This is a genomic window from Thermus sp. FJN-A (genome assembly GCF_054655095.1).
This window is the reverse complement of the sequence record NZ_BAAHSC010000174.1, coordinates 107663-217425: the sequence shown is the minus strand read 5'-3', so window position 1 is coordinate 217425 and position 109763 is coordinate 107663. Positions and strand designations below refer to the sequence as shown.

The 109763-nt window shown below is 69.4% G+C and carries 102 protein-coding genes, 3 tRNA genes and 1 riboswitch (2 of these 106 running past the window's edge); of the genes, 52 read left to right on the top strand and 53 right to left on the bottom strand.

What is annotated here, in order from left to right; genetic code table 11:
• The 6 genes from dxr to rpsB form a co-directional block, all read right to left on the bottom strand.
• Positions 1 to 775: the 5' portion of a 1-deoxy-D-xylulose-5-phosphate reductoisomerase gene (gene dxr / locus ACYQ0J_RS06650; protein ID WP_460171384.1), read on the bottom strand. Its footprint begins 329 nt before the window's first position; only the first 775 of its 1104 coding nucleotides appear in the window; the start codon lies at positions 773 to 775; its stop codon lies beyond the left edge, outside the window.
• Entirely contained in the window at positions 772 to 1611 is an 840-nt protein-coding gene (locus tag ACYQ0J_RS06645) for a phosphatidate cytidylyltransferase (RefSeq protein WP_460171383.1), read from the bottom strand. Before ACYQ0J_RS06645 ends, dxr begins: the two co-directional genes overlap by 4 nt.
• 75 nt (positions 1612 to 1686) lie before the next feature.
• On the bottom strand, positions 1687 to 2244 hold the full coding sequence (frr, locus tag ACYQ0J_RS06640; protein ID WP_460171382.1) for a ribosome recycling factor: 558 nt from the start codon (positions 2242 to 2244) through the stop codon (positions 1687 to 1689).
• Positions 2245 to 2255: 11 nt separating this feature from the next.
• Positions 2256 to 2960, bottom strand: a complete 705-nt coding sequence (gene pyrH / locus ACYQ0J_RS06635; protein WP_460171381.1) for a UMP kinase — start codon at positions 2958 to 2960, stop codon at positions 2256 to 2258.
• A gap of 55 nt (positions 2961 to 3015) precedes the next feature.
• Complete coding sequence (tsf, locus tag ACYQ0J_RS06630) at positions 3016 to 3606, bottom strand: translation elongation factor Ts (RefSeq protein ID WP_460171380.1); 591 nt, start codon at positions 3604 to 3606, stop codon at positions 3016 to 3018.
• The gene (gene rpsB, locus ACYQ0J_RS06625; protein ID WP_460171379.1) at positions 3603 to 4385 is read right to left on the bottom strand and encodes a 30S ribosomal protein S2; all 783 of its coding nucleotides are present in this window, start codon (positions 4383 to 4385) and stop codon (positions 3603 to 3605) included. Before rpsB ends, tsf begins: the two co-directional genes overlap by 4 nt.
• Positions 4386 to 4551: 166 nt before the next feature.
• Between rpsB and ACYQ0J_RS06620 the strand changes: the two genes are divergently transcribed.
• Together ACYQ0J_RS06620 and ACYQ0J_RS06615 are read left to right on the top strand one after the other, a co-directional pair.
• A tRNA-Ala gene (locus ACYQ0J_RS06620) sits at positions 4552 to 4626 on the top strand.
• A gap of 330 nt (positions 4627 to 4956) precedes the next feature.
• On the top strand, positions 4957 to 6198 hold the full coding sequence (locus ACYQ0J_RS06615; protein WP_460171378.1) for a Gfo/Idh/MocA family protein: 1242 nt from the start codon (positions 4957 to 4959) through the stop codon (positions 6196 to 6198).
• Between the two features lie 13 nt (positions 6199 to 6211).
• On the opposite strand, the gene ACYQ0J_RS06610 is transcribed toward ACYQ0J_RS06615, so the two are convergent.
• Positions 6212 to 6305, bottom strand: a tRNA-Ser gene (locus tag ACYQ0J_RS06610).
• 56 nt (positions 6306 to 6361) lie between these two features.
• On the opposite strand from ACYQ0J_RS06610, the gene ACYQ0J_RS06605 reads away from it, so the two are divergent.
• The 4 genes from ACYQ0J_RS06605 to ACYQ0J_RS06590 are packed head-to-tail and all read left to right on the top strand — an operon-like array spanning position 6362 to position 10327.
• The gene (locus ACYQ0J_RS06605; protein WP_460171377.1) at positions 6362 to 8860 is read left to right on the top strand and encodes a CBS domain-containing protein; all 2499 of its coding nucleotides are present in this window, start codon (positions 6362 to 6364) and stop codon (positions 8858 to 8860) included.
• Positions 8838 to 9443, top strand: a complete 606-nt coding sequence (locus ACYQ0J_RS06600) for a zinc metalloprotease (RefSeq protein ID WP_460171376.1) — start codon at positions 8838 to 8840, stop codon at positions 9441 to 9443. The genes ACYQ0J_RS06605 and ACYQ0J_RS06600 overlap by 23 nt, the downstream gene beginning before the upstream one ends.
• Positions 9440 to 10099 carry a site-2 protease family protein gene (locus ACYQ0J_RS06595; protein WP_460171375.1) on the top strand — a complete coding sequence of 220 codons (660 nt, stop codon included), beginning with the start codon at positions 9440 to 9442 and terminating at the stop codon, positions 10097 to 10099. Before ACYQ0J_RS06600 ends, ACYQ0J_RS06595 begins: the two co-directional genes overlap by 4 nt.
• Positions 10100 to 10108: 9 nt before the next feature.
• Positions 10109 to 10327 carry a hypothetical protein gene (locus ACYQ0J_RS06590; protein ID WP_460171374.1) on the top strand — a complete coding sequence of 73 codons (219 nt, stop codon included), beginning with the start codon at positions 10109 to 10111 and terminating at the stop codon, positions 10325 to 10327.
• Here the strand turns inward: ACYQ0J_RS06590 and nfo are convergent.
• The 4 genes from nfo to ileS all read right to left on the bottom strand — a co-directional run bounded on the left by nfo (position 10301) and on the right by ileS (position 15856).
• Positions 10301 to 11125: an endonuclease IV gene (nfo, locus tag ACYQ0J_RS06585; RefSeq protein ID WP_460171373.1), complete on the bottom strand. Its 825-nt coding sequence runs from the start codon at positions 11123 to 11125 to the stop codon at positions 10301 to 10303. The genes ACYQ0J_RS06590 and nfo overlap by 27 nt on opposite strands.
• Positions 11122 to 11613, bottom strand: a complete 492-nt coding sequence (locus ACYQ0J_RS06580) for a septal ring lytic transglycosylase RlpA family protein (RefSeq protein WP_460171372.1) — start codon at positions 11611 to 11613, stop codon at positions 11122 to 11124. Before ACYQ0J_RS06580 ends, nfo begins: the two co-directional genes overlap by 4 nt.
• Positions 11614 to 12648, bottom strand: coding sequence for a M24 family metallopeptidase (locus ACYQ0J_RS06575; protein ID WP_460171502.1), 1035 nt, complete (start codon positions 12646 to 12648; stop codon positions 11614 to 11616). It lies immediately after the preceding gene.
• 79 nt (positions 12649 to 12727) lie between these two features.
• Complete coding sequence (gene ileS, locus ACYQ0J_RS06570) at positions 12728 to 15856, bottom strand: isoleucine--tRNA ligase (RefSeq protein WP_460171371.1); 3129 nt, start codon at positions 15854 to 15856, stop codon at positions 12728 to 12730.
• Between the two features lie 412 nt (positions 15857 to 16268).
• Here ileS and fsa point away from each other — a divergent pair, with 412 nt between their 5' ends.
• The 8 genes from fsa to pdxT all read left to right on the top strand — a co-directional run bounded on the left by fsa (position 16269) and on the right by pdxT (position 24897).
• On the top strand, positions 16269 to 16940 hold the full coding sequence (fsa, locus tag ACYQ0J_RS06565; RefSeq protein ID WP_460171370.1) for a fructose-6-phosphate aldolase: 672 nt from the start codon (positions 16269 to 16271) through the stop codon (positions 16938 to 16940).
• Complete coding sequence (gene rho, locus ACYQ0J_RS06560; RefSeq protein ID WP_460171369.1) at positions 16937 to 18217, top strand: transcription termination factor Rho; 1281 nt, start codon at positions 16937 to 16939, stop codon at positions 18215 to 18217. Before fsa ends, rho begins: the two co-directional genes overlap by 4 nt.
• Positions 18218 to 18397: 180 nt before the next feature.
• Positions 18398 to 19579, top strand: a complete 1182-nt coding sequence (locus ACYQ0J_RS06555) for a peptidoglycan DD-metalloendopeptidase family protein (protein WP_460171368.1) — start codon at positions 18398 to 18400, stop codon at positions 19577 to 19579.
• A gap of 149 nt (positions 19580 to 19728) precedes the next feature.
• On the top strand, positions 19729 to 20610 hold the full coding sequence (gene pdxS / locus ACYQ0J_RS06550) for a pyridoxal 5'-phosphate synthase lyase subunit PdxS (protein WP_460171367.1): 882 nt from the start codon (positions 19729 to 19731) through the stop codon (positions 20608 to 20610).
• A 9-nt stretch (positions 20611 to 20619) separates the two neighbouring features.
• A complete protein-coding gene (locus ACYQ0J_RS06545; RefSeq protein WP_460171366.1) occupies positions 20620 to 20979 on the top strand; it encodes an ArsR/SmtB family transcription factor in 360 nt (119 codons plus the stop codon).
• A gap of 31 nt (positions 20980 to 21010) precedes the next feature.
• Positions 21011 to 23065, top strand: coding sequence for a heavy metal translocating P-type ATPase (locus ACYQ0J_RS06540; protein WP_460171365.1), 2055 nt, complete (start codon positions 21011 to 21013; stop codon positions 23063 to 23065).
• A gap of 7 nt (positions 23066 to 23072) precedes the next feature.
• Positions 23073 to 24311 (top strand): Na+/H+ antiporter NhaA, encoded by a 1239-nt coding sequence (nhaA, locus tag ACYQ0J_RS06535; RefSeq protein WP_460171364.1) that lies wholly within the window; start codon positions 23073 to 23075, stop codon positions 24309 to 24311.
• Positions 24312 to 24318: 7 nt separating this feature from the next.
• A complete protein-coding gene (gene pdxT / locus ACYQ0J_RS06530; protein WP_460171363.1) occupies positions 24319 to 24897 on the top strand; it encodes a pyridoxal 5'-phosphate synthase glutaminase subunit PdxT in 579 nt (192 codons plus the stop codon).
• Positions 24898 to 25245: 348 nt separating this feature from the next.
• Here the strand turns inward: pdxT and ACYQ0J_RS06525 are convergent, their stop codons facing one another.
• The 4 genes from ACYQ0J_RS06525 to asnS all read right to left on the bottom strand — a co-directional run bounded on the left by ACYQ0J_RS06525 (position 25246) and on the right by asnS (position 29639).
• Complete coding sequence (locus ACYQ0J_RS06525) at positions 25246 to 26559, bottom strand: TRAP transporter large permease (RefSeq protein ID WP_460171362.1); 1314 nt, start codon at positions 26557 to 26559, stop codon at positions 25246 to 25248.
• Complete coding sequence (locus tag ACYQ0J_RS06520) at positions 26549 to 27070, bottom strand: TRAP transporter small permease subunit (protein WP_460171361.1); 522 nt, start codon at positions 27068 to 27070, stop codon at positions 26549 to 26551. Before ACYQ0J_RS06520 ends, ACYQ0J_RS06525 begins: the two co-directional genes overlap by 11 nt.
• 10 nt (positions 27071 to 27080) lie before the next feature.
• Complete coding sequence (dctP, locus tag ACYQ0J_RS06515) at positions 27081 to 28163, bottom strand: TRAP transporter substrate-binding protein DctP (protein ID WP_460171360.1); 1083 nt, start codon at positions 28161 to 28163, stop codon at positions 27081 to 27083.
• 159 nt (positions 28164 to 28322) lie between these two features.
• On the bottom strand, positions 28323 to 29639 hold the full coding sequence (gene asnS, locus ACYQ0J_RS06510) for an asparagine--tRNA ligase (protein WP_460171359.1): 1317 nt from the start codon (positions 29637 to 29639) through the stop codon (positions 28323 to 28325).
• Between the two features lie 108 nt (positions 29640 to 29747).
• Between asnS and ACYQ0J_RS06505 the strand changes: the two genes are divergently transcribed.
• The 4 genes from ACYQ0J_RS06505 to ACYQ0J_RS06490 are packed head-to-tail and all read left to right on the top strand — an operon-like array spanning position 29748 to position 32890.
• Complete coding sequence (locus ACYQ0J_RS06505) at positions 29748 to 30359, top strand: hypothetical protein (protein ID WP_460171358.1); 612 nt, start codon at positions 29748 to 29750, stop codon at positions 30357 to 30359.
• A 56-nt stretch (positions 30360 to 30415) separates the two neighbouring features.
• Positions 30416 to 31078 carry a response regulator transcription factor gene (locus ACYQ0J_RS06500; protein WP_460171357.1) on the top strand — a complete coding sequence of 221 codons (663 nt, stop codon included), beginning with the start codon at positions 30416 to 30418 and terminating at the stop codon, positions 31076 to 31078.
• 13 nt (positions 31079 to 31091) lie between these two features.
• Positions 31092 to 32273, top strand: a complete 1182-nt coding sequence (locus ACYQ0J_RS06495) for a HAMP domain-containing sensor histidine kinase (protein WP_460171356.1) — start codon at positions 31092 to 31094, stop codon at positions 32271 to 32273.
• Positions 32270 to 32890 carry a hypothetical protein gene (locus ACYQ0J_RS06490; protein ID WP_460171355.1) on the top strand — a complete coding sequence of 207 codons (621 nt, stop codon included), beginning with the start codon at positions 32270 to 32272 and terminating at the stop codon, positions 32888 to 32890. The genes ACYQ0J_RS06495 and ACYQ0J_RS06490 overlap by 4 nt, the downstream gene beginning before the upstream one ends.
• Here ACYQ0J_RS06490 and ACYQ0J_RS06485 read toward each other — a convergent pair.
• From ACYQ0J_RS06485 to hisS, 4 genes are read right to left on the bottom strand one after another with little or no spacing between them, the layout of a single operon-like run.
• A complete protein-coding gene (locus ACYQ0J_RS06485) occupies positions 32887 to 33708 on the bottom strand; it encodes an HAD family hydrolase (RefSeq protein ID WP_460171354.1) in 822 nt (273 codons plus the stop codon). The genes ACYQ0J_RS06490 and ACYQ0J_RS06485 overlap by 4 nt on opposite strands.
• Positions 33709 to 34602, bottom strand: coding sequence for a PhzF family phenazine biosynthesis protein (locus tag ACYQ0J_RS06480; protein ID WP_460171353.1), 894 nt, complete (start codon positions 34600 to 34602; stop codon positions 33709 to 33711).
• Complete coding sequence (gene aspS / locus ACYQ0J_RS06475) at positions 34595 to 36340, bottom strand: aspartate--tRNA ligase (protein ID WP_460171352.1); 1746 nt, start codon at positions 36338 to 36340, stop codon at positions 34595 to 34597. Before aspS ends, ACYQ0J_RS06480 begins: the two co-directional genes overlap by 8 nt.
• Before the next feature lie 24 nt (positions 36341 to 36364).
• Positions 36365 to 37621, bottom strand: a complete 1257-nt coding sequence (gene hisS, locus ACYQ0J_RS06470; protein ID WP_460171351.1) for a histidine--tRNA ligase — start codon at positions 37619 to 37621, stop codon at positions 36365 to 36367.
• 31 nt (positions 37622 to 37652) lie between these two features.
• Between hisS and ACYQ0J_RS06465 the strand changes: the two genes are divergently transcribed.
• On the top strand, positions 37653 to 37988 hold the full coding sequence (locus ACYQ0J_RS06465; RefSeq protein ID WP_460171350.1) for a hypothetical protein: 336 nt from the start codon (positions 37653 to 37655) through the stop codon (positions 37986 to 37988).
• Positions 37989 to 38459: 471 nt separating this feature from the next.
• On the opposite strand, the gene ACYQ0J_RS06460 is transcribed toward ACYQ0J_RS06465, so the two are convergent.
• The 5 genes from ACYQ0J_RS06460 to ACYQ0J_RS06440 form a co-directional block, all read right to left on the bottom strand.
• Complete coding sequence (locus ACYQ0J_RS06460; protein ID WP_460171349.1) at positions 38460 to 39452, bottom strand: ABC transporter ATP-binding protein; 993 nt, start codon at positions 39450 to 39452, stop codon at positions 38460 to 38462.
• Entirely contained in the window at positions 39431 to 40108 is a 678-nt protein-coding gene (modB, locus tag ACYQ0J_RS06455) for a molybdate ABC transporter permease subunit (protein WP_460171348.1), read from the bottom strand. Before modB ends, ACYQ0J_RS06460 begins: the two co-directional genes overlap by 22 nt.
• A 100-nt stretch (positions 40109 to 40208) precedes the next feature.
• A complete protein-coding gene (gene modA / locus ACYQ0J_RS06450) occupies positions 40209 to 41072 on the bottom strand; it encodes a molybdate ABC transporter substrate-binding protein (protein ID WP_460171347.1) in 864 nt (287 codons plus the stop codon).
• Positions 41063 to 41187: riboswitch (molybdenum cofactor riboswitch) on the bottom strand. Its footprint overlaps the gene before it by 10 nt.
• A 223-nt stretch (positions 41188 to 41410) precedes the next feature.
• Positions 41411 to 42028: a uracil-DNA glycosylase gene (locus ACYQ0J_RS06445; RefSeq protein WP_460171346.1), complete on the bottom strand. Its 618-nt coding sequence runs from the start codon at positions 42026 to 42028 to the stop codon at positions 41411 to 41413.
• Positions 42025 to 42393 (bottom strand): hypothetical protein, encoded by a 369-nt coding sequence (locus tag ACYQ0J_RS06440; protein WP_460171345.1) that lies wholly within the window; start codon positions 42391 to 42393, stop codon positions 42025 to 42027. Before ACYQ0J_RS06440 ends, ACYQ0J_RS06445 begins: the two co-directional genes overlap by 4 nt.
• 80 nt (positions 42394 to 42473) lie before the next feature.
• Here ACYQ0J_RS06440 and ACYQ0J_RS06435 point away from each other — a divergent pair, with 80 nt between their 5' ends.
• From ACYQ0J_RS06435 to murJ, 9 genes are all read left to right on the top strand, one after another.
• Positions 42474 to 43553, top strand: coding sequence for a hypothetical protein (locus ACYQ0J_RS06435; RefSeq protein WP_460171344.1), 1080 nt, complete (start codon positions 42474 to 42476; stop codon positions 43551 to 43553).
• A gap of 4 nt (positions 43554 to 43557) precedes the next feature.
• Positions 43558 to 44154 carry a hypothetical protein gene (locus ACYQ0J_RS06430; RefSeq protein ID WP_460171343.1) on the top strand — a complete coding sequence of 199 codons (597 nt, stop codon included), beginning with the start codon at positions 43558 to 43560 and terminating at the stop codon, positions 44152 to 44154.
• Between the two features lie 7 nt (positions 44155 to 44161).
• Positions 44162 to 45400, top strand: a complete 1239-nt coding sequence (gene hisD / locus ACYQ0J_RS06425) for a histidinol dehydrogenase (protein WP_460171342.1) — start codon at positions 44162 to 44164, stop codon at positions 45398 to 45400.
• Complete coding sequence (locus tag ACYQ0J_RS06420; RefSeq protein WP_460171341.1) at positions 45397 to 46194, top strand: ABC transporter substrate-binding protein; 798 nt, start codon at positions 45397 to 45399, stop codon at positions 46192 to 46194. Before hisD ends, ACYQ0J_RS06420 begins: the two co-directional genes overlap by 4 nt.
• Before the next feature lie 35 nt (positions 46195 to 46229).
• Positions 46230 to 47624, top strand: coding sequence for a S8 family peptidase (locus ACYQ0J_RS06415; protein WP_460171340.1), 1395 nt, complete (start codon positions 46230 to 46232; stop codon positions 47622 to 47624).
• A 34-nt stretch (positions 47625 to 47658) separates the two neighbouring features.
• Positions 47659 to 48810, top strand: coding sequence for an LCP family protein (locus ACYQ0J_RS06410; RefSeq protein ID WP_460171339.1), 1152 nt, complete (start codon positions 47659 to 47661; stop codon positions 48808 to 48810).
• A gap of 17 nt (positions 48811 to 48827) precedes the next feature.
• Positions 48828 to 48915: transfer RNA gene (locus ACYQ0J_RS06405), tRNA-Leu, on the top strand.
• A gap of 41 nt (positions 48916 to 48956) precedes the next feature.
• Positions 48957 to 50033: a hypothetical protein gene (locus ACYQ0J_RS06400; protein WP_460171338.1), complete on the top strand. Its 1077-nt coding sequence runs from the start codon at positions 48957 to 48959 to the stop codon at positions 50031 to 50033.
• Positions 50023 to 51510 carry a murein biosynthesis integral membrane protein MurJ gene (murJ, locus tag ACYQ0J_RS06395; protein ID WP_460171337.1) on the top strand — a complete coding sequence of 496 codons (1488 nt, stop codon included), beginning with the start codon at positions 50023 to 50025 and terminating at the stop codon, positions 51508 to 51510. The genes ACYQ0J_RS06400 and murJ overlap by 11 nt, the downstream gene beginning before the upstream one ends.
• Here murJ and ACYQ0J_RS06390 read toward each other — a convergent pair.
• The 6 genes from ACYQ0J_RS06390 to ACYQ0J_RS06365 are packed head-to-tail and all read right to left on the bottom strand — an operon-like array spanning position 51461 to position 57811.
• Entirely contained in the window at positions 51461 to 53827 is a 2367-nt protein-coding gene (locus tag ACYQ0J_RS06390) for a tetratricopeptide repeat protein (protein ID WP_460171336.1), read from the bottom strand. The two genes, murJ and ACYQ0J_RS06390, sit on opposite strands and share 50 nt — an antisense overlap.
• A 4-nt stretch (positions 53828 to 53831) precedes the next feature.
• Complete coding sequence (locus ACYQ0J_RS06385) at positions 53832 to 55730, bottom strand: AMP-binding protein (protein ID WP_460171335.1); 1899 nt, start codon at positions 55728 to 55730, stop codon at positions 53832 to 53834.
• Positions 55731 to 56558: a serine/threonine-protein kinase gene (locus ACYQ0J_RS06380; protein WP_460171334.1), complete on the bottom strand. Its 828-nt coding sequence runs from the start codon at positions 56556 to 56558 to the stop codon at positions 55731 to 55733. It lies immediately after the preceding gene.
• Positions 56551 to 57225: a metal-dependent hydrolase gene (locus tag ACYQ0J_RS06375; protein ID WP_460171333.1), complete on the bottom strand. Its 675-nt coding sequence runs from the start codon at positions 57223 to 57225 to the stop codon at positions 56551 to 56553. The genes ACYQ0J_RS06380 and ACYQ0J_RS06375 overlap by 8 nt, the downstream gene beginning before the upstream one ends.
• A gap of 20 nt (positions 57226 to 57245) precedes the next feature.
• Positions 57246 to 57605 (bottom strand): DUF3809 family protein, encoded by a 360-nt coding sequence (locus tag ACYQ0J_RS06370; protein ID WP_460171332.1) that lies wholly within the window; start codon positions 57603 to 57605, stop codon positions 57246 to 57248.
• Positions 57602 to 57811 carry a DUF3248 domain-containing protein gene (locus ACYQ0J_RS06365; protein WP_460171331.1) on the bottom strand — a complete coding sequence of 70 codons (210 nt, stop codon included), beginning with the start codon at positions 57809 to 57811 and terminating at the stop codon, positions 57602 to 57604. The genes ACYQ0J_RS06370 and ACYQ0J_RS06365 overlap by 4 nt, the downstream gene beginning before the upstream one ends.
• Before the next feature lie 44 nt (positions 57812 to 57855).
• On the opposite strand from ACYQ0J_RS06365, the gene ACYQ0J_RS06360 reads away from it, so the two are divergent.
• The gene (locus ACYQ0J_RS06360; protein WP_460171330.1) at positions 57856 to 58266 is read left to right on the top strand and encodes a hypothetical protein; all 411 of its coding nucleotides are present in this window, start codon (positions 57856 to 57858) and stop codon (positions 58264 to 58266) included.
• Here ACYQ0J_RS06360 and ACYQ0J_RS06355 read toward each other — a convergent pair.
• Complete coding sequence (locus ACYQ0J_RS06355; RefSeq protein ID WP_460171329.1) at positions 58214 to 59359, bottom strand: class I SAM-dependent rRNA methyltransferase; 1146 nt, start codon at positions 59357 to 59359, stop codon at positions 58214 to 58216. The two genes, ACYQ0J_RS06360 and ACYQ0J_RS06355, sit on opposite strands and share 53 nt — an antisense overlap.
• Positions 59360 to 59460: 101 nt before the next feature.
• Between ACYQ0J_RS06355 and ACYQ0J_RS06350 the strand changes: the two genes are divergently transcribed.
• The 9 genes from ACYQ0J_RS06350 to atpD are packed head-to-tail and all read left to right on the top strand — an operon-like array spanning position 59461 to position 67833.
• The gene (locus ACYQ0J_RS06350; protein WP_460171328.1) at positions 59461 to 59775 is read left to right on the top strand and encodes a V-type ATPase subunit subunit G family protein; all 315 of its coding nucleotides are present in this window, start codon (positions 59461 to 59463) and stop codon (positions 59773 to 59775) included.
• Positions 59772 to 61730, top strand: a complete 1959-nt coding sequence (locus ACYQ0J_RS06345; protein ID WP_460171327.1) for a V-type ATP synthase subunit I — start codon at positions 59772 to 59774, stop codon at positions 61728 to 61730. The genes ACYQ0J_RS06350 and ACYQ0J_RS06345 overlap by 4 nt, the downstream gene beginning before the upstream one ends.
• Positions 61731 to 61742: 12 nt before the next feature.
• Positions 61743 to 62042 (top strand): ATP synthase subunit K, encoded by a 300-nt coding sequence (locus ACYQ0J_RS06340; protein ID WP_041434004.1) that lies wholly within the window; start codon positions 61743 to 61745, stop codon positions 62040 to 62042.
• 55 nt (positions 62043 to 62097) lie between these two features.
• A complete protein-coding gene (locus ACYQ0J_RS06335; RefSeq protein WP_460171326.1) occupies positions 62098 to 62664 on the top strand; it encodes a V-type ATP synthase subunit E in 567 nt (188 codons plus the stop codon).
• 3 nt (positions 62665 to 62667) lie between these two features.
• Positions 62668 to 63639, top strand: a complete 972-nt coding sequence (locus tag ACYQ0J_RS06330; RefSeq protein ID WP_460171325.1) for a V-type ATPase subunit — start codon at positions 62668 to 62670, stop codon at positions 63637 to 63639.
• Positions 63640 to 63641: 2 nt separating this feature from the next.
• Positions 63642 to 63956: a V-type ATP synthase subunit F gene (gene atpF, locus ACYQ0J_RS06325; RefSeq protein ID WP_460171501.1), complete on the top strand. Its 315-nt coding sequence runs from the start codon at positions 63642 to 63644 to the stop codon at positions 63954 to 63956.
• 12 nt (positions 63957 to 63968) lie between these two features.
• Complete coding sequence (locus ACYQ0J_RS06320) at positions 63969 to 65705, top strand: V-type ATP synthase subunit A (protein WP_460171324.1); 1737 nt, start codon at positions 63969 to 63971, stop codon at positions 65703 to 65705.
• 9 nt (positions 65706 to 65714) lie between these two features.
• Positions 65715 to 67151, top strand: coding sequence for a V-type ATP synthase subunit B (locus tag ACYQ0J_RS06315; RefSeq protein WP_460171323.1), 1437 nt, complete (start codon positions 65715 to 65717; stop codon positions 67149 to 67151).
• A 10-nt stretch (positions 67152 to 67161) separates the two neighbouring features.
• Positions 67162 to 67833: a V-type ATP synthase subunit D gene (atpD, locus tag ACYQ0J_RS06310; protein ID WP_460171322.1), complete on the top strand. Its 672-nt coding sequence runs from the start codon at positions 67162 to 67164 to the stop codon at positions 67831 to 67833.
• An 86-nt stretch (positions 67834 to 67919) separates the two neighbouring features.
• Here atpD and acnA read toward each other — a convergent pair whose 3' ends face one another.
• From acnA to ACYQ0J_RS06275, 7 genes are all read right to left on the bottom strand, one after another.
• A complete protein-coding gene (gene acnA, locus ACYQ0J_RS06305) occupies positions 67920 to 70625 on the bottom strand; it encodes an aconitate hydratase AcnA (protein ID WP_460171321.1) in 2706 nt (901 codons plus the stop codon).
• A 176-nt stretch (positions 70626 to 70801) separates the two neighbouring features.
• Positions 70802 to 71557, bottom strand: a complete 756-nt coding sequence (locus tag ACYQ0J_RS06300) for an alpha/beta hydrolase (protein ID WP_460171320.1) — start codon at positions 71555 to 71557, stop codon at positions 70802 to 70804.
• A gap of 3 nt (positions 71558 to 71560) precedes the next feature.
• Positions 71561 to 74860, bottom strand: coding sequence for an efflux RND transporter permease subunit (locus ACYQ0J_RS06295; protein WP_460171319.1), 3300 nt, complete (start codon positions 74858 to 74860; stop codon positions 71561 to 71563).
• Positions 74857 to 76038 (bottom strand): efflux RND transporter periplasmic adaptor subunit, encoded by a 1182-nt coding sequence (locus tag ACYQ0J_RS06290; protein WP_460171318.1) that lies wholly within the window; start codon positions 76036 to 76038, stop codon positions 74857 to 74859. The genes ACYQ0J_RS06295 and ACYQ0J_RS06290 overlap by 4 nt, the downstream gene beginning before the upstream one ends.
• Before the next feature lie 2 nt (positions 76039 to 76040).
• Positions 76041 to 77006, bottom strand: coding sequence for a TolC family protein (locus ACYQ0J_RS06285; RefSeq protein ID WP_460171317.1), 966 nt, complete (start codon positions 77004 to 77006; stop codon positions 76041 to 76043).
• Positions 77003 to 78271 (bottom strand): TolC family protein, encoded by a 1269-nt coding sequence (locus ACYQ0J_RS06280; RefSeq protein ID WP_460171316.1) that lies wholly within the window; start codon positions 78269 to 78271, stop codon positions 77003 to 77005. The genes ACYQ0J_RS06285 and ACYQ0J_RS06280 overlap by 4 nt, the downstream gene beginning before the upstream one ends.
• Entirely contained in the window at positions 78264 to 78698 is a 435-nt protein-coding gene (locus ACYQ0J_RS06275; RefSeq protein WP_460171315.1) for a MarR family winged helix-turn-helix transcriptional regulator, read from the bottom strand. The genes ACYQ0J_RS06280 and ACYQ0J_RS06275 overlap by 8 nt, the downstream gene beginning before the upstream one ends.
• Positions 78699 to 78779: 81 nt before the next feature.
• Between ACYQ0J_RS06275 and ACYQ0J_RS06270 the strand changes: the two genes are divergently transcribed.
• Both ACYQ0J_RS06270 and cdd read left to right on the top strand, forming a co-directional pair.
• Positions 78780 to 80105, top strand: coding sequence for a hemolysin family protein (locus tag ACYQ0J_RS06270; protein WP_460171314.1), 1326 nt, complete (start codon positions 78780 to 78782; stop codon positions 80103 to 80105).
• On the top strand, positions 80092 to 80472 hold the full coding sequence (cdd, locus tag ACYQ0J_RS06265; RefSeq protein ID WP_460171313.1) for a cytidine deaminase: 381 nt from the start codon (positions 80092 to 80094) through the stop codon (positions 80470 to 80472). Before ACYQ0J_RS06270 ends, cdd begins: the two co-directional genes overlap by 14 nt.
• On the opposite strand, the gene ACYQ0J_RS06260 is transcribed toward cdd, so the two are convergent.
• The 3 genes from ACYQ0J_RS06260 to ACYQ0J_RS06250 are packed head-to-tail and all read right to left on the bottom strand — an operon-like array spanning position 80469 to position 83922.
• Positions 80469 to 81146: a hypothetical protein gene (locus ACYQ0J_RS06260; RefSeq protein ID WP_460171312.1), complete on the bottom strand. Its 678-nt coding sequence runs from the start codon at positions 81144 to 81146 to the stop codon at positions 80469 to 80471. The genes cdd and ACYQ0J_RS06260 overlap by 4 nt on opposite strands.
• Entirely contained in the window at positions 81134 to 81985 is an 852-nt protein-coding gene (locus ACYQ0J_RS06255; protein ID WP_460171500.1) for a dihydrodipicolinate synthase family protein, read from the bottom strand. Before ACYQ0J_RS06255 ends, ACYQ0J_RS06260 begins: the two co-directional genes overlap by 13 nt.
• Positions 81985 to 83922: a hypothetical protein gene (locus ACYQ0J_RS06250; RefSeq protein WP_460171311.1), complete on the bottom strand. Its 1938-nt coding sequence runs from the start codon at positions 83920 to 83922 to the stop codon at positions 81985 to 81987. The genes ACYQ0J_RS06255 and ACYQ0J_RS06250 overlap by 1 nt, the downstream gene beginning before the upstream one ends.
• 17 nt (positions 83923 to 83939) lie before the next feature.
• Between ACYQ0J_RS06250 and sdaAB the strand changes: the two genes are divergently transcribed.
• From sdaAB to ACYQ0J_RS06195, 11 genes are all read left to right on the top strand, one after another.
• Positions 83940 to 84602, top strand: coding sequence for an L-serine ammonia-lyase, iron-sulfur-dependent subunit beta (gene sdaAB / locus ACYQ0J_RS06245; protein ID WP_460171310.1), 663 nt, complete (start codon positions 83940 to 83942; stop codon positions 84600 to 84602).
• A gap of 39 nt (positions 84603 to 84641) precedes the next feature.
• Entirely contained in the window at positions 84642 to 86465 is a 1824-nt protein-coding gene (gene lepA, locus ACYQ0J_RS06240; protein ID WP_460171309.1) for a translation elongation factor 4, read from the top strand.
• Positions 86455 to 87438 (top strand): sensor histidine kinase, encoded by a 984-nt coding sequence (locus tag ACYQ0J_RS06235; RefSeq protein ID WP_460171308.1) that lies wholly within the window; start codon positions 86455 to 86457, stop codon positions 87436 to 87438. The genes lepA and ACYQ0J_RS06235 overlap by 11 nt, the downstream gene beginning before the upstream one ends.
• Positions 87439 to 87499: 61 nt before the next feature.
• Positions 87500 to 88429 (top strand): GGDEF domain-containing protein, encoded by a 930-nt coding sequence (locus ACYQ0J_RS06230; protein ID WP_460171307.1) that lies wholly within the window; start codon positions 87500 to 87502, stop codon positions 88427 to 88429.
• 63 nt (positions 88430 to 88492) lie between these two features.
• The gene (locus ACYQ0J_RS06225; protein ID WP_460171306.1) at positions 88493 to 89647 is read left to right on the top strand and encodes a thiolase family protein; all 1155 of its coding nucleotides are present in this window, start codon (positions 88493 to 88495) and stop codon (positions 89645 to 89647) included.
• 8 nt (positions 89648 to 89655) lie between these two features.
• Positions 89656 to 90384, top strand: a complete 729-nt coding sequence (locus tag ACYQ0J_RS06220) for a 3-hydroxyacyl-CoA dehydrogenase (protein ID WP_460171305.1) — start codon at positions 89656 to 89658, stop codon at positions 90382 to 90384.
• Positions 90356 to 91186, top strand: coding sequence for a CoA transferase (locus ACYQ0J_RS06215; RefSeq protein WP_460171304.1), 831 nt, complete (start codon positions 90356 to 90358; stop codon positions 91184 to 91186). The genes ACYQ0J_RS06220 and ACYQ0J_RS06215 overlap by 29 nt, the downstream gene beginning before the upstream one ends.
• A gap of 99 nt (positions 91187 to 91285) precedes the next feature.
• The gene (locus tag ACYQ0J_RS06210; RefSeq protein ID WP_460171303.1) at positions 91286 to 92143 is read left to right on the top strand and encodes a DMT family transporter; all 858 of its coding nucleotides are present in this window, start codon (positions 91286 to 91288) and stop codon (positions 92141 to 92143) included.
• Positions 92144 to 92232: 89 nt separating this feature from the next.
• Entirely contained in the window at positions 92233 to 93552 is a 1320-nt protein-coding gene (locus ACYQ0J_RS06205; RefSeq protein ID WP_460171302.1) for an aminotransferase class III-fold pyridoxal phosphate-dependent enzyme, read from the top strand.
• A gap of 4 nt (positions 93553 to 93556) precedes the next feature.
• Positions 93557 to 95257, top strand: a complete 1701-nt coding sequence (locus ACYQ0J_RS06200) for a P-loop domain-containing protein (protein WP_460171301.1) — start codon at positions 93557 to 93559, stop codon at positions 95255 to 95257.
• A 52-nt stretch (positions 95258 to 95309) separates the two neighbouring features.
• Positions 95310 to 97022: an aldehyde ferredoxin oxidoreductase C-terminal domain-containing protein gene (locus ACYQ0J_RS06195; RefSeq protein WP_460171300.1), complete on the top strand. Its 1713-nt coding sequence runs from the start codon at positions 95310 to 95312 to the stop codon at positions 97020 to 97022.
• On the opposite strand, the gene ACYQ0J_RS06190 is transcribed toward ACYQ0J_RS06195, so the two are convergent.
• The 12 genes from ACYQ0J_RS06190 to ACYQ0J_RS06135 form a co-directional block, all read right to left on the bottom strand.
• Positions 96995 to 98542, bottom strand: a complete 1548-nt coding sequence (locus ACYQ0J_RS06190) for an acyl-CoA dehydrogenase family protein (protein ID WP_460171299.1) — start codon at positions 98540 to 98542, stop codon at positions 96995 to 96997. The genes ACYQ0J_RS06195 and ACYQ0J_RS06190 overlap by 28 nt on opposite strands.
• A 78-nt stretch (positions 98543 to 98620) precedes the next feature.
• The gene (locus tag ACYQ0J_RS06185) at positions 98621 to 99370 is read right to left on the bottom strand and encodes a 3-hydroxybutyrate dehydrogenase (protein WP_460171499.1); all 750 of its coding nucleotides are present in this window, start codon (positions 99368 to 99370) and stop codon (positions 98621 to 98623) included.
• Between the two features lie 74 nt (positions 99371 to 99444).
• Entirely contained in the window at positions 99445 to 100149 is a 705-nt protein-coding gene (locus ACYQ0J_RS06180; RefSeq protein WP_460171298.1) for an ABC transporter ATP-binding protein, read from the bottom strand.
• Positions 100146 to 100871: an ABC transporter ATP-binding protein gene (locus ACYQ0J_RS06175; protein WP_460171297.1), complete on the bottom strand. Its 726-nt coding sequence runs from the start codon at positions 100869 to 100871 to the stop codon at positions 100146 to 100148. Before ACYQ0J_RS06175 ends, ACYQ0J_RS06180 begins: the two co-directional genes overlap by 4 nt.
• A complete protein-coding gene (locus tag ACYQ0J_RS06170; RefSeq protein WP_460171296.1) occupies positions 100864 to 101763 on the bottom strand; it encodes a branched-chain amino acid ABC transporter permease in 900 nt (299 codons plus the stop codon). Before ACYQ0J_RS06170 ends, ACYQ0J_RS06175 begins: the two co-directional genes overlap by 8 nt.
• A complete protein-coding gene (locus ACYQ0J_RS06165) occupies positions 101760 to 102617 on the bottom strand; it encodes a branched-chain amino acid ABC transporter permease (RefSeq protein ID WP_460171295.1) in 858 nt (285 codons plus the stop codon). The genes ACYQ0J_RS06170 and ACYQ0J_RS06165 overlap by 4 nt, the downstream gene beginning before the upstream one ends.
• An 18-nt stretch (positions 102618 to 102635) precedes the next feature.
• On the bottom strand, positions 102636 to 103811 hold the full coding sequence (locus ACYQ0J_RS06160) for an ABC transporter substrate-binding protein (protein ID WP_460171294.1): 1176 nt from the start codon (positions 103809 to 103811) through the stop codon (positions 102636 to 102638).
• 20 nt (positions 103812 to 103831) lie between these two features.
• Positions 103832 to 104257 (bottom strand): MaoC family dehydratase, encoded by a 426-nt coding sequence (locus ACYQ0J_RS06155; protein ID WP_460171293.1) that lies wholly within the window; start codon positions 104255 to 104257, stop codon positions 103832 to 103834.
• Positions 104254 to 104985, bottom strand: coding sequence for an alpha/beta fold hydrolase (locus ACYQ0J_RS06150; protein WP_460171292.1), 732 nt, complete (start codon positions 104983 to 104985; stop codon positions 104254 to 104256). The genes ACYQ0J_RS06155 and ACYQ0J_RS06150 overlap by 4 nt, the downstream gene beginning before the upstream one ends.
• A complete protein-coding gene (locus ACYQ0J_RS06145) occupies positions 104978 to 105751 on the bottom strand; it encodes an alpha/beta fold hydrolase (protein WP_460171291.1) in 774 nt (257 codons plus the stop codon). Before ACYQ0J_RS06145 ends, ACYQ0J_RS06150 begins: the two co-directional genes overlap by 8 nt.
• Positions 105738 to 107216, bottom strand: a complete 1479-nt coding sequence (locus ACYQ0J_RS06140; protein ID WP_460171290.1) for a class I adenylate-forming enzyme family protein — start codon at positions 107214 to 107216, stop codon at positions 105738 to 105740. The genes ACYQ0J_RS06145 and ACYQ0J_RS06140 overlap by 14 nt, the downstream gene beginning before the upstream one ends.
• Entirely contained in the window at positions 107209 to 108216 is a 1008-nt protein-coding gene (locus ACYQ0J_RS06135; protein ID WP_460171289.1) for a 3-oxoacyl-ACP synthase, read from the bottom strand. The genes ACYQ0J_RS06140 and ACYQ0J_RS06135 overlap by 8 nt, the downstream gene beginning before the upstream one ends.
• 147 nt (positions 108217 to 108363) lie before the next feature.
• On the opposite strand from ACYQ0J_RS06135, the gene ACYQ0J_RS06130 reads away from it, so the two are divergent.
• Positions 108364 to 109763, top strand: partial view of an ATP-binding protein gene (locus ACYQ0J_RS06130; protein ID WP_460171288.1) — the 5' end (the start) only. Its footprint extends 1468 nt past the window's final position; 1400 of the gene's 2868 nt are visible here — the first part of the coding sequence; the start codon lies at positions 108364 to 108366; the stop codon falls past the right edge of the window.

Sequence of the window (109763 nt, the reverse complement as noted above, 5' to 3'; positions counted from 1 at the left end):
ACTGGATGAAAAGGCGCATGTCCGGGGGGCCGAGCTGGGCCTTGAGGCTTCCGTCCCGGAAGCGCACCAGGCCGTGCACGTAGGCCTGGGGGTGGATGAGGACCCGCACCCTTTCCAGGGGAAAGCGGAAGAGCTCCTTGGCCTCCAGGACCTCGAGGCCCTTGTTGAAGAGGGTGGCCGAGTCCACGGTGACCTTGGGGCCCATGCGCCACCGGGGGTGGCGGAGGGCCATCTCCGGGGTCACCCGGGAGAGGTCCTCTGGCTCCTTCAGGAAGGGCCCGCCGCTTGCGGTGAGGATGAGCTCGGCCACGTCCTCCCGCCTTTCCCCGAGAAGGGCCTGGAAGAGGGCGGAGTGCTCCGAGTCCACGGGGAGGATCTCGGCCTGGGAGGCCTCGGCCTCCTGCCAGAGGAGGGGCCCCGCGGCCACCATGGCCTCCTTGTTGGCGAGGGCCACGCGCTTTCCCGTCCGCACCGCCGCCCGGGTGGGGGCAAGCCCGGCAAGGCCCGGTATGGCGGCCACGGCCACCTCCGCCTCCAGGGCCGCCACCTCCTCGGGGGTGCCGAGGGAAAGCCAGGGGAAGCGGGCCTTGAGCTCGGGGTGGAGGTGCTCCTCCGCCGCCACCAGGAGGGGCCGCCACTCGGCCACCTGCTGGGCCAGGACCTCCAGGTTCTTGCCCGCCGCCAGGCCCACCACCCGGTAGCCCCGCCAGCGGCAGATCTCGAGGGCCTGCCTTCCGATGGAGCCCGTGGAGCCCAGGACCACCACCCGCTTCATGTGAAGAGCACCACCAGGAAGTAGGTGAGGGGGAAGGTGAAGAGAAGGCTATCTATGCGATCCAAAAGACCTCCATGCCCGGGCAGGAAGCGCCCGGAGTCCTTCACCCCACAGTACCGCTTCAGCATGGATTCCGCCAGGTCCCCGAGCTGGGCGGCCAGGGAGAGGAGGAAGCTGAAGAGCCAAAGCTCCAAGAGGCCGAAGGGGAAGACCTCCCGCACGAGCCCCGTGTAGACCACGAGGGCCAGGAAGCTCACCGCGATGCCGCCCACCGAGCCCTCCACCGTTTTCCCCGGGGAGATCTCCGGGGCCAGCTTCCGCCGGCCCCAGGCCCGGCCCACGAAGTAGGCCCCGATGTCCGTGGCGAAGCTGGCCACGATGGGCAGGGAGAGGGTCCAAAGGCCCAGGGTGCTGTCCGGGGTCTCCCGCAGGAGGAGCACGTACCCCAGGCTCCAGGGCAGGTACAAGAAGGCCAAGAGGGTGAAGGCGAAGCGGGTGAGGTCGGCTCCCTTCAGGAGCTCATAGCTGAAGCTCCCCATCAGGAAAAGCCCCAGGGCCACCTCCCGCCAGGGCACCTGGGGAAAGTGCCAGTAGAGCTGGGGCAGGGAGAAGAGGAAGAGGAGAAGCCCCCCGGCGAGGAGAAAGGGTAGGTTGAGCCCGATGCCCCGGCGGGCGAGCATGTCCTTGAGCTCCAGGCTCCCGAGCCACAGGACGAAGGCCAGGGTGGGCAGGACCAAGGGCTGGCCGGCCCAGAGGACCAGGAGGAGCAGGGCAGCCCCCACCAGGGCGGAGACCACCCGGGCGGGGAGGTCCTGGGGGGCGCTTTCCCCCCTCACCCCGCACCTCCGGCCCCAGGGGGTTTGGGAAGCGCTCTTGGCGAATGGCTCACGGGGGCGAGGGTACGGGCGGGGCTAGCCCAGGATCTCCTGCTCCTTCTTCTCCGCCATCTGGTCCGCCTTGGCGATGAACTCGTCGGTGATCTTCTGGATCTCCGCCTCGGCCCGCTTGGTCTCGTCCTCCGAGAGGTGGAGTTCCTTGGAGAGCTTCCGCAGCTTTTCCAGGGCCTCGCGGCGGACGTTGCGGATGGCGATGCGCCCCTCCTCCGCCATGTGGCGGGCCGCCTTCACCAGCTCCTTGCGCCTTTCCTCGGTGAGCGGGGGGATGTTGATGTAGAGGGCGTCCCCCTTGTTGGCGGGGTTCAGGCCCAGGTCGGAGTCGCGGATGGCCTTCTCTATGGCCTTAAGGGCGTTCTGGTCCCAGGACTGCACCACCAGGGTCCTGGCGTCGGGGGCGGTGACCGTGGCGATCTGGGAGAGGGGCACGTGGGTGCCGTAGTACTCCACCTTGAGGTGGAGGAGGAGGGCCGGGTTGGCCCGGCCGGTGCGCAGGCCTGAGAGGTTGTGCTCCAGGGCCTCGAGGCTCTTTTGCATGTGGCTTCGGGTTTCCGCGTAGAGGTCTTTCAGGGTCATGCTTCCCTCCTTCAGGTGTGGATTAAGGTGCCCACCTTTTCCCCCTGGATAATACCCACCAACGCCCCGGGCTTGAAGATGTCAAAGACCACGATGGGGAGCCCGGCCTCCATGCACAAGGTGATGGCGGTGGTGTCCATCACCTGCAGGCCCCGGTTCAGGACCTCCAGGTAGGTGAGCTCGTCAAAGCGCACCGCCTTGGGGTTCTTCCGGGGGTCGTCGGAGTAGACCCCGTCCACCTTGTTCTTGGCCATGAGGACCACCTCGGCCCCCACCTCCAGGGCGCGGAGGGCCGCGGCGGTGTCGGTGGAGAAGAAGGGGTTGCCGGTGCCCCCCCCGAAGATGACGATGCGCTCCTTCTCCAGGTGGCGGAGGGCCCGGCGGCGGATGTAGGGCTCGGCCACCTGGGTGATGGTGAGGGCGGTCTGGACCCGGGTGGGGATGCCTAGGGCCTCGAGGGCATCCTGCAGGGCCAGGGCGTTCATGATGGTGGCCAGCATGCCGATGTAGTCGGCGGTGGCCCGGTCCATGCCCACCCCTTGCCGCGCCCCCCGCCAGAGGTTCCCGGCCCCGATGACGATGGCGAGCTGGACCCCGGTGTCGTAGGCGGCCTTGATCTCCTTGGCCAGGGCCTTGGTGGCCTCGGGCTCAATGCCGAATCCGTTTTGGGTCAGAAACTCGCCGGAAAGCTTGAGGAGGACTCGCTTGTACTTCATGGTCTTAGCAAAACCGGGGCCCCTCTTGGAGAAGGGCCCCGGTGGCCAGCATGGCTTACGCCCCCAGCTCAAAGCGGCAGAAGCGCCGCACCACGATGTTCTCCCCGGTCTTGGCGATGGCCTGCTGGAGGAGTTCCTTGACCTTGACCTTGTCGTCCTTGACGAAGGGCTGTTCCAGGAGGACCACCTCCTCCAGGTACTTCTTCAGGCGCCCCTCGGCGATCTTCTCCGCGATCTGTTGCGGCTTGCCCTCGTTCAACGCCGCCTGGATGTAGATCTGCCGCTCCCGCTCAAGCTCCTCGGCGGGGATCTCCTCGGCGGAAACGTAGCGGGGGTTCATCATGGCGATGTGCATGGCCAAGTCCTTGGCCAGGTTCTGGAAGACCTCGTTCCGGGCCACGAAGTCCGTCTCGCAGTTGACCTCCACCAGGACCCCCACCCGCTGGTTGTGGTGGATGTAGTGGCCGATGATGCCCTCCCGGGCCTCCCGCTCCGCCTTCTTGGCCGCCTTCATGGCCCCCCGCTCCCTCAGGAGCTGGACCGCCTTTTCCTCGTTCCATCCCGCGTCCTCCAGGGCCCGCTTCACGTCCATCATGCCGGCCCCGGTGGCCTCACGGAGTTTCTTGATGAGTTCCATCTGGCTCATGCTTCCACCTCGCCCTCGTCAAGGCCCAAAGGGGCTTCCTGGGCTTGCCGTTCCGCCTCTTCCACCAGGGCGTAGGAGGGGGAGGGCTCCACCACCCCGCCCCGGGCCTGGATGATGAGGTCGGCGGCCCGGGAGAGGATGAGCTGGATGGAGCGGATGGCGTCGTCGTTACCGGGGATGATGTAGTCCACCAGGTCGGGGTCGGAGTCCGTGTCCGCCAGGGCGATGACCGGGATGAAGAGCTTCCTCGCCTCCCGTACGGCGATGGCCTCCTTGGTGGGGTCCACCACGAACACCGCGTCTGGGAGGCGCTTCAGGCGGCGGAAGCCGGAGAGGTACTTGTGCAGGCGCTCCAGCTCGTGCTTGAGGCGCACCTGCTCCTTCTTGGGGCGCTCCTGGATGGCCTCGGAGGCGAAGAGGTTCTCCAGCTCCTCCAGGCGGTTTACCCGCTGGGCGATGGTCTTGAAGTTGGTGAGCATCCCCCCCAGCCAGCGCTGGTTCACGTAGGGCATCCCCGCCCGGTCGGCCTCCATGCGCACGATGTCCTGGGCCTGCTTCTTGGTGCCCACGAAGAGCACCGTGCCCCCCCGCATGGCCAGGTCCTCCAGGAAGCGGAAGGTGCGCTCCAGCTCCACCATGGTCTTCTGCAGGTCAATGATGTGGATGCCGTTGCGCTCCGCGTAGATGTAGCGGCTGAACTTGGGGTTCCAACGCTTGCGCTCGTGGCCGAAGTGGACCCCGGCTTCCAGAAGCTCCTTGACGGTGATGTTCACGGACATATTCCTCCCGTTCGGGGAAGGTTGGGCTTGGCGTTCCTCCGGCGCGCCGACCTCTTTCCCGCAGGACCTTCCCCTGCCCGCGGGCTGGCGCGGCACACCTTCCCGATTATAGGGGGCCGGGGCCCTTTGCGTAAGCCCCCCCTTTGGGCTATACTCCCCTAGGCTTGGGGCGGTAGCTCAGAGGGAGAGCACCCGCCTTGCAAGCGGGAGGTCAGGGGTTCAAATCCCCTCCGCTCCACCAAGTCGGGGACGCAAAACTCCCGCCCTCGGTAGTGAGGGCGGGAGTCTCTATTGAGGGGGTCCTCCCACGAGGACGCTAAGCGCCGCAACGCTCTTCCCGGAGGTAGGCGAGGCTCGGCTTGCCGGGCTTGGGCTCCACGGGCTCAGGGAGGGGAGGCTTCCCCTTCTTGCGGGGAGGGGTGATGAGGAAGGGGCCTCTTCCTTGGGCTTGGGGCGCGTGCTCCTGGGCATGCCCTCAGTTTACCCGGGCAAAGCGCCGGGTCAGGGCGAAGGGGGGTGGTTCGGGGGCTCGCCAAATCTGCGCGGCCTCTACCCTTGCTACACTTATAAGGTGCCGATAGGGCTTGTCATTGTGGGCGCGGGTAACCGGGGCTTCGCCTACGCCCGCCACGCCCAGGCCCTCGGCGCCCGCATCCTGGGGGTGGCGGAGCCTCGCCCCGAACGGCTCGAGGCCTTCCGGGAGGCCTTCCGGGCGCCGGAGGCCTTCCGGGACTGGCGGGAGCTGGTGGAGCGTCCCAGGCTGGCCGAGGCGGCCGTCGTGGCCCTGCCGGACCGGTTGCACGCGGAGGCGGCGGTGGCCCTGATGGAGCGGGGGTACCACCTGCTTTTGGAGAAGCCCATTGCCCCCACCTGGGGGGAGGTGGCCCGGGTGGTGGAGGCCCAGGAGCGGACGGGGCGGATGGTGGCGGTGGCCCACGTGCTGCGGTACACCCCCTATGGGCGGAGGCTTAGGGCCCTGGTGCGGGAGGGGGTTATTGGGGAGGTGGTTTCGGTGCAACACCTGGAGCCGGTGGGGCACTGGCACTACGCCCACTCCTTCGTGCGGGGCAACTGGCGGAGGGAGGGGGATTCCAGCCCGTTTCTTTTGGCGAAGAGCGTGCACGATCTGGACTGGCTTCTTTTTTTGATGCCTGGGGAGGTGGCCCGGGTGGCTTCGTTTGGGGGCCTTTACCACTTTCGGCCGGAGCGGAGGCCTGAGGGGGCTGGGGAGCGTTGCCTCGAGTGCCCGGAGGAGGTGGAAAGGGCTTGTCCCTTTTCCGCGCGGCGCATTTACCTGGAGGCGTACGAGCGTGGGGAGCGCGGCTGGCCCTTGGACGTGGTGGCGTACCCGGTGACGCGGGAGAACCTGATGCGGGCCTTGGCGGAGGGTCCGTACGGGGAGTGCGTGTACTTGGGGCGGAACGATGTGGCGGACCACCAGGTGGTGGCCCTGGCGTACCGGGACGGGCGGACGGCGAGCCTACACGTGGAGGGGCTTAGCCGGATGCGGTTTCGGGAGACGCGGCTTTTTGGGACGGAGGGGGAGCTGGAGGGGGACGGGCGGCGGGTGCGGGTGGTCCACTTTGTGAAGGGGGAGCGGGTGGTGGACTTGGGGACGGAGGAGGAGGCCTCGGTGCGGACGGGGCATGCTGGGGGTGATTTTGGGCTTATGGCGGCCTTTGTGGCGGCGGTGGAGCGGGGGGACCCTTCTTTTTTGGAGCCCTTTGCGGAGGCGGTGGAGGCGCACCGGCTCACCTTTTTGGCGGAGGAGGCCAGGCGGAAGGGGGTGGTGGTGGAAAACCCCCGGCCCTGAGGGCCGGGGCCTTTGGCGGAGAGGGCGGGATTCGAACCCGCGAGGCAGGTTTAAGCCCGCCTACACGATTTCCAGTCGTGTCCCTTCAGCCGCTCGGGCACCTCTCCAAGCGCCGAGCTTGAGTGTAGCAAGGGGCATTCCGAGCGTCAAGTAATCTGGAAGCGTGCGGGTGGTGGTGGCCCACGAGAACCTGGACTACGACGCCCTGGGTTCCATGGTGCTGGCAGGGAAGCTCTACCCGGGAAGCGTCCTGGCCCTGGTGGGGGGCCTCGAGGGGCCCTTGAAGGAGCACGCCCCCCTGCTGGAGGACCGCCTGGACCTGGTCCCCGCCTCGGAGGTGGCCCTGGGCCGGGTCTCGGAGGTGGTCTTGGTGGACAACGCCCGCCCCGAGCGCATTGGCCCCTTCAAGGCCCTGGTGGGGCGGGTGCCCTTCGTGGTCTTTGACCACCACCCCCGGGCCCCGGGGGACGTGCCCGCGGTGGGGGGACGGGTGGCGGCCGTGGGGGCCACGGTGAGCCTGCTGGTTCCCCTCCTAAGGGAAAGGGGCCTCTCCCTGACCCCTTTGGAAGCCACCTTGGCCTACGCGGGGATCTGGGAGGACACCGGGGGCTTTAGCTTCCCCTCCACCACCCCCTCGGACCTGGAGGCCGCCCGTTTCCTGGCCGAGGAAGGGGCGGAGATCCCCCGGGTGCGGGAATGGGTGCGCCCCCACCTTTCCGAGGAGGCCCGGGCCGTCCTCAAGGCCCTGCTCCAGACGGCCCGGGTGGTGGAACAGGAGGGCTTCCGCCTCCTTTTGGCCCGGGCCAAGGAGGAAGGGTATGTGCCCGCCCTGGCCCCCCTGGCCCACACCCTTTTGGACCTGCACGAGGCGGAGGGGGTGCTCCTGGTGCTCCGGCTGGGCCGGGAGGTGCTCCTCATCGCCCGGAGCAAGGAGCGCCTGGACGTGGGGCGGTGGCTTGCCCAGGTGGGGGGGGGCGGGCACCCGCGGGCCGCCTTCGCCCGGGTGCGCGGGGTCCGCCACGCGGTCAGGCGCCTGCTGGAAACCCTGCCAGAGCACCTGGAGCCCGAGCCCACCTTGCGGGAGGCCATGACCTCCCCCGTGGCCACCCTGTCCCCGGGGACGGTGCGGGAGGCCCTGCGGGTCTTAGAGGAGCGGGACTACGGGGCCATGCCCGTGGTGGTGCCCCTGGAGGAGGGGGTGCGCGTGCTGGGCCTGGCCCGGAGGCGGGACCTCAGGAAGGCGGAGCGCCTGGGCCTGGCCGACCACCCCGTGGAGGGCTTCCTGGCCCGGGCCGTGGTCCTTCCCCCGGAGACCCTGCTCTCCCAGGTGGGGCCCTACCTGAAGGAGGGTGGGGGGCGGGTCCTGGTGGGGGAACGGGTGGGGGAGGGGTTTAGGCTTCTCGGCATCTTCACCCGCACCGACCTCTACCGCAAGCGGCCCTTGGGGGAAAAGCCCCTGGGGGAGAGGATCCTCGAGGCCTTGCCCGAGGGGGCCAGGCGCGTGGTCCTGGCCCTCAAGGAGGCCTTTCCCCAAGGGGTCTACCTGGTGGGGGGCTCGGTGCGGGATGCCCTCCTGGCCCGCTTTGGGCCGGATTTGGACCTGGTGCTGGAGCCGGGGGTCAGGGTGGGGGAGGTGGCCCGGTTCCTGGTGGAACGGTTTGGGGGGAGCTATGGCCTCCACTACGCCTTCGGCACCGCCAGGGTGCGCCTGGCCTTCGGGCTCGTGGTGGACCTGGCGGAGAGCCGGGAGGAGGTCTACCCGTACCCTGGAGCCTTGCCCCAGGTGCGCCCCGCCCCCATCGCCAAGGACCTGGAGCGGAGGGACTACACGGTGAACGCCATGGCCCTGGCCCTCGCCACCCTGGAGCTTCTGGACCCCTACGGGGGGCTCAAGGATCTGGAGGCCCGCCTCCTCCGGCCCCTCCACCCCCTCTCCTTCGTGGAGGACCCGAGCCGCATCGTCCGCGGGGCGCGCCTGGCGGCCAGGCTGGGCTTCCGCTTCGCCGAGGAGGCCCTTAGGGCCCTGCCCGCCGCCCTCCTGCCCGAGGTGCTGGAAAGCGCCAGCAGGAGCCGCCTGCGGGACGAACTCCTCCTCACCCTGGGGGAGGACACCTTCCTCGAGGCCCTCCTCCTCCTGCAGGACCTGGGGGCCTTGGCCGCCCTCTACGGGCTCAGGCTGCCCCCGGCTGCCCCGGGGGGAAGACCATTAAGGGAGTTCTTCGCCCGGCTCCGGCCGCCTTCCGAGGAGCCCCACCCGGAGCGCTTCTTGGTGGAGGCCCGCCTCCTCGCCCTCCTCTCCCTGCAGGAGGACCCCCTGGAGCGGGCCTTGGCCTTGGGGCTTCCCAAGCGTCTTCAGGAGGCCTTGGCCCTCTTGCTAAGGGCCATCCGGGGCGAGGAGGTGGAGCGGGAGGGGCTTCAGAAAGAGCCCCTGAAGAGCGCATTCCTCGCCCTCTTCCCCGAAAGGGAGGCCTGGCTTTACCAGAAGCGGCGGGTCCTCATGGGCCGCGACCTGTTGCAGCTGGGGCTGAAGCCCGGCCCCAAGGTGGGGGAGATCCTGAGGCGCGTGGCCGAGGCCCGGGCCCGGGGGGAGGTGGGCACCTTTGAGGAGGAGCTGGCCTTAGCCCGTAAACTGGTGGGCGATGGGACTCTTTCCCCTCCTTAACGATCCCCCGGTCTTCCTGGTGGCCCTGGCCCTCGCGGTCCTCGGCCTCGTGCTCCACAACCTCTTTCAGGCCTACCTGGCGGACCGTTACGGGGACACCGCCCCCCGCCGCTACGGCTTCCTCTCCTTGGACCTGAAGACCCACCTGGAGCCCTTGGGCCTGGTCTTCCTGGTCCTCCTCGGCTTCGGCTGGCCGCGGTTCGTGCCCACGGCCCTCCCAGGGCGCAAGGGGGCCATGGTGGCGCTCATGGGGCCCTTGGGCTTTTTCTTTGCCGCCTTCCTCTACGGCCTCCTGGCCCGGTTCCTGCCCTACCCCTTCGGGGAGGGGCTTTTGGTGGCCCAGAGGCTCATGCTCCTCCACGCCGCCATCTACCTCTTCCCCGTGCCCCCCTTGGACGGGGCCAAGGCCCTTTATGCCCTGGGCGGGTATGAGGCCAGGCGCTTTCTGGACCAGCTCTCCGCCTACGGGCCCCTGGGCTTCCTCCTCATCTTTTTGGTCCTCTCCTTCACCGGGGTCACGGGGTCCGTGGTCCAGGGCTTGGCGGGCCTCCTGAACGCCATCTACCGGAGCCTGGGGCTATGATCGCCCTCCTGCAGCAAGACCCCTTGGCCTTCCTCCTGGCCTTGGGTGCCCTGGTCTTCAGCCTGGTGTTGCACGAGCTGGGCCACGCCTACGCCGCCTACCTCTTCGGGGACCACACCGCCAAGCGCCAGGGCCGCCTCACCCTGAACCCCCTCAAGCACCTGGACCCCTTGGGCACGGTGCTCCTCCTCCTGGTGGGCTTTGGCTGGGCCAAGCCGGTGCCCATCTATCCCCCCGCCTTCCGCGCCTATCGCCTGGGGCTTTTCGCGGTTTCCATCGCCGGCATCGCCATCAACCTGGTCCTGGCGGTGCTCTTCGCCCTCTTGGTGCGGGGGCTCTTCGCCCTGGACCCTTTGGGGGTGGTCCTGACCTTCCGGGGGGAGGCGAAGACCCTGGTGGGGCTCTTGGCCCTGGCCTTCTTCTTCGCCAGCTCCATCAACCTGGTCCTGGCGGTCTTCAACCTCCTCCCCATCCCGCCCTTGGACGGCTCCAAGATCCTGCAAAGCCTCCTGCCCCTGTCCTGGCAGCCCTTTCTCTGGCGGCTGGAGCAGTACGCCTGGCTTTCCTTCCTCCTCATCCTCACCGTGCTCCGGGGGCCCATCCAGGAGGTCTTGCGCTTCGCCCGCCGGGCCTTTTTCAGCTTTTTCTTCGGCTAGACTGGACCCATGCGCACCCTAAGCCTGGCCCTCGCGGTGCTGGCCCTGGTCTTGCTCCTGCCCGCCCTTCTTCCCCTTCTCGGCTGGCTGAACTGGCTGGTCCTGCCCCTGGCCCTTTTGGCGGCGGGGCTCGGGGTGCTGAGCGGGGAGGACCGGGCCTTTAAGCTGGGGCTTTTGGTGCTGGGGGTTTCCGCCTTGCGCCTATTCCTGGGCGGGGGGTTCCTCTAGCCACGCCCGGAGCACCTTTAGGTTCCAGGCGTCCTCCTCCGGGCTCCTCGGGGTCTCCAAAATGAAGAGGCGCCCCTCCAGGCGGGGGTCCAGCAACACCCCCTTGAGCCCCTCCCTGATCCTTCCCTGGAGGAGGTGGGCGTGGTGGTCTATGCGGCTCCCCAGGCCCCCCACGGAGTCGTTGAGGTGGACCACCGGGACCTTCTCCAGGCCCACGGTGCGGTCCAGCTCGGAAAGGACCTGGGCTGGGGCTTCCCTCACGTCGTACCCGGCGGCGAAGGCGTGGCAGGTGTCCAGGCAGACCCCCAGGGGGGTGCCCTCCACCAGCCAGGCCAGCTCCTCGAACCGGGCCCCCACCTTCTCCCCGCCCCCGGCGGTGTTCTCCACCAGGAGGGTGGGCCGCTCCCGCACCCCGGCCAGGCGGAGGGCTTGGAGGAGCCCTTCCTTCACCCGCTCCCGGCTGCCGGAGCCCGGGTGGACCACCACGTACTCCAGCCCCAGGAGGCGGGCCTTCTCCAGGTCGTCCGCCAGGCTCGCCACGCTCTTGTCCCATAGCTCCCCCTCGGCTCCCAGGTTCACCAGGTAGGAGGCGTGGACCACCCCGGGAAGCTCCCCCGCCATCTCCCGGAGGGCGCGGAAAGCCTCCACCTCCCCCGGGGTGAGGCTGCGGGTCTTCCAGCCCCGGGGGCTCTTGGCGAAGATCTGGAAGGCGGAAAGGCCCAGGGCCATGGCCTCCTCCACCGCGCCCGCCACGCCCTTCTTCCCCGCGATGGAGAGGTGGAAGCCGTACCGCCTCATTCCAGCACCTCCAGGCGCACCCGGGTGGCGGATAGGGCCCCGATGGCCTTGGCGGCGGCGTAGGAGAGGTCTATGACGTAGCGGCCGCCGAAGGGCCCGCGGTCGTTGATGCGCACCACCACGTGCTTTCCGTTCCTGAGGTTGGTGACCCGCACCCGGGTGCCGAAGGGGAGGGAGGGGTGGGCGGCGGTGAGGGCGTGCATGTCGTAAACCTCCCCGCTGGCCGTGCGCTTGCCGTGGAAGCCCGGGCCGTACCAGACGGCGAGCCCTTCCTGAAGGAAGCGGGCCCCCGTTTCGGTGGCCTTTGGGTCGAGCAGGAGCACCTGGCCCGGGTGGATGAGGTCCGAGGTGAGGCCGTTCAGGCGCTTGAGCGCTTCCACGCTCAGCCCTTGGGCCTTGGCGATGCGGTAGAGGGTGTCCCCTTTCTGCACGGTGTAGGTTTGGGCGGAGGCGAAGGAAAGGAAGAGGAGGAGGAAGAGGGCCCGCACCTAGACCTCCTGCCAGTGGAGGGGAAAGTGGGAAAGGCGCTCTATGCCGGTTTCCGTGACGAGAACCAGCTCCTCCAGGCGCACGCCCCCCACCCCGGGGAGGTAGACCCCGGGCTCCACGGTGACCACCATGCCGGGCGCCAGGGTGTCCTCCGAATAGGGGGAGAGGCTTGGGCCCTCGTGCACGGCGAGCCCCACCCCGTGCCCCAGGGAGTGGACGAAGTACCGGTCCAGGCCCCACCGCGCCAGTTCCCTCCGGGCCAGGGCGTCCACCTCCTTGGCGCTCACCCCGGGGCCCAGGGCCTCCAGGGCCCGTTCCAGGGCAGAGAGCACCGCCGAAAACGCCCGCTTGAGCTCCCCGTCCACCCTGCCCAGGGCCACGGTGCGGGTCATGTCCGAGTGGTACCCCTCCACCCGGGCCCCTAGGTCAAGGGTGACGAGCTCCCCGGCCCCCAGGCGCTTTTCCGAGGCCCCGGCGTGGGGCAGGGCCCCCCGTTCCCCCGAGGCCACGATGGGGGGAAAGGCCACCCCCTCGGCCCCCCGTCTGCGCAGGAAGTATTCCAGCTCCAAGGCGATCTCCCGCTCCTCCACGCCGGGCCTGAGGAGGGGGAGGACGTGCTTTAGCGCTTCCTCGGCCAGGGCCTGGGCTTTGCGGATCCTCGCCACCTCCTCCGGGGTTTTCCGCAGGCGGAGCCCCTCGATCAGGCCCTTGGTGGGCACCCACTCCGCCGGGGCGAGCTCCCGCAGGCGCTCCAGGGCGGCGTAGGGGAGGTGCTCCGCCTCAAACCCTACCCGGCCCCTTAAGGAGCGGAAAAGCTCCTCCCGCTCTTCCCGCTTGAGCACCTGGGCCGGGAGCCTGCTTTCCCTTCCCGCCTCGGGGTAGCGGGGGTCGGTGAGGAGGAAGCCCCCTTCCGGGGTGAGGAGGACCTGGGCGTCCTCGGGGTGAGCGAAGCCGGAGAGGTAGCGGACGTTTTCCGGGCGGGTCACGTAGAGGGCGTCCAGCCCCAGGGGTTCTAGGAGGGACCTAGGTTCCAGCACGGGGGCACTATACCCCCGGGACCCCCCCTTGGTAAAGCGCCCGAGGGGGGCGAAAAGCGGCCAGGGGCCTTTTGGCCTAGGCGCGGGCCAGGTGGAAGATGGCCTTCCCCTCCTCGTCCTCCACCCGCACCTCGTACCCCCCGGGGAGGCCTTCCTGGAAGCTTACGGCCAGCACCTCCCCGGCGATCCAGTCCCCGTGCCGCCTTAGGGCCTCCCGGTAGGGGCCCTCCGCCTCGTAGCCCACCCGGATCCGGTCGGAGACCTTGAGGCCCATTTCCTTGCGGGCCTGCTGCAGGCGGCGGGTGAGGTCCCGGGCCAGGCCCTCCAGCCTCAGCTCCTCCGTGACCCGCACCTCCAAAGCGGCCACGTACCCGTCCTTCTCCAGGGCCTGGTACCCTTCCGGGGCCTGGGCCTCGAGGAGCACCTCCTCGGGCGCCAGGGTGAGCACCGCCTCCCCCACCCTTAGGGCCACCCCTTCGCCCCGGAGCACCCGGGCGGCCACCGCCTCCGCCTCCTTCTCCAAGGCCTCCCGGATCTGGGGCAAAAGCTTCCCGTACTTCTTCCCCAGAAGCTTCAGGTTGGGCAGGACCCGGTAGCTCAAAACCTTTTCCCCCGGCTCCAGCACCCGCACCTCCTTCACGTTGAGCTCCTCGGCCACCTCGGGGGCGAAGTGCCTGAGGCCCTCCCGCTCCAAGGGGGTGGGGGCGGTGACCAGGAGGAGGGGGAGGGGGGTGCGGGTCTTCACCCCGCTTTTCGCCCGGGCGGCCCGGGCCAGGTCCACCACCTTGAGCACCGCCCGCATCCTGGCCACCAGGGCCTCGTCCACCAGGCGGGGGTCCACCTCCGGCCAGTCCGCGAGGTGCACGGAAAGGGGAGCCTCCTCGTGGACGCTCCGCACCAGGTTCTGCCACAGGACCTCGGCCAGGAAGGGGGTGAAGGGGGCGGAGAGGGTGGCCACCAGGACCAGGGCCTCGTACAGGGTGGCGTAGGCGGACTCCCGGTCCAGGGCGTCCTCGTTCTTCCAGTACCGCCTCCGGCCCCGGCGCACGTACCACTGGGAGAGGTCCTCCACCACGAAGTCCCTTAGGGCCCGGGCGCTGGTGGTGGGGTCGTAGGCCTCGAGGGCCTCCGTAACCTCCTGGATGAGGTTTTGCATCCGGGCCAGGAGCCAGCGGTCCAGCTCCGGCCGCTTCTCGGGCGGGGGCGGGTTCTTGAGGTCGGGGCGGTCCAGGTTGGCGTAGGTGACGAAGAAGCTGTACACGTTCCAGAGGGTGAGGAAGTAGTCCCGCACCGTCTCCCGCACCAGGTTGGGCCCGAAGCGGCGGTCGGCCTCGGGGGGGGCGGAGATGTAGATGTACCACCTGAGGGCGTCCGCCCCGAACTCCCGGAGGATGTCCCAGGGGTCCACCACGTTCCCCTTGGACTTGCTCATCTTCTGCCCCTTCTCGTCCAGGATGAGGCCGTGGCAGATCACGTTCCTGAAGGCGATGGAGCCGAAGAGCATCACCCCGAGCTGGTGCAGGGAGTTGAACCAGCCCCGGGTCTGGTCGATCCCCTCGGCGATGAAGTCGGCGGGGAAAGCTTCTTGGAACTCCTCCCCGTTCTCAAAGGGGTAGTGGAGGGAGGCGAAGGGCATGGCCCCGGAGTCGTACCAGACATCAATTACGTAGGGCACCCGGCGCATGGTCCCGCCGCACTCACATCTGAGCTCCACCCCGTCCACGTGGGGGCGGTGGGGGTCAAAGGGCTCAGGCAGGGGCTTCGTGGCCCTTTCCCTCAGCTCCTGGAAGCTCCCGATGGCCTCCTCCTTGCCGCAGGCCCCACAGACCCAGATGGGCAGGGGCGTCCCCCAGTAGCGGTTCCGGCTTAGGGCCCAGTCCACCAGGTTCCTGAGCCACTCCCCGTACCGGCCCTCCTTGATGTGGGGGGGCACCCAGTTGATCTCCTGGTTCTTGGCCAGGAGCGCCTCCTTAAAGAGGGTGTTGCGGATGAACCAGGTCTCGGTGGCGTAGTACATGAGGGGGGTGGAGCAACGCCAGCAGTGGGGGTAGCTGTGGAGGTAGGTTTCCTCCTTGAAGAGGAGGCCCCGCCCTCTAAGGTCCTTGAGGATGGCCCGGTTGGCCTCCCGGAAGAAGAGGCCCTGAAAAGGCTCCACCAGGAGCCTGCCCTCCTCGTCCACGGTCTTCAAGAGGGGGAGGCCGTAGGCCCTGGCCGTCTCCAGGTCCTCGGCGCCGAAGGCGGGGGCCTGGTGGACGATACCCGTGCCGTCCTCCCGGCTCACGTAGTCCGCCAGGACCACGAAGTACCCCTTTTCCACCCCCTGGGGATAAGGGGGCGCGTAGGCGAGGCCCTCCAGCTCCTTCCCAGAGAAGGTCCTGAGGATGGAGGCTCCCTCCCCCAGGAGCTTCTTCCCCAGGCCCTCTTCCAGGATGAGGGCCTCTTCCCCCACCCCGAAGGCGGCGTAGGTGTATTCGGGGTGGACCGCCGCCGCCACGTTGCCGGGCAGGGTCCAGGGGGTGGTGGTCCAGATGAGGAGGCTCGCCTTCTCCAGCCCAAGCTTCTTCGGCTCCCTGAGGGGCAGGCGCACGTAGACCGAGGGGTCGGTGATCTCCTTGTAGCCTAGGGCGAGTTCGTGGGAGGAAAGGGGGGTGCCGCACCGGGGGCAGTAGGGCACCACCTTGTGGTCCCGGTAGAGGAGGCCCCGGTCAAAGAGGTTTTTCAGGCTCCACCAGATGCTCTCAATGTAGGAGGGCTCCAAGGTGGCGTAGGCGTTTTTGAGGTCCACCCAGTAGGCGATCCTTTCGGTGAAGGCCTCCCACTCCTTCTCGTAGGTGAAGACCGACTCCCGGCAGGCCTCGTTGAAGCGCTGGATGCCGTAGGCCTCGATCTCCCGCTTGTTCTTTAGGCCCAGCTTCTTCTCCACCTCCAGCTCCACGGGGAGCCCGTGGGTGTCCCACCCCGCCCTCCGGGGCACGTGGTAGCCCCGCATGGTCTTGTAGCGGGGGAAGAGGTCCTTGTAGCTCCGTGCCTGGGCGTGGCCCACGTGGGGGAGGCCGTTGGCGGTGGGGGGGCCCTCGTAGACCGTGTAGCGGGGGCGGCCCCTGCGGTTTTCCACGCTCTTCTCGAAGATGGCCTCCCGCTTCCAGAAGGCCAGGACCTCCTCCTCCAGCTTGGGAAAGTTGGGTTCGCCGACTTCCTTGAACATCTCCCGCCTCCTTACGAAAACGCCCGCGCCCCAAAGGGCGCGGACGAAAGCGCTAACGGCTTCCGCGGTACCACCGCGCTTCCTGGGGAAGGCCCCCAGGCCCTCATTAGGGCGCTATCACGGGCGCCACCCGGCGGGCATTACTCAGGGGAATCCCTTTTCCTCCCGCGGCTCCGGGGCGATCTTCCCGCCTTTCCTCACCGCCGGGCTCCCACCCTCCCCGGCTCGCTTTGGGCTTTTGGAAAGGGGTACTCTCCCCATCCTCGCCTTTACAGCCTTGGCCCCCTGGGGTAAAATCCCCCGTTGGCGGCTAAGGCTATGCTAGCAGCCCCTCCCCTCGCTTGACAACGCCCTGAGCAGGTCTGCTAGACTCAAGCTAAGCCGGTCCTCTTTCCACGCAAAAGGAGTGCACATGGAGCTTTACCTGGATACCGCCAGCCTGGAGGAAATACGGGAAATTGCCCAGTGGGGGGTGCTCTCCGGGGTGACCACCAACCCTAGCCTGGTGGCCAAGGAGTTCGCCGCCCGGGGGGAGAAGCTAAGCCAAGGGGGCCTCGAGGCCCACCTGCGAGCCATCTGCGAGGCGGCGGGTGGCCCTGTGTCCGCGGAGGTCACCGCCTTGGACGCGGAGGGGATGGTGGAGCAGGGGAGGAGGCTTGCCGCCATCCACCCGAGCATCGTGGTCAAGCTCCCCACCACCGAGGAGGGCCTCAAGGCCTGCAAGCGCCTCTCCTCGGAGGGCATCCGGGTCAACATGACCCTCATCTTCTCCGCCAACCAGGCCCTCCTGGCGGCGAGGGCCGGGGCGGCCTACGTGAGCCCCTTCCTGGGCCGGGTGGACGACATCTCCTGGGACGGGGGCGAGCTCCTAAGGGAGATCGTGGAGCTATTGCAGGTGCAGGATCTGCCCGTGCGGGTCATCGCCGCCTCCATCCGCCACCCCCGCCACGTGACCGAGGCGGCCCTCTTGGGGGCGGATATCGCCACCATGCCCCACGCGGTCTTCAAGCAACTCTTGCGCCACCCCTTGACGGACATCGGCCTGAAGCGCTTCATGGAGGACTGGGAGAAGGTAAAGCCATGAGGAGGAGAAGCGAAGCCCAAGAGGCCCCCCTCTCCTACCAGGAGCTTTCGGCCAAAATCCTGCCGGAGCTGCACCTCCTGGCCCAGGAGGCGGGGATTGAGAACTACAAGCGCATGAAGAAGGACCAGCTCATCATGGCCCTCCTGGAACGCCAGACCCAGGGGGAGGGTCTGCAGCTGGTCAAGGGCTACCTGGAGATCAGCCCGGACGGCTACGGGTTCTTGACGGAGAACCTCTACAACCTGGAGTCCCGGGTGGCCATCGTCTCCGCCGGGCTCATCCGCCAGTACGCCCTGAGGAGCGGGGACTACGTGGTGGGCCGGGTCCGCCCCCCCAGGGAGAACGAGCGCTTTGGCACCCTCATCCGGGTGGAGGCGGTGAACGACCTGGACCCCGAGGCCGCCAAGGACCGCCCCCGCTTCGACGAGCTCATCCCCCAGTTCCCCGACCGGCAGATCAAGCTGGAGACCACCCCGGACGAGCTCTCCACCCGGGTCATAGACCTCCTCGCCCCCATCGGCCGGGGCCAGCGGGGCCTCATCGTGGCCCCCCCCAAGGCGGGGAAGACCACCCTCCTCAAGAAGATCGCCAACGCGGTGCTGAAGAACGAGCCCGACATCAAGGTCATCGTCCTCCTCATAGACGAGCGCCCCGAGGAGGTCACGGACTTCCGGGAAAGCGTCCAGGGGGCTGAGGTCATCGCCAGCACCTTCGACGAGCCGCCCCAGAACCACATTCGGGTGGCGGAGTTCGTGCACGAAAGGGCCAAGCGCATCGTGGAGGAGGGGGGGCATGTGATGATCCTCCTGGACTCCATCACCCGCCTGGCCCGGGCCAACAACCTGGTCACCCCGCCCACGGGGCGCACCCTCTCGGGCGGCCTGGACTCCGCGGCCCTCTACTTCCCCAAGCGCTTCCTGGGGGCGGCCCGGAACATCCGGGGAGGGGGGAGCCTCACCATCCTCGCCACCGCCCTCGTGGAGACGGGAAGCCGCATGGACGACGTGATCTTTGAGGAGTTCAAGGGCACGGGCAACATGGAGCTCCACCTTTCCCGGCGCCTGGAGGAGCGCCGTATCTTCCCCGCCATCGACATCCTCAAGTCGGGCACCAGGCGGGAGGAGCTCCTCTTGGGGGAGGAGGTGGTGCACAAGATGTGGCTTCTCCGCAAGGTTCTGGCGGACATGGACCCCGCGGAGGCCATGGAGATGCTCCTGGCCCGCCTTGCGCGCACCAAGAGCAACAAGGAGTTCCTGGCCTCCCTGGCGGCCCGCTAGGCGCCCCTTCCTTAGCTTCGCCCCATACCGGCTTCCGGTATGGGGGCGCCCTTTTGGGGCGTTTTTCCCTTGGGGGCGCGTCTTTTTCCTCTGGGGGCATTTTGCCCCTTGCCTTTTGCGGGGCGCCCACTGGTATAATCCCCCCCGAGGTTGGCGGTTCGGTTTTGTTGGAGGTGAGCGTTGCGGGGAGTTTTGGGGATCCTGTGCCTTTTATGCGGTTCTGCCCTGGCTTCCGCCAAGCTACCTATCCTCAGCCCCCTGCCCCTTCCCGAGGCCACGGTGGAGGTGGGGCAGGCGCCCAGGAAGGGGTGGGTGGTGTATACGGTGCGCCCGGGGGACACCCTGGCGGGCCTCGCGGCCCGCTACGGGGTGGACCCGCGGCACATCATGTGGTCCAGCGGCTTGAAGAACGACCGCCTGCAGGTGGGGCAGCGGCTCCTCATCCCCTTGGTGGCCCAGGAGGAACGCCCCCCCCGGGTGCCCCCGGGGGTGGAGGCCTACCGGGTGCGGCCGGGGGACACCCTGGCGGGCCTGGCCAGCCGCTTTGGGGTGAGCGTGCTGGACCTCATCTCCGCCAACCCCTCCCTGGAGAGCCTGGACCAGCTGGTGGCGGGGAGCGTGCTTTACATCCCCAAGAAGGCCAAGGGCCTCCTGGTCTCCCTGCCGGAGGGGCAGACCCTTTTGGACCTGGCGGCCCGCTTTGGCCTCTCCCCGGTGCAGGTGGCCCGGGCCAACGGCATCCAGAACCCCGCGGAGCTTAGGCCGGGGGACCTGGTCCTCCTTCCCGGGATCCAGGCCAAGACCACCTACGAGCGCCTCCTGGCCAAGCAGGAGGCGGAGCGAAAGGCCCGCCTCGAGGCCGAACGCCGCCGCCAGGAGGAGCTTAGGCGCCTGGCCGAGGAGAGGAGGCGAAAGCAGGCCCTGGCCCAGAGGCAGCAGGCCCAGAGACCCCAGGCCCAGGCGCGCCGGGTGAGCTACCAGGAGGGGGCCATGCGCTGGCCCCTTTCCGGCTTCCGCATCACCACCTACTTCGGCCAGCGGGGCGCCTTCCAGCGTTACCACACGGGCATTGACCTGGCCGCGCCCCACGGCACCCCCATCATGGCCGCCAAGGCGGGGCAGGTGCAGGTGGCGGGCTGGAGTTCTTGGGGCTACGGCTTCCACGTGGTCCTGGACCACGGGGGCGGGGTGGAGACCCTCTACGCCCACATGTCCCGCATCGCCGTGCGGGCGGGGCAGTGGGTGGAGGCCGGGGAGGTCATCGGCTACGTGGGTTCCACGGGCTGGTCCACGGGGCCCCACCTGCACTTTGAGGTGCGGGTGGGGGGCGTGCCCCGCAACCCCTTGGCCTACCTGCCCTGAGGCGGATCAGTACCCTGCCGAGGCTTCCTCCTTGCGGGGGGCGGACCGAGGACTGAAACCAAGGCGCTGGCCTTCGGTCCTGCCGGGGAGCGTAGCCCCCGGCTTTGTCCTTGACCGGGCGCGGGGTAAGCTGGAGGATGGAGGGCGGGATGGAGAAGGGAACCTTCCAGATCAAGACGGGCTTCGCCGAGATGTTCAAGGGCGGGGTGATCATGGACGTGACCACCCCCGAGCAGGCGGTGATCGCCGAGGAGGCGGGGGCGGTGGCGGTGATGGCCCTGGAAAGGGTGCCCGCGGACATCCGCGCCCAGGGGGGCGTGGCCCGCATGTCCGACCCCAAGATCATCAAGGAGATCATGGCGGCGGTGTCCATTCCCGTCATGGCCAAGGTGCGGATCGGCCACTTCGTGGAGGCCATGATCCTCGAGGCCCTCGGGGTGGACTTCATCGACGAGTCCGAGGTGCTCACCCCCGCGGACGAGGAGCACCACATCGACAAGTGGAAGTTCAAGGTCCCCTTCGTGAACGGGGCCCGGGACCTGGGGGAGGCCCTAAGGCGCATCGCCGAGGGGGCGGCCATGATCCGCACTAAGGGGGAGGCGGGGACGGGCAACGTGGTGGAGGCGGTGCGCCACGCCCGCACCATGTGGAAGCAGATCCGCCACGTCCAGTCCCTCCGGGAGGACGAGCTCATGGCCTACGCCAAGGAGATCGGGGCCCCTTTTGAGCTCGTGAAGTGGGTCCACCACCATGGCCGTCTCCCCGTGGTGAACTTCGCCGCCGGGGGCATCGCCACCCCGGCCGATGCCGCCCTCATGATGCACCTGGGCATGGACGGGGTCTTCGTGGGAAGCGGCATCTTCAAGTCCGGCGACCCCAAGAAAAGGGCCCGGGCCATCGTGCGGGCGGTGACCCATTACAACGACCCCGAGGTGCTGGCCGAGGTGAGCGAGGACCTGGGCGAGCCCATGGTGGGCATCAACCTGGACCAGCTCAAGGAGGAAGAGCGGCTTGCCAAGCGGGGCTGGTAGGGGGGAGCCTTGGGACGGGCGGTCTGCGGGGTCTACGAGATCCACCCGGAAGCGGTGGAGCGGGCCCGGGCCGCCCTGCCTAGGGAGGAGGTGGTGAGGGAGGCCAGCCTCCTCCTCAAGGCCCTTTCCGACCCCACCCGCATCCGCCTCCTCCTGGCCCTGAAGGCGGCGGGGGAGCTTTGCGTGTGCGACCTGGCCCTTCTGGCGGGGGTTTCCGTCTCCGGGGTGAGCCACCAGCTCAGGCTCCTCCGCCAGGCGAGGCTCGTGGCCTTCCGCCGGGAGGGGAAGCAGGTCTATTACCGCCTCGCCGACCGGCACGTGGAGGGCCTTTTGGCGGAGGCCTTGGCCCACGCAGAAGAGAACACTTGACCAAATGTTCAAATGATGTTACCCTGGGGGCATGGAGGCTCCGAGGGTACGCGTGTTCCAGGTGGAGGGCATGGACTGCGCCTCGTGCGCCCGCAAGGTGGAAGAGGCCCTGGGGTCCGTGCCGGGGGTGGCCAAGGCGGAGGTGAGCTTTGCCAGCGGCAAGGCCTACCTGCACCTGGAGGTCCCCGGGGCGGAGAAGGAGGCCCAACGGGTGCTGGCCGCCATGGGCTACCGCCTTAAGCCAAGGGGGGAGGAGGCCCGGGGGCTTCCCGGCCCTTGGCGTTATGCCGCCCTCTCCGGGGGGCTTCTGCTTCTCGCCTTCCTGGCCTCCCCTTGGGCGCTCGCCTGGGGGGCGTGGGGTTACACCACCGCCGCCCTGGTGGGGGTTTTCCCCCTGGCGAAGAGGGCCCTGGCGGGCTGGCGAAAGAACCCCTTCAGCATGCAGGCCCTGGTGACGGTGGCCACCTTGGGCGCCCTGGCCCTCGGGGCCCAGGCGGAGGCGGGGGTGGTGGTCTTCCTCTTCCTGGTGGGGGAGGTGCTGGAGGCGTACAGCGTGGCCCGGGCCCGCAGGGCCCTCTTCGTCCTCTCGGAGCTTCTGCCGCGGCGCGCCTACCGGTGGCGGGAGGACGGGGTGGAGGAGGTGCCCCTCGAGGCCCTCGCCCCCGGGGACCGGGTGCGGGTGCCCCCGGGGGAGCGGGTGCCCGCGGACGGGGTGGTGCTGGCGGGGGAGGCCTGGGTGGAGGAGGCCGCCTTCACCGGGGAGGCCCTGCCCCGGGCCAAGGGGGTGGGGGACAGGGTCTTTGGGGGAAGCCTGGTGGTGGAGGGAAGCCTCCTCCTCCAGGTGGAGCGCTCCCCAAAGGAGGGCTTCCTGGCGGAGGTGGAGCGCCTGGCGGAGGAAGCCCTTCTGCATAAGGGCCAGGCGGAGCGGTTTATGGAGGCCTTCAGCCGCCGCTACACCCCTGCGGTCCTAGGGCTTGCGGGCCTCGTGGCCTTCGTCCTCCCCCTTTTCCAGGGGGACTTCGTGGGGCACGTGTACAAGGCCCTCGCCCTCCTCCTCATCGCCTGCCCCTGCGCCCTGGTGATCTCCGTGCCCGCGGCCATCGCCAGCGGGGTGGCCCGGGGGGCGAGGGAAGGGGTGCTCTTCAAGGGCGGGGCCGCCCTGGAGCGCCTGGGGAGGGTGCGCCACCTGGCCCTGGACAAGACGGGGACCCTCACCCTGGGAAGGCCCCGTCTGGTGCGGGTGGTGCCCTTAGGGGCGGGCGAGGCGGAGGCCCTGGCCCTGGCCAAGGCGGTGGCCGAGGGCTCGGCCCACCCCCTGGCCCGGGCGGTGCGGGAGGCCCCGGGGGCGGGGGGCTTGCGGGCCACGGGCCACCGGACGGAGCCGGGCCTGGGAGCCTTCGCCCGGGTGGGGGAAAGGGAGGTGGGGCTCGTGCGGCCGGAGGCCTTGGCGCTCTCCCCGGAGGTCCGGGCCCAGGTGGAGGCCCTGGAGGGGGAGGGGATGAGCCTCGCCCTCTTGGTGGGTGACGGGGAGCCCCTGGCCCTTCTCGCCTTCCGCGACGCGCCGCGGCCGGAGGCCAAGGGGGCCCTGGCCGCTCTCCGGGCCTTGGGGCTTAGGCTCCACCTCCTCACCGGGGACCGGGAGCAGGCGGCGAGGGACCTGGCGGAGGCCTTGGGCCTCGCCCCTGAGGAGGTCCGGGCGGGGCTTAGCCCGGTGGACAAGCTCCGCGCGGTGGAGGCCCTGGCGGAAGGGGGAGGGGTGGCCATGGTGGGGGACGGGGTGAACGACGCCCCCGCCCTGGCCCGGGCCCAGGTGGGCCTGGCGGTGGCCGAGGGCACGGAGGCCGCGCTTCGGGCCGCGGACGTGGGCCTCCTCTCCCTGGCCGCCTTGCCCAAGGCCTTCCGCTTGAGCCGCCTCACCCTAAGGGTGGTGGCGGAGAACGTGGCCCTGGCCGTGGGCCTGAAGGGGGCCTTCCTCCTCACCACCCTCCTGGGGTATACGGGGCTTTGGCCCGCCGTCCTGGCCGACAACGGGGCCCTGGTCCTCGTCACCCTCAACAGCCTGAGGCTCCTCTGGGTGCGGGTATAATCCCCGCATGGCCAAGCGGCGCTATCCCAAGCTTCTGGAACAGTTCCTTGAGAGCGAGGCTAAGGGCGGCATCCTCCTCTTCCTGGCCGCCCTTTTGGCCTTTCTGCTGGCGAACGCGCCCTTCGCCGGGGGGTACTTCGCCCTGCGGGAGGTGCCCGTGGGGCTCAGGGTGGGGGACTTTGCCCTGGAAAAGCCCCTCCTCCTCTGGGTCAATGACCTCCTCATGGCCTTGTTCTTCCTCCTGGTGGGCCTCGAGCTCAAGCGGGAGCTCCTCGCCGGGGAGCTTAGGGACCCTCGCCAGTCGGGCCTGGTGGTGGCCGCCGCCCTGGGCGGCATGGTGGTGCCCGCGGCCCTCTACCTCCTCCTCAACCCCACGGGGCCGGAGGCCCGGGGCTGGGGGGTGCCCATGGCCACGGACATCGCCTTCGCCCTCGGGGTCTTGGCCCTGGTGCCCAAGGCGCCCTTGGGCCTCAAGCTTTTCCTCACCGCCTTAGCCATCGTGGACGACCTGGGGGCGGTGCTGGTCATCGCCCTCTTCTACACGGGGGGCCTCGAGGGGACCTACCTCCTCCTGGCCGCCCTCACCCTGGCCCTGGCCTTCCTCCTGAACCGAAGGGGGGTTTGGTACCTCTGGCCCTACCTGCTCCTGGGCCTTCCCCTCTGGTACCTCGTGCTCCAGTCGGGCCTCCACGCCACCCTGGCCGGGGTCTTGCTGGCCATGGCCGTCCCCTTGCGCCGGGCCAGGCCCTTCCGCGGGGAGACGGAGGCGGAGGACCCCGAGGCCCTCGAGGGGGAGCTCGAGGCCCTGGAGGAGGAGGTGGAGGAGGCCCAAAGCCCCCTGCACCGCTTGGAGCACGCCCTGCATCCCTGGGTGGCCTACGGGGTCCTGCCGGTCTTCGCCTTCTTCAACGCCGGGGTGGCCCTAGGGGGCTTGCAGGTGGGGCCTGTGGCCTGGGGCGTGGCCCTGGGCCTCCTCCTGGGGAAGCCCCTGGGCGTCCTGGGTTTCTCCTGGCTGGCCCTGCGCCTGGGCCTGGGGACCTTGCCCGAGGGGGTGGGGCTCAAGTCCATCCTGGGGGTGGGCTTCTTAGCGGGCATCGGCTTCACCATGGCCCTCTTCATCGCCGGGCTTGCCTTCACCGGGGGGATGCTGGACCAGGCCAAGGTGGGGGTCCTGGCCGCTTCCCTGGTGGCGGGGGCCATAGGCTACGCCCTGGTGCGGGCTTCCCTTGACAGGCGGGGGGCCTAGGCCCAGGATGAGGGGCGTGGTGGGCGTACTGGCCCTGCAAGGGGATTTCCGCGAGCACAAGGAGGCGCTGAGGCGGCTTGGCGTGGAGGCCAGGGAGGTGCGGAAGCCCGAGCACCTGGAGGGCCTAAAGGCCCTCATCGTCCCCGGTGGCGAGTCCACCACCATCGGGAAGCTCGCCCGGGAGTACGGCCTGGAAGAGGCGGTGCGGAGGCGGGTGGAGGAGGGCACCTTGGCCCTCTTCGGCACCTGCGCCGGGGCCATCTGGATGGCCCGGGAGATCCTGGGCTATCCGGAGCAACCCCGCCTCGGGGTCTTGGACGTGGCGGTGGAGCGCAACGCCTTTGGCCGCCAGGTGGAAAGCTTCAGGGAGGACCTGGAGGTCCGGGGGCTCGGCCCCTTCCCCGGGGTCTTCATCCGCGCCCCCGTCTTCCGGCGCCTGGGAGAGGGGGTAGAGGTCCTGGCGGAGCTAAAGGGCCTCCCCGTCTTGGTGCGGCAGGGGAAGGTGCTGGCGAGCGCCTTCCACCCCGAGCTCACGGGGGATGCCCGCCTCCACCGTTACTTCTTGGACCTGGCAAAGCAGGGATAGGGGCAAGCCCATGGCCAACGCCCTGCACCAGAACTCAGGCTAGCGCTCCTTGCTCTCCCCAGAGCTCCAAGCTGCTTTCCTGGGAGGGGAACGCCTTGCGGTCTTCCGCCAGGGCCTTTTAGAACCTCGTGCCTGGGACGGCATATGGACTATCAGGAGCGCCGCCGAGTAGCTTTCGGAGAGGCTCCCGGCGGGCTTGAAGCTGGGTGAAGCGGCTGAGCTTTGCCCCCCTTGCCTGCCTGCAAACCCAGCCGGACCTGCTTCGGGGCCACACCCTGTTCCGGTGATGGTTTGGGGGATGCTAGGGGAATGGTTCAGGGGGCGCTCTTATGAGGCGTGGGCCTGCTCTCACTTGCCGTAGACCAGGCTAGGTAACCAGGTGGCTAGGCCTGGGAAAAGTATGAGGATAACGAGCCCTGTGAGTTGTAGAAGCAAAAAAGGGATGGCCGCCCGATAGATGGTGCCCATGGGAATCTGGGGGGCCACCCCACGCACATAGAAGAGGGCATAGCCAAAGGGAGGGGAGAGAAAGGAAAGCTGCATGTTAACCAGATACAGGACCCCAAACCATAGGGGGTCAAAACCCAGGTCCCGGATAATGGGCACAAAGACCGGTACGGCTAAGAGGAGAATGCCCACCCAATCTAGGAACATTCCCAGGACAATGAGGATGACCTGCATAAGAATGAGGATGCCCCAAGGGGAAAGACCCGTGCCTAGAAGGAGTTCGCTGATGTACCTGTCCCCTCCCTGCGCTACATAGAAGGCCACAAAGGCGTTAGCTCCGAAGATAATCCAAAGGACCATGGCGGTGGCCTTGGCGGTTTGCTCGAGGGCCAAGCGGAGGTTGTACCAGGTTAGCTTGCGGTGCAAGGCGGCTACCAATAGAGCCCCGAAGGCCCCTACCGCTGCAGCTTCTGTGGGCGCAGCAAGGCCTAGGAAGATGGTTCCGAGGACTAGGAAGATGAGGAAGAGAGGAGCCCAGATGGTTCGTAACGCCCGCCATCTTTCTTCCCAAGAGGGGGCTTCTTCCTTGGGGATCCGGGGAGCGCTTTGGGGATAAAGGAGGGCGTAGACTATGGAGAAGACCATGTAAAGACCAGAGAGGACTAACCCGGGAAGGACGGAGCCAAGGTAAAGCTCTCCCACGGACTGGTTGGCCACGAGGCCGTAGATGATGGCCAGGACACTGGGTGGGATAAGGATACCCAGGGTTCCCCCGGCCATTACCGTACCTGCGGCTAGCACAGGGCTGTAGCCCCGGCGTAGCATGGAGGGTAGCGCCACCAGGGCCATGGTCACTACCGCAGCTCCAATCACTCCCACCATGGCGGCAAGAACGGTGGAGGCCGCCACCGTAGCCACAGCCAGACCACCTGGCACCCGCCCTAGCCACTTGTAGGCCACGTCAAAGATCTCTTCAATGAGCCCAGACTTTTCCAGCATGGAGGCCATAAAGATGAAGAGGGGGATGGCTGCCAGCAAGTACTGGGTCATGTTGTTCCACATGCGTTGGGGGACCAGGGCTAGAGCATCGGGGGTCCAAAGCCAGGCGATGAAGCCAACGGCCAGACCTCCAATCAGGAAAGCGAGGGGATAGCCCGTGAGGAGAAGGAGGAAAAGGCTGCCGAACATCAACCAGGTTAAGATCTCAACGGGCACGATCTTCCTCCTTTCCCAAGAGCACCATCAGGTCCCGGATAGCGTTAGCCAGGCCTTGGAGCAGAAGCAGCGCTGCCCCAAGGGGAATGGCTAGCTTAAAGGGGAAGAGGGGTATGGCTTGGTTGGCCAGGGAGAACTCCCGGTTTTGCCAGGAGGTCCAAAAGAACTGCCAACCGTAGACAAGAAGGGTGCCGGAGAAAAGGGCAAGAAACGCAAAGCCAAACAGGTTTACCCATGCCCTCCCCTTGACAGAGAAGCGGGCGTAGAAGACGTCTACCCCCACGTGGGCCTTTTCCTTAAGGGCATAAGCCCCGGAAAGCGCATAGAGTAAACCAAAAAGCAAGGTGGAGATCTCGTGCGCCCACTGTGTGGGAGCATTGAAGAAGTACCGCCGTACCACCTCTACGGTGAGAATGAGCACCGCCGCCAGGGTAAGCCAAGCGGCCGCGCGGCCTGACCACAAGCTGAGAGCCTCTACCAAGGCTAGGAAGCGTTGGAGTACCTGCCCCACGTTGGCGCTCCTAGAGGCTAAGACCCCGGATATCCGCGTCGCTGACGTAGCCCAGGGCTTTCATGTACTCCAGCTGCGTGGAGAAAGCCTGGCGAGAATACTTGTCCTGCTTGGCCCACTTGAACCAGATGGGGATGGCCACGCGCCGGAATTTGCGCACGTCCACAGTGGTGAGGCGGATGATCTGCACCCCAGCTGCTTTGTATTTGGGCCAGGCTTCAAGGTTAGCCTTCTGGATGCCGGCGTAGTGGAGCCAGCTCCAATCGTGCACCGCCGCCTCAAACCGCTCCTGCAGGTTTCGGGGCAGGGCCCGCCAGCGGGAAAGGTTGAGGGTGATGTCTGCCAGGTCCACAGGTTGGTGGATGCAGGGGGTCTCGGGTGGCCCCATGATGATGTATTTGGTCACCTGGTGGAAGCCCAGGTTGTAGTTCACTGCTGGGCCCACGAAGTCGGCAGCGTCAATCACCCCGCGTTCCAGAGCAGGGTAGACCTCGCCCCCGGGTAGGAGGACAGTAGCAGCCCCGGCGGCAGCGAAAATCTCAGCGATCATCCCCCCCGGTACCCGGAGCTTCACCCCCTTGAAGTCCTCGAAGCTCTTGATGGGCTTCTTGGCGTGAATGAGGTTGTAGTCGTGCTGCACGGGGCCCACGTAGAAAAGCCCTTGCTCCTCAAAGGCCTTACGGGCCAGGTCCAGGCCCCCTAGGGCGTAGTACCAGGTTTCCCACTGGTCGGGCCGGTCCAAACCCAGGGGGTAGGAAGAAAGGAAGGCGGTGACCGGCATCCGCCCCGCCCAGTAAAGGGTGAAGGGGTGCATCCCGTCCAGGACCCCAGCTTTCACCGCGTCAAACATGTCAAAGGTGCCCACCACCGCTCCGGCGGGGAAGGTCTGAATCTCTATTTGCCCATCGGTGAGTTCCTTGACCCGCTCGGCAAACTTTTGGAACAGGGTGTAACCCACGGTGCCTGCGTCCCAAGCGGACTGGATGCGCCAACGGAACTTGGGGGCCTGGGCGATGGCCAGAGGACTAAACGCTGCGCTAGCCGCTACACCAGCAACCATCCTGCGGATAAAGTTTCTCCGGTTCTCCTTCATGGCCTTCCTCCCGTGAGGTATGGAAAGATGCCGTCAACTCCAGACGCCAGAGTGAGGTTATTCTGACGGGCCTATGAGAACATAGGAGGTGCCACCTTGTCAAGACTAGGTGGCACCGTCCCTAATAGGCGAACCGGAGAAGATACACGGAGGGGTGTATTACGGGCGCATCCGGGTGTACATCCGGGGGAAGGGGATGGCCTCCCGCACGTGGGGAAGCCCGCAGATCCAGGCCACGGTGCGCTCCAGGCCGAGGCCGAAGCCCGAGTGGGGCACGCTCCCGAAGCGGCGGAGGTCCAGGTACCACTCGTAGACCTCCTCGGGGAGGCCGAAGTCCCGGATCCTCTGCCGGAGGAGGTTCAGGTCGTGGATCCTTTGGCTGCCCCCGATGATCTCCCCGTAGCCCTCGGGGGCGAGGAGATCATCGTTCAGGACGAGCTCGGGGTCTGAGGGGTCCGGCTCCATGTAGAAGGCCTTGATCCGGGCCGGGTAGCGCTCCACGAAGACGGGGCGGTCAAACTGGCGGCTCAGGGCCGCCTCGTGGGGGGCGCCGAAGTCCTCCCCGTAGGGGAGGGGAGGTACCTCGGGGTCTTCCTGGGCGATGCGGTTCACCAAGGCCACCGCCTCCCGGTAGGTGAGCCTTGGGTAGTTCCCTTCCGCCGCGGGCTCCAAGGCCTTTGGGTCCCGCTCCAGCATCTCCAGCTCCCGGGGGCGCCTCTCCAGCACCCGGCCCACCAGGTAGCGCAAGAGTTCCTCCTGCAGGGCCATGTTCTCCTCGTGGGTCATGAAGGCCACCTCGGGCTCCACCATCCAGAACTCCAGGAGGTGGCGCCTGGTCTTGCTCCTTTCCGCGCGGAAGGTGGGGCCAAAGGTGTAGACCTTCCCGAAGGCCAGGGCCCCCGCCTCCGCGTAGAGCTGGCCGGACTGGGAGAGGTAGGCCTTTTCCCCGTCAAAGAGGTCCACTTCGAAGAGGTCGGTGGTCCCCTCCACCGCGCTCGGGGTGAGGATGGGGGCATCGAAGCGGAGGAAGCCCCGCTCCCCGAAAAAGTCGTGGATGGCCCTTTCCACCTCGTCCCGGATGCGCATCACCGCGAAGGGGCGGCGGTGGCGGAGCCAGAGGTGGCGGTGGTCCATGAGAAAGTCTATGCCGTGCTCCTTGGGGCCGATGGGGTACTCCCCGTGGGGGCGGCTCACCACCTCCAGGTTCCGCAAGGCGAGCTCAAACCCCCCGGGAGCCCGCTCGTCCCGGCGCACCACCCCCCAGGCCCTGAGGGCGGTTTCCTGGGGCAGGCGGTCCGCCTCCTGGAAGACCTCCTCCGGCACCTCCCCCTTGACCACCGTGGCCTGGAGGAAGCCGGTGCCGTCCCGGAGGATGAGGAAGTGGATCTTGCCCTTGGAGCGCCTTTGGTAGAGCCAGCCCCGGATCTCCACCTCCTGGCCCACGTGGTTGGCGATCTCGCCAATGAAGGCTCGCATACCGCCTTCATCCTAAGGGAGGGGCGGGGCGTTTACCCCACGTTTACCCCAGGCCGCTACCTTGGGCTACGGGAGGTGATGGAGATGGCTAAACGGCTTTGGGTCGGGATGTTGGTGGTGGCCGCGTTGGCGCTGGCCCAAGGAAGTGCGCCTGGGGTGTTGGCCCAGGTGTACTTCAGGGGCCAGCTGGTGGCCCAGGGCTCCTTGGACCAGGTTTGGGCTGGCCAGGTGCAGGGGGCGGGGGAGGTGCGGCTTGCCTTGGAGGGGCAGGTCTACGCCTTTGCCTTGGCCGAGGCGGGGCGGACCCTGGGGGAGACCCGGGTGTGGCTCAACGGGGAGAAGGAGCGCCTCGCCCGGGTGGCGGCGGAGCTCCAGGCTGCCCTGAAAGGGGAAAAGGACGTGGCGCTCTTTCTGCGGGGCGACCGGGTGGTGGGCTTGGTGGAGGTGAACCCCAGGGCAAGGGTTTCCGCCGAGGGGGCCACCCGTGTGGTCCTCCTCGTGAACGGGGAGGAGCGCACCCTGGAAGTGCGGCATGCCGGCTCGGTTTTGGCCGAGGTCACGGTCCAGGTGGGAGGTGAGGCTCGGGGTCTCCTGGAGGTGGCCTGGGGAAGGGGGACTGAGGGCACGGCCCCGGGTAATGCCTCGGGCCGTAGCGGCGGGGAAGGCGGCGTTGGTGTCGGCCTGGGCATCGGGATCGGCATCGGCGCGGGCGGTAGGTGAGCCCGGCGTGAACGCGCCCCCCTTGAGAGGGGGGCGGGTCTTGCTATGGTGTATCCGTGCGGATCCTGCTGGTGGAGGACGAGCCCGACATCGGGGAGCCCCTGACCCTCTTCCTCGCCAAGGAGGGCTACGAGGTGGGCTGGGCCCGGAGCGTGGGGGAGGCGTGGGGGGCCTTTTTGGAGACCGAGCCCGATCTCCTCGTCCTGGACGTGATGCTCCCCGAGGGGGTGGACGCGGGGTTTCGGTTCGCCGACGCGGTCCGGGAAGGGGGGTACGCGGGCGGGATCCTCTTCCTCACCGCCCGGGACGGCTTGGAGGACCGGGTCTACGGCCTGGACCTGGGTGGGGACGACTACCTGGTGAAGCCCTTCGCCTTTGGGGAGCTGTTGGCCCGGGTCAGGGCCCTCCTGCGGCGGGGGGCCCAGCACAAGGCGAGGTGGTTCCGCCGTGGCCCTCTGGAGGTGGACCTGGTGGGGAAAAGGGCTTTTTGGCAGGGGAAAGAGGCGATCCTTTCGCCCACCGAGTTCCACCTCCTGGAGGTCTTCTGCCTGTATCCCCACCGGCTCTTCGGCACCGAGGAACTCGCCGACCGCCTGTTTCCGGGGCGGGAGTCCTCGCTCCGGCTGGTGCGGGTCTATGTGCATCGCCTGCGGAACAAGCTGGGTCCGGAGGTGGTCCGGACCGGGGCAGGGGGGTACGGCCTTGGGCTTTCGGACTAGGCTGCTTCTCGGCGTGGGCGTGGCCGTGGGCCTGGCGGCCTTGGCCCAGCTCGCCTTCGGGTACCTGGCCCTTCTCCGGGTACGGGAGGAGACGGTGCGGCGGGAACTCCTCCTTTTCGCCCAGACCCTCTACCAGGCCCTGGACCTGGAGGGGGCCCTGCCCAGCCTCCGGGCTGAAGGGCACGCCCTCCTCCTGCCCTTCGGCGAGGGGAGGGCCCGGCTTGTGAAGGAGGGGCGGGTGTACCTCCAGTACGGGGGGCTTTTCCCCGAGGAGGAGCCGGGGTGGGTTCGAAGCGGGTGGTCCCTTCCCGAGGGCTACACCCTGGAGGTGGCCTTGCCGGCGCCGGAGCTTGGATACGTTCTAGGGGCTAGCCTTTTCGCCTTTCCCTTGGCCCTCGCTCTCGCCTTGGGGACCACCTTTTTCCTGCTGCGGCGCCTCCTTGGGCCCCTTGCGGACCTGGCCCGGGCGGCGGAGGCCCTCTCCCAGGAACGGTTCCCCGCTCCTGTGCCCGTCCCTCCGGGGCGGGACGAGGTTTCCAGCCTGGCCGAAAGCTTCAACCGGATGGTTCGGGCGGTGCGGGGTTTCCTGGAGCGGGAGCGGACCTTCGCCCGCCACGCCGCCCACGAGCTAAGGACCCCGGTGGCGGCCCTTAAAGGGCAGCTGGAAGCCCTGGAGCGGGGGCTTCTTCCCTTGGAGCGGGTCCTTCCCCGGCTAAAGGCGCAGGTAGAGCGCCTCGAGGCCCTCCTGGAGGGCCTTTTGGCCCTGGCCAGGGGGGAGGTGGAGCGGGAGCAGGTGGCCCTGAGGGCCCTGGTCCAGGAGGTGGCCTCGGCGTGGCCGGGAGTGGTCCTCCGCCTGGAGGGGAAGGGGGTGGTGTTGGGGCCAAGGGAGCTCTTGCGCCGTGCCCTGGCCAACCTTCTGGAAAACGCCTTCACCCACGGGCGCCCGCCCGTGGAGGTCCGGCTTTGGGAGGAGGGGGCTTGGGTGGGGGTGGAGGTGCGGGACCATGGGCCCGGCGTGCCTCCCGGCTTGCTACCTCACCTCGGTACCCCCTTCCTGCGGTCCGCCCCCCGGGGCACCGGGCTAGGCCTGGCCTTGGTCCACCGTACCGTGGACGCGCTCGGGGGGCGGTTTTTCGCCGAGGATGCCCGCCCGGGGCTCCGCGTGGTTCTCCTCCTGCCCAAGGAGGGCCCATGAGGCACTGGCTGGTGGTCTGGGTGCTGGGAGGGTGGGCTTGGGCTCTGGACCTCCCGCCGCTTCCCCTGCCGCCGCTTCCCCCCATAGCCCCGCCTATAGAGACCCCGAAGCCCCCGCCTAGCCCGAAGCCGGGCTCCCAGGAAGCCCCCCAACGCTTCTACGGCCAGGTCACCTTGGCCGCAGGCCAGGTGCCCCTGGTTGCGGGCGTCCCCCTCCGGGGCAACTCACCCTGGCTCCCCCTCCTGGCGCCCGGGATGCTGGTGGAGGCCGAGGGGACCTGGCAGGGGGGAGGGTTTGTGGCCGAGGCCCTTCGGGTGGTGTTCCCGACCCGCTTTGCCTACTACCGAGGCCCCGGCCTGGCGGTGGGCCAGCGGGCTTACCCTGGGGTGGAGGTGTGGACGGTGGAGGAGGGGGGAGGGGTGCGGGTCTTTGCCCTGAGGGTGGCCCCGGAGGGGGGAGAGGTGCGCCTGGTGGCGTACTGGGACGGCCAGCGCCTCCAAGCCCTTCCGGCGGGCCTTTCCCCGCCAAGCCTTAGCCTGCCCCCGGGCTGGGTGGAGGTCCTCGGCGTCTACCGGGAGGGCCGGGTGCGTTGGGTCCAGTCCCGCCCCTTCCCCTAGACCCTCCCCAGGACTGCCTCCAGGGCCTCCGCCAGCCCGCAGGCTTCCACCGGGGCCACCACCTTTTGGGCGGCCTGGCGCACGGCGGGGGAGGCGTTGCCCATGGCGATGCCCAGGCCCACGGCTTGGATGAGCTCCAGGTCGTTCTCCCCGTCCCCCACCATGGCGCACTCCGCCAGGGTGAGGCCGTGGGCCTCGGCCACGAGGCGGGCGGCGGAGAGCTTGCTCACTCCCCGCTTGGTGAGGGAGACGAAGCGCACCCCGGGCATCTTGGGGCTTTCCGCCAGGTGGGCGGCAAGCCCTGGGGGCAGGCCGTCCAGGAAGCCGCCCAGGGGAGCCCCTGGCCCCGCCAGCACCTGGAGGCGCACCAGGGGGCTTTTGAGCCCGAGGAGGTCGGCCCCTTCCGCCTGAAGGCCCAAGAGCGCCTGGTGCGCCTGGATGAGGGGGCTATCCCCCTCCACGTAAAACCCCCCTTCCGCGGTGTAGCCCTCCAGGGGAAGCCCGAGCCGCCGGGCCAGGCGCACCGCCCCTTCCGCCGCCTCCCGGGGCAGGGCCTCCACCAGGAGGGGCCTGGCCGGGGGCTCGTGGGGGTCTTGGGTGAGGCGCAGGACCACCGCCCCGGACTCAAACACGTGGAGGCCCTCTGGGTCTAGCCTCCGGGCGTAGGCCAGGGTCTCCCCCCGCCCCGGCCTGCCGGTGATGAGGGAAAGGCGCACCCCCCGCGCCTGGAGGCCCGCCACCGCAGGCCAGACGCAGGGGGGCACCCCCTCTTTCCCCACCAGGGTCCCGTCCACGTCCACGAAGACGAGCCGCACCATTCAGAGCTCCCCCGTCTTCAGGATGGCCGCCTCCCCTCCGATCTGCACCGAGTAGGGCTGGCCCGAAGGGCTATACTCCACCACCACCTCCACCACCCCCGGGTTGCCCAGGCGGTGGCCCTGGTAGATGGTGAGGGCCACCCTCCCCTCCCGCCTGGGCACCACCCCGGACCGGGCCAGGAGGGCCCCCAAGGCGGCGTTGGCCGAGCCCGTGACCGGGTCCTCGGGGATGCCGAGGAGGGGGGCGAAGTCCCGGGCGTAAAAGCTCCGGGGGCCCATGGGGGCGTAGGCGTGCACGGTGGCCACCTCCAGCCTGCGGGAGAGTTCCGCCAGGAGGGGCATGTCCGGCTCCAGGGCATCCACCACCCCGGGGGCGATGAGGGGGACGAAGAGGCTCCAAAGCCCGGTGTAGGCGATGCCGTAGGGGAGCCCCCGGTGGAGGTAGCGCTCGTCGCCGCCCAGGGCCTCGAGGGCCTCCTTGAGGGCCTGGTAGGGGGGCAGGTCCCGGAACCGGGGGGCGGGCCCCCGCACCAGGGCCTTCTTGGGCTCCCCCCCCTCGTAGAGGATCTCCACGGGCAGGGCCTCGGTGGGGGTGTGGAGGAAAAGGCGGGCGGTGCCCTGGGGCGCCAGGCCCAGGCGCACCAAGGCCAGGCCCAGGGCCACCGCCGCGTGCCCCGAGAACTCCACCTCCCCGGAAGGGGTGAAGAAGCGCACCGCGAAGACGTTGCCCTGGCGCTCGGTGAGGAAGGCGGTCTCGGGCTCCGCCAGCCTCCGGGCCACCCCTTGCATCTCCGCCGGGCCCATGCCCCGGGCGTCCAAGACGATGGCCACCCGGTTCCCCGCCCCCGGGGTGGGGGCGAAGGCGTCCACGATCACGTAGGGGATCCTAGCCATGCCGGACCACCCTGAGGCCGAGCTCCAGAAGCTGCGCCTCGGAAACCGGGCTCGGGGCCCCGGTCAGGGGGTCCTTGCCCTCCTTGTTCTTGGGGAAGGCGATGACCTCCCGGATGGAGGGGCTTCCCGTCATCAGGGCCAAAAGCCGGTCCAGCCCCCAGGCGATGCCCCCGTGGGGCGGGGCGCCGTACTCCAGGGCCTCCAGGAAAAAGCCGAACTTCTCCCGCTGCTCCTCCTCGCCGATGCCCAGCACCCGGAACATCTTGGCCTGGAGGGCGGGGTCGTGGATGCGGATGGAACCCCCCCCTACCTCCACCCCGTTTAAGACCAGGTCGTAGGCCAGGGCCCGTACCCTTCCCGGGTCCTCCTCCAAAAGGGGCAGGTCCTCGGGGTGGGGGCTGGTGAAGGGGTGGTGCATGTAGGTCCAGGCCCCTTCCTCCTCGTCCCACTCCAGGAGGGGGAAGTCCACCACCCAGAGGAAGCGGAAGCCCTCCCGGGGAAGGGCGAGCATCTCCGCCAGCCTTAGCCGCACCTGGCCCAGGGCCCCGGCCGCCACCCGCTTGGGCCCCGCCACGAAGAGGAGGGTGTCCCCGGGGCCTGCCCCCGTGGCCTGAAGGAGGGCTTCCCGCACCGGCTCTAGAAACTTGGCCACCCCGCCCGAAAAGCCCCCTTCCTCCACCCGGGCCCAGGCCAGGCCCTTCGCCCCGTGGCGCTTGGCGAGCTCCTCCAGCTCGGCGATCTCCTTGCGGGAAAGGCCCTTGGGGGCCGCCAGGGCCTTGACCCTTTCCGCCTCGCGGAAGACCCCGAAGGCGCTTTCCCGGAAGAGGTGCCCTACCTCTTGGAGCTCGAGGCCAAAGCGGGTGTCGGGCTTGTCGGAGCCATAGCGCTCCAGGGCCTCTTGGTAGGTGAGCCTGGGGAAGGGGAGGGGGAGGTCCAGGCCCAGGGCCTCGCGGAACACGTGGGCCATGAGGCGCTCGTTGAGCGCCAAAACGTCCTCCACCTCCACGAAGCTCATCTCCAGGTCCATCTGGGTGAAGTCGGGCTGGCGGTCGGCCCTTAGGTCCTCGTCCCGGAAGCAGCGGGCGATCTGGAAGTAGCGGTCTAGCCCCGCCACCATCAGCATCTGCTTGAAAAGCTGGGGGGACTGGGGCAGGGCGTAAAAGAGGCCCGGCTCGTGGCGGTAGGGCACCAGGAAGTCCCGGGCCCCTTCCGGGGTGCTCTTGGTGAGGAAGGGGGTCTCCACCTGGATGAACCCCTCCCGGTCCAGGAAGTCCCAGATGGCCTTGATGACCCGGTGGCGCAGGCGGAGGTTTTCCTGCATCCTCTTCCGGCGCAGGTCCAGGTAGCGGTACTTGAGGCGGAGCTCCTCGCTCGCCTCCTTCTCCTCCTCCCCCCGCCAGCCCGCGTCCACGGGGAAAGGGGGGGTCTTGGCCTCGGCCAGGACCTCGAGGGCCTTTAGCTCCACCTCCACCTTTCCCGTGGGGAGGCGGGGGTTGGGCTCCGGGCGGAGGCGGACCACGCCCCGGGCGCGCACCACCCATTCCGAGCGGACCCTTTCCGCGATGGGGTAGGCGGGGCTATCCGGGTGGGCCAGAAGCTGCACGATCCCTTCCCGGTCCCTTAGGTCCAAAAAGATGAGCCCCCCCAGGTCCCGGCGGCGGTTGACCCAGCCCTCCAGGACCACCTCCTGCCCCACCTCTTCCTCCCGTAGACTCCCGGCGTAATGGGTGCGGCGCATAATCCCCTAAATCTTAACGGATTCTCACGAGAGGGCCGCGAGGAGGAAGCCCAGGGCCTCGGCCCGGGGCAGGCGCACCTGTTCCCCGGTGGCCAGGCGCTTGAGGGTGACCTCCCCCGTGCGGAGCTCGTCCGCCCCCAGGAAGCCCACGAAGAGGGCGTGGCGCTTCAGGGCCTCCTCCACCCCCTTCCCCGGCTTCTTGGGGGAGAGGGCGTACTCCGCCCGGATCCGGGGCCTCAGGGCCTCGGCCAGGTAGAAGGCCTCCGCCACCGCCTCCTCCTCCAGGGGGACGAGGTAGAGGTCCGGGCCCCTGGCCTCGGGCAGGGCGAACCCCTCGGCCTCGAGGGCCAGGGCCACCCGCTCCACCCCAAAGGCGAAGCCCACCCCGGGGACCCTGGGCCCCCCCAAAAGCTCGGAAAGCCCGTCGTACCGCCCCCCACCCCCCAGGGCCGACTGGGCCCCGATGGCCTCGTGGTGCACCTCGAAGGCGGTGCGCACGTAGTAGTCCAGCCCCCGCACCAAGGCCGGGTCCAGCTCGTAGGGGACGGAGAGCCTCTCCAGGTGGCGCTCCACCTCCCGGAGGTGGGCCCTCGCCCCCTCCCCCAGGAAGTCCAGCATGGGCCTCACCCCGAGCTCCTTGAGGAGGGCCTGGTCCTTCTCGCTCTTGGAGTCCAGGATGCGCATGGGGTTGAGCTCCAGGCGCTCCTTAGAGTCCTCGGAGAGTTCCTCCCGATAAGGAAAGAGGACCTCCCGCAGGTAGGCGTTGTAGCGGGCCCGGTCCTCGGGGTCGCCCACGGAGGAGAGCTTCACGGTGAGGCGCCTTAGGCCTAGTTCCTTCAGGCTCTCGTGGAGGAGGACGAGGGCCTCGGCGTCCAGGATGGGGCTATCCGAGCCCAAGGCCTCGTAGTTCACCTGGTGGAACTGGCGGAAGCGCCCCTTCTGGGGGCGCTCGGCCCGGAACATGGGCCCCGCCATCCAGAGCCTCACGGGCTGGGGCCATACCTTCATCCCGTGCTCCAGGTAGGCCCGCACCATGGCCGCCGTGCCCTCGGGGCGCAGGGTGAGGGAGCGCCCCCCCCGGTCCTGGAAGGTGAACATCTCCTTGCGCACGATGTCCGTGGCCACCCCCACCCCTTTCTCAAACACCTGGGTCTCCTCAAACATGGGGGTGAGGAGTTCCAGGGCCCCGGCCGCCTCGAGGACCCGCCGGGCGGTGGCCACGATGTGCTGGTGAAGCCTGAGCTCTTGGCCAAAGAGGTCCTTCGTCCCCCGAACCGCCATACCTTCCCACTTTACCCCGTATACTCAGGACATGGCCGGGAAGGGCCTTGTGCGGGGGGTTCTCCTCCTCCTCTACCTCACCCTCACCCTCACCGCCTCCACCGGGGTGGCCCTGCAGATGTACCTCATGCGGGTGCAAAACCCCGGGCTAGGGGCCGACCTGTGCCGGGCGCCGGGGGAGACGGAGGAGGTGGACCACTCCCTCTTCTGCGGGATGCAGGTGGCCCCGGGCCTGGCCTTCACCGCCGGCCCCACCCCCCCCACGCTCCTGGAGACCCTCCGGCTCCGGCCCGCTCCCCGGCCCGGCTACGGGCTCTCCCTCGGGCAAAACCCCTCCCCCCGGGCCCCTCCCTTCGCCCCGGCCTAAAGGCGGCTTCGGCTTTAGAGCTTGGACGGAGGGAGGTGGTTTCCTTTGCAGGTGGTGGTGCACACGGGCGACGCGGCCCTGTACGCCCAGGCGTACGGGGCGCTGCGGCAAGCGGGTTTTTCCGTGCTTTGGAACGAGGGAGATGGCCTCGCCCTGGCGGGCCTGGACCGGCTGGAGCGGGGCCGGGTGGCCCTTTGGCCCACCTCGGGGGGGGTGCGGGCCTACGACCTCTTGGCCTACGCCTTCCTGACCCGCCGCGACGACCCCAAGACCCTCCCCGAGGGCCTTAGGGGGCGGTTTGGGGCCCGGCTTCTGCCGGGAGAGGTGGCGGTCCTTTTGGCCCTGGGGCGGGGGGTGCCCCCCGAACCCCGGTTCCTGGCCCGGCACCTCGGGGTGAACCGGGCCCAGGCCCGCTTCTTCCTCCGGGGGGTTTGGAACAAGTTCGGCCTTCCCTTGGGCCTTCTCCTGCGCCTAGCCCGGCATCAGGTGCAGGTAGCGGGGCTTGAGGACCACGCAGAGGGGGTTTCCGGGGCGGAGGTGGAGCCTTTCCTGCACGTGGCGGGGCAGGAGGATCTCCAGGCTCAAGGGCCCCCGGAAGAGGCCGCGGTAGGCCAGGCCCTCCGGGTGCAGGCGTTCTAGGTGGCCCTCGAGGACGTTCACGGAGGGCAGGGGGCGGTCGGGGCGGACCACCAGGACCTCCGCCGCCCGCACCCCGAGCCAGGCCGTCATCCCCGGCTTGGCCCAAGGGGGCAGGGGCAGGTGGAGGAAGACCCCTTCCCCCTCCACCCCGCCCTCCCGCACCCGCACGGGGAAGAGGTTCTCGTAGCCCAAGAGCCGGGCCACCTCCACCCGGGCGGGGGCGGCCAGCACCGCCTCCGGGGGGCCCTCCTGGAGCACCCCCCCTGGCCCCACCACCACCAGCCAGTCGGCCATGCCCGCCAGCACGGGGTCGTGGCTGGCCGCCAGGGCGGGGATCCCTTCCCGGCGCAGGAGGTGCACGAGCTCGGAGAGGACCTGGGCCTTGGTGAGGGGGTCCAGGGCGCTGGTGGGCTCGTCCAGGAGGAGGAGTTCGGGCCTCCGGGCCAGGGCCCGGGCCAGGGCCACCCGCTGCTTCTGCCCTCCGGAAAGCTGCCCCGGCCGCTTGTGGGCGTGGTCCTTAAGCCCGACCCGGGCCAGAAGCTCCAGGGCCCTGGCCTTCCGGTCCTTCCCGCGCAAGGGAAAGGCCACGTTCTCCCAGGCGGTCATGTGGGGGAAGAGGGCCAGGTCCTGGGGCAGGTAGCCCACGGGGCGTTTTTCCGGGGGAAGGCCGCCAAAGGGAGTACCCTCTGCGGGGAGGAGGCCCGCCAGGGCCCTGAGGAGGGTGGTCTTGCCCACCCCGCTCTCCCCCAGGAGGGCGGTGAAGCCCTCCACCCGGAAGCGGGCCTCCAGGGCGAGGGGCCGCCTTATGCGGTAGTGGACCTCCATGCCCGCGCCTTTCGTTCCAAAAGCCTCACCGCCCAGAGGAGGCCCACGCTGAGGAGGAGGAGGACCAGGGCGGCCTTAGAGGCCTCCGCAAAACGCAGGGCCTGCACCAGGTCGTAGATGTAGATGCTCACCATCTGGGTCTTTCCCGGGATGGACCCGCCCACCATGAGCACCACCCCGAACTCCCCCACGGTGTGGGCGAAGGCGAGGAGGGTGCCCGAGAGGAGGCCGGGCCAGACCAGGGGGAGGACCACCCGGGCCCAGATGCGGGCCCACGGGGCCCCCAGGGTGCGGGCCACCGCCAGGAGGTTGGGGTCCAGGCCCAGGAAGGCCTCCCGGTAGGCGGTGAGGGCGAAGGGGAGGCTGAAGAGCACGCTGGCGAAGACCAGGCCCTCCAGGCGGAAGGCCCAGGAGAGGCCGGTGAGCCTCAGCCAGGGTCCCTCGGGGCCCAGGAAGAGGAGGAGGTAGAAGCCCAAGACCGTGGGAGGGAGGACTAGGGGGAGGAGGAAGACGCTTTCCAGGAAGGCCTTCCCCCTGAACTCGCGAAAGGCGAGGAGCCAGGCCAGGGGAACGCCCAGGAGGAGGAGGAGGGCCGAGGAGAGGAGGGCCACCCGCAGGGTGAGTTCTAGGGCTACCCAGAATCCCGGCTCAGGCATCGCATGCCCCTCCTTGCTGACACCCTTGACGATCCGGAAACCCGCCGCACGGTCCTTTTACCGGGGCCCCCATGCTGGCTTGGGCCAGCACGGGGTGGCATCACTCCCCCGGCAGGAGGAAGCCGTAGCGCCTCAAGACCTCCCGGCCCTCCCGGCTCCCCACGAAGCGGTAGAAGGCCATCACCTCGGGCCTGGCCTTGCCCCTAAGCACCACGTAGTTCTGCTCCAGGCGCAGGTGGCTTTCCAAGGGGGCCACCCAGTAGACCCCGGGGCGGGAGAGGCTCTCGTGCACCGCCAGGGGCAGGGCGAGGACCCCCGCCCTCGAGGCCGCCAGGGCCAGCTGGGCCGTCTGGGAGATGTTTTCCCCGTAGACGAGGCTGAAGGAGGCCTTGCCCGCCTTGAGGGGGGAGGCGTCCCAGTAGGCCTCCACGCCCCGGTCCAGCCGTTCCCAGGGGATCTCCTCCCAGCGCAGGCGGGCGAAGTTGGGGATGGGGGCATCGGGGCGCCTTTTGAAGAGGCCGTAGTGCTCCAAGAGGGTGACGGCGGCCCGGCCGTAGGGGGCGTGCACGGGGTTGGCGATGGCGAGCTGGGTGACCTTGGGGTCCTTAAGGGCCTGGGGGCCCGGGTCCAGGCCGAGCCGCCGGTCCAGCCAGATGGCCATGCGCCCCACCGCGTAGAGGGCCCGGGTGCCGGGCTCGGCTAGACCCCGCTCCTCCAGGAGCCTGGGGTAGATGGCCTCCGCGGAGAAGTAGAGGTCGGCCTCGAGGCCCTGGGTGAGCTGGGTGTAGAACTTCCCCGAGGAGCCGAAGGAAAGCTGGACCCGGATCCCCGGGTTTTGCGCCTCAAACCGCTGGGCCAGCTCGGTGAGGGCGTACTGCAGGTCGGCGGCGGCCACCACCCGTACCTGGGCCTGGGCCCAGGCCGCGCCTAGAGCCAAAAAGATCACCCCAAGGAGCTTTTTCATCCTGACCTCCTTTGCGACCGCGGCAGGCAGCGGGGTTGCCCCCGCCACCCCGGGGCCCGTTGGCCCGGCCCGGAAGGCCCAGGGGGTCTATCCGGGCTCGGAGGCGGGACCACCTTACCACGGCCCTCCTTAAGGGCGCAAGCTTCCTCGTAAGCGCTCGCACCTTGGTTGCGCCATCTTCGGCCTGTTCCCGTGGGTCTGCCCTTTTGGGGCCCCCCACGAGGCGGAAGCCTCGGCGGGGCACGCATGCCCCCTCTCCCGCCCTGTGGCCCCGGCAATTCCGTACCAAGCCCTTTTGCCGGGGTCCCCAGGCTGGCGCAAGCCAGCCTGGGGCAGCGTTAGAAGAGGGGCTCCTGGCTCACCGCCTTCACCTGGCGCCCTTCCTTGGGGGGCAGGCTTTCCAGAACCCGTTTCACCTCCTGGATGTCCAGCCAGGTGAGGTGCTTGGGGCTTCCCGGGGCGCGGCTTGGGTTCCTGAGGAGGTAGGCGGGGTGGAACATGGGGAAGACCTTGATCCCGTGCCACTCGTGCCACTGCCCCCGCACCTTGGTGATGGCCACCTTTTCCCCCAGGAAGAACTCCGCGGCCACCGCCCCCAGGGGGACGATGATCTGGGGGGCGATGAGCTCTATCTGCTTCAGGAGCCACTTGTCCGTGCAGATCTTGGCCTCGTCGGGCAGGGGGGCCCGGTTTTGCGGGGGGCGGCACTTGACGATGTTTGTGATGTAGACCTCCTCCCGGGGGATCCCGGCGGCCTCCAGGATGCGGTTTAGAAGCTGCCCCGCCTTGCCCACGAAGGGGCGGCCCGTCTTGTCCTCCTCCTCGCCCGGCCCCTCGCCCACGATCATGAGCCTGGCGTCGGGGTGGCCTTCCCCAAAGACCACCTGGGTGCGCCCCTCCGCCAGGCGGCAGGCGGTGCAGGCCTGGGCCTGCGCTTGCAGAAGCTCCAGGGTCATTGCAGGGGTTTCCTCGCCTTCCGGGCTTCCCGGCGGATTTTGGGGTCCAGGCCGATCATGAGGAAGAAGTTCTCCAGGGCGTTCTCCTGGCCCTTGATCTCCGGGTGCAGGTCCTCCGGGGTGCCGGTGACGAAGGGCAGGGACTTGTAAAGCTCCAGGGCGTACTGCACCACGGCCTCAGGGCCTTCGGCCTCCGCCACCTCGGCCAGCTTGGCGTACACCTCCCGCCTGGCCTCGGCGTGGCGGCGGAAGACCTCCGGGTTCGGCGTTTCCGGGGCCCGGAGAACGTCCTGCTTGGCGATGCGGCGGTAGTGCTTAAGGCCGCGAACGATCTCCTCCGTGGTCAGCGTGATCTTGAACTCCATCCCCGCTCCTTTCCGGCCTTAGGGCCCATCCTTTGGCAGATTATAAGCCTCCTCACGGAGCGGTGCGTATACTTGGGGGGATGGAGGTTCTGGGCCACTATTGGTTGCGGCGCATTCTCGCTCGTATTGCAACCATTACCGTGTACGAAGGCCAGGACACCCGGACGGGGATGCCGGTCATGATCCTGAAGGGGGCGCAAGGCGCCCCCGTGCGGGGCGAGGGGCTTCTTTCCCCTTTGGAGGAAATCCCGGAGGCCTGGGTGCTGGAGTGGCCCATCGGGGCGGTGCCCCTGAGCCAGTACCTGGGGGTGGCCGACCTGGAGCGCCTGGGCCACTGGGTGCGGGAGATGGCCCAGCTTCTCCTAACCTTGGAGGCCCAAGGGGTGCGCCACGCTCCCCTTCCCGAGCTTTGCCTGGTCAAGGGCAAGCGGGTCTGGCTGGCGGGGGTGGGCGCCCAAGGCCTGGCCGGGGAGCCCGCCCGGGCCCTGGCCTCCCTGGCCCGGGCCCTGGCCGGGGAGCGCTTGGGGGACTCGCCCCTGCGGGAGGCGGTGGAGGCGGTGGAGGCCGGGAAGGGGGGCTTGGAGCTATTCCTGCGGGAGCCTAAGCCCGAAACCCCCGAGGAACCCGTTCCCCCGCCAGGCCAAGAGGCTGGGGAAGCGGGGGGGTTTTCCCCCCAGGAGGGGAGGAAGCGCCTGCCGGTGGAGCCCGTTCCCGAGGTGGAGGAGGCCCCGGGCCCGGCCCCGGAGAAGACCCCAAGCCACCCCCGGGTCATCCGCATTGAGGAGCGGGAAGAACCCCCGTTCCCCGTGGTGGAGCCCCCCCGGGACCGGGGGCTTAGGCGGGGCCTGTTGGGGCTTTTGCTGGGGGGGTTCCTCCTCGCCGCCCTGGGTTTCCTGGCCCTCCGTCCCCGGGAAAGCCCGCCGGAGGGCTACCCCATGGAGTTCCGCACCGACCCCCCCACGGAGCGGGCCGAGGTGATCCTGCTGGAGGTTCCCGAGGGCTCCCGGATGGTCCCGGGCCAGGTGCTCCTCACCGCCCCCGGGCGGGCGGAGTTTGACCAAAAAGGGGTGTACCGCCTGCGCATCCGGGTGCCCGGGAGGGATCCGGTGGACTACCTCCTGGAGGTGCCGGGGCCGCCCCTCACCATCAAGGTACGCTAGGGCCATGACCGAGCGTCCCGCCACCTACCTTTACCGCTACTTCTTCGCCGGGGAGCCCGCGGGCGAGGGGAGGCTGGAGGTGCGCCCCCAGGCCAGGGGGGTTAAGGCCACCCTGTCGGCCGAGGTGAGCCTCCCCCTGCCCAAGGTGCGCCAGCGCTGGCAGACGGAGACGGACGCCGAGGGGTTTTCCCTCTACTTCTCCGAGCGGGTGGAGGGGCGGGAGATCCGGCTGTTCACCGTGGAGCGCCTCGAGGCCGAGGGGGTGGTCCTGGTGACCCAGGGGAAGGAGAGCCTGGCCCTGCCCTTCCTCGCTCCCTACCACGACCCCCTTTCCCTCCTCCTGGCCTTGCCCAGGCTGGGGCTCCTGCCGGGGGAGGTGGCCCGGTTTCCCATGCCCGGGGGGCGGGTGTACGTGGAAAGGCTCGCCGATCTCGAGGTGGAAGGCCGCCTGCGCCTGCAGTACCGCCTCCGCCCCGGCCTGACCCTGGTCCAGCTGGAGGAGGGGATTCCCGTGCGCCTGGCGCAGCAGGTGGGAAGCCACGTGTTTGAGGCCCTTCTCCAGGGCGTGGAGGAGGTGAGGAGGCGCCGCCGCTGGGTATAGTGGAGGCATGATCTACCGCGCCGAGGAGGTGAGGGAGCGGTTCGCCCGCCGGGGGCTTGCCTTCGACCCTAAGGTGGAGGAGATCGTGCGGGGCATCCTCCAGGCGGTGCGGGAGGAGGGGGACGAGGCCCTGAACCGCCTGAGCCTGGACCTGGACGGCCACCCCGTGGAGGAGATCCCCAAGCGGGCCTGGCGCGAGGCCTACGAGGACCTGGACCCCCTGCTTCGCGATGCCCTGGAGACGGCCAAGGAGCGCATTGAGGCCTTCTACCGGGAGGAGGCCCGGGGGGGGTTTATCCGGGCGGACGAAAGCGGCCTCTTGGGCCAGCTGGTGCGGCCCCTGGCCCGGGTGGGGGTTTACGTGCCCGGGGGGAGCGCCCCTCTGCTCTCCAGCCTCCTCATGACCGTGGTCCCCGCCAAGGTGGCCGGGGTCGGGGAGGTCATCGTGGCGAGCCCCCCCAGGGTCCACCCCGGGGTCCTGGCCGCCGCCTGGGTGGCGGGGGCGGACCGGCTCTTCGCCATGGGCGGGGCTCAGGCCATCGCCGCCTTGGCCTACGGCACGGGGCGGGTGCCCCGGGTGGACAAGATCGTGGGCCCCGGCAACGCCTACGTGGTGGCGGCCAAGCGCCAGGTCTTCGGCACCGTGGGCATTGACGGCCTGGCGGGCCCCACGGAGACCCTCATCGTGGCCGACGGCTCCGCCTCCCCCAGGATCCTCGCCGCAGACCTTCTCGCCCAGGCGGAGCACGGGCCCGACTCCGAACCCTGGCTCCTCTCCCCGGACCGGGCCCTCTTGGAGCGGGTGGAGGCGGAGCTTTTCCGCCAGCTCCAGGACCTCCCCCGGGCCGAGATCGCCCGGCGGGCCCTGGAGAAGGGGGGGCTGGTCCACACCCAGGACCTGGAGGAGGCCTTTGCCCTCGCCAACCTCTACGCCCCCGAGCACCTCTGCCTGGCCCTGGCGGACCCGCTCCCGTGGCTGGGGAGGGTGGAGAACGCCGGGGGCGTCTTCCTGGGGGAGGGAAGCCCGGAGGCCTTGGGGGACTACATCGCCGGCCCCAGCCACGTGATGCCCACCTCGGGCACGGCCCGCTTCCAGGGGGGGCTTTCCCTGCGGGACTTCCTCAAGGTCATCCCGGTGATGGGCCTTTCGGAAGGGGCGGTTAAGGGGCTTGCGGCCAAGGGGGCGCTTTTGGCCCGGGCGGAGGGCCTCGAGGGCCACGCCCGCTCCCTGGACCTGAGGCGATGAGGCTCTTCCACGAACTCCTCGGCCCCCTGGAGCTTCCCGACCGCTTCCTTCGCCTGGTCTCCCTGGCCCCGAACCTCACGGACGCCCTCTTCGCCCTGGGGGTGGGGGACAGGCTCGTGGGCCGGAGCGCCTTCTGCCACCGCCCGGCGGAGGTGTTGGGCCTCCCCGTGGTGGCCTCTTACACCAAGACCCGGCTGGAGCTCCTGAGGAGCCTGAAGCCGGACCTCGTCCTCCTCTCCACCGGGGTCCAGCGGGAGCAGGCCCTCAGGCTCAGGGAGGAGGGTTTTCCCGTCTACGCCGTGCCCCTCCCCACCAGCCCCTACGGCATCCTGGAGAACCTTTCCACCCTGGGCCACCTCCTGGACCTGGAGGAAAGGGCCACCGCGCTGGCCCACGGGCTTGCGGAGCGCTACACCGCCCTCAGGGGCCGCTTCGCCCTCACCGTCTACTTTGAGATGGACCTGGGCGGCCCCGTCACCGTGGGCCGGGGGAGTTACATCGCCCAAGCCCTCCTGCACCTGGGCCTTAGGCCCATTTTCCTGGACGTGCCCCAGGCCTACTTCACGCCGGACCTGGAGGAGGTGAGGCGGAGGAGGCCCGACCTCTTCCTCTACGAGCCCAAGCCCTGGGGCAAAAACCCCCTGGAAAAGGCGAAGGCCCTGGCCGCCGAGCGGGGCTGGGACATGAAGGTGGCGGCCACGGACGGGGACGAGCTCGCCCACTACGGGCCCATGTTCTTCGGCTTTCTGGAAAAGCTTGCCCGCCGGGTGGAGGAAACCTTAGCCCAGGCTTAAGGCGGGGCCCGGCGAGGGGGCGTATAGTGAAGGCCATGAAGCGCCTGCTCTTTGGGGCCCTCTTCCTCGCCACGGCCCTCCTCCTCACCGCTTGCCCCCAGACCCCGCCGCCTCCATCGCCTTCCGCCTGCGCCCCGATTCCCCAGGACTTGGCCCCCCAAGGCCTTACGCCTGAGCCCCAGGGCATGGGCGACTTCTCGGCCCCCCACGTGCCGGGAGAGCTCCTGGTCCTCCCTGGCGGGATCACCCCTCAGGGCCTGGCCAGCCTTGTAGAGGGGATTGGACTCATAGGGAGGCTTCCCGGAGGCTTCGTTCACGTCCGGGTTTCCCCGGGCGAGGAAAGGAAGAAGGCTGAAGCCCTGCTCCGGGCCGGTGCCCGATGGGTCCAGCCCAACTATCTCTACTATCCCCTTTATGTGCCCAACGATCCCCTTTACCCTGCAAGTCTGCTGGATGCCTCGCGGCTCCAGCCCTACTACCAGGCCATCCGCCTCGAGGCGGCCTGGGATCGCCTGGGCGCCCTTCCCTGTACCCCGGTAGTGGCCGTTTTGGACACCGCTTTCAATCCGGCACACCCGGACCTCCAGACCAACCTGCTCCCGGGGCGGAACCTCACCCCGGACGGTCTGGACCCCGAGGATCTGAGTCCATCCCCGCCCCCCCAGGGGTCCGCCTATCAGTCTGGCGATGCCGACCACGGCCAAGGCGTGGCGGGCCTGGTGGCGGCCGTGGCCGACAACAACCGGGGTATTCCCGGCGTGGGCCTCAACTGGGTTAAGGTGCTACCGCTCAAAGTCTTCTATTGGGTGTCTGGCCAGTACTCGAGTTCCTCGGATGTGTTGGCCACCGCAATTCGTTACGCCGCTGACCATGGGGCAGCCATTGCGAACCTTAGCCTCGGCTCCCCGACACCCTTAGATGGAGTTGTCCAGCAGGCTCTCGGCTACGCCTTGTCCAAGGGAACCCTTTCCGTGGCCGCCTCGGGGAACGGAGGCACCGATGGCCTCTACTACCCGGCAGCCTACCCGGGGGTTTTGGCCGTGGGCTCCGCCAGGTTGGAGGGAACCCGCTCCGACTTTTCTAACTACTCCACCCAGCCGAAGGACCTGGTGCTAGCGGCGGCGGGGAATAGGAACTCGCCTGAAACCCTTTGGTCCTTGGCCCTAGGGAAAAACTACCCCTACTACCAGAGCCTGGGCGCCTACGCTAAGTGGGCTGGCACCTCTTTCGCTGCTCCCCAAGTAAGTGCTTTGGCAGCGCTCTACGTGGCCAAGTACTACGCCCGCTATGGTCAAGGGCCAAGCCCGGACCAGATCCGCTTCTGCCTCACCCACACCGCCACCAATGGGAGCAACTACGACCCCGAAACGGGCTTCGGCCTGGTCCGGGCTGACCGGGTGATGACGGACACCACCTACTGCTTCCCCTAATCCGCCTCACCCCGGAAGGGGTACACTGGCCCCCGTGCGCCGGGTGTGGCTGGCTCTCCTCCTCCTGGTCCTGGTGGCCCTGGGCTTTTGGCTCTACCCCCTTCTCGGCCCCTTGGTGCGGCACGGGGCCCTGCCCGCGCCGGGGGGGCTGAGGCAGCCCCTCACCCTTTTGGTGTACGGCTCGAGCCCCGAGTACGTGGGGTACCACAAAAGGGCCCCGGAGCGCTTCCGTGGCCTGGCGGACACCGTCCTCCTGGTGCGGCTGGACCCCGGGGCGGGCAGGGTGGTGGTCCTTTCCATCCCCCGGGACGTGTGGGTGAACCTCCCGGGCTACGGCTGGCACAAGGTGAACGCGGCAAGCCCCCTGGGGGGGCCGGAACTCATGCGGGAGGCGGTGCGGCGCATCACCGGCGTGGCGGCGGAGCGCTACCTGGTGGTGAGCACGGAGGCCCTGCGGAAGGGGGTGGACGCCCTCGGGGGGGTGCGGGTCTGCGTGGAGAAGCCCATGCGCTACCGGGACGCCGCCGCGGGGCTTTCCATAGACCTGGAGCCTGGGTGCCAGGTGCTAAACGGGGAGCAGGCGGAGGGCTACCTGCGCTTCCGCAAGGACGCCCTGGGGGACATCGGACGGGTGCAGCGGCAACAGGCCTTCTTCCACGCCCTGAAGGAAGAGCTCCTTTCCCCTGGGGGGCTTTTGCGCCTGCCCCGGGTGGTGGCGGCGGTGGAGCCCTACGTGCGGACGGACCTGACCCGGGAGGAGAAGGGGGAGGTCCTGGGCTTCGCCATGAAGCGGCCAGGCCTGGTGAGCCTCCTCTTGCCGGGCCGGTTCGGGGGCGGGGGGTGGAGCGTGGACCAGGAGGCGCTCCGGGAGCTTTTGGCCCTTTACTTCCACGGGGAGGGCGCCTTGGGAGAGGCGGAGCTAAAGGGGAGGCTTGTGGCCCTGGTCTTTGGGCCCGGGCAGGAGGCCCAGGCGGCGAGGGCTAGGGAAAGGCTCCAGGAGCTGGGCCTGAGGGTTATCCTCCACCCCGTGGACCTGGTTCCCGCCCGCACCGAGGTGCTGGAAAACGGGGTGGGGGCCCTGGCCCGGGCCCTGGGGGAGGCCCTGGGGGTGCCCTACCGCATCTCCGGGGAAGCGGTCCTGGGGGCGGACCTCACCTTGAGGCTTGGCGGGGACAAGGCCCTCTAGTAGCATGGGAAGCGCCCGCCGGGGTGGCGGAACGGTAGACGCTGCGGACTTAAAATCCGCTGGGGGGTTACCCCCGTACGGGTTCGAGTCCCGTCCCCGGCACCAGGAGGCCCCGGAAGGACCGGGGCCCTTTCCTTGGCCTTGGTATGCTGGAACCCGTGGGCGTTCTTACCCGCTACCTGGAAAACACCATGGCCCAGGCCCGCTACGATTTGTTGGGCCCGGGGCGCTTCGTGGCTGAGCTTCCCGAGCTGGGCCTGAAGGTGGAGGCGGAGCACCTGGAGGCGGCCCGCCAGGCCCTGCGGGAGGCCCTCGAGGCCTGGCTCCTGGACGCCTTGCGCGCGGGCCTCACCCCGCCCGGGTTGGAAGGGGGGGACCCGGTGCGGGCCCGCTTCTTCGCCCTGGCCGGGGAGATGTGGCGCCTGGTGAAGGGGGTGCCCGCCGAGGAGCCCCGTGCCCAGCCCGAGCCCCAAAGGGCCCAGGAAGCGCCCAGGCCCAGGAAGCCCGCCTCCCTCGAGGAGTGGCTCAAGGGGCTGGGCATCCAGGTGGTGAAGAAGCCCCAGGAGGAGGAGGAGAAGGAAAAGGTGTTCACCCGCCTCGCCCTCTTCCTGGGGGACCGCTACCCCAGCTTGGAGAAGCTCTATGAACGCTTGAAGCAGAGCCTCTCCACCAAGCGCCAGTTTGAGCTTTCCTTGTCCGAGGCCTCGCAGGAGGAGATCGCCAACTCCACCCAGTTCTGCACCATGCTGAAGCAGTACGCCCTCCTCACCTCCTACCACTACAAGAGCGAGGAGCGGCGCCTCCGGGCCAAGGCCAGCACCGAGGGCTGGGTGCAGAACTTCCTCACCGGGGGCTGGCTGGAGCGCTACGTGGCCGAGAAGGTGCGCAAGTTCTTGCGCTCCAAGAACCTGCCCCACGAGGTGGCGGTGGGCTACCAGGTGGTCTTGCCGAACGGGGAGGCCATGGAGCTGGACGTCCTGGTGCGGGTGGGGGAGAAGGTCTATTGGTTTGAGGCCAAGACCGGGGACTTCCAGGCCCACATCGCCAAGTACGCGGGGCTGAAGAAGATCCTGGGCCTCACCGCCAAGGAGAGCTTTCTGGTGCTTTTGGGCATGGACAAGGCCCGGGCCAAGGAGCTTTCCGCCCTGCACGGGCTCACGGTGGTGAACCAGGCGGGGTTCCTCGAGGTCTTCCAGGAGGTCCTGGAGGGGAATGCTCCCTAAGGTTCTCCTGGTCATGGGGGGGACCCTGGCCTCGAGGGTCCTGGGCCTTCTGCGCCAAGCGGTCTTCAACGCCCTCTTCCCCGATGCCCTCAAGGACGCCTTCAACGTGGCCTACCGGGTGCCGAACCTCCTCCGGGAGCTTTTGGCGGAGGGGGCGGTGCAAAACGCCCTTATCCCCCTCCTGAAGCACCTGCCCGAGGGGGAGGCCAAGGCCTTCGCCCGGCGCTTTGCCGCCTTTCTCCTCGGGGTCAACCTCTTGGTCCTGGGCCTGGGCTACCTCCTCGCTCCTTGGGTGGCGGGGCTTCTGGTGGCGGAGGGGAGCCACCTCCGGGAGGAGGCCGCCTTCGCCCAGGTGGTCTACCTCACGCGGCTCCTCCTCCCCTTTCTCCTCGGCATCTCCATGGCGGCCCTCTTCTCCGCCTTTTTGCAGGCGGAGGAGCGCTTTCTCCCTTACGCCCTCGGGCCCGTCGCCTTCAACCTGGTGGCCATCGGCCTCATGGCCCTCTTCCCCGGGGACCCCACGGCCTTGGGGCTTTCCGTGGCCCTGGGGGGGCTTTTCCAGGCCCTGGTGCAGCTCCCCTTCCTCCGGGGCTTCCGGTTGGAGTGGCGCTGGCACCGGGCCTTCCTCCCCGCCCTCCTCCGTATGGGGCCCTTCGCCTTCACCACCTCCCTCAGGCAGTTTTTGAACCTGGTCCTCACCAACATCCTCACCCGGTACCCTCCCGCCGCCGTAACCGGGTTTTACAACGCCGAGGTGGTCTTCCAGATGGTCCTGGGCCTCTTCGCCACCAGCCCCGCCATCGCCCTCTTCCCCCGGATGAGCGCCCTAAGGGGGCAGGAGCTCGCCTGCTTTCTGGAGGGCCCTTTGCGGCGGCTCGCCCTCCTCCTCGCCCTCCTCGGGGGACTTCTCACGGGGCTTGCCCCCTTCGTGGTGGTCCTCCTCTTCGGCCTCTTCGGGCCCCTTAGCCCGGAAAACCGCCAGTTCAGCGCCCAGGTGCTCTCCGCCATGGGCCTGGCCGTCCTGCCCTGGGGGGTGAACACCCTGCTCCTCCGGGGGCTTTACGCCCTGGGAAAGGTACGAGAGGCGGTCATGGCCAGCGCCTTGGTCTTTCTCCTGAACACCTTGGGCTACTGGCTCCTTAGGGAGGCGGGGCTTTTCCTCCTCAACCTGGCTACGGCCCTGGCGGGCTGGCTGGGGCTCATCCTCTACCTCCGGCTTTTGGCGGGGGAGGGGGTGGGGCTCGGCTTTCTGCCCGGGCTCTTGGCCCGGGCCTTCCTGGCGGGGCTTCCCGCCGCGGTCCCCGGCCTGGTCCTGGGGGGTCTCTTCGTGCCCACCACGCCCCTTAAGGCCCTGGGGCCCCTCGCGCTAGGAGGGGCCCTGGGCCTCCTCCTCTTCGCCGCCTCGGGGTGGGCCTTGCGCCTTCCCCTCAGGGCCCTCCTCGCCAGAGGTCCCGCAGACGGAAGTAAAGGGGTTTGAGCCGCAGGGCGAAGGCGGGTTCCTCCCAGGCGGGCCAGGCGAAGCGCAGGGGCGAAGCCCCCTCCAGGAGGAGGCCCACCCCTTCCACGGGGATGGGTTCGGGGGCGTACCAGGCCTGGCGCCGGCTGGGGTCGGTGAAGAGGAGCAGGCCCCAGGGGAGCCGGATCTCCACGATCCCCCCTTCCCCCACCGCGAAGTCCCGGGTGGGGTCCCGGGCCTGGGGGGGGTCCTGGCCCGGGCGAAGCGCCCCCAGCTCGTAGACCACCCGCGGGTAGTCGGTGCCGTCCCGCCCCGTGCGGCGGCGGTTGGGCTCCAGGAGGAAGGGCACGAAGGGGCCTTCGCCCGGCCTGGTGGGGCCGCGGAAGGAGAGGTACTCTGTCCCCGGAAGGCCGTGGTCCAGCTCCCGGAAGGGGTAGTAGCCCGCTTCTACCAAAAGCCGCCCCCCCTCCCGCCCGATCTCCAGGAGAAACTCCGCCCCAAATCCCTCCGCCACCCCCACCCCCCCGGGGACGGTGTCCAGGTAGAGCCGCAAGGGCAAGGGGCCCCGGTAGAGGAGCCAGAGGTACTCGGGGTCGGCGTGGGCCTTGAGGAAGCGCCCTTCCTCCCTGAGGAGGAAGGGCACCTCTTCCCACTCCTCCGCCCGGCCGTCCAGGCGGAAGGCGCCCATGGCGGTGGCGGCCAAAAGCCCGTAGTTCTCCTCGGGGTCCAGGAGGTTGTGCCAAAGGGGGTCGCGCTCCGCGGGCACCTCAAAGGGGGCCACCAGCCAGTTCTTCTTGAACCACTCGTCCAATAGGGCGAAGACCAGCCCCCCCGCCAAATCCAGGGCTGCGATGTCCCGCCAGAGGCCGAGGACGGCCTCGGCCTGGGCCTCCTCCCCGTGCCCCCCGTGGTGGAGCCCCTCGGGGTGGAAGTGGGCGATGCCCCGGCTGGTGGGCAGCCCGAACTCGGCGATGAGGAGGGGCAGGGGGTGGTGGTGCGCCTCGAGGCGGGCCAGGTAGTTGCGGTAGCGGCCGGGGGCCAGCCCGGGCTCGTTCACCAGGAAGTCCGGGTAGTAGGGGTAGACGTGGTAGGCGGCGAAGAGGCTTAGGGGGCTTCCCGGCCTGGGGCGGAGGTGGGTGGGGTCCAGGCTCGTTGCGTCCTCCTCGTGGAGGGGGCCCGCCCGGGGCGGCTCCACCCGTTCCCCCCGGGCCCGGCGCACCCGGTACTCCTCCTGGAAGGTGGCCTCGCTCTCCCACCGCAAGGGGTCCAGGGTGGGCCAGTTCACGAACCCCATGGGCCTGAGGGTCCCGTAGGCCTCCCACTCGTAGGTGGCCAGGCGGTCCAGCACCTCCGCCAGGTAGGCGGCGAAGGGGCTGGCCCCCGGGAGGGCCTCCAAGAACCTACCCCGGTAGGTGCGCCCGGGGTGGCGCTCCTCGTAGGCGGCCACGGAGTAGGGCTCGAACTCCCGCCCCACCAGGAGCCCCAAGGTCCAGGGGGAGACATCGTGGGTGTAGTCCCCGTGGGCGTGGCCGGGCCTGGGGGGGCGGCGGAGGTTGCCGTGGAGGGCGTCGATGACCTCCCGGCCCTCCAGGAGGAAGGCCTCCATGAAGGGGCCTTCCCAGTCCTCGTAGCCCACCTCCTCCGGGAGTTCCGTCCAAACCCCCTGGAAGAGGTAGAGGGGGCGGTCTTGGTGCAGCCCGTTGTGGTGGAAGAGGGCCCGGTAGAAGGCCGGGGGGAGGAGGGTGTAGGTGCGCACCGCGTTGGCCCCCATGGCGGAGAGGAGTTCCAACCAGGCGCGGTACAGGGCTTCTCTCTCGGGGAACTCCGCGGGGAAGCGTCCGGGGAGAGCCACCCCCAGGTTCACCCCCCGCACCGTTAGGGGCTTCCCCTCCACCCAGAAGCGCCCCTCCTCGGCCCGGAAGGGGGGCGGGGCCTTGCGGGCCTTGGGGGCGGGCGGGGGAGGGGGCGGGAGGGTCTTCAGGATGGCCTCCGCCTCCCCGTACCCCTGGCGGGCCGCCTCCTCCAGGGCGCTCCTCGCCCCCTCCAGGTCCCCCAGGGCCCGCAGGGTGAGGCCGAAGCCGTAGAGGGCCTCGCCGCCCCCCTCTAGGAGCCCCACCAGGCGGCTGAAGGTGAAAAGGGCCTCCTCCAGCTGGCCCAGGCGGTACTGGGCGAACCCCGCGAGGAGGAGGGCCTCCTCGGGGGGCGCGTAGCCCTGGAGGAGGGGTTTCAGGGCCTGGAGGGCCTCCGGCATCCGGCCCGCCCGGTAATGGGTCCTGGCCTCCTCCAAGGGCGAGGCCAGGGCCAGGCCCAAGGCCAAGAGGGCAGCCAGGAGGCGCACGGGCTCAAGCCTCTTCGGCGGCCTTCCGGATGGCCTCCACCGCCTCCGGGTTCTCCAAGGCGGAGAGGTCCCCGGGGTCCTGGCCCAGGAAGGCGGCCCGAACCACCCGGCGCATCACCTTGGCGTTGCGGGTCTTGGGGAGGTCGGGGACGAAGAGGACCCGCTCGGGGCGCAAGGGCCTTCCCAGGGCCTCGGCCACCCGCTCCGCCACCTCCTCGGCCAAGGCGGGGGAGGGGGAAACGCCCGGCTTGAGCACGGCGAAGAGGACGATGGCCTCCCCCTTGACCGGGTGGGGCACCCCGATGGCGGCGCACTCCTTGAGGGCGGGGTGGCGGATGGCGGCGGTCTCCACCTCCGCCGGGCCCACCCTTTTCCCCGCCACCTTCAGGGTGTCGTCGCTGCGGCCCAGGATGAAGTAGTGGCCCTCTTCGTCCAGGAGGGCGAAGTCCCCGTGCACCCAGACCCCGGGCACCTTGCCGAAATAGGTGTCCAGGTAGCGGGCCTCGTCCTGCCAGAAGCCCTTGGTCATCCCGGGCCAGGGGGCGAGGACGGCGAGCTCCCCCACCCTCCCCGTCACGGGCCTTCCCTCCTCGTCCAAGACGGCGGCCTTCATGCCGGGCACGGCGGTGTTGAACCCCATGGGCTTGATGGGCCTGAGGAGCACGTTCCCCAGGATGCCCCCCGAGACCTCGGTGCCCCCGGAGTAGTTGACGATGGGGCGGCGTCCCTCCCCCACCACCCGGAAGAACCAGAGGTAGGGTTCCAGGTTCCAAGGCTCCCCGGTGGAGCCCAAGACCCTTAGGGAGGAGAGGTCGTGGGCCTGCACGGGCGCCTCCCCAAAGGGGATCAGGGCCCGCACCAGGGTGGGGGAGAGGCCCAGGTGGGTGAGGCGGTGCCGCTCCACCAGGCGCCAAAGGCGCTCGGGGCCGGGGTGGTCCGGGGCGCCGTCGTAGAGGAAGACCGTACCCCCCAGGATGAGCCCGCCCAGGATGGCCCAGGGGCCCATCATCCAGCCCAGGTCGGTGAACCAGAAGAGGCGGTCCTCCTCCCGGAGGTCAAAGAGGAGGGCCATGTCCAAGGCGGCCTTGAGGGGGAAGCCCGCGTGGTAATGGACCGTGCCCTTGGGCCGGCCCGTGGTGCCCGAGGTGTAGATGAGCATGAAGGGGTCCATGCTCTCCATGGCCAGGGGGGGTGGGGCTTCCCCGGCGAGGGCGGTGTAGTCCGCCTCTTCCCCCGCCAGGGGGAGGCCAAGCCTTGGCACCACCAAGAGCCTCTCCGTTTGGGCGAGGGCTTGGGCCTTCCGGGCCTCGGGAAGGAGCTCCACCCTTCGCCCCCGCCTCAGGAAGCCGTCCTGGACGGCGAGGAGCCTGGCCCCCGCGTCCTTGAGGCGGAGGGCGGCGGCCTCCGCCGCGTAGCCGGAGAAGATGGGGATGGCGATGGCCCCGATCCAGGCGGTGGCGAGGAGGAGGACTGCGGCCTCGAGGCCCATAGGAAGCCAGATTCCCACCCGGTCCCCCCTTTCCACCCCTAGGGCCTTGAGCCCCGCCGCCACCCGGGCCACCTCCTGCCGGAGCTCCCCGTAGCTCAGGCTACGCACCAGGCCGTCCTCCGTTTCGTGGAGGAGGGCCAGGCGGGAGGGCTCGTGGCGCAGGGCGGCCTCCACCAGGTTGAGCCTTCCCCCCACGAAGAAGCGGGGGAAGGGGAAGCCCCCCTCCATCACCCGCTCGTAGGGCTTCTGCCAGGGAAGGCCCAGGTGGGTTACGAACTGGTGGTAGAAGTCCTCCGGCTCCGCCACGCTGTAGCGGTAGAAGGCCGCGTAGTCCTCAAATCCCAGGGCCTCCATGAAGCGGAAGAGCCGGGTGGGCCGGGTTTCCTCGGGGGATGGGTACCAGACAGGCTCCATCTACTTCCTCCAGAAGGGAAAGCGCTTGGGCTTTCCCGGGGTTTCCTGCGTGGGTGGACCATCCGGGTTCCTGAGCACCTCCAGGAAGTCCCGCAGGGCCATGCGTTCCTCCGGGTTCTTGGCCAAAAGCCGCCGCAAGGCCCGGTCCAGGCGTGGGGGCAGGTGGGTGGGCGGGGGGGGAAGGAGGAGGTGGGCGTTCCTGAGCGCCTCCAAGGTCTCCCCGCGGAAAGGCCGCCTGCCCGTGAGGAGCTCGTAGGCCATGACCCCAAAGCTGTAGGCCTCGCTCTTGGGGCTGGGGAGCGCCCCCAGGAAGAGCTCGGGGGCCAGGTAGTGGGGGCTTCCCGCGTACTCGGCGGTGGCCTCGCCCAGGGGGCGCAGGGTGCCCAGGTCCCCGAGCTTGTACCCCCCTTCCCCCACGAAGACGTTGGAGGGCTTCACGTCCTGGTGGAGGAACCCCTTCCCGTGGAGGAAGAGGAGGGCCTCCCCCACCTGCAAAAGGGCCCGCACCGCCTCCTCCCGGGGCAGGGGTCCCTTGGCCAGGGCCTCCTCCAGGGTGCCTTGGGGAAAGTACTCCAGGGCCAAAAAGGCCTCTTCCCCAAAGGGAACCCCGTGGAGGCCCCGCACCAGGTGGGGGTGCTTCAGGGCCAGGCTGAAGGACACCTCCCGGGCGAAGCGCTCCGCCAGGGCGGGGTTCGCCCGCACCTCCTTGCGGGGAAGCTTCAGGGCCACCCGTTCCCCGCCCGGGGCCTCCGCCAGATGGACCTGGGAGGTCTGCCCCAGGCCCAGAAGCATGAGGAGCCGGAAGTCCTTGCGCCTCAGGCTACTCAAGGACTAACACCCCTCCGGGCTTCAGGGCGTGGCCCTCCACGCCCTTCTCCTGGGCCTTCCTGGCGAAGGCCTCCCCGTCTTGCCGGATGGGGGGGAAGGTGTTGTAGTGGATGGGCACCACCTTCTTGGGCCTGAGGAGCTCCAGGGCCTTCAGGGCGTCTTCCGGCCCCATGGTGAAGTGGTCGCCGATGGGCAGGAAGGCCAGGTCCAGGCCCATCTCCCCGATGAGGCGCATGTCGGAGAAGAGGGCGGTGTCCCCGGCGTGGTAGACGCGCTTGCCCCCGAGTTCCAGCACCACCCCCATGGGCATGCCCCCGTAGGTGCCGTCGGGGAAGCTACTGGAGTGCCAGGCGGGGGTCCACTTGAGCCAGCCGCCCTCAAAGCGGTGGGTGCCCCCCAGGTTCATGGGCAGGCTCTTGGCCCCGTGCTTCTCCGCGTAGGTGGCGATCTCGAAGGTGGAGACCACCACGCCCCCCTTCCTGGAGAGGGCCACGGCATCGCCCCAGTGGTCCCCGTGGGCGTGGGTCACCAGGATGAGGTCCGCCTGCACCTCCCCCACCCCCAGGGGGGCCAAGGGGTTGCCCGTGAGGAAGGGGTCGATCACCACCTTGGTCTTCCCGTCGGAAAGCCAGACCGCCGAGTGGCCCAGGTACCGGATTTCCAACATACGCGCCTCCTTTAGAGGCACTATACCGGAGTTTCCCTGCCCGGGGAAAGGGTTTTGAGGAGGAGGGCCGCCAGGATGCGACCGAAGGCCCGCTCCCCCCAGCTTCGCCCCTCCGGGAGGACCAGCCCGAGCTCCAGCTCCAGCTCCAGCCCCCCGGGGCCGGGCCGGACCCGGCCCTCCACCCGCAGGCTGGGCGGGGGCAGGGGCAAGGCGGCCAGGCGTTCCCCCTCCAGGCGCGAGGCGAAGGGCAGGACCACCTCGCCCAGGACCGGGTTCTCCTGCCGCACCGTCCCCCGGAGGGTGTCGCCCTCCAGGTGGGCCTCGAGGGGCAGGGGAAGCCTCGGGGACCCGTTCGCGCCCAGGACCAGCCGGAGCCTCATCCCTCCACCCACTCCACCCGCACCCGGCCCTCCTTGACCAGGCGGACCATCTCCGCGTCGGGTACGTTCACGAGCCGGGGTAGCTCCCGGAAGCGGGGCGTGGCGGAGGCCAGGCCCACCCGCACCACCAGGACCTCCTCTTCCTCCGCCCGGCCGATGCGCCACACCAGGTGCTGGCCCAGGCCTTCCAAAAGGTCCTTCTCCACCCCTTTAGTCTACCGGGGCAAGGCCTTTTGGGATAATGGGGGGGATGCCCCTCGAGGAGGTGCGCTTCGCCCGCCTCTCCCCCCTGGCCTTCTGGCTGGGGGTGGGCTTCCTGGGGGTTGGCCTCCTGGCGGGGGAGCTCCCTTGGGCGGCCTTGGTTCTCCTCTACCCCTGGTGGCGGTTGCGGCAGGGCTTTCGCCTCCTGCTCTTCCCCGACCACCTGCGCCTCTACCCCCCCTTGGGCCCGGGCCGCCGCCTCCTCTGGGAAGAGGTGACGGAGGTGGAGGTGGCCTTCTGGCCCGCAGGGCCCCTGTCCCGGGGGAGGGCCTCCCTCCTCCTCACCCTGCGCCACGGGGAACGGCTCCCCCTCGCCGTGCCCGATCCGGAGGGCCTAAGGGAGAGGATCAGAGCACTTCTAGCAGGGCAAACTTCAGGTAGTGGGTCTCGGGGTGGTTGAGGAGCACCGGGTGGTCCCACCCCTGGCCCCGCCTTTCCACCACCCTGAGGACGCGGTGGGCGTCCTGGGCGGCCTCGGTCAGCATCTGGTAGAAGAGGGGTTCGGTGAGGTGGTGGCTGCAGCTGGCCGTGGCCAGAATCCCCCCCTCCTTCAGGAGCTTGATGGCCCGCAGGTTCACCTCCTTGTAGGCCCGGTAGGCCCGCTCCAGGTCCTTTTTGCCCTTGGCGAAGGCCGGCGGGTCCAGGACCACGAGGTCAAAGCGCTCCCCGGCCCTTTCCAAGGCGCGCAGGTAGTCAAAGGCGTTGGCCTCCACGGTTTTCAAGGAGAGGCCGTTCAAACGGGCGTTCTCCTCCGCCCGCCTGAGGGCTTCCTGGGAGGCGTCCACGCTCACCACCTCCCGGAAGCCTAGGGCCAGGTGGAGGCCGAACCCCCCCGCGTAACTGAAGACGTCCAGGGCCCTTTCCCCCCGGAAGCGTTCCATGAGGATGCGGTTGTCCCGCTGGTCCAGGTAGGCCCCCGTTTTCTGCCCCGCCTCGAGGTCCACCAGGTAGCGCACCCCCCCTTCCCGCACCGCCACCCGCTCCGGCACCGGGCCCAGGAGGGGCTTCACGTAGAGGGGAAGGCCCTCTAGCTCCCGGGCCTTGGCGTCGTTCTTGGCCAGGACGCTCTTGGCCCAGGGCTTGAGCCTTTCCGCCACCAGGGGGAGGAGGGTTTCCCAGGCGTGGGCGGTGGCCTGGACCACCGCGTGCCCCGCGTAGTAGTCCACCACGAGGCCGGGGAGGAAGTCGCCTTCCGCGTGGGCCAGGCGGAAGCCCCCCTCGGGTTCCCCTTCCAGGGCGGGGAGGCGCCGGGTGAGGGCCCGATCCAGGTTGGCCAAGAGGGCCTCCTGGGGGTCCCCTGCGGGCCGGAAGCGGAAGGCCCGCACGCTCAGGTCGCTTTCGGGGTTGTAAAGGGCCAGGGCCAGGAAGCGCCGGCCCCAGTACACCGGGTAGAGGCCGGGGGCCTCGGGCCCGGACACCACGTCCCGGCGGAAGACCCAGAGGTTTCGGGCGAGGAGGCGCCGGGCCCCGTGTTCGTTGACGAGAATCCGCATCGCTTAAGTATACTTAGGCGGGGTTGGTTGACGCATGCCCCGGAGGCCGGTATGATGGCCGGCAGGCGCGGTTTGCGCATCTTTTCACATAGGGAGGGGCGATGGGAGGCCTGGGACTTATCAAGAGCTTAGCGGAGAAGGAGAGGGAACTCCTTGCCCGCCTCGAGGCCGCCAAGAGGGAGGCGGAAAACCTGGTCCAGGGGGCCGAGGAGGAGGCGCGCCGCCTCTTGCGGGAGGCTGAGGCCAAGGCGGCCTCCCTGGAGGCGGAGTACCGGGAGAAGGAGGCCAAGGAGACCGCGGCCATCCTGGCCCGCTACCGGGCCCAGGCGGAGGCCGAGGCCAAGGCCGTGAAGGAGAAGGCTGAGGCCCGGCTGGAGGAGGCCGTGGCCCTGGCCCTGAAGGAGGTCCTGCCGTGATCGCCCCCATGGAGAAGCTGGTCCTGGCCGGGCCCAAGGGGCGGGCCAGGGAGCTTCTCCAGAGCCTGCAGCAGGCGGGGGTGGTGCACCTGGAGACCCTCCGGGTGGAAGAGCTTGGGGAGTACCGGCTCTCCCCGGCCGAGCGGGAGGAGCTCAGGCGGTGGGAGGCGGTGGCCGCGGGGGCGGAGCACACCTTGAGCCTTTTGGGAAGGGAGGCGGAGCCCGCACGGCCTTTCCCGGATGGCCTCGAGGCGGCGGAGAAGGCCCTTGCCCCCATTCAGGGCCATGCGGAGGGGCTTTTCCGGCAGAAGCAGGAGCTGGAGGAGGAGCTGGCCCTGGCCCGGGCCTATTTGGAGCCTTTGGAGAGGCTGGCCTCCCTGGCCCAGGGCCTGGACCGGAGCCCCTTTTTCCGGGCCATCCCCTTCCTCCTCACGGAGAAGGAGCTCCCCCTGGTGGAGGAGGCCCTGAGGAAGGCCCTGGAGGACCGCTTCCTCCTGGCCTCGGAGCCGTACCCTGGGGGGCTTGCCGCCCTCCTGGTGGTGCACCGCCAGGACCAGGAGGCCGCCAAGGCCGCCCTCTCCCGGGCGGGGGTGGCGGAGCTAAGGCTTCCCGGGGCCCTGGGGGACCTTCCCGTTTCCCAGGCGGCGGGGAAGCTGAAGGAGCGGGCCGAAGCCGCCCCCAAGGAGCTTTCCGAGGTGCGGCAGGCCCTTTACAAGCTGGCCGCCGAAGCCAGCCCCACCCTGCAGAGCCTCTGGACCCGGGCCAAGGACGAGGTGGCCCGCCTCAAGGCCCTGGAGGAGCTGGCCTCCGGGCGCTTCGGCTTCGCCCTCTTGGGCTACGTGCCCGTGAAGGCCAAGCCCAGGGTGGAGGAGGCCCTCGCCCGCCACAAGGAGGGGGTGGTCTACGCCTTTGAGCCCGTGGACGAGCACCACGAGGCGGACCGCGTCCCCGTGGCCCTGGACAACCCCCCTTGGGTGAGGCCCTTTGAGCTTTTGGTGAGCTTCCTCAATACCCCGAGGTACGGGGGCATCGACCCTACCCCCGTGGTCCCCATCTTCTTCCCCTTCTGGTTCGGGATGATCGTGGGGGACATCGGCTACGCCCTCCTCTTCTTGCTCTTGGGACGCTGGCTTTCCGGCTACGTGAGGCGGAACGAGCCCCTGGTGATAGACCTCTTCGCCCTGAAGCTCAAGCCCCAGGTCATCGCCAAACTGGTCTACATCCTTAACTGGATGGTCTTCTGGACCGTGCTCTGGGGCTTCGTCTACGGGGAGTTCTTCGGCACCTTCCTGGAGCACCTGGGTGTCTTCGGCACCCCGGAGCACCCGGGGCTCATCCCCATCCTCATTCCCCGCATCGACACCGCCAAGACCGCCAACCTCCTCATCCTCCTCTCCGTGGCCTTCGGCGTGGTCATGGTCTTCTGGGGGCTCATCTTGCGGGCCTACCTGGGGCTCAAGCACCGCCATATGGCCCACTTCTGGGAGGGGGTGGGGTACCTGGGGGGGCTTTGGGGCATCCTGGCCCTGGCCGCCTCCTACCTGGGGAACCTGCAGGCGGGCTGGCTTCAGGGCCTCATGTACCTGGGCTTTGGCGTCTTCCTGCTGGCCATCCTCATGAGCCGGATCTGGCTCATGCTTCCGGAGATCTTCACCCAGGCGGGGCACATCCTCTCCCACATTCGTATCTACGCGGTGGGGGCGGCAGGCGGGATCCTGGCGGGCCTCCTCACCGACGTGGGCTTCGCCCTGGCCGAGCGGATGGGGCTTCTGGGCGTGCTCTTGGGCTTGGTGGTGGCCGGGGTCCTCCACCTGCTCATCCTCCTCCTCACCACCTTGGGCCACATGCTCCAGCCCATCCGTCTCATTTGGGTGGAGTTCTTCACCAAGTTCGGCTTCTACGAGGAGAACGGCAGGCCTTACCGGCCGTTCAAAAGCGTGCGCGAGACGCACTAGGGAGGGAAAGAGATGAAGAAGCTTCTGGTTTTGGTTCTGGTGGCGGTTTTCGGCGCTCTGGCCTTCGCGGCGGAGGAGGCGGCGGCCTCCGGGGGCCTGGACCGGGGCCTCATCGCGGTGGGCATGGGCCTTGCGGTGGGGCTAGCCGCCCTGGGCACCGGTGTGGCCCAGGCGAGGATCGGGGCCGCGGGCGTGGGGGCCATCGCCGAGGACCGGGGCAACTTCGGCACCGCCCTCATCTTCCTGCTCCTGCCCGAGACCCTGGTGATCTTCGGCCTCCTCATCGCCTTCATCCTGAACGGCAAGCTCTAAGCTGGCTTGGAGGCCCTGCCCCTTCTGGGGCAGGGCCTTTGCCCAAGGAGGGACGATGTCCAAACTGGAAACCATCCTGAGCCAGGAGGTGGAGGCGGAGATCCAGGCCATCCTGGGGGAGGCCAAGGCCAAGGCCGAGGCCATCCTGTCCGAGGCCAAGGCCAAGGCCGAGGCCCTCCTGGCCGGTAAAAGGCGGGCCCTCGAGGCCGGGCTCCAGGGGGCCATCCGGAGGGCGGAAAGCGCTGGGGAGCTCCTCCTCTCCACCGCCCGCGCCGAGGCCAAGGGGGAGGTGCTCTCCCAGGTGAAGGAGCGAGTGCGGGAGGCCCTGCGGGCCTTGCCGGGGAAGCCGGAGTGGCCCGGGGTCCTGCAGAGGCTGGCGGAGGAGGCCCTCTCCGCCCTGGCCGAGCCCGTGGCCCTGGCCTCCCACCCCGAGAACCTGCCCCACCTGGAGCCCCTGGCCCGGGAGCGGGGCCTGGAGCTGGTGGCCGACCCCGGCCTGCGCCACGGGGTGCGGGCCTTGGGCAAGGGGGGCAAGACCCAGGTGGAAAACGCCCTGGAGAGCCGCCTGGAGCGGGCCTGGGACGCCCTGTCCACCCGGGTGGCCCAGGTGCTTTGGGGCTAGGCCATGGCGGACGATTTCGGCTACCTAAACGCACGGGTCCGGGCCCGGAGGGCGGGCCTCCTCAAGGAGAGCTTCTTCCAGGAGGCCATGGACCTTTCCTACCCCGATTTCTTGCGGCTTCTCTCCGAGAGCGTCTACGGGCAGGAGCTCTCCGGCCAGGGCCTGCCGGAGGTGGACCGGGCCGTGGCCCGCACCCAGGCCCGGCTGGTGGGGGACCTGCCCAAGCTGGCGGCCGGGGAGGCCCGGGAGGCGGTGCGCCTCCTCTTGCTCCGCAACGACCTCAGCAACCTCCAGGCCCTCCTCAGGGCCAAGGCCACGGGCCGCCCCTTTGAGGAGGTGGTCCTCCTGCCCGGCACCCTGCGGGAGGCCCTGTGGCAGCAGGCCTACGAGGCCCAGGACCCCGCGGGCATGGCCCAGGTCCTGGCCGTCCCCGGCCATCCCCTGGCCCGGGCCCTCCGGGGGATCCTGCGGGAGACCCAGGACCTCTCCCGGGTGGAGGCCCTTCTGGCCAAACGGTTCTTTGAGGACGTGGCCAAGGCCTCCAAGGCCTTGGAGGAGGCGGCCTTAAGGGAGCACATGGCCCTGGAGGTGGATGCGGAGAACCTGCGCACCGCCTTTAAGCTCCAGGGGCAGGACGTCCCCGCGGAAAGCCTCTTCATCCGCGGGGGGAGGTTCTTGGACCGGGTTCGCTTCGCTAGGCTCCTGGAGGGGGACTATGCGGTGCTGGACGAGCTTTCCGGCACCCCCTTCGCCAGCCTGGCCGGGGTCAGGGACCTGAAGGAGCTGGAGCGGCGGCTCAGGTGCGCGCTCCTCCGGGAGGCCAAGAAGGGCGCGGCGGACCCCTTGGGGGCGGGTCTGGTCCTGGCCTACGTGAAGGAGCGGGAGTGGGAGGCCATGCGCCTCAGGCTCCTCGCCCGGCGGGCCTACTACGGCCTCCCCCGGGCCCAGGTGGAGGAGGAGGTGACCTGCGCATGAGGATCGCGGTGATCGCCGACCCCGAGGCCGCCCAGGGGTTCCGCCTGGCGGGCCTCGAGGCCTACCCCGCGGCCACGCCGGAGGAGGCCAAGGCGCGGCTGGAGGAGCTGGTGCAGGCGGGGCGCTACGCCCTGGTGGCCGTGGACCAGGGGCTTTTGCCCGAACCGGAGAAGGCGGTGGAGCGCCTCATGCGGGGCCGGGACCTCCCCGTGCTCCTCCCCATCGCCGGGCTGAAGGAGGCCTTCCAAAACCCCGACGTGGAAGGCTACATGCGCGAGCTGGTGCGCCGGACCATCGGCTTTGACATAAAGCTGTAGAATGGAGGGAAGATGATCCAGGGCGTGATTGAGAAGATCGCGGGCCCGGCGGTGATCGCCAAGGGCATGACCGGGGCCCGCATGTACGACATCTGCAAGGTGGGCCACGAGGGCCTGGTGGGGGAGATCATCCGCCTGGACGGGGACACCGCCTTCGTCCAGGTGTACGAGGACACCTCCGGGCTCAAGGTGGGGGAGCCCGTGGTCTCCACCGGGCTTCCCCTGGCGGTGGAGCTGGGCCCTGGGATGCTGAACGGCATCTACGACGGCATCCAGCGCCCCCTGGAGCGGATTAAGGAAAGGACCGGGATCTACATCACCCGGGGCGTGGTGGTCCACGCCCTGGACCGGGAGAGGAAGTGGGCCTGGACCCCCGTGGTTAGCCCCGGGGACGAGGTGCGGGGGGGCATGGTGCTCGGCACCGTGCCCGAGTTCAACTTCACCCACAAGATCCTGGTGCCCCCGGACGTCCGGGGCCGGGTCAAGGAGGTGAAGCCCGCCGGGGAGTACACCGTGGAGGAGCCGGTGGTGGTCCTGGAGGACGGCACCGAGCTCAAGATGTACCACACCTGGCCCGTGCGCCGCGCCAGGCCCGTGCAGCGCAAGCTTGACCCCAACACCCCCTTCCTCACGGGCATGCGCATCCTGGACGTCCTCTTCCCCGTGGCCATGGGGGGGACGGCGGCCATCCCCGGGCCCTTCGGCAGCGGCAAGACCGTGACCCAGCAGTCCCTGGCCAAGTGGTCCAACGCCGACGTGGTGGTGTACGTGGGCTGCGGGGAGCGGGGGAACGAGATGACGGACGTGCTGGTGGAGTTCCCCGAGCTCACCGACCCCAAGACCGGGGGGCCCCTCATGCACCGCACGGTGCTCATCGCCAACACCTCCAACATGCCCGTGGCCGCCCGCGAGGCCAGCATCTACGTGGGGGTCACCATCGCCGAGTACTTCCGCGACCAGGGGTTCGCCGTGGCCCTCATGGCCGACTCCACGAGCCGCTGGGCGGAGGCGCTTCGCGAGATCTCTAGCCGCCTCGAGGAGATGCCCGCGGAGGAGGGCTACCCGCCCTACCTGGCGGCCCGGCTCGCCGCCTTCTACGAGCGCTCGGGCAAGGTGATCACCCTGGGCGGGGAGGAGGGGGCGGTGACCATCGTGGGGGCGGTCTCCCCGCCGGGCGGGGACATGTCCGAGCCCGTGACCCAGTCCACCCTCAGGATCGTGGGGGCCTTCTGGCGGCTGGACGCCTCCTTGGCCTTCCGCCGCCACTTCCCCGCCATCAACTGGAATGGCTCCTACTCCCTCTTTACCCCCGCCCTGGACCCCTGGTACCGGGAGCACGTGGCGGAGGACTACCCCGAGCTCCGCGACGCCATCTCCGAGCTTCTGCAACGGGAAGCGGGCCTCCAGGAGATCGTGCAGCTGGTGGGCCCGGACGCCCTGCAGGACGCCGAGCGCCTGGTCATCGAGGTGGGCCGCATCATCCGCGAGGACTTCCTGCAGCAAAACGCCTACCACGAGGTGGACGCCTACTGCTCCATGAGGAAGGCCTACGGCATCATGAAGATGATCCTGGCCCTCTACAAGGAGGCGGAGGCGGCCATCCGGCGGGGGGTGTCCATCGACGAGATCCTCCAGCTTCCCGTCATTGAGCGCATCGGCCGGGCCCGCTACGTGAGCGAGGAGGAGTTCCCCCGCTACTTTGAGGCGGCCATGGGGGAGATTGAGGGGGCCTTCAAGGCCCTGGCGTAGGGAGGGAAGATGGACCTTCTGAAGAAGGAGTACACGGGCATCACCTACATCTCGGGACCTCTCCTCTTCGTGGAGAACGCCAAGGACCTGGCCTACGGGGCCATCGTGGACATCCGGGACGGCTCGGGGCGGGTCCGCGGCGGCCAGGTGATCGAGGTCTCCGAGGAGTACGCGGTCATCCAGGTGTTTGAGGAGACCACGGGCCTGGACCTGGCCCAGACCAGCGTGAGCCTGGTGGAGGACGTGGCGAGGCTTGGGGTCTCCAAGGAGATGCTGGGGCGGCGCTTCAACGGCATCGGCAAGCCCATAGACGGCCTGCCCCCCATCACCCCGGAGAAGCGGCTTCCCATCGTGGGCCTGCCCCTGAACCCCGTGGCGCGGAGGAAGCCCGAGGAGTTCATCCAGACCGGGATCTCCACCATTGACGTGATGAACACCCTGGTGCGGGGGCAGAAGCTTCCCATCTTCTCGGGCTCGGGCCTCCCCGCCAACGAGATCGCCGCCCAGATCGCCCGCCAGGCCACGGTGCGCCCCGACCTCTCCGGGGAGGGGGAGAAGGAGGAGCCCTTCGCCGTGGTCTTCGCCGCCATGGGCATCACCCAGCGGGAGCTCTCCTACTTCATCCAGGAGTTTGAGCGCACGGGGGCCCTAAGCCGCTCCGTCCTCTTCCTCAACAAGGCGGACGACCCCACCATCGAGCGCATCCTCACCCCCCGGATGGCCCTCACCGTGGCCGAGTACCTGGCCTTTGAGCACGACTACCACGTGCTGGTCATCCTCACGGACATGACCAACTACTGCGAGGCCCTGCGGGAGATCGGGGCGAGCCGCGAGGAGATCCCCGGGCGCCGGGGCTACCCGGGCTACATGTACACGGACCTGGCCACCATCTACGAGCGGGCCGGGGTGGTGGTGGGCAAGAAGGGGTCGGTGACGCAGATCCCCATCCTCTCCATGCCCGACGACGACCGCACCCACCCCATCCCCGACCTCACGGGCTACATCACCGAGGGGCAGATCCAGCTCTCCCGGGAGCTCCACCGCAAGGGTATCTACCCGCCCATCGACCCCCTGCCCTCCCTCTCCCGGCTCATGAACAACGGCGTGGGCAAGGGCAAGACCCGGGAGGACCACAAGCAGGTCTCCGACCAGCTCTACTCCGCCTACGCCAACGGGGTGGACATCAGGAAGCTGGTGGCCATCATCGGCGAGGATGCCCTCACGGAGAACGACCGCCGCTACCTCCAGTTCGCCGATGCCTTTGAGAAGCACTTCATCAACCAGGGGCAGCAGAACCGCTCCATTGAGGAGAGCCTGCAGATCGCCTGGGCGCTCCTTTCCATGCTGCCCCAGGGAGAGCTCAAGCGGATTTCCAGGGACCACATCGGCAAGTACTACGGGCAGAAGCTGGAGGAGATCTGGGGTGCCCCGCAGGCCCTGGACTAAGGGAGGGTAGATGAGCCAAGTGAGCCCCACCCGGATGAACCTTCTGCAGAGGCGGGGGCAGCTCCGCCTGGCGCAGAAGGGGGTGGACCTCCTCAAGAAGAAGCGGGATGCCCTGGTGGCGGAGTTCTTCGGCCTGGTGCGGGAGGCCCTGGAGGCCAGGAAGGCCCTGAACCGGGCGGCCCAGGAGGCCTACGGGGCGCTCCTTTTGGCCCAGGCCTTTGACGGCCCCGCCAGCGTGGCCGCGGCCACCCTGGGCGTGCCCCCCCTGGAGGGGGTGGAGGCGGAGGTGGAGAACGTCTGGGGCAGCAAGGTGCCGAGGCTTAGGGCCACCTTCCCCAACGGGGTGGTCCTCTCCCCCGTGGGCACGCCCGCCTACACCCTCGAGGCCAGCCGGGCCTTCCGCCGCTACGCGGAGGCCTTGGTGCAGGTGGCCAACACCGAGACCCGCCTCAAGAAGATCGGCGAGGAGATCAAGAAGACCACCAGGCGGGTGAACGCCCTGGAGCAGGTGGTGATCCCCGGGATCCGTTCCCAGATCCGCTTCATCCAGCAGGTTTTGGAGCAAAGGGAGCGGGAGGACACCTTCCGCCTCAAGCGCATCAAGGGCAAGATCGAGGCCCGGGAGGCGGAGGCGGAAGGGGCCCGCCCTAACCCCAAGCTGGAGATCGGGGCCGGCCTTTAATGCCACCCCAGGCTGGCGTAGGCCAGCCTGGGGGCCCCGGTAAAAGGCCCCGCCGCGGGCTAGCCCGCGGCGGGGCCTCCTGGCTTTTACCGGGCCTTGGCCTCCTTTAGCATCTGGAGGAGCACGGTCTGGAGGATGCCCCCGTTTTTGTAGTAGTCCACCTCCACCGGGGTGTCCAGGCGGGCGATGGCCTGGAAGCGGACCTCGCTCCCGTCCTCCCTCCGCGCCACGACCTCCACGAGTTTCCTGGGCTCGAGGTCCTCTAGGCCCAGGATGTCGTAGACCTCGTACCCCGTGAGGCCCAGGGTCTCCCGGTTCTGCCCCGGCAGGAACTCCAGGGGAAGCACCCCCATCCCCACCAGGTTGGAGCGGTGGATGCGCTCGTAACTCTCCGCGAGCACCGCCTTGATGCCCAGGAGGTAGGTTCCCTTGGCGGCCCAGTCGCGGCTAGAGCCGGTCCCGTACTCCTTTCCCGCGATCACCAAAAGGGGCGTGCCCTCCGCCTTGTAGCGCATGGCGACGTTGTAGACGAAGTCCACGTCCCCCTCGGGGAGCTTCTTGGCGTACCCCCCCTCAATGCCCTCCAGCATGAGGTTCTTGATGCGGATGTTGGCGAAGGTGCCCCGCATCATCACCTCGTGGTTGCCCCGCCTCGAGCCGTAGGAGTTGAAGTCCTCGGGCTTCACCCCCTTGCCGATCAGGTACTGCCCGGCGGGGCTCTTCACGGGGATGGCCCCGGCGGGGGAGATGTGGTCCGTGGTCACCGAGTCCCCCAGGACGAGGAGCACCCGCGCCCCGCGGATGTCCCCCACCTTCCGCTCCCCCAGGTCCTCGAAGAAGGGGGGGTTCTGGATGTAGGTGCTCTCCGGGTCCCACCGGTAAAGCTCCCCGGTGGGGGCGGGCAGGGCCTGCCAGCGCTCGTCCCCCTCGAAGACCCGGCTGTACTCCTTCTTGAAGAGCTCGGGGTCCAGGGTCTTTTGGATGGCCTCCTGGATCTCCTTCATGGAGGGCCAGATGTCCTTGAGGTAGACGGGCTTGCCGTTGGGGTCAAAGCCCAGGGGCTCCGTGGTGAAGTCAATGTCCATCCGGCCCGCCAGGGCGTAGGCCACCACCAGCATGGGGCTTGCCAGGTAGTTGGCCTTCACGTGGGGGTTGATGCGCCCCTCGAAGTTGCGGTTGCCGGAGAGGACCGCCGCCACCACCAGGTCCCCCTCCTCCACGGCCTTGGCGATGTCCTCAGGGAGAGGCCCGGAGTTCCCGATGCAGGTGGTGCACCCGTAGCCCACCACGTGGAAGCGCAAGGCCTCGAGGAAGGGCATGAGCCCGCTCATCTCCAGGTAGTCCGTGACCACCTTGGAGCCCGGGGCCAGGGAGGTCTTCACCCAGGGCTTGGTGTCCAGGCCCGCCTCCACCGCCTTCTTGGCGAGGAGCCCCGCCCCCAGCATCACCGAGGGGTTGGAGGTGTTGGTGCAGCTGGTGATGGCGGCGATGACCACGGAGCCGTGGGCGAGCTCGAACTCCTCGTCCTGGCGCTTGACCAGCACCTTCCTCTGGAGCTGGTCCTCAGTAAGCCCGAAGCCCCGCTCCTTCACGGGCTTGGTGAGGTGGGCGAGGAAGCTCCGCTTGACCTCCTTAAGGGGCACCCGGTCCTGGGGGCGCTTGGGGCCCGCCAGGGAGGGCTCCACCGCGCTCAGGTCCAGCTCCAGGTGCTCGGAGTACCGCACCTTGGCCTCCGCCTCGGGGGTGCGGAAGAGGCCCACCGCCTTGGTGTAGGCCTCCACCAGCTGGACCAGGGCCTCGGGGCGGCCCGTCTGGCGGAGGTAGTTCAGGGTCTCCTCGTCCACGGGGAAGAAGCCCATGGTGGCCCCGTACTCGGGGGCCATGTTGGCGATGGTGGCCCGGTCGGCCAGGGAGAGCTTGGCCACCCCGGGGCCGTAGAACTCCACGAACTTGCCCACCACCCCGTGCTTGCGCAGGATCTCGGTGATGGTGAGGACGAGGTCCGTGGCCGTGGCCCCCTCGGGAAGCTCCCCGTAGAGCTTGAACCCCACCACCTTGGGGGCCAGCATGTAGTAGGGCTGGCCCAGCATCACCGCCTCGGCCTCAATGCCCCCCACCCCCCAGCCCAGCACCCCCAGGCCGTTCACCATGGTGGTGTGGCTGTCGGTGCCCACCAGGCTGTCGGGGAAGGCCAGGGTAAGCCCCTCCTCTTCCCTGGTCATCACCACCCGGGCCAGGTACTCCAGGTTCACCTGGTGGACGATGCCCGTACCCGGGGGCACCACCCGGAAGTTCTCCAGGGCCTCCTGGCCCCACTTGAGGAGGAGGTAGCGCTCCCGGTTCCTTTCGTATTCCTTCTCCACGTTGTAGAAGAAGGCGTAGGCGGTGCCGAAGGCGTCCACCTGCACCGAGTGGTCGATGACCAGATCGGCGGGCACCACGGGGTTGATGCGCCTGGGGTCCCCGCCCCGCTTGGCGATGGCCTCCCGCATGGCCGCCAGGTCCACCACCGCGGGCACCCCGGTGAAGTCCTGCAGGATGACCCGGGCGAGCTTCAGGGGCACGTTGATCTCCCCGGGCTCCGGTTGCCAGCGGGCCAGGGCCACGATGTCCTCCTGGGTCACCTGGTAGCCGTCCTCGTTTCGCAGGAGGCTTTCCAGCATCACCCGGATGGAGAAGGGGAGGCGGCTTACTTCCGCCAGGCCCTTCCGCTCAAGCTCCAGGAGGTCGTGGTAGGCGTAGGTGCCGCTTGGGGTTTCCAGGGTCTTTAGGGTCTGGAAGCTGTCCTTCATGTCCACTCCTTTCCCTTCCCCCGAGGGGCCAAGGGCTTAGGTTCGCTTGGGTTTTCTGGGGGAAGTGTTCCGAGGGGGGGCGCCCGCCCCGGCTTTACCCACTATAGCACTTTCCATGTCGGCTTGCCCTGGCATGGGCCCCGAAAGGGCGTGGGGCGAAAACGAGGCATTGGCGCTCAGGGGCGCAGGGCCTGGGGCAGGGGGGGCGTGTCCCAGCCCAGGCTTTCCAGGAAGAGGAGGACCTCCTCCGCGATCGCCCCCCACAGCCCCTCCCGCGGGCGGGTGGCGGGCTTGTCCCCCCGCTGGACCCCGTAGGCGCCGAAGCCCGCGTGGTTCAGGCCCTCCAGGAAGACCACCCGGGCGCCCTTGGGCAGGCGCTTCGCCTTGGCCCGGGCCTCCTTTGGGGGCAGGAGGCCGTCCTCCGTGCCGTAGAGGGCCAGGGTGGGGATGGCTTCCCCGGAGAGGTCCCCTTCGGGGTAGCCCGCGAAGAGGAGGAGGGGGAGCTTTTCCCGGGCCGCCACCTCCGCCGCCGCCACCCCGCCCAGGCTGTGCCCCCCCACCACCAGGGGGAGGTGGGGGTGGGCGGCCTTGGCCTCCAGGGCCCGCTCCTTGCCCAGGAGGGCGATGCCGGAGGGCACCTTGAGGAGAACCACCAGGTACCCCGCCTCCGCCACCCGGGCCAGGACGGGGGCGTAGGCCAAGGGCTCCACCCGGGCGCCGGGGTAGAAGGCCAGGAGGGCCTTGGGGGCCTGGGGGCGGAGCTCCACCCCGTAGGGGGTTTCCCTTACCTCGAGGCCCGACCGGGCCAGGACCTCCCGGGCCAGACCTTCCGCCTTGAGGGGCCTCAGGAAGTAATAGGCCGTGCCCACCACGGCCCCCGCCAGGGCCAAGGCCGCCACCAGGAAGAGGAGGAGGAGCTTCTTGGCGCTCATGCTTCACCTCAGCACGGGTTCCTTGACCCGCCGCCTCTCAAAGGTGTAAAAGGCCGCGGGCACCACGAAGAGGGTGAGGAGGGTGGAGGAGAGGAGCCCGCCCAGGATGATGACCCCGAGCGGCCTGCGGTACTCGGCCCCTTCCCCCGTGCCCAGGAGGAGGGGGAGGCTGATGATGAGCACGGTGAGCGTGGTCATGAGGATGGGCCTGAGCCTGAGCCGCGCCGCCTCCAGGAGGGCCTCCCTGAGGGGCCTCTCCCGCATGCGCTTCACCGCGAAGTCCAGGAGCAGGATGGCGTTCTTGGTGACCAGGCCGATGAGCATCACCACCCCTAAGACGCTGATCACGTCCAGGCCCGTGCCCAGGAGGTAGGTGAGCCAGAAGGCCCCCACCAGGGCCAGGGGCACGGGGAGGAGGAGGTAGAGGGGGTAGCGCCAGGCGTTGAACTGGCTGGCGATGACCAGGTAGTTGAGGACCAGGGCCAGGAGGAAGGCCAGGGGGGCCAGCCGGGCCAGCTCCCCCGTGAAGCTCCCAAGCCCCGTGGCCACGAGCTCCACCCCGTCCCCCAGGAGCCCCTTCTCCCTAAGCTCCCGCGTGAGCTCCTGCTGGATCTGGAAGGTTCCCGGGGCCTCGGGGCGGAGGTTGAGGTTGATCCCGGCGGCGTAGGCCTGGTTGCGGCGGGAGATCAGGGTGGGGCCGGGCTGCTCCACGAACCGCCCCAGGCTGGAAAGGGGCAGGAAGGCCTGGAGGGCGGGGGCGTAGACGGGGAGGGAGAGGAGGTCGCCTTCCCCCCCGAGGCGCAAGGGGTCGGCCTGGACCACCACGGGGAACTCCTCCCCGCCCCGCCTGGCGGTGGCGGCCTGGGCGCCGGAGAGGTAGAGCCTGAGGGTCTGGGCCACCTCCTGGGGGGTGAGGCCGGTGCCGGAAAGCCTCGTGGGGTCGGGGAGGAAGACCCTTTCCCGCTGGGTGGCCTCGAGGGTGCTCTTCACGTTCAGCACGTAGGGCTTTTCCCCGATGAGGGCGGTGATGGCCTCAACCCGCCCTTCCAGGAGGGCCCGGTCGGGGCTGGTGACGAAGAACTGCAGGTCGGCGTCCCCCGCCTCGGGGCCCGTCTGGGCCAGGACCCGGAGGTCGGCCCCGGGGAAGCCTTGGAGGGCCCGCTTCCCCTCCCGGTTGAAGACCTCGGTGAGGGCGAAGATGTCCTCCCGCTTCCCCTTGGGCTTGAGGACGATCTGGAGCTGGACCCGGGAGGGATCCCCCACCTGGGCGCCCCCGGTGGCGCTCGCCCCCACGGTGGTCACCACCCGTTCCACGGCGGGGTGGGCCAGGTAGTAGGCCTCCAGGGCCCGGGCCGCCCGGTCCGCCACCCCTAGGGGCGTGTCCTTGGGCAGGAGCAGGGTGGCCGTGAGCACCCCCGTGTCCGAGCGGGGGGTGAAGTTGAAGGGGATGCGGGGCAGGATGGGGAGGATGGAGAGGAAGGCCAGGCCCGCCAGGCCCAGGACCCACCCCGGGCGCGCCAGGGCGCCCGCCAGGCTTCGGGCGTAGGCCTCGGTGAGGCGGCCCATCCCCGCCTCCGCCAGGCGGTGGAGGAGGCGGGTGAGGGCCCCCGCCAGGTCCAGGGCAAAGCGGGCCAGGTAGCGGAGGAGGCCATAGGCCGCCGGGTAGAGGGGGAGGAGGAGCAGGTAAAGGGGTCCCTGGCGGTGGAGCCAGAAGGCCGTCCCCGCCCCCAAGAGGAGCCCCAAGGGGGTGCGGTACCCCGTGCGGTAGGCGAAGCGGAGGTCCTGGGGCAGAAGGCGGAGGGCCATGAGGGCCTCCTTGGGGCTTGGGGGCTCGGGGTCGGGGAAGTAGGCCAGGCGCACGGTGAGGAAGAGGAGGGCCTCCAGCCAGCTCACGGCGATGGCCGCCGCCATGCCCAGGCCGAACTGCTGGAAGATCTGGCCGATGAGGCCGGGGAGGAAGCTGATGGGCAAGAAGACGGCGAGGAGGCTTAGGGTAGCCGCCGCCACCGCCACGCTCACCTCGCTCGCCCCCTTCAGCACCGCCTCCTTCAAGCCCAGGCCCATCCGCCGGTACCGGTCGATGTTCTCCGCCACCACGATGGAGTCGTCCACCACGATGCCCACCGCCACGGTGAGGGCCAGGAGGCTGATGAGGTTGTAGGTGAAGCCCAGCACCCCGAAGAGGAGGATGGCCCCCGAGAGGGTGATGGGGATGGCGAGGATCACGGAGAAGACGGAGTTGAGCTTGCCCAGGAAGACGAGGACCACCAAGGAGACGGCCAAGGCGGCCAAAAAGGCCTCCCGCACCGTGTCCTCCACCGCGGCCCGGATGAAGCGGGTGGTGTCCAGGGCCACCTCAGCCCGGTACCCGGGAGGGAGGGGGATTTCCGCCAGGGCCCGCTTCACCCCGTCCGCCACGGCCACGGCGTTGGCGTCGGGGGTCTTGACCACCGCCAGGAGGACCGCGGGGCGGCCGTTCAGGCGGTTTAGGGTGGTGGGGGCCTCGGCCCCTTCCTCCACCCGGGCCACGTCCCGCACCCGGAGGCCCCGGGAGGGGTCCAGGAGGAGGTTCGCCACCTCTTCCGCCGTGGCGGGGGTGCTCCTCAGGGTGTAGACCAGGCGCTTCTCCCCCTCCTCCAGGTTCCCCAAGGGCAGGTTGAGGGCCGAGGCGGAGAGGGCCTGGACCACCTGAGGGGGAGCCACCCCCAGGGCCTGGAGGCGGCTTGGGTCCAGGTAGACTCGGATGGCCCGCCTGGGGGCCCCGGTGAGGCGGATCTCCGCCACCCCCGGGACCAGCTGCAGCCTGGGCTTCAGGGTGCGCTCCGCGTGGCGGAGCACCCGGGAGAGGTCCTCCCCCGGGGCCTCGAGGGCCAGGTACAGGATCGGGCTCGCCGAGGGGTCAAACTTCTGCACCACGGGGGCCGAGGCGTCCCTGGGCAGGTTTCCCCGGGCCGCCGCCACCTTCTGGCTCGCCTCCACCGCCGCCCGGTCCACGTCCACCCCCTGCTGGAACTGGACGAAGACCAGGCTGAAGCCCTCCGTGGAGCTGGAGCCCAGGGTGTCCACCCCGCTCAGGGTGGAGAGGGCGTCCTCCAGGGGCTTGGAGACCTGCTCCGCCACCTCCTCCGGGCCCGCCCCCGGGTAGCTGGTGGACACCGCGATCACCGGCACGCTGAACCGGGGGAGGAGCTCCACCCCGAGCCCCAGGCCCAGAAGGAGCCCCACCAGGACCAGGCCCACGAAGATGGCCGTGGCGAAGACGAAGCGCTCCACGAAGAAGGCCACCAAGGGGTTTTCCCTCACGGGAGCACCTCCACGGGGTCGCCGTCCCTAAGCCCTTCCGGCAGGGGGTAGATGACCCGGCTTCCCTCCGCCAGCCCTTCCACCACCGCCTGGCCCCCCTCCTGGGCTACCAGGCGCACCCGGGTTTCCCGGGCCCTACCCGCCTCCACCCGGTAGACCACGGCCTCGCCCTCCCGGGCCCGCACCGCCCCGGCGGGCAGGAGGAGGCCCTCGGCCACCCGCTCCGGGAAGCGCGCCTCCGCGGGGCCGGGCAGGAGGGCCCCCTGGGGTTCCAAGACCAGCTCCACCAGCCTTGTCTGGCCGGGGAGGTCGGTGCGGCGCAGGAGGCGGGCGGGGACCTCCTTACCGTTCTGCCGCAAGGTGAAGGGGGTGTCCGGGCCCAGGGCGCCCGCCTGGTCCGGGGGCAGGTGGAGCTTGGCCAGGAGGCGCTCGGTGGTGGCCAGGCGGAAGGCCCGGCTCCCCGTTCCCACGAACTCCCCCTCCCGCACGAAGACCTCCACCACCTCCCCGGCGAAGGGGGCCCGCACCACGCTCTCCTTCAGGTTCCGCTCCGCCTGGCGCACCTGCAGGCGGGCGGCCTCCACCTGGAGTTCCAAAAGCCTCAGGTCCTCGGCCCGCTCCAGCTGGGCCAGGGCCTCCTTTGCGTTTTTGTAGGCGCTCTCTGCCTGGCGGAGCTGGGCCTCGAGGCCCTTGAGGTCCAAGGGGGCGAGGGCCCCCACCTGGACCAGGGCCAGGCCCTCTTGGTAGCGCCTTTCCGCCGCCTCCAGCTGGGCCCGGGCCGCCTCCAGCTGGGCCAGGAGAACCCCCCGGTTCCCCGCCCGCTGGCGCCCCGCCCGCTCCAGGTTGGCCTCCGCCTGGCGCAGGTTGAGCCGGGCGGCCTCCAGGGCCTCCTGGAAGGGGGCGGGGTCCAGGAAGACCACCCCCTCCCCGGCCCGCACCCGGGTGCCCGCGGGCAGGGTCCGGACCACCCGGCCCGGGGCGGAGGCGGCCACCAGGCTGTCCTTTTCCGCCTGCAGGTTGGCCGAGGCCCGGGCCTCCCGCGCCAAGACCCCCCGCTGCGCCACCAGGGTGCGCACCTCCAGGGCCAGGGGCGTGGTCGGCTTGGCCGCGGGGGGCTCCGCCCGCTTGGGGGCGCAGGCCAGGAGGAGAAGGGGTAGGAGAAGGAGGGTCCAGCGCATGGTCACCTCGAGGCCATCAGGCCGTGGTAGGCCTTCAGGTAGGCGTGCTTGGCCTCTTCCAGGGCGAGCTCCGCCTGCAGGAGGGCGAGCTCCTGCTGCAGGAGGGAAAGCCGGCTCACGAGCCCAGCCTGGAAGCGTTTTTCCTCGGCGCGGAGGCGTTCCTGGGCCGCCCGGTAGGCCTCTTCCGCCGCCCTAACCCCCTGGAGGAGGGGGAGGAGTTGGCCGAGCCGGGCCTCGAGGCCCACCCTCAGGGAGCGCTCCAGGCCCTTGCGGTTCTCCTCCAGGCTCCGGATCTGGTCCTCCAGGGCCTCCATGTCCTTCTTGGCGGCGAAGGCCTCGTCCAGGAGCCCCCGCTGGAAGCGGAGAAGCTCCAGGGAGTGCCGGAGCTGGAGGAGGTCGGCGTGTTCGCTTAGGAGGGTTTCCACCACCTCCTGCCCGGGCGGGGGCGGGAGGTTCTGGACGCTTTCCGGCTCCCAGGGGCCTACCAGGTTGGCCAGGGCGGCCCGGGCGCTCTTCCTTCCCTGCCTTGCCGCCTCCAGGTTCTTCTCCGCCTCCCGGACCCGGCTCTGCGCCTCCAGGAGGTCCAGGCTGGTTCCCCCTCCGCCCTTCACCCGCACCTCCGCGGCCCGGAGGCCCAGCTCCGCCACCGCCAGGGCCTTCTCCGCCAGGGCCACCCGCAGGGAGGCCTCCCGGGCCTGGGCGTAGGCGGAGACGATGTCCAGCTCCGCCTGGGCCAGCGCCCGCCCGAGCCGGGCCTGGGCCAGGTCCCTGGCCTGCTTTGCCTGGAGCAGGGAAAGGGGGGTGCGCAAGGGGTCTTGCTCCAGGCGGGCCAGGTCCTTTTGCCGCGCCTCGTACTCCAGCTGGGCCGTGACCACCCCCACGGCCTCGGGGGCCCGCTTCAGGGCCTCGGGGAGGGGCTGGGCCAGGGCCGGGGTCAGGAGGATTAGGGCGAGCAGGGTCTTTTTCATGGGGCCACCTCCGGCAGAAGTTCGCCATAGAACTGGTAAAGCTCCATCAAGCGGTTCCTAAGGTCGTTTTCCCCTTGCAGGACGGCAAGCCTGGCCTGGAGCAGGGCCAGCTCCGCCTGGAGCAGGGCGAGGGGGCTTTCCAGGCCTAGCTCCAGGCGCCGCCTTACCTCCTCCAGGGCCATTTCCTGGGAGGCGAGGCGCAGGCGGGACAGCTCCAGGGCGGCTTTGGCGCTTTCCAGGCCCAGCCTCAGGCCGGCCTCCTGGAGGCGGGCCTGGGCCTCCGCCGCCCGCAGGGCGGCCTCTGCGCCCCGGCGCTGTGCCTCCGCCGCCTCGAGGGCCCCCCAAAGCCCGGGGGCAAGGGTGAGGGAAAGGGAAAGCCTCAGCTCCTCCCGGGCCCGGTAGCTCCCGGCCCCGGGGACCTGGGTGGGCAGGCGGGTCGGATCCTGGCGGGTGTAGGAGAGGGTGGGCTGTAAGGAGCGGCTGCCGAGGCTAAGAGCCAGGGTGTCGTTCCCGCTCGGGTAGAGGAGGTAGCTGGCCTGGAGCTCCGGCCAAAGGGCGCGGAGGGCGCTCTGGTAGGCCAGTTCCGCCTCCGCCTGGGCCAGCCGGGCCTCCTCCAGGGAAAGGGGGGTGGTGCCCTGGGGCGGGGGGATTTCGGGGAGGGGTTGCCTGGGGTCCACCAGGCCTTCCGCCGCCCTTTGGGCCAAGGCCACGCCCCGCTCGGCCTCCTCCAGGCGGTTTTGCGCCTCCCTCAGGGCCAGCTCCGCCTCCCGGAGCTCCCTGGGGTTGGCCTGGCGCCTCCTGGCGGCTTCCAGGGCCTTCTCCGCCAGCTCCAGCCCCTTTTCCGCCAGGGCCTTCCCCAGGAGGGCCTCTTGGTGGCGGCCGTGGGCGGCCACCGCCTGGGCCTGCAGGGCGGCGAGGGCCTTGCGGTAACCGAGCTCGGCCCGACGGTAGGCGATCCGGGCCCGTTCCACCCCGTGGGCGGTGTCCCCAAAGGGGAAGGGGGTGAGGACCAGGGACAGGGTGAGGCTCCCCCCGGTGCCGGGGAGGCCCTGGCACAGGGCCTCCGGGGTGCAGGTGTAGCCGAAGCGGGCGTAGTTCCCCTGGACGTTCAGGGCCAGGGGGGCGGTCTGGGCCAAGAGGGCCTTCTTGGCCGCCTCCAACAGGGCCTGGGCCTGCTGGGCCAGGGGGTGGTGGCGCACGGGGTCCAGGGCGCCTTGGGCCAGGGCCGGGAGCAGGAGGAGGCCTAGGGCCAAGAGCCTAACCACGCTCCACCTCCGTGAGCTTCCTGAGGAGGTCGCGAAAGCGCAGGAGCTCCTCCGGGGAGAGCCGGGCCAGGTGCTGGCCGTAGGCCCGGAGCCAGGCCTCCTGCAGGCGCCTTTGCACGGCCTCTCCCTTCTCCGTGAGCCGGAGGAGGACCCTGCGGCGGTCTTCCGGGTCGGGGTGGCGCCATAGGAGCCCCGCCTCCTCCAGGGAGGACAGGAGGTGGGACACCTGGGAGGGCAGGACCTCCAGGTGCTCCGCCAGGCGGGAGGGCAGGTGGACCCCTTCCCTCACCAGCCGGAGGACCTCGGCCTGGAGGGGGGAGAGGCCCTCCTGGGCGAACACCTCCTTGGCCCGGGCCAGGAGGAGGCGCATGAGGGTGTAGCCCAGCCGGGACAGCTCTTCCACCAGGGGGAGGGGGGGACCGTTCATATGCCTCAACTATACAGAAGTGTAAAACAAATTGTGAAGGCTCGGCCACAGGCCGCATGGTGTAAAATGGCGGAAGGTGATATGGACAGACCTCCAAGTCGGTGGCTCTTCCTCCTGCCCTTCGGCTCCCTAGCCCTGGCCCAGTCCCAAGCCCCAAGCCCCGGGGACGTTTTTGTTCTGGTCCTCCTCCTCGCCCTCTCGGCCTTCTTCTCCGCCAGCGAGACCGCCTTCACCACCCTTTACCCGTGGAAGGTGCGGGAGCTGGCCGAGACGCAAGGGGGGCCCTTCCGCCTCCTCGCTCAGGACATCACCCGCTTCCTCACCACCATCCTGGTGGGCAACAACCTGGTGAACATCGCCGCCACCGCCCTGGTCACGGAGCTCGCCACCCGGGCCTTTGGCTCCGCGGGGGTGGGGGTGGCCACCGGGGTCATGACCTTCTTGGTCCTCTTCTTCGGGGAGATCACCCCGAAGTCCGTGGCGGTGCACCACGCGGTGGCCCTGGCCCGGGTGGCGGCCTGGCCCATCTACCTCCTCTCCGTCCTCCTCTACCCCGTGGGGCGCTTCTTCAGCCTGGTCTCGGGCCTCCTCTTGAGGCTGGTCTCCCTGGAGCCCCGGAACACCCCCCTGGTCTCCGAGCGCGAGCTCAAGCTCATCCTGGCGGGGGCGGAGGAGTCGGGGACCATCGAGGCCCAGGAGGAGGAGATGATCCACTCCATCCTGGAGCTGGAGGAGACCCCGGTGCGGGAGATCATGACCCCTAGGGTGGAGGTGGTGGCCATCGAGGCCGAGGCCACCCTGGAGGACTTCCTCCACCTCTTCCGCGAGCACCGCTACAGCCGGGTGCCCGTGTACCGGGAGAGCGTGGACCACATCGTGGGCGTGGCCTACGCCAAGGACCTCCTGGACTACTACTGCGAGGAGGACTTGAAGGGGCGCACCGTGGCCTCCATCGCCCATCCCCCCTACTTCGTGCCCGAGAACATGGACGCCTGGAGCCTCCTCCGGGAGCTCCGGCGCCGCAAGGTGCACATGGCCATCGTGGTGGACGAGTTCGGGGGCACGGCGGGCCTCGTCACCCTGGAGGACGTGATGGAGGAGATCGTGGGGGAGATCTACGACGAGACGGACGAGCCGGAGGACGCGGCCATCCGGCGCCTCCCCGATGGCTCCCTCTCCATCCAGGCCCAGACCCCCGTGGACGAGGTCTCCGAGGCCTTGGGGGTGGAGCTCCCCGAGGGGGAGTACGATACCCTCTCGGGCTTCCTCTACGAGCAGTTCGGGCGCATTCCCGGCGTGGGGGAGAGCACGGAGTGGAACGGGTTCCGCTTCGTGGTGGAGAGCGCAGACCAAAGGCGCATAGAAAGGGTGCGGGTGGAGAGGCTCGTGCAGCATGGAGAAGCTTAGGGAAATCCTGAAGGCGCACGTGGAGCGGGCCTACGCCCCCTACTCCCGGTTTCCCGTGGTGGCCCTGGTGGAGGCGGAGGGGGAGGCCTTCTTAGGGGTGAACGTGGAGAACGCCTCCTTTCCCCTCTCCCAGTGCGCGGAGCGCAACGCGGTGGCGGCCATGGTCCTGGCGGGCAAGCGGCGGATAGACCGGGTCCATATCTATAGCCCAAAGGGGCCCATCCCCCCCTGCGGGGGGTGCCGCCAGGTGCTCTTTGAGTTCGGGGGCGCGGGGGTGGAGGTCTTCCTCCACGGGCCCGAGGGGTACGAGGTGAAAACCCTGGGGGAGCTCCTCCCCTGGGGGTTTTCCCTCCAGGAGGGCGCTTAGAGGGGAAGGACCAGGCTCTGGCGCAGGAACCCCGGAACCTCCAGGGTGAGCTCCAGCCGCCCCCCTCCCCGCTCCAGGCCCGGGCGGAAGCCCACCACCTGGAGCCGCCCCTCCCCCTTGGCGGGGAGCTCGGCCTGGATTCCGAAGCTCTGGCCCATCAGGACAAGCCTTCCCTCCACCCGGAGGGGCAGGGGGTTGGGGTTTTCCAGGAAGAAGTTCACCCCGGCCCGGCGCACCCTTGGGGGTTCCAAGGGGAAGGCGAGGCGGGTTCGGAAGAAGGTGAGGCTCTGGCCCAAGGTGCGCCCCTCCAGGACCACCTCCACCCCCTCCCGGGAGAGCAGGGCCTGGGCGGTGGCCAGGGCCTCCTGGGGGGTGAGCCGCACCGGGAGGATCTCCTCCTTCCGCCCCGGGGGAAGGCTTAAGTCCAAGGGCACCGTCACCTCCCCGAGCCTTAACCGGGTGCCGAAGGTGGCGAGGGGCAGGGGGAAGGGGTTCGGGTTTTGGAACTCCACCCTGAGGCCCAGGAGCAGGGCCGGACCTGGGGCAAGCTCCAGGCCCCGGATCTCCGCTCCCAGGAAGCGGGCCTCGGGGGGGAGGGCCCTTGGGGCGCAGGCGGAAAGGACGAGAAGGCCCAGCCAAAAGGCGGGCTTCAGGGCACGGGCTACAGGATCCATCCTTCCTCCTTAAGGCGTTCCAGCACGGGGCGGAAGCTCTCCCAGAGGGGGCTTTCCGCCGGGTAGGGGGGGCGGGGGAAGCCCGCGGGGAGGCCCAGGTGCCGCAGGGCCTGCTTCAGGAGGGGCACCCCGCCCTTGGCCAGGAGGTCCCCCAGGGGGAAGAGCCTTTTCTGGAGGGCCTGGGCCTCCCCCAGATGCCCCTGGCGGAAAGCCTCCAGGAGGGCCCGGTAGGCCCTCGGGGCCAGGTTGGCCGCGGCCAGGATCCCTCCCTCCGCCCCCAGGGCCAAGGCGGCGAGGAAGGTGGGGGCGTGGCCGGTATAGACCCGGAAAGCCCCAAGGCGGGCCTGGTAGAAGGCGAGGCGGCTTAGGTCGCCGCTTGAGTCCTTGATGCCCAGGACCTGGGGGTGCTGGGCCAGGGCCTCCACCGCGGGCAGGGGCAGGTCCACCTTGGTGTTCTGGGGGACGTGGTACAGGAAGAGGGGCATCCTTTCCGCCAGGGCGCGGTAGTAGGCGAGAAGGCCTTCCCCCAAGGAGGCGTGGTAGTAGCGGGGAGGGGTGGCCAGCACCGCCATGGCCCCCACCTCCTTGGCCTCCCAGAGCGACCTTTCCGCCTGGGGCAGGGTTTCCTCCATGAGGCCCACCAGGAAGGGCTTCCGGGGCCTGAGGGCCCTGAGGCCTTTGGCCCTTTCCTCCGGGGTGAGGTGGACGCCCTCGCCGTTGGAGCCGTAGACGAGGAGCCCGTCCACCAAGGGCTCCAAGGCCTCGGCCAGCTCTCGGAAGGCCGCGGTGTCCAGGCGGCCTTCCCGGTCAAAGGGGGTGGGGATGGGGGGTAGAAGGATCATAGGGGCCTCCGCAGGTTCAAGACTAAACCCAAGAGGTGGGCGGCGTAGGCCAGGATAAGAAGGCCCGGGCCCCGGCCCTCGAGGAGGGCCAGGAGGCCGTAAGCGGCGAGGAGGAGGAGGACGAGGCCCAGGCCCGCGGAGAAGCTCAAGCTTCCGGGCACCAGAACCCGGAGCGCCAGGGCCCAGGTGAGGGGTATGGCGGCCCGCCTGCGCGGCAGGAAGAAGGCCAGGAGGTGGTAGAGGAAGAGGAGGAAGAGGCCCAGAAAGGCCCAAGCCCTCGCCCCTGGGGGAAGCGGGGTGGAAAGGCGCAAAAACCCCCGCAAGGGGTCTTCCAGGAAGCCCCGGAGTTCCACCTGCAGGAGGGCCAGGTACAGGGTGCGGACGCTGGGGCCAGGCTCCCGGGCGCCCCAGGGGTCCTGCCCCAGGTCCAGGGCGCTCCGTATGGGGCCTTCCAGGGGTGCCCGCCGGTAGGCCTCGGCCAGGGAGGCCTCGTCGCCCCGGAGGGCCAGGGCGAAGGGCCAAGGGGCTTGGGCCAAGAGGCCGGAGGCCTCCTTGGGAGCTTCTGTCAGAAGGGCGTAGCCCAAAAGGCCCTTCCCCAGAGGGATGGGGGGGAGGGTGCGGAGCCAGTCCTGGGCGGCCTGGGTGCGCAAGGTGCCCCGGTCTAAGGGAGGGGCCCAGAGGCTACGCCTCACCTCCTGGTCCAGGCCGTGGAGGAGGAGGCCCGCTCCCAGGGCCAGGAGGAGGAGGAGGGCCAGGACCCGTTCTCCCAGGCTGGCGTAGGCCAGGTGCAGGTGTCTGAGGCGGAGGAGGGGATGGCGGAGGAAGCCCCCCAGGTACCCGCCGATGGCCCTGAGGTCGCGGAGCTGGGCGGGGAGGTAAAGGAGGAAGAGGTAGAGCATGAGGGCCAAATAGGCCAGGCCCAGGGTCTGGAGGGCGGGGACCAGGGGGGTGGGGTCGGGGGGAAGCCAGGCGCGAAGCCAGGCCTCCGCCTCAAGGAAGCGCAGGGCCTGGGCGGGCTTGCCCTGGGCCTCCAGGTGCTCCGCGGTCTCCTGGAAAAAGGTCAAGGAGCCTGGGAAGAGGGGGGTGTACTGCAAGAGGGCCTGGGCCAAGCGTAGGGCCTGCTCGGGGTTCTCGGTGCGCAGGCGGCGGGAGGCCGCCGCCATCCGGGCCACCCCGGCCTGGCCATAGAAGAGCTCGGGCCGGTGCTGGCGGGCCTTCAGGTCCTGGCCGTAGGCCTCCAGGTCCTCGGGCTGCAAGGAGGCCGGGTCCTGGGTCCAGTAGACGAAGTAGGGCCAGGGCTTGGGCGGCTTCAGCGCTTCCACTAGGCTTCCCAAGGCCTCTAGGTCCTCCTCCTTGCCCTCAAAGGGCACGGGCGGAAAGGGGATGGGCAGGACCCAGTCCCCCTCCAGCAGGGCCTCCGGGCCTGGCCGCAGGGCCAGGATGCGGGCGGGGGCGAAGTGGAAGCGCATCCCTTCTCCCCGGAGGTCGGTCTCCAGCACCAGGAGCCCCTGGGCCACGTAGACCCGCTCCCCCTGCACCACGGGCCCCAGCCAGGGACCCGGGGGCAGGGGTAAGACCCTCCCTGGGAGCTTTAGGCCCTCTTGGGTGAGTTCGGGGGCCGCGGCGGGCAGGGCCAGGAACCGGCCCTCCAGGGTGCCTGAGGGCAGGCTTAAGCGCACCCGGTACTCCCCCGGGGCCTCCGGGGTGAAGGGGAGGCGGAAGGCCTTTTCCCTCACCTCCACCTCCCGGGTTTCCACTCCCCCAGGGCCTTCCACCTGGAGGGGAAAGCGGCCTTCGGGCAGGTCCCGGCCCTCCAGGATCACGGTCTCCCCCGCGGGGACCCGCTCGGGGAGCAGGAGGCTTTGGCCTAGGGCCGGGAGGCCGGGGAGGAAGGCGCCCACGCCCAGGAGGGCCCGAGCCAAGAACCCACGCATGGCGCTATTCTACTAGCATGGGGCTTTTGGACATGATCGGGCCCGTGATGGTGGGGCCCTCCTCCAGCCACACCGCCGGGGCGTGCCGCCTGGCCCTCCTGGCCCGCCACCTCCTGGGGGAAAAGCCCAGGCGGGTGGAGTTTGGCCTGCACGGCTCCTTCGCCAAGACCGGAAGGGGGCACGGTACCCACCTGGCCTTGGCGGCGGGCATCTTGGGGCTCACGCCCGACGACGAGCGGCTGAAGGAGAGCCTGGAGCTGGCGAAGCAAGAGGGGGTGGAGGTGGTCTTCAAGGAGGTGGAGCTCGGGGACGTCCACCCCAACACGGTGCGCATGGTGCTGGAAGGGGAGCGGGAGCGCCTGGTGGTCACGGGGAGCTCCCTGGGCGGGGGGCTCGTGCGGGTCTTTGACGTGGACGGGTTTGAGGTGCGCATCACCGGCTCCGCCCCCACCCTGGTCATCCGCAACGTGGACACCCCGGGGGTGGTGGCCCGGGTGGCCCGCATCCTGGCGGACGACGACGTGAACATCGCCTACCTCACCGTGAGCCGCAAGAAGCGGGGCGGGGAGGCCATGATGAGCCTGGAGGTGGACCGCCCCCTCTCCCAGGTGCCCCTGGGCTACCTGGAGTACCTCTCCTACATCCTCTGGGTGCGGCAGATCCCCCCGGTGATGGAGTGAGGACCCCCAGCCTTGACTTCCCCCTCCCTACCCCCGAGGATGGGAAGGATGGATAGTCGCATCCGCAACTTCTCCATCATCGCCCACGTGGACCACGGCAAGTCCACCCTGGCCGACCGCATCCTGCAGGTGACCCATGCGGTGAGCGACCGGGAGATGCGGGAGCAGTTCCTGGACTCCTTGGAGCTGGAGCGCGAGCGGGGCATCACCATCAAGGCGAGCGCCGTCAGGGTGAGCTACCGGGCCAAGGACGGCGAGACCTACGTCCTCAACCTCATAGACACCCCCGGGCACGTGGACTTCGCCTACGAGGTGTCCCGGGCCCTGGCAGCCGTGGAGGGGGTCCTCCTGGTGGTGGACGCAAGCCAAGGGGTGGAGGCCCAGACCATCGCCAACTTCTACCTGGCCCTGGAGCACGAGCACACCATCATCCCCGTCATCAACAAGATTGACCTGCCCAACGCCCGCCCCCTGGAGGTGGCCCTCGAGGTGGAGGAGGTCCTGGGCCTCCCCGCGGACGAGGCCATCTTCGCCTCCGGGAAGACCGGGGAGGGGGTGGAGGAGATCCTGGAGGCCATCGTCCGGCGCATCCCGCCCCCCAAGGGGGACCCCGAGGCCCCCCTTAAGGCCCTCATCTTTGACTCCCTCTACGATGCCTACCAAGGGGTCATCCCCTACCTCCGCCTCTTCGAGGGCAGGGTGCGCCCTGGGGACCGGATCCGGGTCTACTCCACGGGCAAGGAGTTCACCGTGGACAAGGTGGGGGTCTTCACCCCCCAGGGCCTCGTGCCCACCGAGGCCCTCTCCGCCGGGGAGGTGGGGTGGCTCGTGGCCGCCATCCGGGACATCCACGACGTGCAGGTGGGGGACACCATCACCCTGGCGGACCGCCCCACCCCCTCCCCCTACCCCGGGTTCCGTCCCGCCAAGCCCGTGGTCTTCGCCGGGCTTTACCCCGTGGACTCCGGGGACTACGGGAAGCTCAGGGACGCCCTGGAAAAGCTCAAGCTCAACGACGCCGCCCTCACCTTTGAGCCGGAGACCTCCACCGCCTTGGGCTTCGGCTTCCGCTGCGGCTTCCTCGGGCTCCTCCACGCGGAGATCGTCCAGGAAAGGCTGGAGCGGGAGTTCGGCCTCTCCCTCATCGCCACCGCCCCCAGCGTGGTCTACCGGGTCCGCCTGAAAGGCGGGGAAGAGGTGGAGGTGCACAACCCCGCCGACCTCCCCGACCCCACCAAGGTGGAGGAGGTGCTGGAACCCTACGTGAAGCTCACCCTCTTCACCCCCGAGGAGCACGTGGGGGACATCATGCAGCTGGTGCAAGAAAAGCGGGGCCGCCTGGTGAACATGACCTACCTCCCCGGGGCCCAGAAGCGGGTGGAGCTGGTCTACGAGGCCCCCTTCGCCGAGATCCTCTATGACTTCCACGACCGCCTGAAAAGCCTCTCCCGCGGCTACGCCTCCATGGACTACGAGCAGATCGGCTACCAGCCGGGAGACCTGGTGAAGGTGAACGTCCTGGTCCACGGGGAGGCGGTGGACGCCCTCACCTTCATCGCCCACCGGGAGAAGGCCTACGCCGTGGCCCGGGCCATCGTGGACAAGCTGGCCGAGGTCATCCCCCGCCAGCTCTTTGAGGTGCCCATCCAGGCGGCCATCGGGGGCAAGATCATCGCCCGGGCCACGGTGAAGGCCCTCAGGAAGGACGTCCTCGCCAAGTGCTACGGCGGGGACGTGACCCGCAAGAAGAAGCTCTTGGAAAAGCAGAAAGAGGGTAAAAAGAGGCTCAAGGCCATCGGCAAGGTGGAAGTGCCCCAGGAGGCCTTCCTGGCGGTGCTCTCGGCGGGTCGGGATGAGCCTTAGGGCTAGGCTTGCCCTGGTCATCGCCCTTCTGGCCTTTCTGCCCAACCTGGTCCTGGCCCTCACCCTGGGCCTGATGGGGGAGGGTCCCTGGCTTCCCCTTCTCCTCTGGCTCCTCGGCCTGGCGGGCGTCTCGGCCCTGGTGGGGTACTTCCTGGCGCAAGGCCTCCTCAGGCCCTTGGAGGAGTTCACCCGGGCCCTGGCCTACCTCTCCTTGAAGGAGGGGCCGGTGAGCGAGCTCGCCCTTCCCACCCCCAAGGAGCCCCCGCCCGAGGAGATCGCCCTCCTGCGCCGCCGCTTCGCCGAGCTTCTCGCCCGCCTTCGGGGCCTCCTGGAGGCCCGGGAAGCCTTCTACGGGGCCTTGGCCCATGACCTCAAGACCCCCCTGCTCTCCGCCATCCGCGCCCTGGAGTACCTGGAGAAGGCGGACGAACTCGGCAAAACCCGGCGGGTGGAACTCCTGGGCGAGCTCAAGGAGGAGCTCTCCCGCGCCCACCGCCTGGTGGAGAACCTCTTGGCCCTCTCCCGCCTCGAGGCCCGCGCCCCCCAGGGGGAGACCCTGAACCTCCGGGCCCTGGCCGAGGACCTCCTGCTCCGCTTTCGGGAGGAGGCGAGAAGGCGGGGGGTGGCCCTCGAGGTGGAGGGGGCGGGCCTGGCCCGGGGGGAAAGGCTCCTCGTGGAAAGGGCCCTGGCCAACCTCCTGGAAAACGCCCTGCGCCACGCCAAAAGCCGGGTGCGGGTGCGGGTGGAGGCGGGGGCCCTCGAGGTGGAGGACGATGGGCCCGGCCTTCCCTTGCCCTTGGAGGCCTTGGCCCAGCCCTTCCGCCAAGGGGCGGGAAGGCGGGGGAGCACGGGCTTGGGCCTCCACACCGCCCGCAGGGTGGCGGAGGCCCACGGGGGAAGGCTGGTCCAGGGGCGGGGTCCCCTCGGGGGGGCCTGCTTGCGCCTGGAGCTCGCCCCGGCGGACCGGCTTTAAGGCCCCCACGGGCCATACCGGAGGCCATAGGAAGCCAAGGGGTGAGCGCTTAAACTGAGGCATGGTCCAAAGCGCCGGCGTCTGGCCGACCCTGTGCCACCTGTACTGGCGTTTAGCCCTGGTCCCCGCGGTCTGGCTTCCCGTGGTCTTCCTGTACGGGGGAGCGGTGATGGTTTGGAGCACCGTCCTCTACTGGACGGGGCTGTTGTTGGCCTACGCCTGGGGTCGGCGCACGGGGCGGGAGCGCCTGGCGGTGGCCCTGCACCTGGGCGTGGCGGTCTTTACCGCCCTCCTGACCCTGGTGGGCCCGCCGGAGGCCGTGGCCCACGGGCTTCCGGAAGGGGCGTGGCGCCTGGGGGTCGTGGCCTTTTATACGGTGGGGGCCTATTCCTTGGCCGCCTTCGGGGGCTGGCCGGGGCTTTTCCTCGGCTTGGCCTATGCCCTCCTGGCCCCCTGGCCCCAGGCGGAGATGCGCTTTCTCTTTACGGGAGGCACCCTCCTGGCCAGCGTGGGCGGCCTCAGCGTGGGGGTTCTGGTGAACCGCCTCGAGACCTTGCAACGGCTGGTGGAGGGCGAGGCCCTCACCGACCCCCTCACCCGCTTGGCCAACCGCCGCGCCCTGGAACGGGAGTTTCCCCGCTTCCAGGCCCTCGCGGCCCGGGAGGGGCTTTCCATGGTGCTCTCCCTCTGGGACCTGGACGACCTCAAGCGGATCAACGACCAGGAGGGGCACGCCGCGGGGGATGCCCACCTGGTGGCCTTTGCCAGGGTCCTGCGGGAGGAGGCCCGGCAGGGGGATCCCCTTTACCGCATCGGCGGGGACGAGTTCGTGGGCCTCCACCTGGGGCTCTGGGACGGGGCCTCCTTGGAGGCCCGGGTGCACGCCCGCTTCCCTCACGTAACCGTGGGCTTTGCCCCGGCGGAGGGGCAGGAGCTGGCCCAGGCCCTCGAGGCCGCGGACCGGGCCATGTACGGCAAGAAGCTTAGGTGAGTGCCTTTCGGGGTAGACTTTCCCTAAGGGGTTTCGCGCCTGGAGCCTGCCCGGGAGGGGAAGATGGGAGAGCCGGTGATCCTGGAGGCGGTGCGCACGCCCATTGGCAAGCGGAACGGGGCCCTTAGGGCCTATAGGCCCGATGCCCTCTACGCCAAGGTCCTGGACGCCCTTTTGGAGCGGACGGGCCTAGACCCAAGCCTCATCGGGGACGTAATCACCGGGTGCGTGACCCAGGTGGGGGAGCAGGGGGCCAACGTGGGGCGGCTTGCGGTGCTCCTCTCTAGGCTTCCCAAGGAGGTGCCCGCGGTGAGCCTGAACCGCATGTGTGGCTCCAGTCAGCAGGCGGTCCACTTCGCCGCCCAGGCCATCGCCGCAGGCGACCTGGACTTCGCCATCGCCGGCGGGGTGGAGAGCATGACCCGGGTGCCCATGTTCTCGGATATCGGCGGGGGCTTCCACACCTTAAACCCGGGGCTTTTCCAAAAGTACGAGCTCGTCCACCAGGGGGAAAGCGCCGAACGCATCGCGGAGAAGTACGGCCTCTGCCGGGAGGAGCTGGACGAGTGGGGCTACCTCTCCCACAAGCGGGCGGCCCGGGCCACGGAGGAGGGCCGCTTCCTTGGCCAGGTTCTCCCCGTGGAGGGGCTGGACGCCGAGGGGAGGCCCTTCCTCCTCACCTGGGACGAGGGGGTCCGCTTTGACGTGGACTACGAGAAGATGCTGGCCCTAAGGCCCGTCTTCCGGGAAGGGGGGGTGGTGACGGCGGGGAACTCTAGCCAGATCTCCGACGGGGCGGCAGCCCTCCTTCTCGGGGACCGGGAAAAGGCCCTGGCCTTGGGCCTGAGGCCCCGGGCCCGCATCCTCGCCCGGGTGGTGGTGGCGGGGGACCCCACGATGCAGCTTTTGGAGGTCATCCCCGCCGCGAAAAAGGCCCTGGAACGGGCGGGGCTCTCCTTGCGGGACGTGGACGTCATGGAGGTCAACGAGGCCTTCGCCAGCGTGGTCCTGGCCTTCTTGCGGGAGCTTGGGGCGGATCCCGAAAAGGTGAACCCCAACGGGGGGGCCATCGCCCACGGCCACCCCTTGGGGGCCACGGGGGCCGTCCTCATGACCAAGCTCCTTTATGAGCTAGAGCGCACCGGGGGCGAGATCGGCCTCCAGGCGATGTGCATCGGCCACGGCCAGGCCACGGCCACGGTGATCCAGAGGCTATAGGAGGGGGCGTGGAGCGGAGCGCCTTGGTGACGGGTGGGGCCTCGGGGCTCGGGCGGGCGGCGGCCTTGGCCTTGAGGGAAAGGGGCTACCGGGTGGTGGTCCTGGACCTTAAGCGGGGTGGGGAAGACCTCCTTTACGTGGAAGGGGACGTGGTCCGGGAGGAGGACGTAAGGCGGGCGGTGGCGAGGGCCCAGGAGGAGGCCCCCCTCTTCGCCGTGGTGAGCGCCGCGGGCATCGGCCTCGCGGAGAAGATCCTCGGCAAAGAGGGCCCCCACGATCTCGGAAGTTTCCGCCGGGTCTTGGAGGTGAACCTCCTCGGCACCTTCAACGTTTTGCGCCTCGCCGCCTGGGCCATGCGGGAAAACCCGCCCGACCTCGAGGGGCAAAGGGGGGTGATCGTGAACACGGCCAGCGTGGCCGCCTTTGAGGGCCAGATGGGCCAGGCGGCCTACGCGGCGAGCAAGGGGGGCGTGGCGGCCCTCACCCTCCCCGCGGCCCGGGAGCTCGCCCAGTGGGGGATCCGGGTGGTGGCCATCGCCCCGGGCCTCTTTGACACGCCCCTCCTCCAGGGTCTTCCCGAGAAGGCCAAGGCTTCCTTGGCGGAGCAGGTGCCCTTTCCCAAGCGCCTGGGCCGCCCCGAGGAGTACGCCGCCCTCGTCCTCCACATCCTGGAAAACCCCATGCTCAATGGGGAGGTGGTCCGGCTGGATGGTGCCCTCCGCATGGCCCCCCGGTAAGGTGCTGGACCTCACGCGGCTTCTGCCCGGACCCTTGGCGGGGAAGCTCCTTTTGGAGATGGGCTTTCCCGTGCTCAAGGTGGAGCCCCCAGGGGGGGACCCCCTCAAGGCCCTGGCCCCCGAGGCCTACCGCTTCCTGAACGGGAGGAAGGAGGTGGTGGCCCTGGACCTGAAGGCGGAGGAGGGAAGGGCGCGCCTTTTGGGCCTGGTGGGGGAGGCCGCCGTCCTCCTGGAGTCCAACCGCCCCGGGGTAATGGAAAGGCTGGGCTTGGGGCCGGAGGCGCTTCTGGCCGAAAACCCCCGCCTGGTCTACGTCCGCCTCCGGGGCTACCAAGACGCCCCCGACCCCGGCCACGACCTCACCTACCTGGCGGAGGCGGGGCTCCTCAGGAGGTTCCCCTGGCAGGCCTTCCAGTTCGCTGACCTGGCGGGGGCCTACGCCATGGCCCTCGCCGCCCTCAAAGGGCTTCTCCTAGGAGGCGGGTTCTACGAGGTGGCCCTCGCCGAGGCGGTGAAGTCCATCGCCTACCCGCCCCTCCCCTTCCTGGACGGCTCGGTCCTCTGCTACGGGGTCTACCGGGCGAGGGAGGGGGAGGTGGCCCTCGCGGCCCTCGAGCCCCACCTCTGGGCCCGCTTCTGCCAGAAGGCGGGGCTTCCCGGGCTCCTGGGGGCGGCCTTCAGCCCCGCCTCCCCGGAAAACCCTGCCTACGGGGCGCTTTGCGCCTTCTTCGGCCAAAGGCCCGCCCCGGCCTGGGAGGCCTGGGCCAGAGAGGAGGGCCTCCCCCTTAGGGCCGTCCGTTAGCGGGCCGTCCAGCCTAGGTCTGTCGGTTGGCGTGGGGCTTGAGCCCCCTGCTGTCGACAAAAGGGGGTGCCGCGTAAGTCCAGGGGATAGACTGGCCCCATGAGGGAGGAGGCCCGGCCCACCTGGACCGACCCTTTGGTGTACTTCCCGCCCCTCCTTTGGGCCTTGAACGTGGTGGCCTCCAGGGCGGCCATGCGGGAGATTCCCCCGGAATGGGGTTCCTTTTTGCGCTTTGCCCTCGCCCTCCCCTTTTTTCTCCTCTTCCTGCGCCGCCTTCCCCGGATGGTTCCCCTGGGGCCCACCCTTTTCCTGGCCCTCTCGGGGGTCTTCCTCTTCAACCTGGTCTTCTTCACCGGGGTGCGCCTGGCCCCCGCCTCGGACGCGGCGGCGGTGGCGGCGGTCTACCCTTTGGCCACGGCCTTCGCCTATAGCCTTTACTTCCGCAGGCCCCTTTCCCGGAACCTCCTGGCCGGCCTCTTGGTCTCGGGGCTTGGGGTGGTGGTCCTGGCCCTGGGCCACGCCGGGGCCTCGGGCGATAAAGGGCGGCTTTTGGGGGATGTTCTCCTGGTGCTGGCGGCCCTCCTCTGGGGGGTCTACAGCGTGGGGGTGACCCTGGCCGTGCGGGGGCGGTCGGCCCTCGAGGTCACGGCGGGGAGTATGCTCTTGGGAGCCCTTTTCCTCCTGCCGGTGGCCCTGGTCCAGCCCTTCCCCGAGGCGGGCCCCAGGGCCTGGCTCGCCCTCCTGTACACCGCGGTGGGCGGGGCTTTTTTGGCCTTCACCCTCTGGGGCCTGGTGCTGCAGCGGCATCCCGCCAGCCAGGTGGCCCCCCTCATGAACCTGACCCCCGCCTTGGCCCTCCTCTTCGCCGGGCTCTTTCTGGGGGAGGCCCCGGGCCTATGGGACCTCCCGGGCCTTCTCCTCATCGCCCTGGGGGTGGCTTGGTCGCAGCGGGGGTAGCCCAGGCCGCCCCCGCGAAGGGGGCAGAAACCTCCCCCGCCCCGGGGCTTATGGGTGGCCGGGGGCTGGCGGGAGTATAATCCCGCCAAATGGACCTTAAGGCCCTCCACAAGCGGCATGTCCTGACCCCCTGGCTTCCGCAAAGGCCCCTGGACCCGCCCTTGGTGGTGCGGGGGGAAGGGGTCTGGCTCTACGACGACAAAGGGCGGCGCTACCTGGACTTTTCCGCAGGCCTGGTGGCGGTGAACCTGGGCCACGCCCACCCCAAGGTGGCGCGGGCCATCGCCGAGCAGGCCGCCACCCTGGCCTACGCCGCCCCCAGCCTCTTTAACGACAAGCGGGCCCTCTTGGCCCAGGCCCTCTCTGAGCTTGCCCCCTGGCCCGAGGGGGGGCGGGTGTTCTTCACCCCTTCGGGCACCGAGGCCAACGAGGACGCCTTGAAGTTCGTGCGCCACCTCACCGGCCGCTTCAAGGTCCTCGCCGCCTACCGCTCCTTCCACGGGGCCACCCACGGGTCGGCGGCCCTCACGGGGGAAAACCGCCGTTTCCCGGCGGAACCGGCCATCCCCGGGGTGGTGCACTTCTTCGCCCCCTACCCTTACCGGAGCCCCTTCTACACGGAAGATCCCCGGGAAGAGGTGGCGCGGGCCTTGGACCACCTGGAAAGGGTCCTCCTCCACGAGGACCCCAAGCGGGTGGCGGCCATCTTCCTGGAGCCCGTGGTGGGTTCCAACGGGGTCATCGTCTACCCCGAGGGGTACCTGGAGGGGGTTCGGGAGCTCTGCCACCGCCACGGCATCCTCTTGGTCTTCGACGAGGTGATGACCGGTTTCGGCCGGGTGGGGGCGGCCTTCGCCGCCCGGCGCTTTGGGGTGGTGCCGGACCTCATCACCTTCGCCAAGGGGGTGACCTCCGCCTACGTGCCCTTGGGCGGGGTGCTCATCCGGGAAGGGCTCGCCCAGGCCTTTGACGAGGTGCCCCTCCCCACGGGGCACACCTATGCGGGCCACCCCCTGGCGGTGGCCGCGGGGCTTGCCGCCCTCGAGGCCTACCAGGAGGAGGGGCTTTTCGCCCGGGCGGAACGGCTGGAGGGGTTTTTCCGCTCCGCCCTGGAGGAGCTGCAAAGGGCCCACCCCTTGGTGGGGGAGGTGCGGGGGGTAGGGGCCTTCTTCGGCCTGGAGCTGGTGCGGGACCGGGAGACCAAGGAACCCCTTTCCCCCTGGCATGCGCCCTTCAGCCCCCCCATGCAGGCCCTCATGAAGGCCCTCTTCCAGGAGGGGGTTTACCTCTTGGCCAAGCACAACATCCTCCTGGTGGCCCCGCCCCTCACCATCCGGGAGGAGGAGTTCCTGGAGGGGGTGGAGCGGCTCTCCCGGGCCCTGAGGCGGGTGGAGGTGGAGGTAGGCTAGAGGGGTGCGGCGCTACGAGGACCTGCTTCGCCTCCTGGCCTCCCTCGAGGGCCGTCTCTACCCCTTCTACAAGGACGCCAAGGGGGTCTGGCAGGCGGAAGGCTTTGCCCTTCGCTTCGTCCACGTGCAGGGGGACCCCTTTGCCGCTCCCAGCGTCTTGGAGGTGCGCTACCCCCAGGAGGCCGTGGGGAGGCTTCGCGTCTACACCCGGCCCGAGGGGCGGGTGGCGGTGGAGGACTTCCTCTTGCGGAGCCTCAAGGCCCGGCTTAGGGCCCTCCCCCGCCCCTCGGGGAGCGGCCGCTCGGGGGAGGTGCACGTGGCCGTGGAAAGCCCCAAGGTGCTGCGGCGGGCCGGGGCCCACCTGGGGGAGGAGGGGCTTTTCCTGCGCTTTCGGCTGGGGCTTCCCGCCGCGGGAAGGCGCATCCTGGGGCGGGAGGCGGAGCGGCTCTTCCGCGCCTTGGGGGAGCACCTCAAGGGCTTCCTGCGGGAGCTGGACGAGGGGGCGCTCCTCCGCCACGTGCACCAGGTGGAGGACTTCGCCTTCATCCAGGAGCGCCTCGCCGAACGGGGCCTGGTGGCCTTCGTGGGGGAGGGGGCCATCCTTCCCCGGGAAAGCGGGGTGAGCCAGAGGCTCCTGAAGGGGGCGGTGCCCTTCCAGAGCCCCCCCTCCCTCAGGGTGGCCTTCCGCACCCCCCACGCCGGGGAGGTGTGGGGGATGGGGCTTCCCCAGGGCCTCACCCTGATCACCGGGGGTGGGTTTCACGGGAAGACCACCCTGCTGGAGGCCCTGGTCCACGGGGTCCACCCCCACGTGCCCGGGGATGGCCGGGAGTGGGTGGTGACCGACCTCCTCGCCCAAAGGGTCCAGTCGGAGGACGGGCGGAGCGTGAAGGGCGTGGACCTGAGGCCCTTCGTCCACCACCTTCCCCTGGGCCAGGACACGGCCTTCTTCACCACGGAGGACGCCTCAGGGGCCACGAGCCTGGCCGCGGCCCTCCTCGAGGCCCTGGAGCTTGGGGCCAGGGTCCTCCTCCTGGACGAGGACACCTCCGCCACCAACCTCCTGGTGCGGGATGCCCGCATGCAGGCCCTGGTGCGGCGGGAGACCCTTACCCCCCTCCTGGACCGGGTGGCAGACCTTAAGGCCTTGGGGGTGAGCCTCGTCCTGGTGGTGGGGGGCGTGGGGGACTACCTGGACCTGGCGGACACCGTGGTCCTCATGGAGGAGTACCGCCCCCGGGAGGTCACGGCCGAGGCCAGGGCCATCGCCCAGGCCCACCCCACGGGCCGCGCCTTCGGCGAGCCCCGCTACCCCTTGAAGGTGGCCCCCCGCGCCCCCTTGCCCCAGAGCTTTGACCCCAGGCGGGGGCGGAGGGAGAAGGTAAGGGGCCGGGGCCTGAGGGAGCTCCTCTACGGGGAAGAGGTGGTGGACCTTTCCGCCTTGGACCTCTTCGAGAACGCCCAAGTGCGGGCCATTGGGGCCCTTTTCCGGAGGATGCAAAGCCTGGCCGACGGGAGGAGGCCCTTAAGGGCCCTGGTGGAGCAGGTCCTCCTGGCGGAGGACCTCTTCGCCCTGGAGGAGGCCCCCGAGCTGGCCGAGATCCGCCCCTTGGAGCTCGGGGGGGCGGTGAACCGCCTCCGGGCCCTTGCCGTGCGGAAAGTGTCCCGGGAGGCCCAGGAGGGGGAAACCTTGCCCTTATCCTGAGTCCACGGCTTCCCCGTTTGGGGAACACTAAGGGTGGAGATGGAGGTGGAGGGTGTGGCGTTCTTTACGGCTTGACCTGAAGGCGAAGCAGGCCTACTGGCAGGAGGTTCCCCCGGAGGCGGTGGCCCTGGGCGGGCGCTACCGCACGGGGCAGGTGCTCTTGGAGCGGGAGGCCTACCGGTTCGCCCCCTTTTCCCCGGAGAACCCCCTGGTCTTCGCCGTGGGGCCCTTGGCGGGCACGGGGTTTTCCAACGCCAACCGCACCAGCGTGGGGACGCGGAGCCCCCTCACCCTCGGCATCAAGGAGGCGAACGGCGGGGGTACCTTCGGCTACGCCCTGGGCCAGATGAAGCTGGCCCACCTGGTGCTGGAGGGGGAAAGCCCCGAGTGGGTGGTCCTCCGCCTCACCCGGTCCGGGGAGGTCCACTTTGACCCCGCCCGGGACCTCCTGGGCCTGGGGAACTTTGAGGCGGCGAATCGGCTTTTCGCCGCCTATGGGCCGAGGATCGCCTTCGCCCTCCTGGGCCCCGTGGGGGAGTACCAGGGCCTCCTTTCCGGGATCGCCTTCTCCGACATAGACGGCAGGCCCTCCCGCCTCGCCGCCCGGGGGGGCGTGGGGGCGGTGATGGGGCGGAAGCGGGTGAAGGCCATCGTGGTGGAGGTGCCGGGCAAGGCGGAGGTGTGGGACAAGCCCAAGGTGGCCGAGGCCATCCGCCGCTACGCGGCCTTGCTCAGGAAAGATCCCTTGGTCATGCAGTTTTACAACGCCATCGGCACCATGGGCATGGCCGATTTTCAGAACGCCTTTGGGGGCCTTCCCGTGCGCAACTTCCGCGAGGGGCGCCTGGCCCCCCCGGAGGCCTTTCGCATGGGGGGGCAGCACATCGCTCCCCTGAACAGGGCCCGGGGGGGCAAGCACACCCACGCCTGCATGCCGGGGTGCGTGATCCAGTGCTCCAACGTCATCGTGGACGAAAGGGGCGAGGAGGTGGTCTCCCCCCTGGAGTACGAGACCATCGGCCTTCTCGGCACCAACTGCGGCCTGAACGACCCCGACGGGCTCGCCCGGCTGAACCGCCTGGCGAACGACCTGGGGGTGGACACCATCGAGACCGGGGCCACCCTGGCCCTCCTCATGGAAAAGGGCCTGGCCCCCTGGGGGGACTACGCCTTCCTGGAGAAGAAGCTAAAGGCCCTCTACGCCCCTTCCGAAGAGGCCCGCTTCCTGGCCCAGGGCACGGCCCGGGTGGGGGAGGCCCTGGGGCTTAGGCGGGTTCCCGTCATCAAGCGCCAGGCCATCTCCGCCTACGACCCCCGGGTGGTGGAGGCCACGGGCATCACCATGATGACCACCGCCCAGGGGGCGGACCACACCGCCGGGAACGCCCCGCGCCTGGAGACCCGGGCCATGCGGGTGGAGGAGATCCTGGAGGCCAGCTACACCGCCCAGGTGAACGCCGCCGCCAACGACGCCTTGGGCCTCTGCGTCTTCGGGGGAAGCGTCAGCAACAAGGAGGTGGCCTTCGTTACGGAAAGCGTCAACGCCGCCTTGGGGACCGCTTTGGCCCCGGGGTTCTGGCGGGAGCTCGGGGAGGGGGTCTTGCGCCTGGAGCACCGCTTCAACCACCTGGCGGGCTTCACCCACGAGGACGACCGCCTTCCCGGCTTCTTCTACGAGGAACCCCTCCCCCCCAAGGGCTACACCGCCCGCTTCCACCCGGAGGACCTTAGGCCCCTTTACGAGAGGCTCCACCAGGGATCGTAAAGGGGGGCCTGCCCTCCGGAGGCGGGAAGGGCCTCCCCCTGGAGGAACCGCCGGGCGTAAAGCCGGGCCAGCTCGGGGAAGGGTTCCTCTCCTAGCTTTTCCATGGCGTAGACGCTCACCGCATCGGCCAGGCGCCGGAGGGCCTCCTTGGCGTACCAAGGCCCCTCCGCTTCCAGGTTCCTGAGGGTGCGCTCCGCCTCCTTCAAGGCCAAGGGGCTTTCCTGGAGCATGGCCAAGAGGGGCTCGTGGGCCTTTTTCTTGGCGATGGCCTCCAGCATGTCCAGGGCTTGGATGTTGGCCGGGCCCTCCCAGATGGGGGTGATGAGGGCCTCCCGGTGCCAGCGGGCCACGCCGTACTCCTCCAGGAACCCGAGCCCGCCAAAGAGCTCCATGGCCAGCTGGGTGACGGCGGTCCCGTGCTCGGCGGTCCGCCCCTTGGCCAGGTGGGAGAGGAGGCGGGCCAGGTGGTAGTCCGGAGAGTAGGGGGGACGCTCGCGCCAGACCCGGTCGAACCAGGCCACGGCCAGGAAGGCTAAGGCGGTGCCCCCCACCTGCCTCAGACGCATCTCCAGAAGGTCGTGCTGGACCAGGTCGTGCTCCAGGAGCCGCTTGCCGAAGGCGCTCCGGCGGCGCACGCGGAATAGGGCTTCCAGGTGGGCTTTCTTGGCGATGCCCATGGCGGCCACGGCGTTGGCCAGCCGGCTTACCGTGAGGTTCTCCAGGGTGTAGTAGATGCCCTCCTCCGGCTTCCCGATCAGGTGGGCCAGGCTCCCCTCCAGCTCCACCTCCCCCGAGGGCACGGCCCGGGTGGCCAGCTTGTCCTTGAAGCGGCGCACCCGGAAGTTGAGCCTGCCATCCACCTCCCGGGGCAGGAGGAAGAGGGCGAGCCCCTTGGGCCCGGGCGGGGCTCCCTCGGGCCGGGCGGTGACGATGGCGTAGTCGGCCAGACCGGCGCCGGAGGCGAAATACTTGTCCCCCGCGTAAAGCCGCCAGGCCTCCCCCTCCCTTCTCGCCACGGTGCGGTTTGCCCCTAGGTCGCTTCCCCCTTGGATCTCCGTCATCCAGGTGGCCCCAAAGGCGTTTCCGTAGAGCAGTTCCCGCTTCACCCCTTCCCACTCGGGGGCGTACTTGTGCAGGGCGTAGGCCACCTGGTGGGTGATGGTGAGGATGCAGTACAGCCCCCCGTCCGCCAGAAGGTAGCCCTGGGCGTAGTGGAGGGGCCAGCCCTGCCCCTCGTAGGCGGGGCGGATCATGGGGCGGAGCTTTTCCAGGAGGCCTGCCTGGGCCGGGGAGAGGAGGGCCCGGTCCAGGCGGTTTCCGTCCAGGTCGTGCATCAGGAGGCGGGGAGGGGCATCTTGGTCCACGTGGTGGGCCACCTCCAAGACCTCCTCCCCCACCAGTTTGCCGAAGGCGGAGAGGGTCTCGTGGGGGAGGCCGGGAGAGAAAGTGTTTAAGATTGCCTTCAGGTCTGGGTCTAAAGCGTAGTGATCCTCGCCCTTGCTGTAAAAGCGGGTCTTCATGGTACCCTCCGCCCCGAGGCTACCCTGGGGGCCTCGAGGAGGTCAAGGAGGGGAGGCGCGGCCCCACCGCGGGAAGCCTCAGCGGGCCGTCCAGCCCAGGTCTATGGGGAAGACGGCCCCGGTGATGGCCGAGGCCTTATCCGAGGCCAGGAAGAGGGCGAGTTCCGCCACCTCCTCGGGCTCTATGAGGCGCTTGATGGCCGCCTGGGCCAGGAAGACCTTCTCCACCACCTCCTCCCGGGGGATGCCCAGGGTCCGGGCCTGTTCGGCGATCTGGTTTTCCACCAGGGGGGTGCGCACGTAGGCGGGGGCGATGGCGTTCACGGTGATGCCGTGGGGGCCGGCCTCGAGGGCCACGGTGCGCGTTAGCCCGATGAGCCCGTGCTTAGCGCTGATGTAGGCGCTCTTGAAGGGGCTTGCCACCAGGCCGTGAATGCTCGCGATGTTGAGGATCCGGCCCCAGCCCCTTTGCCGCATCCCGGGAAGCAGGGCCTGGATGAGCTGGAAGGGGGCGGTGAGCATCACCTGGAGCATCCGCTGCCAGGTCTCCAGGGGAAACTCCTCCACGGGGGCGATGTGCTGGAAGCCGGCGTTGTTGACCAGGATATCCGCGCCCCGTTCCGCGGCCCACCGCCCCAGGGCCATCACCGCCTGGGGGTCGGAAAGGTCCGCCTGGAAGTGGGCCCCGCCGAGTTCTTCCGCCAGGGGACCCGCATCCCGCACATCGTGGACCAAGACCCTGGCCCCTTCCCGGGCAAAGGCCTTCGCGATGGCGAGGCCGATTCCGCTGGCGGCGCCGGTGACGAGAACCGTTTTGCCTAGGAGCATGATCACCTCACTGGTAATTTTGCCTAGGGGACGAAGCCAACCTGGCATCATTTTCATCAGGGCCAATTGCTTCGTCAGAGGCTTAGGTACGCCTCCCGTACCCGGGGGTCTTGGCGCAGGGCCGGGGCGGAGCCCTCCAGGACCACGCGCCCGTGCTCCACCACGTAGGCCCTTTCGGCCACATCCAGGGAAAGGGCGGCGTTCTGCTCCACCAGGAGCACCCCTACCCCTTCCCGGGCCACGCCCTTCAGGGCCAGGAGCACCTCCTCGGCGAGCCTGGGGGAAAGGCCCAGGGAAGGCTCGTCCACCATGAGGATCCGGGGGAAGCCCATGAGGGCGCGGGCGATGGAGAGCATCTGCTGCTCCCCGCCGGAAAGCGTTCCGGCAAGCTGCCGCCTACGCTCGGCGAGCCGGGGAAAGAGGGCGTAGACCCTCTCATACCCCTCCTTCTCCCTTCCCGGGGCTAGGAAAGCCGCCCCCAGGCGCAGGTTCTCCTCCACGGTCATCAGGGGGAAGAGCTGACGGCCCTCAGGGACGTGGCCCAGGCCGAGCCGGGCCCTCCGGGCGGGGGAGAGGCCCGAGAGGTCCTGCCCCTTCAAAAGCACCCTGCCGCGCCAAGGTCGGAGCAGGCCGGAGATGGCGCGCAAAAGGGTGGTCTTGCCTGCCCCGTTGGCCCCCAGGAGGGCCACCAGTTCCCCCTCGCCCACCTTTAGGTCCACGCCGAAGAAGACCTGGGCTTTCCCGTAGCCGGTTTCCAAACCCTCCACCACGAGCCTCATGCCCGCCTCCCCAAATAGGCCTCCCTCACCCGCTCCTCCCGGGCCACCTCCGCATAGCTACCCGTAGCGATCACCTCCCCGTAGTCCAGGACCACCACCCGGTCAGCCAAGGCCTGGACTACGGGCATCATGTGCTCGATGAAGAGGACCGAGACCCCGCTATCCCGGATGCGCCGCACCAGGTGTACCGCCCCCTCCGCCTCCTTGGGGCGGAGGCCGGCCATAACCTCGTCCAGAAGGAGGACCTTGGGCCTGGTGGCCAGGGCCCGGGCGAGCTCCAGCCGCTTGTCCTCCAGGAGCGTGAGCTCCGCCGCCAGCGCCTGGGCCCGGGGAGCCAGGCCGGTGAGCCGGAGGACTTCCTCCACCCAGGCCTCGGCCTCCCGCTTGGAGGTCCTTGGCTTGCCGAAGAGGGCCCCCACCAGGAGGTTCTCCCGCACGCTGAGCTCGGGGAGGGGCTGGACGATCTGGAAGGCCCGGCCCAGGCCCAGGTGGGTGCGGGCCTCCGGGGGGAGGTGGGTCACTTCCCGCCCGAGGAGGAAAACTTGGCCCTGGTCCGGGCGCAGAAGGCCGGAGATCACGTGGAGGAGCGTGCTCTTGCCCGCCCCGTTGGGGCCGATGACCGCCAGGATTTCACCCTCTTCCAGGTAAAGGTGGACCTCCTTGAGGGCCAGTAACCCCAGGAAGCGCTTGCTGACCCCCTTAACCTCCAAGACCTTAGCCACGCCGCCCTCCCAGCAAGCCCACCAGGCCCCGGGGCAGGAAGAGGATGGCCAGGATGAGAAGCGCCCCGTAGACCACCAGGTAGCCCTCCTGGATCCAAAGCCTCAAGGCCTGCTCCAAACCCACCAGGACCACCCCCCCAAGGAGGGGGCCCAAGGTGGTGTAGAGCCCCCCGAAGATGGGGATGACCAGGGCTTCCACTGCCCGGCCCAGGCTGAAGGCATCGTAAGGGGAGAGGAAGAGAGCCTTCATGCCGTACACCCCGCCCGCCAACCCCGCCACCAGGCTTCCCAGGAAGAGGGAAAGGAGCTTAACCCGTACCACCCTTACCCCCAGGACCCGGGCCACGGCCTCGGACTGCCGGGTAGCGGCTTGGGCCAGGCGGAAGGGGCTTTGCTCCGCCCAAAGGCTTAGGGCCGTGGCCAACAGGAGCACGCCAAAACCCAGGCCGTAGCTGGCCAAGGGCCACCCTCCCCCGAAGGGGGGCGGCACGGGCAGGCCCATGGGCCCCCCGGTCAAGGGAAGTTTCAGGGCCAGGGTGCGGAGGACCTCGCTAAAGGCCAGGCTGGCGATGGCGAAATAGAGGCCTTGGAGCCTGAGGGTGACCGACCCGAGGAGCAGGGCTCCTAACCCCGAAAGGCCCGCACCCAGGAGGAGGGCGGGGAGGGTGCCCACCTGGGGGGCCAAGAGCCCCGCGCCGTAGGCCCCCAGGCCGAAAAAGGCCCCGTGGGCCAAGGAGAGTTGTCCCGTGCGGGCCACCAGGTCCCAGGAGAGGGCCAAGGCGGTGAAGACGAGGACAAAGAACCCCACGTCCAGGAGGAAGGCCTGCCAGGTTCCAAGGGGTAGGAAGGGCAGGAGAGCAAAGAGGAGGAGGAAGGCCAGGACCCCTTTCATGCCGCCCTCCAGGCCCGGCCCACCAGGGCCAGGAACAGCACCAGGAAGAAGACCGCCTCCACCAGCCCTCCGCCCCCGGGTACGTAAGTGCTCACCAGGGCTTCCGCCAGCGCCAGGACCAAGGCGGCGGGGACCACCCCCTTGAGGTTCCCCAAGCCGGCCAGGGCCACGATGGCAAAGGACTTTAGGGTATAGAGGAAGCCCACGGTGGGGCTGGCGTACAGCATCACCGAGAGCATCACCCCCGCTACCCCGGCCAATGCGGCGGAGAGGCCGAAGGCGAGGAGGTAGACCCTTTCCGCCTCGATACCCAGGAGCCCGGGGGCCTGGCGGTTCTGGGCTACGGCCCGCACGGCCAGGCCCAGCCGGGTCCGGGTGAGAAAGCCTTGTAGGGCCACGAGGAGGAGGAGGGAAAGGAGGAAGGCGCCCAGGGGCACGGCCCCCAGGAAGAAGGGCCCCAGGGAAAGAGCGGTGGCCTGGTAGGGCGGGGCCACCACCCGGGTGTCGGCGCCGAAGAGGAGGAGGGCCAGGTTCTGCAGGAGGATGGAGAGGCCGAAGGTGAGGAGCATCTGGTTGAGCTCCGGGGCCCTGAGCACCGGGCGGATCAGGCCGTGGTAGGTGAGGGCCCCCACCAGGAAGGCGGCGAGGAAGGCCAGGCCCAGGGAAAGGAGGGGGTCCACCCCCCGGGAGGCGAAAAGGAGGTAAGAGAGAAAGGCCCCCACCATGAGGAACTCCCCGTGGGCGAAGTTGACGATGCCCACCACCCCCAAGGAGAGGGCGAGCCCCGTGGCCACCAGGGCGTAGACCCCGCTCATGAGGAGGCCGTTGAGGACGGTCTGCAGGAAAAGCTCCACGGCCCTCTCCTTAGCCCTTTAGCGCAGGTGGTACTCCCCGGGGTAGCGCAGGGGCCTCGCCGCCTTCTCCTTGGGGAAGACGGGGCGGCGGGTGCCCTGCAGATACTGGAACTGGAACCAGATCTCTGGGCCGAACCCCTGGTACCTGGTCCGTCCCGTGTCCGAGGGCTTGAAAGCCAGGGGGCCGAAGGGGGTGTTCATCCGGAGGCCGGCCAGAGCCTCGGCCAGGCGGTTCTTGTCGGCGCTGCCTGCTCTTTCGGCGGCCAGGGCCAGGCTCTTAACGATGGTGTAGCCCATGGGGGCCATGTACTCCTCCGTGACCTCCCCGTACTTCTTGCGGTAGGCCTCCACGAAGCGGCGGGACTCGGCGTTCGCTACCGTGGGCAACCAGGCGGTCATCCCGGCGATGTCGTTGGAGAGGGGGTTCTTCTCAAACCCGATGGGCCAGGAGGGCGGGGCCCCGTAGATGAGCTTGGGCCTGAGGCCCACCTGCCGCGCCTGGGTGGCGATGGGGAGCGCATCTACATCGTAACCAATCCAGTAGAGAATGTCGGGGGCGAAGCTGCGGAAACGGGTCAGGATGGGGGTGAACTGGCCGCTTCCCGTCTTGAAGGGCTCCGCCTGGACCTGGTAGCCGAGCTTTTCTAGCTGCTGCTTGTAGACCCCGATCCCTGCGGAGCCGAAGGGACCGTCCTCGTAGAGGATGGCCACCTTCTTGGCCCCCTGTTCCCGGTTCAGGTACTGGAAGAACTGCAAAGCGGCGGCCACGTTGTGGTAGTCCCAGGGGTGGTAGTGGAAGAAGAGGGGATAACCCTCAAAGGCCTGCTCCACCACGGAGCTGGCGGCCCCGATGCAGAGGAAGAGGGGGCCGTGTTGCTTGACCGGGCCTGAGAGGGCAAAGGTGACCCCGCTGGCCAGGCCCCCGATGACGATATCCACCCGGTCCACGGTCATGAGTTTGGTGAAGGCGGGAACGGCCTTGGCCGCATCGGTGCCATCGTCGGCCACCCCCAGCTCCAGCTTCACCTTGCCCTGGGCGTTGACCTCATCGGCGGCCAGTTGGATGCCGTTGAGGGCCGCCTTCCCCGAGACCGAGGAGGCCCCGGAGAGGGGCAGGATGACCCCCACCTTCAGGGAGGTCTGGGCCCAGGCGAACCCTGCCAAGAGAACCACAAGTCCGAACCTTGTACGCATCGCTACCTCCTTCCTTGTCCCTAGGGCGCGTTGCCCTGAGGTTCCTCGTAAAGGACCACCGCCTCCCCCTCTATAACCCTCTCCCCGTGCTGGTTATCGCAGAAGGTTTCCAAGGTGAGCACGTAACCCCCCTTCTCCCGCTCCCGCACCGCCTTGACGATGGCGGTGGCGGTGATGGTGTCCCCGAGGTAGGTGGGTTTCAGAAAGCGCAGGGTTTGGGAGAGGTAGATGGCCCCTACCCCGGGCAGCTTGGTGCCGATCACCGTGGAGATGAGACCGGCCACCAGGATACCCTGGGCGATGCGCTTTCCGAAGCGGCTTTTTTGGGCGTAGACCTCGTTGACGTGCAAAGGATTGGTGTCCCCCACCGCCCCCACGAAGAGGGCCACGTGAGCCTCGGAAAGGGTCTGGGTGTAGCTCGCCCTGTCGCCCACCTGGAACCTCATGGGCCCACCTCCTTGAGAAAGCGCTCCAAGATGGCTTTGAGAAGCCCGGGGTTCTCCAGGTTCACGGAGTGGCCTACCCCTTCCAGGACCTCCAGCCTTCCCCTGGGGAAGAAGGCGGCGGTGGCCTCGGCCATCTCCCGGGAGATCAAGGGGTCCAAGGCCCCGTAGAGGACGAGGACCGGCCCCGCGTAGGCCCGGCCCGCCCGCCACCGGGCAAGGGCCCGGGCGTTCCCCTGGAAATGGGTGGGGTGCATCCTCTGGGCGCAGTCCACGAGTCCGGGAAACCAGGGGGGCCTTTGGGTGGGGGCCATGGCCTCTAGGGCCTTCCCCAGGGCCTCGCGGTTTTCCCGGTAGGACTCTAGGACGGGGTAGTAGGCTTCCGGGGTGGCGAGGCCCGTGGGTGAGGCAGGGTTGATGAGGACGAGGCCCAAGGTGGCATCGCCCGCCGCCTCCATGGCCACCGCACCCCCCAGGGAGTGGCCCACCAGAATGGCCTCCTCGGCCCCGACTCCCCGCAGGAAGTCCCGGAGGGCCTCGGCGTAGACGGGGATGGAGGGCAAGAAGCCCTCGGGAGCCGGGCTTTCCCCAAAGCCGGGGAGGTCGGGGGCCAAGAGGCGTGCCCCCTTCGGGGGGTCTTCCAGAAGGCCCAGCCACCACTCCTTGCAGGCGAAGTTGCCGTGGACCAAGGCCACCGGGGTTCCGCTTCCTGCCTCGAGGTGCCTAAGCATAGATGTCCTCCAAAAAATTCCGGACCGCCCGGGCGAAGGCCGGGGGGTCCTCCAGGGGGGCGGCGTGGCCCGTGGGAAGCGGGGAGAGCCTTGCCCCAAGGGCCTCGGCCAAGACCTCGGCGTAGGGCCTGGGGAAGAGGAGGTCCTCCTCCCCGTAGAGGACGAGGGCGGGCAGGTGGAGGCCCTTAAGCCCCGGGCGGAGGTCAGAGAACGTCAAAAACCCCAGGAGGAGCCGTTCTTGGGCGGCCTCGGTGGGCGCCTGGGCGGCGAGGGCCCGGAGCCCCTCCTCGTCCAAGAGCTCCGGGTGGGCATTGAGAAAGCGGGCCCCGAAGACCCAGGGCAGGGCCACCCGGAGCCGGAGAAGGGTTCCCCCCGCCCGTAGGGCGTGGAGCCAGCTTTCCACCTTGGCCCGGAGGACGGGGTCCAGGTAGGGGGTGGTGCAGGCGAGGATGAGGGCCCGGACCCTTTCAGGGGCCATCCGGGCCGCCTCCAGGGCCACGATGCCCCCGTTGGAGAGCCCCACCAGGGCGGCCTCCCGCCAGCCGATCCGGTCCAGAAGGGCCAAGAGGTCCTCCGCATGGGCCCTAGGCGTGTAGGCGCCCTCGGGGGCCTCGCTTTCTCCCTGGCCCCGCATGTCGTAGCGGAGGAGGGTGAAGCCCTCCAGGTAGGGGAGGACCGGGTCCCAGCTCTCCAGGCGCTGGAAGAGGCCGTTCAGGAGGACCACCCGGGGGCCTTCCCCTTGGACGCGGTGCCTAAGCTTGGCCATGGCTCTCCTCCCACATCCTCTTCAAGACCTCCTTCTGCACCTTGCCCGGCCCGGTCTTGGGGAGTTCCGCCAAGAACACCAGGTGCTTGGGCACCTTGTACCCCGCCAGGCGCTCTCGCAGAAAAGCCCGCAGGTCTTCCGCTGCCACGGGCTTGCGGAGGGCCACAAAGGCCACCCCCACCTCCCCCCACCTGGGGTCGGGGACCCCGACCACCGCCGCCTCCTTCACCGCGGGATGGTCGTAGAGGGCCTGCTCCACCTCCACCGGGTAGACGTTCTCCCCCCCGGAGATGAACATCTCCTTCTTCCGCCCCACGATGAAGTAGCGCCCCTCCCCATCCCGGTAGGCCAGGTCCCCGGTCCTGAGCCAAAGCCTTTCCCCGTCCCAGACGAAGACCTTTTCGTTTTCCTCCGGTCGGCGAAAGTAGCCCTTCATGACCGCGCTCCCCGAGAGCCAAAGCTCCCCGGCCTCCCCTGGCCCCGCCTCCTTCCCGTCCTCCCGTACCAGGCGGGCCCGGAGGTGGGGCATGGGCCGGCCCACGCTCTCGGGATGGGCTTCGGCCTCCTCCAGCTCCAGGGTGAAGCAGTTCACCCCGCATTCCGTGAGGCCATAGCCCTGTTTGAAGCGCACCCCCTTTGCCCGGAAGGCCGCCCGTACCGGGGCCGGGCAGGGGGCACCCCCGGAGATGGCGAAGCGCACGCCAAGGAGGTCGGCCTGGGCGAACTCGGGCCTTTCCAGGAGCATCTGGAACATGGTGGGCACCAGGAAGAGGACGGTGGGCCTCAGGGCGCGGACGAGCTCTAGGTACTCCTCGGGGCGGAAGCGCTCCTGGATCACCACGCTGCCCCCCAGGTAAAGGAGGGGGGTGGCCAGGGCGTTCAGGGCGGCGTGGAACATGGGGGTAGCCAGGATGTACCGGTCCTCCCGGGAGAGGCCCCAGGAGAATGCGGTCTGGACCGCGTTCACCAGGATCTGCCGGTAGGGAAGGAGGGCCCCCTTGGGCAGGCCCGTGGTGCCGCCCGTGAAGAGGAGGAGGGCGGGGTCCTCCAGGTCCACCCGCGTTTCCTCGGGGGCCTCCGCGCCTTGGGAGAGGGCCTCGAGGGGGAGGGCGCCTGGGTCCAGGGCCCGGGCCACCTCCTGGAACCCTTCCCCGTAGAAGAGCACCTTGGGCTCGGTGTAGGCGTAAAGGGCCTGGAGTTCGGGGAGGCTTAGGCGGTGGTTAAAGGGGGTCAGGATGTGGCCGAGGAGGGGCCCGGCGAAGAGGAGGTCCAGGTAGGCGGGGTGGTTCCAGGCGAGAAGCCCCACCCGGTCCCCCTTGGCGACCCCCAGGGCCCGTAGGGTCCCCGCCGCCTCCCGCGCCCTCAGGTAGAGCTCCCCGTAGGTGAGCCAGCCGCCCCCGAACCACACCGCAGGCCGCCCCGGATGGTACCGGGCCAGGCGTCCCAGCCAGTTGGGTTCAAACATGGAGCCTCCCTTCTAGGCGCAAGACCGCAGCCCCGTAAAAGTAGCCCACCCCCGCCGCCGCCAGGGCCACCAGGCTGCCCGCCTGGATCAGCCCGCGCTCCCAGGCCAGCTTCAGGGAGAGGATGGGGTCCAACTGCCCCAGGTGGCCGAAGGTTTCCAGGTAAATGGACTGGCCCGGGCCTAGGCCCAACCCTTCCAGCACCGCACGGTGGGCGGAGCGCTTCATGTGCAGCAGGGCCAAGTAGTCCAGGTCGGCTTCCGTGTAGCCCGCCTCTGCCAAGGCCTCCCGCACCACCTCCAGGAAGGTGGGGATGGAGGTGGCATCCAGGCGCCGCTTCATGGCCTCGGGGTCTTCCACCTGCAGGCGGTAGTGGGGGAGGGTGTCCGGGGTGAGGGGGGCCTTGGTACCCCCCACCGGCACCTTGACCGCGAGGGCCAGCTCGGGGTCCATGCGGTGGGCGAGGCCGAGGAGCTTGAGGCCCGGCCCCTCCCGGGTGAGGACCGCCGCAGCCCCGCCCGCCGCCAGGTCGTAGAGGAAGCGGGTGTGGGGGTCCCGGTAGTCCACGAGGTCGCCGTTGCGGTAGCCTCCCGCCACCAGGACCACGTTCACCTCCCTCCGGGTGGCGAAGAGGCCCCGGGCTACCTCGAGGGCCCCCATGAGGGAAGCGCACTTCTGGTTCAGGTCCAGCCCCTTGGCCCGGGAGGCCCCCACCTTTAGGGCCAGGTAGGGGGCCGTGGCCCAAATGGGGTAGTCCTTGTACTCCTCCACCACCGAGAGCACCCAGTCCACCTTCTCCCCGGCCAGGCCTGCGGCCACAAGCGCCCTCCTTGCCGCTTGGGCGGCCATCTCCGCCGGGTGGTCTTCGGGGCCGGGGATGGGCTTCTCCAGGAGGCCCAGCTTCTCCCGCACCACCTCCACGGGGAGCCCGGAGAGGGCGGCGATCGCTTCCGCCGTCAAGCGGTCTTGCGGCAGGTAGACGCCAAGGCTATGCACGTACATCTGCCCTCAGGGTAGAGGGAATGTGTTACACGTCCGTTACACAGGGATTCCGGTTCGCCGCCTATACTGGGGGAACCTGGGAGGTGTACCGCCACGTTTCGGCTTCGCCTGTTGGGGAATGCGCTTCTGGAGGTGGGAGAAAGGTGTGTGCCTCTGGGGCGCAAGGTGGCGGGCGCGCTGGCCTACCTGGTCCTGGAGGGCCCCACCCCCCGTTCCCGGCTGGCGGGCCTATTGTGGCCCGAGGCCCCGGAGTTCACGGCCCGTAACAACCTGGCCCAGGCGCTCCACCGGGTGCGCCAGGCGGCGGGGTGCGAGGTAGCGAGCGGGGGCGAGGCGCTCCGGCTTGCGGAGGGCCTCGAGGCCGATGCGGCCCAATTGGTGCTCCTCGCCTTCCAGGGCCGCCATGCCGAGGTACTAGGGTTTACGGGCGAGTTGCTTGGGGGTTACGACTACGACGACTGCCCCGACTTCGCCGACTGGCTTCTGGCTGAGCGGGAGCACCTGGCGGGGTTGTGGCGCAGGGCTTTGGAGGCCGAGGCCGCGCGGCTAGAGCAGGAGGGGGATCTGCGGGGTGCGTTGGCCCAGGCGATGCGCCTGCAGCAGGCCGACCCCTTTTCCGAGGAGCACCTCCGCCGGCTGATGCGCCTTTACTACCTGCTGGGCGACCGCGGGGCTGCCCTTTCGGCCTACCATCGCGGCCGGGAACGGCTGCGGCGCGAGTTAGGGGTAGACCCCCTGCCCGAAACCCAGGACCTGATGCGCACGATTGAGCGCGGGGCCGTCCTCCCTGCCCCCAGGCCCCGACCCCGGCGGGAAATTCCCCCTCAGCTCTGGCGGCCGCCGGTGCTGGCGGGTCGGGAACGGGAGTGGGCCTTGCTGGAAGAGGCTTGGCAGGCTGGCAAGGTTGTCTTTCTCGTCGGCGAGCCCGGGGTGGGCAAAAGCCGGCTCCTGCGGGATTTTGTTGGCTCCAAGGGGACCTACGCCTGGCTCTCGGGCCGGCCAGGGGACCAAAGGGTGCCCTTTGCCTTCCAGGCGCAGGTTTGGCGGGAGGCGCTGGAGCGCTACCCTGATGTCCGCCTATCCCCTTGGGCACGGCGGGAACTTGCCCGGATCCTCCCGGGTTTCTTCCCCGAGGTCCCGCAGCCCCAGAAGGGCCCTGCCGATCGGCTTCGCCTCTTCGCGGCCCTGGCGGAGCTGGTCCGGGCGGTGGGGCCATACGTGGATGCGCTGGCGGTGGACGACCTGCACTACATAGATGCCGCCAGCGCCGAGGCCGGGGCCTACCTGGTTTCCCAGTTTGTGCCCACCCCTCCTGGCGTGCCCCGTAACCTCAACGCCTACCGCCAGGGGGAGCTTCCGGCCGAGGCCCAGGCCGTCATGGACCAGCTGGTGGAGGCGGGCCTGGCGGTGCGGATCGTCCTCGAGCCCCTCAGAACCCCCGAGGTGGAGGTCCTGCTGGCCTTCCTGGAGCTTCCGGGCCTTTCGCCCGCCCGTCTCGCGCCCGCGCTTTCCCGCCACACCGGAGGCAACCCCTTCTTGATCCTCGA

Coding starts and splice junctions, on each gene's coding strand:
- ACYQ0J_RS06330 (WP_460171325.1), top strand. CDS start 62,668: ATGGCGGACGATTTCGGCTACCTAAACGCACGGGTCCGGGCCCGGAGG.
- ACYQ0J_RS06225 (WP_460171306.1), top strand. CDS start 88,493: ATGGGAGAGCCGGTGATCCTGGAGGCGGTGCGCACGCCCATTGGCAAG.
- ACYQ0J_RS06440 (WP_460171345.1), bottom strand. CDS start 42,393: ATGGAGTTCAAGATCACGCTGACCACGGAGGAGATCGTTCGCGGCCTT.
- murJ (WP_460171337.1), top strand. CDS start 50,023: ATGCTCCCTAAGGTTCTCCTGGTCATGGGGGGGACCCTGGCCTCGAGG.
- ACYQ0J_RS06270 (WP_460171314.1), top strand. CDS start 78,780: ATGGACAGACCTCCAAGTCGGTGGCTCTTCCTCCTGCCCTTCGGCTCC.
- ACYQ0J_RS06150 (WP_460171292.1), bottom strand. CDS start 104,985: ATGCTTAGGCACCTCGAGGCAGGAAGCGGAACCCCGGTGGCCTTGGTC.
- ACYQ0J_RS06215 (WP_460171304.1), top strand. CDS start 90,356: ATGGTGCCCTCCGCATGGCCCCCCGGTAAGGTGCTGGACCTCACGCGG.
- ACYQ0J_RS06595 (WP_460171375.1), top strand. CDS start 9,440: ATGATCGCCCTCCTGCAGCAAGACCCCTTGGCCTTCCTCCTGGCCTTG.
- ACYQ0J_RS06540 (WP_460171365.1), top strand. CDS start 21,011: ATGGAGGCTCCGAGGGTACGCGTGTTCCAGGTGGAGGGCATGGACTGC.
- ACYQ0J_RS06485 (WP_460171354.1), bottom strand. CDS start 33,708: ATGGTGCGGCTCGTCTTCGTGGACGTGGACGGGACCCTGGTGGGGAAA.
- cdd (WP_460171313.1), top strand. CDS start 80,092: ATGGAGAAGCTTAGGGAAATCCTGAAGGCGCACGTGGAGCGGGCCTAC.
- ACYQ0J_RS06210 (WP_460171303.1), top strand. CDS start 91,286: ATGAGGGAGGAGGCCCGGCCCACCTGGACCGACCCTTTGGTGTACTTC.
- nhaA (WP_460171364.1), top strand. CDS start 23,073: ATGGCCAAGCGGCGCTATCCCAAGCTTCTGGAACAGTTCCTTGAGAGC.
- ACYQ0J_RS06285 (WP_460171317.1), bottom strand. CDS start 77,006: ATGAAAAAGACCCTGCTCGCCCTAATCCTCCTGACCCCGGCCCTGGCC.
- ACYQ0J_RS06490 (WP_460171355.1), top strand. CDS start 32,270: ATGAGGCACTGGCTGGTGGTCTGGGTGCTGGGAGGGTGGGCTTGGGCT.
- hisD (WP_460171342.1), top strand. CDS start 44,162: ATGATCTACCGCGCCGAGGAGGTGAGGGAGCGGTTCGCCCGCCGGGGG.
- rho (WP_460171369.1), top strand. CDS start 16,937: ATGAGGAGGAGAAGCGAAGCCCAAGAGGCCCCCCTCTCCTACCAGGAG.
- ACYQ0J_RS06315 (WP_460171323.1), top strand. CDS start 65,715: ATGGACCTTCTGAAGAAGGAGTACACGGGCATCACCTACATCTCGGGA.
- ACYQ0J_RS06505 (WP_460171358.1), top strand. CDS start 29,748: ATGTTGGTGGTGGCCGCGTTGGCGCTGGCCCAAGGAAGTGCGCCTGGG.
- ACYQ0J_RS06320 (WP_460171324.1), top strand. CDS start 63,969: ATGATCCAGGGCGTGATTGAGAAGATCGCGGGCCCGGCGGTGATCGCC.
- modB (WP_460171348.1), bottom strand. CDS start 40,108: ATGCCTGAGCCGGGATTCTGGGTAGCCCTAGAACTCACCCTGCGGGTG.
- ACYQ0J_RS06350 (WP_460171328.1), top strand. CDS start 59,461: ATGGGAGGCCTGGGACTTATCAAGAGCTTAGCGGAGAAGGAGAGGGAA.
- ACYQ0J_RS06185 (WP_460171499.1), bottom strand. CDS start 99,370: ATGCTCCTAGGCAAAACGGTTCTCGTCACCGGCGCCGCCAGCGGAATC.
- ACYQ0J_RS06375 (WP_460171333.1), bottom strand. CDS start 57,225: ATGTTGGAAATCCGGTACCTGGGCCACTCGGCGGTCTGGCTTTCCGAC.
- ACYQ0J_RS06385 (WP_460171335.1), bottom strand. CDS start 55,730: ATGGAGCCTGTCTGGTACCCATCCCCCGAGGAAACCCGGCCCACCCGG.
- ACYQ0J_RS06235 (WP_460171308.1), top strand. CDS start 86,455: ATGAGCCTTAGGGCTAGGCTTGCCCTGGTCATCGCCCTTCTGGCCTTT.
- ACYQ0J_RS06190 (WP_460171299.1), bottom strand. CDS start 98,542: ATGAAGACCCGCTTTTACAGCAAGGGCGAGGATCACTACGCTTTAGAC.
- ACYQ0J_RS06155 (WP_460171293.1), bottom strand. CDS start 104,257: ATGAGGTTCCAGGTGGGCGACAGGGCGAGCTACACCCAGACCCTTTCC.
- ACYQ0J_RS06260 (WP_460171312.1), bottom strand. CDS start 81,146: ATGGATCCTGTAGCCCGTGCCCTGAAGCCCGCCTTTTGGCTGGGCCTT.
- ACYQ0J_RS06160 (WP_460171294.1), bottom strand. CDS start 103,811: ATGCGTACAAGGTTCGGACTTGTGGTTCTCTTGGCAGGGTTCGCCTGG.
- ACYQ0J_RS06290 (WP_460171318.1), bottom strand. CDS start 76,038: ATGCGCTGGACCCTCCTTCTCCTACCCCTTCTCCTCCTGGCCTGCGCC.
- pdxS (WP_460171367.1), top strand. CDS start 19,729: ATGGAGAAGGGAACCTTCCAGATCAAGACGGGCTTCGCCGAGATGTTC.
- ACYQ0J_RS06465 (WP_460171350.1), top strand. CDS start 37,653: ATGGCCGGGAAGGGCCTTGTGCGGGGGGTTCTCCTCCTCCTCTACCTC.
- ACYQ0J_RS06430 (WP_460171343.1), top strand. CDS start 43,558: ATGACCGAGCGTCCCGCCACCTACCTTTACCGCTACTTCTTCGCCGGG.
- ACYQ0J_RS06460 (WP_460171349.1), bottom strand. CDS start 39,452: ATGGAGGTCCACTACCGCATAAGGCGGCCCCTCGCCCTGGAGGCCCGC.
- aspS (WP_460171352.1), bottom strand. CDS start 36,340: ATGCGCCGCACCCATTACGCCGGGAGTCTACGGGAGGAAGAGGTGGGG.
- lepA (WP_460171309.1), top strand. CDS start 84,642: ATGGGAAGGATGGATAGTCGCATCCGCAACTTCTCCATCATCGCCCAC.
- ACYQ0J_RS06170 (WP_460171296.1), bottom strand. CDS start 101,763: ATGAAAGGGGTCCTGGCCTTCCTCCTCCTCTTTGCTCTCCTGCCCTTC.
- frr (WP_460171382.1), bottom strand. CDS start 2,244: ATGACCCTGAAAGACCTCTACGCGGAAACCCGAAGCCACATGCAAAAG.
- ACYQ0J_RS06445 (WP_460171346.1), bottom strand. CDS start 42,028: ATGACCCTGGAGCTTCTGCAAGCGCAGGCCCAGGCCTGCACCGCCTGC.
- hisS (WP_460171351.1), bottom strand. CDS start 37,621: ATGGCGGTTCGGGGGACGAAGGACCTCTTTGGCCAAGAGCTCAGGCTT.
- asnS (WP_460171359.1), bottom strand. CDS start 29,639: ATGCGAGCCTTCATTGGCGAGATCGCCAACCACGTGGGCCAGGAGGTG.
- rpsB (WP_460171379.1), bottom strand. CDS start 4,385: ATGTCCGTGAACATCACCGTCAAGGAGCTTCTGGAAGCCGGGGTCCAC.
- fsa (WP_460171370.1), top strand. CDS start 16,269: ATGGAGCTTTACCTGGATACCGCCAGCCTGGAGGAAATACGGGAAATT.
- ACYQ0J_RS06415 (WP_460171340.1), top strand. CDS start 46,230: ATGAAGCGCCTGCTCTTTGGGGCCCTCTTCCTCGCCACGGCCCTCCTC.
- ACYQ0J_RS06420 (WP_460171341.1), top strand. CDS start 45,397: ATGAGGCTCTTCCACGAACTCCTCGGCCCCCTGGAGCTTCCCGACCGC.
- ACYQ0J_RS06205 (WP_460171302.1), top strand. CDS start 92,233: ATGGACCTTAAGGCCCTCCACAAGCGGCATGTCCTGACCCCCTGGCTT.
- ACYQ0J_RS06300 (WP_460171320.1), bottom strand. CDS start 71,557: ATGAGCGCCAAGAAGCTCCTCCTCCTCTTCCTGGTGGCGGCCTTGGCC.
- sdaAB (WP_460171310.1), top strand. CDS start 83,940: ATGGGGCTTTTGGACATGATCGGGCCCGTGATGGTGGGGCCCTCCTCC.
- ACYQ0J_RS06145 (WP_460171291.1), bottom strand. CDS start 105,751: ATGGCCAAGCTTAGGCACCGCGTCCAAGGGGAAGGCCCCCGGGTGGTC.
- tsf (WP_460171380.1), bottom strand. CDS start 3,606: ATGAGCCAGATGGAACTCATCAAGAAACTCCGTGAGGCCACCGGGGCC.
- ACYQ0J_RS06340 (WP_041434004.1), top strand. CDS start 61,743: ATGAAGAAGCTTCTGGTTTTGGTTCTGGTGGCGGTTTTCGGCGCTCTG.
- ACYQ0J_RS06360 (WP_460171330.1), top strand. CDS start 57,856: ATGCCCCTCGAGGAGGTGCGCTTCGCCCGCCTCTCCCCCCTGGCCTTC.
- pdxT (WP_460171363.1), top strand. CDS start 24,319: ATGAGGGGCGTGGTGGGCGTACTGGCCCTGCAAGGGGATTTCCGCGAG.
- ACYQ0J_RS06400 (WP_460171338.1), top strand. CDS start 48,957: ATGCTGGAACCCGTGGGCGTTCTTACCCGCTACCTGGAAAACACCATG.
- modA (WP_460171347.1), bottom strand. CDS start 41,072: ATGAAAAAGCTCCTTGGGGTGATCTTTTTGGCTCTAGGCGCGGCCTGG.
- ACYQ0J_RS06230 (WP_460171307.1), top strand. CDS start 87,500: ATGGTCCAAAGCGCCGGCGTCTGGCCGACCCTGTGCCACCTGTACTGG.
- atpD (WP_460171322.1), top strand. CDS start 67,162: ATGAGCCAAGTGAGCCCCACCCGGATGAACCTTCTGCAGAGGCGGGGG.
- ACYQ0J_RS06355 (WP_460171329.1), bottom strand. CDS start 59,359: ATGCGGATTCTCGTCAACGAACACGGGGCCCGGCGCCTCCTCGCCCGA.
- ACYQ0J_RS06480 (WP_460171353.1), bottom strand. CDS start 34,602: ATGGCTAGGATCCCCTACGTGATCGTGGACGCCTTCGCCCCCACCCCG.
- nfo (WP_460171373.1), bottom strand. CDS start 11,125: ATGAGGCGGTACGGCTTCCACCTCTCCATCGCGGGGAAGAAGGGCGTG.
- ACYQ0J_RS06600 (WP_460171376.1), top strand. CDS start 8,838: ATGGGACTCTTTCCCCTCCTTAACGATCCCCCGGTCTTCCTGGTGGCC.
- ACYQ0J_RS06435 (WP_460171344.1), top strand. CDS start 42,474: ATGGAGGTTCTGGGCCACTATTGGTTGCGGCGCATTCTCGCTCGTATT.
- ACYQ0J_RS06140 (WP_460171290.1), bottom strand. CDS start 107,216: ATGTTTGAACCCAACTGGCTGGGACGCCTGGCCCGGTACCATCCGGGG.
- ileS (WP_460171371.1), bottom strand. CDS start 15,856: ATGTTCAAGGAAGTCGGCGAACCCAACTTTCCCAAGCTGGAGGAGGAG.
- ACYQ0J_RS06370 (WP_460171332.1), bottom strand. CDS start 57,605: ATGAGGCTCCGGCTGGTCCTGGGCGCGAACGGGTCCCCGAGGCTTCCC.
- ACYQ0J_RS06335 (WP_460171326.1), top strand. CDS start 62,098: ATGTCCAAACTGGAAACCATCCTGAGCCAGGAGGTGGAGGCGGAGATC.
- ACYQ0J_RS06180 (WP_460171298.1), bottom strand. CDS start 100,149: ATGAGGCTCGTGGTGGAGGGTTTGGAAACCGGCTACGGGAAAGCCCAG.
- ACYQ0J_RS06135 (WP_460171289.1), bottom strand. CDS start 108,216: ATGTACGTGCATAGCCTTGGCGTCTACCTGCCGCAAGACCGCTTGACG.
- ACYQ0J_RS06590 (WP_460171374.1), top strand. CDS start 10,109: ATGCGCACCCTAAGCCTGGCCCTCGCGGTGCTGGCCCTGGTCTTGCTC.
- dctP (WP_460171360.1), bottom strand. CDS start 28,163: ATGAAGGAGAACCGGAGAAACTTTATCCGCAGGATGGTTGCTGGTGTA.
- acnA (WP_460171321.1), bottom strand. CDS start 70,625: ATGAAGGACAGCTTCCAGACCCTAAAGACCCTGGAAACCCCAAGCGGC.
- ACYQ0J_RS06250 (WP_460171311.1), bottom strand. CDS start 83,922: ATGCGTGGGTTCTTGGCTCGGGCCCTCCTGGGCGTGGGCGCCTTCCTC.
- pyrH (WP_460171381.1), bottom strand. CDS start 2,960: ATGAAGTACAAGCGAGTCCTCCTCAAGCTTTCCGGCGAGTTTCTGACC.
- ACYQ0J_RS06275 (WP_460171315.1), bottom strand. CDS start 78,698: ATGAACGGTCCCCCCCTCCCCCTGGTGGAAGAGCTGTCCCGGCTGGGC.